The organism is Catenulispora sp. GP43, assembly GCF_041260665.1.
GTDB lineage: Bacteria > Actinomycetota > Actinomycetes > Streptomycetales > Catenulisporaceae > Catenulispora.
In genome coordinates this window covers 1-83,238 of the sequence record NZ_JBGCCT010000044.1, presented here as the reverse complement: position 1 = coordinate 83,238, position 83,238 = coordinate 1, and the positions used below count along the sequence as shown (strand labels likewise).

The following is an 83,238-nucleotide window of genomic DNA, read 5'->3' as shown; positions in this document are numbered from 1 at the left end:
CCACAGCAGCGTGTGATCCGACTTGATACCGCCAGGCCGGGATGATTCCGTTTACGGCGACGACAGCGACGAGGGATCCGGGACAGAGGCGACCAGCACTCAGACCGCAGCCCACGCGGGGTGTTGGGATCCCTCCGAGCCGAGGCCGCTCGCCGCGCAGGCGCCGCCGGAGGCGCTTTTGACTGTCGCAGTAGACAGCACCACCTGCCCACACCACCGCCGCCGTCACGCGACTCGACCCACCACCCAACCCGCGCCACCAGCGGATCCCGCAAACCATGCGCGAAGCCGTAAAAAAGCCTCTAACCCAACAACTAACCGCACCAACACCCCCACGCCACCCCACACACAGCCAGAGGCCCCTGATTTCGCGAGGACGATCCGGCCCGACAGCCCGCCGATCCCAAAAGCTCCCCTCGCCCTGCCCTGCCTAGTCCTGCCCCGCCCTACCTAGCCCAACATCTCCCGCGCCACCCCGCGCAGCAGCCGCACCAGTTCCCGCGGCGCCGCGGCCTTCGCGTCGGCGCGGGTGGCCACGCTGACGATCCGGCGCGTCGGCCCGTCCGCGCCGAGGCCCGTCACGGTCACGCCGGCGACCGGGCCGGTGACCGTCAGGCGGGGCAGGATCGCCATGCCGACGCCCTGCGCGATCATCGACAGCACCACGCCGTCGTCGGCGACCTCCAGCGTCGCCTTCGGCAGGAAGTCCTGCGTGCGCCACCAGTCGCGGGTGTACGAGGAGCAGTTCTCCGGCCAGTCGATCAGCGGCAGGCCGCGGGGCTCTTTGCGCGTGGCGGGATAGGCCAGCACGTACGGTTCGCGCAACAGCTCCCCGACCACCATGCCGTCCGGGGCCGGGGTGTCGTCGTCGAGGGTGGCGATCGCCAGGTCCGCGCGGCCTTCCTCGACCTCGCCGACGGTGCCGGCGCCGAGTTCCGGCACGACCAGCACGCGCGGCGTGACGCCCGGATACCGGGCCGCGAGCCCGATGATCGCCGGCGGCAGCAGCACCGCCGCCGCGCTGCGGAACGCCGCGACCCGCAGCGTGCCGCTGACCGTGCCCTCCTGCGCACCGCGCGCCTCGGCGCCCAGCAGCTCCAGCTGGCGCAGCACCTGCCGGGCCCGCACCACGGCCCGCTCCCCCGCCGGGGTCGGCCGCGCACCGCTGCGGCCGCGCTCGAACAGCACAGCTCCGACCTTGCGCTCCACTCCGCGGATCGCGTGCGAGACTGCGGACTGGGTGGTCCCGCTGACCTCCGCGGCGGCGGTGAAGCTCCCGGTGCGCGCCACGGCGACCAGCAGACGCAGCTCAGAGGGGGCGAGGTCGGTCATGGCGATCACTGTAGTCCGAGGGCGATCGATCATGAAAGCCGCTCATGGAAAGCGGTGATCCAGAAACGCACGCATCTGCTTCTGAACTGCGTGGTTCTCTACTGTCATGGCCATGCCAGTCAACGCGACCTACCAAGCCATCCGGCAAGCCCGCCGCCCGCAGGGCCGCCCCACCGCCGCCGATTTCGAGTTCGTCTCCGGCCCGCTCCCGGACCTCGCGCCGGGCCAGATCCTGGTGCGGAACCTGGCCCAGTCCGTCGACCCGTACATGCGCGAGGCGATGCACTTCGGCGACTGGGAGAAGGGCTTCGGGCTCGAGGGCCGGGTGCTGGGCCGGGTCCTGGCCTCGAAGGACCCGGCGGTCGCCGAGGGCAGCGTCGTCTTCCACCGCCACAGCTGGGCCACACACGCAGTCGTCACCGCAGCCGATATCCGGGTCCTGACGGTCCCCGGCGGCGTCCCGCTCACCGCCTACCTCGGCATCCTCGGCGGCACCGGCCTGACCGCCTACGTCGGCCTGAAGCGGATCGCGAAGCTCCAGCCCGGCGAGGACCTGTTCATCTCGGCGGCCGGCGGCGGTGTCGGGACGGCGGCGGCGCGCATCGCCCGGGTGATGGGCGCCGGCCGGCTCATCGGCAGCACCGGCTCCCCGGCGAAGGCGAAGCACCTGATCGAGCACGTCGGCTTCGACGCCGCCGTGGACTACCGCGCCGCGACGCCGCTGGCCGACCAGCTGAGCGCCGCGGCACCGGACGGCATCGACGTCTACTTCGACAACGTCGGCGGCACGCACCTGGAAGCCGCGATCAGCGTCCTGCGCCACCACGGACGCATCGCGTGGTGCGGCGCCGTCGCGCAGTACGACGACCTGGACAACCCGCCCGCCGCACCGGCGAACCTCTACGACATCGTGGGCAACGCGCTGCGCCTGGAAGGGTTCCTGGTGCGGGACCACCTCGACGCCCGCGAGGAGTTCGAGGACTTCCTCATCCCGCACATCGTCTCCGGCGCCGTACCGGTCGACGAGACCGTGGTGCACGGCTTCGCCAACACGGTCGACGCCTTCGTATCCATGCTCGGCGGCGGCAACACCGGGAAGATGGTCGTCATCTTCGAAGAGGACTGATTACCCGAGGACTGGGACTCACGCCACCCGGTCCAGGTCGGACCGCACCACCCGGTGCCGTAACGGAATACCGCTGACCAGCCGCTCGACCTCCTCCACCACCGCGTCGCCGATCCGCGTCAGCTCGTTGCCGACGGATCCGGCGATGTGCGGGGTGAGGAACACGTTCGGCAGCCGGTACAGCGGCGAATCCGCGGGCAGCGGCTCGGGATCGGTGACGTCCAGGACCGCGCTGAGCCGGCCCGACACCAGCTCGTCGGTCAACGCCCCGGCCTCGACCAACGCGCCCCGTGACGTGTTGATCAGCGTGGCGCCGTCCGGGATCGAGGCGAGCCGGCGCCGGTCCAGCATCCCGCGCGTGGCCGGCAGATCCGGCGCGTGCACGGTGACGATGTCGCTGCTGCGCAGGAGATCGTCCAGCGACAACAGCACGGCACCGAGCTCGGTGGCCTCGGTCGGCCCGATGTACGGATCACTCAGGAAGACCTCGAAATCCAGCGGCCGCAGCAACTCCAGCAGCCGCCGCCCGACCCGCGAAGCGCCGATGACGCCGACCCGGCGGCGATGGTTGCCGAGCCTCTCCCGCCGCCGCTCCCGCTCGGGATCGGCGGCGCCGCGCGAGCCGGTGAACGACTCTCGCAGCACGAAGGCGTTCTTACCCGCCAACAGGATCGCGGCCAGCGTGTACTCGGCGACCGGGATCGCGTTGGCCTCCGCCGCGGAAGACACCAGCAGTCCGCGCTCCCAACACGCGTCGGTGACATAGCCCCGCACGGTCCCGGCCGCGTGCAGGACGGCCCGCAAACGCGGGGCGCCGTCCAGCACGCTCTGGTCGATCGGCGGCGCGCCCCAGCTGGTGATCAGCACCTCGGTCGAGGCCAGGGCGCGGGCCGCCTCGGGCTGCCGGAAGTCGTCCACGACCAGGCAGGCGTCGATCTCGGTCAGCTCGCGCAGCCGGTCCATGGCCTGCGGCGAGAACAGCCGGGGCAGGTTCTCGTGGGGCATGGCGAACAGCGCAGCCGGCTGCTTCCTCAAAGTTCCGGCTCCTGCTCCTGCTCGGGCCGGGCCCCGGCCGGGACCGCCGCCGGACGCTCGCAGGTGCTGCCGACGGCCACCGATTCCCCGCTCTTCGCGGCGGCGAGCAGCGATTCCATGACGTCCAGCACGTGGAAGGCCACCTGACCGTTCGCTCGATGCGGAACGCCTTCGCCGAGCGCCCGAGCCAGATCCGAGACGCCGTAACCGCGGGAGGCGTTCCGGTACCCACCGCGCTCGGGGACCTGCTCCCACTCCTTGGCCTCGGCGCGGAAGATGCGCACCTGTCCGTCGAATCCGTTGGGATCCGGCACTTCCAGCGAACCGGCGGAGCCGTAGACCTCGATCCGCGGCAGCTGCCCGGCCCACACGTCGAAGCTCATCACCAGCGTGGACAACGCGCCGCCCTCGTGCTCCAGCACCCCGGTGACGTGCGTCTCCACCTCCACCGCGAACTCGGTGCCGGCGCGCGGCCCGCTGCCGACGACCCGCGTGGGACGCGGCGTGGAGCTCATCCCCACCACGCGCTTCACCGGGCCGAGCAACGTGACCAGCGCCGTGAGGTAGTACGGGCCCATGTCCAGCAGCGGGCCGCCGCCGGGGCGGTAGTAGAACTCCGGGGCCGGATGCCAGCGTTCGTGGCCCGGCGTGACCATGAACGCGGTCGCGGCCACCGGGACGCCGACGTCCCCGGCGTCAAGCACCGCGCGCGCCGTCTGGATCCCGGTACCGAGCACGGTGTCCGGCGCGCATCCGACGCGCACCCCGGCGCGCTCGGCCGCGTCCAGCACCGCGCGGGCTTCGGCGGTGGTGGCCGCCAGCGGCTTCTCGCCGTAGACGTGCTTGCCGCCGGCGATCGCGGCGTGCGCGACCTCGGCGTGCGCGGCGGGGATGGTCAGGTTCAGGACCAGGTCCACGTCGTCCGCCGTGTACAGCTCGTTCGGCTTGGCCGCGCGCGCCCCCGGGACTTGGGCCGCGGCCGCGGCGGCGCGCTCGGCGTCCAAGTCGGCGACGGCCGTGATCCGCAGGTTCGGCAGCCGCGGCACCGCCTGGAAGTACTGGCCGCTGATGTTCCCCGCTCCCACCACGCCCACGCGCAGCGCGCTCATCGCGTCGCCCATGCCATTCCCCTCCTGATCATCGCATCGACTTCGGGTACTTCCAGGTCGGCCGGCCGATGGCCGACCGCCGTGACGAACACGCGGCCGGCTCCCCACTGCCGGGTCCAGGTGACCGGCACGACGGCGCCGGCGAGTTCCGGGACGTCCGGGTCCTCGGCGTAGTCGGTGACGGCCAGGACCTCGACCTGCGGATCCATGTGCAGGTAGTACTGCTCGGTGGTCACCGTGAACGGCTCGATGCCGGCCACGATCGGGTGATCGGCGACCGTGCGTACCTCGTAGGTGGTGAACTCGCGCGGGTGGTGAACGAACTGCCCGCCGGTCATGAGCTGATAACGGGTCTCGCTACGGAAGGCATCAATGATCCCGCCGTGCCAGCCGGCGAAGCCGGTCCCGGCACGCACCGCCTGGATCAGGCCGTTGGTCTGCTCGCCGCTGATCTGTCCCATGGTCCAGCACTGGACGATCAGGTCGGTGCCGGCCAACAGCTCCTCGTCGAGGTAGCTGTCCAGGGTGTCGGAAATCGTGACGTCGTAGCCGTCGTCCTTGAGGACGGCCGCGTACTTGTCGCTCGTCGGGATCGGGACGTGGCCGTCCCAGCCGCCGCGGACCACCAATGCGTGCTTGGTCATGGGATCTTCTCCGGGTTCTGTGTCACTGTCACTCCTCCACTGCCCGCCGCCGCGCCGCCGGCGACGCCCTCGACCAGGTTGCGCTGGAGCAGCGCGAAGACGGCGAGGATCGGCAGCGCCACGATGATCGTCGCCGCCGCGACCAGCGGCCACTGCGAGGAGTACTGCCCGAAGAACGAGAACAGGCCGCGGGTGACCGGCCACAGGCTCTGGTCGTTGAGCATGACCAGGGGCAGGATCAGGTTGTTCCAGCCGGCGACGAAGCCGAAGATGCCGAAGGTGGCCAGCGCCGGCTTCATCTGCGGGACGATCATCGTGAAGATGTAGCGGATGTATCCGCAGCCGTCCAAGGCGGCGGCCTCGTCCATCTCGCGCGGGATGGTCTTGATGTACCCGACGAAGAAGAAGAACCCGGCTCCGGTCAGCGAGGTCATGATCAGGTAGCCGATGCGGCTGTTGTAGGTGCCGATCTTCTGCGCCTCGATGAACAGCGGGATCAGGCCGGCCGGCAGGAACCCGGAGAACACGAAGAACCCGTACAACATGTTGGAGTGCTTGAACCAGCCGCGGGAGATCGGGAATGCCAGGAAGACACCGAGAATCAGGGTGATGATGTCGGGGACGATGGCGTAGAGCAGGCTGTTCACCATCTCGTTCGAGAAGTCGCCCTGGCTCCAGGCGTCGCTGAAGTTGGAGAACGTCCACGGGTGCGGCAGCCCGGTCGGGTCGTTCAGGAACTCGTTGTTGGTCTTGAACGCCTGCAGCGCCAGGTAGACCAGCGGGAGGGCGAAGAAGCCCACCGAGATCACCAGACAGGCCAGTTGCAGGCCGCCGGTGCGCGTCACAGCTCGCAGCCGAAGGCTCACAGCGTCACCTCCCGCCGCCGCAGGAAGACCAGCAGCGCGCTGCCGATCACCAGGGTGATGACGAACTGCGCCACCGCCAGCATCGAGCCGTAGCCCAGCGACGGGTTCACTCCGAAGGCGGTGTCGAACATGTACATGCCGAGCGTCTTGGTGCCGTAGTGGCCGTCCGTCAGGACCCTGATGAGCGCGAACTCGCCGACGCACCCCATCGCGGTCAGGAAGACGTTCACCGTCGTGGCGTTGGCCAGCAGCGGCCAGGTGATGTGGCGGAACGTCCGCAGGCGCCCGGCGCCGTCGAGCGAGGCGGCCTCGTACAGCTCCGGCGGGATCCGCCGCAGCGCGGCGATGTAGACCAGCATGGTGTAGCCGCTGAACATCCAGACGTTGATCATGATGACCAGCCACAGCGCCCAGCTCTGGTCGCCCAGGAAGGCGCTCGTCGAGCCGAACAGGCCGTGGTACACCGGCTCGGCCGGGCCGTTCTGCGGGTCGAAGACCAGCGAGAACAGCACGCCGACGATGGTCACGGAGAAGACCTGCGGCATGAAGATCAGAGCGCGATAGAGCCCGAATCCGCGCCGCCGGTGGCGCAGCAGCAGCGCGAGTCCGAGGCCGATCGCGATCTGCAGGACCGTGACGCCGGCGACGTACTTGAGCGTCACGACCACCGAGGCCGAGAAGTCGGACCAGGAGCTGTTGAACGCGTTGCTGTAGTTGCAGAGCCCGCAGAAGTGCAGCGGGGTGCCCGGGAAGCCGGAGTACTCGGTGAAGGAGAAGAAGACCGTCGACACCGACGGGAACAACCCGAAGACCAGCCAGCCGATGGAGGGCACGGCGATGGAGGCCCAGGGCAGCCACCGCCGTGTCCGCTTTGTGCCGAAGGGGATCGTGCTCACAGGTCAGTGCCCCACTGCCGACTTGTAAGCGTCCGCCGATTCCTTGAGTGCCTGGGCCGGGGTCTGCGAACCGAACGGCTGCATCTTGGTCCGGTCCTGGTCGCCGGCCGCCGTCGGGAACTTGGTCGACGTCCAGGGCTGCTCGGCGTTGACGAAGCCCTGGGAGGCGTGCGTGGACAGCCAGTCGGTCCAGGACAGCGCGGGCGTCGGCACCGCCGGCTCGGTGGAGATCGATCCGGTGGCCTTCAGCCACGCCGCGTAGTTGTCCGGCTGGGTGAACAGGTCCAGCCACTGCATCGCCAGCTGCTGATGCTTGGACCAGGTCGGGACCACCCAGGACAGGTCCGGCGCCAGGACGGCGCGGTTCGCGGCAGCGTCGTCGGCGCCGGGCAGCGCCATGAAGCCGAAGTTCAGGCCCGGGTTGGACTGCGCGATGGTGTTTCCGTCGTAGGAGCCGTCGAAGAAGAACGGGAAGTCGTTGGTCTTGGCGGCCCATACTCCCGGAGCCGACTGCGCGGGCACACCCGCGGCGTTCGGCTCCATGTAGGACAGGACCTTCTCGTACCGGTTCGCGGTGTCGGCGTAGACCGGATCGGTCCAGCTCTGGGCACCGTTCCAGAAGTCCTGCGCGCGCTTCTCCCACACCGCCGGGGCGTCGGTACTCGGCTTGCCCTGCATCAGCAGCTGGTTCATGATCCCGAACCACGCGATGCTCTGGTAGCCGTCCTTGCCGGCCACGTACAGCGGCGTGATGCCCTTCGACTTCAGGACGTCCATGTCGTTGATGAACTCGCTGTAGGTCGTCGGGACCGACAGGCCGTACTTGGTCAGCAGGTCCTTCTTGTAGAACATGCCGGAGTTGTTGACGTATTCGGCCGTCATCACGCCGTAGGTGCCGTTGTTGTAGCCCATGGCGTACTTCTGCGCGGCCGGGTCGAAGCGCTTCATGAACGGCTGGTTCGACAGGTCGACGAACTGGCCGGACTGGATCAGCGCCGGGGTGCCCTGCGGGATGATGCCGGTCGACGCCGGCGGATAGGCGTGCGGAGTCGGCGGGAACTGCGCCAGCACGTCCACGCTCTTGGCCGAGACCAGGCTCTGCCACAGCGTCGGCCACGCGTTGCCGGCCGTCGGCGCGGTCTGCATCTTGATCTTGACGCCGGGGTGCTGCTTCTCGAACTCGGCGTTCACCTTCTCGGTCTGGGCGACGGCGGCCGGGTTCGTCCACATCGCGATGGTGAGCGTCTGCGACGACCCCGAACCACTACCTCCGCCGCTGCTGCCACAGGCCGCCAAACCGGTGGCGAGCGGCACGGCGGCGAGCGCCGCGAAGGCACGCCGGAAACGCACGGATTGCAAAGATGTTGTTCTGGCCATGACGGCTCCTCGAAGAAGAGTTGGGAGGTCACGGCCGACGGGCCTCACACCGCGTTCACAGCGGCGTGAAGAAGTCCTGGAGGTGTCCCGAAGTATCGGAGCGGATCGGCGGCTGGGTCAAGGCTTGTCGGCGTCAAAAGACTTCTCTGACAAGGAAAACCGCTAAAGCAATGATCGTCAACTGGCATCTGTGCAGATCAGAGCGGTTCACAACGGTGCTTCAGTGAGAAGCCTTGTCGGACTAACACTCTTGGAGTTACATACCCCTCACGTCGCCGACGGCGCGTGTCCTGGAGGAAACCAAACCACCCGCCATCCGAAACCCCTGAAGGGGGAACTGATGCTGCGCACGGTTCGACGCGGAGCGATTCCACTGATGTGCGGCCTGGCCGCCAGTGTGTTCGTCGCGCAATATGCGACCGCCGACCCCGCACCAGCACACGCAACGTCAACGCAAAAAACGCACGCCGCCCCCACTTCCGACTACTGGGCCTCGCAATTCCAGTTCGACAACAACGGCACACCGTGGTCCACCGCGGACTTCGCGGCGATCAAGGCCAAGGGGATCGACCGCGCCGAGCTCAACATGCCGTGGGCGAAGCTGGAGCCCTCGCGCGGCACCTTCGACTTCTCCGAGTTCGACCAGGAGCTGGCGAACGCAGCGGCCGCCGGCGTGAAGCTGGTGCCGATCTTCTGGCAGTCCGGCTGGCGCGACAGCCCCGCGACCTTCGAGACCGACCACGAGGTGACCAGCACCGGCGCCACCGGCGTCGCGCTGGCCTGGTGGGACCAGACCGAGCAGAACGACTACTTCGCCTACGTCACCGCCACCGTCGCGCACGTCACGCACAACCCGGGCTACGGCGGCGCCTTCATGGACTACGGCCACCTCGACGCGCAGTGGCTGGACAGCCCCGGCGAAGGCGGCTGGGCTCCGGCGGACATCGCGTACTTCCAGACCAAGTGGCTGCCGGCCACCTACAAGACCATCGCCGCCTTCAACGCGAAGTACGGCACCTCGTACACGGCGTTCAGCCAGGTGCCGGCCGCGCTCCCCGGCGCCCCGCTGGACAGCGTCTACCAGGCGTTCCGCCAGTGGAGCGTGCAGGACACGTATGACCGGCTCACCGCGGCGGTGCGCAAGGTCAGCGACGCGCCGCTGTTCTACTACTTCGGCGGGCACATCGCGAACGCCCCGCAGCTGGGCAACCTTCCGGACATCTTCTTCAACCTGGCCAGGAAGTACCACGCCACGGTCGTGGAGGACGCGGCCAACTCCGCCGGCCTGAGCCTGCTGTTCGGCAGCCTGGGCCGCGCCTACCACGTCCCGGTCGCCCAGGAGTGGACCGTGTTCGGCACCGACGACCAGATCCCGTCCGAGGCGGTGAACTGGCTGTCGATGTACGCCATGACGCTGCCGTACGGCGGCGGCGAGGACTTCTTCATCCACGACGGCACCAGCAAGGACGTCATCGGCTATCCGATCTACACCTCCTGGCTGCCGCAACTGCAGAAGTTGTCCGGCTCGTTCCCGACGCAGCCGGTCGCGGTCTACATCGACTACTCGCAGGCCCGCGGCAACGACAGCGGCGGCGCCCTGAACAACGTCGAGAACACCATCTCCGCGCTGTGGGCCGGCTACCAGGCCGGGTTCTCGGTGGTCACCAGCGAGGAGATCGCCAACCACGCCGACAGCCTGTCGCACTACCGCGCGGTGCTGCCGATGAACGGCTCCGACGCCGATATCGCCGCGTACCAGAAGGCCGGCGGAACCGTGCTCAGCAACGGATCGCAGCTCGCTTCCTACGCGCCGGCCTACGCCGACCTCACCAGCCAGCACGCGCTCCAGGTCGTCCCGGCCACCGCCGCGGACCACCGCAGCGCGCAGATCACCCTGGGCGAAGTGAGCCCGAGCTTCGGCTACACCGGCTCGGTCACGCTGCACCCGGACGGCCTGAACCTGGTCCACGGCACGTACCACGTGGTGGACGCGCTGACCGGCCAGGCCCCGGCGCAGAAGGTGCTGGCCGACGGCAGCGTGTGCGTGCCGGTCGCGATGACGTCGGCGCAGCTGGACCAGTGGTCGATGCTGCCGGGCTCGGCTCCGGCCGGCACGCCGGTCCCGGCCGACTGCCCGTCGTCCAGCGGCGGCGCGGCATCCGTCACCGGCACCGCCGGACAGACCGGCGGCGGCCTGCTGTTCCTGTCGGTCGGCGCGACCGGTCTGGGCGGCGACGGCAACCTCACCCAGGTGACGCAGGGCGGCCAGACCGCTTACCAGACCTGGACTTCCGCGCAGAGCGGCGTCACGCCGGCGAACGTCTACCTCCAGCTCGACCCGTCCAGCCAGGTCGCCAAGGCCTCGACGGTGACGGCGAGCATCACCTACTGGTCGGTCGCGGGTCAGGGATTCCAGGTGCAGTACGACTCCCCCGGCGCCCCGTACTTCGGCGGGCCGACCGTGGCCGGCAGCGGGACCGGGAGCTGGCAGACCGCGACCGTGACGCTGACCAACGTGCAGTTCGCCGAACTGCAGAACCTGTCCGCCGACCTGCGACTGGCGGTCACGGACCCGACCAAGCCCCTGTATGTCAGCAGCGTGACGCTGTCGTCCGCCGGCTGACGCACCAGACCTGACGCACTTCCGCACCACCGTTTCGAAGGGACCGCCCCACCGTGCACGACGACCGCAAACTGGTGGAAGACCGCATCACGCGGTATCTCAGCCACGTTCTCCATCCCGCTCTGCACCCCGAGCGCACCGCGCTGACCGTCAGCGCCTGGCACGTCCCCGGCGAACCCGTGCCGGTGACCGAGGCACTCGCCGTCCCGCAGGACCACTACCGGCCCTTCGCGATCGGCGAGACGTGGGGCGGTCCCTGGTCCACCACCTGGTTCAGGTTCTCCGGCGCCGTTCCGGCGGCGTGGGCCGGGCGGCGCGTGGAGGCCGTGTTCGACCTCGGATTCGACCCGGACCGGGGACCCGGCGGCCAGGCCGAGGGCCTGGTCCACACCCCCGACGGCCGCGCGCTGCACGGCCTGCACCCGATGAACCGCGATGTGCTGGTCAGCACGAGCGCCGAGGCCGGCGCGAGCGTCGAGTTCCTCGTCGAGGCCGCCGCCAATCCCGGCATCGAGAGCGCGCACGGCCGGCACACGCACTTCGGCGACCGCGCCACGGCCGGCGAGGACCCGCTGTACACGCTGGTCGCCGCCGACCTGGCGGTGCGCGACGAGGAGGTCTGGCACCTGATCCACGACGTGGAAGTGCTGGACCAGCTGATGCGCGAGCTGCCGCTGGACAGCCCGCGCCGCCACGAGATCATGCGGGCCCTGGTCCGGGCCGCGGACGCCACCGATCCGCGCGATGTGTCCGGCACGGCCGGCGCGGCCCGCGGCGAACTCGTCGAGGTCCTGGCCCGGCCCGCGTACGCCTCGGCGCACAGGATCAGCGGCGTCGGCCACGCGCACATCGACTCGGCGTGGCTGTGGCCGCAGCGCGAGACGATGCGCAAGTGCGTCCGCACGTTCAGCAACGTGCTGTCGCTGGCCGAGGAGTACCCCGAGCTGATCTTCGCCTGCTCCTCGGCGCAGCAGTACGCCTGGGTCAAGCAGTCCCGGCCCGAGCTGTTCGAGCGCATCCGCAAGGCCGTCGGCGAGGGCACGTTCGTCCCGGTCGGCGGCATGTGGGTGGAGGCCGACGGCAACATGCCCGGCGGCGAAGCGCTGGCCCGCCAGCTGGTGTACGGGCGCCGGTTCTTCGCCGAGGAGTTCGGCGTCGAGCAGGACGGCGTCTGGCTCCCGGACTCCTTCGGCTACACCGCCGCCTACCCGCAGCTGGCCCGGCTCGCCGGCGCCGAGTGGTTCCTGTCGCAGAAGCTGCACTGGAGCGAGACCAACGAGCTGCCACACCACACCTTCGCCTGGGAGGGGATCGATGGAACCAGGATCCTGACCCACTTCCCGCCTATCGACAGCTACAACGCCCAACTGACCGGCCGCGAGCTGGCGCACGCGCAGGCGAACTTCCGGGACAAGGGCGCCGCCACCGTGTCGCTGGCCCCCTTCGGCCACGGCGACGGCGGCGGCGGACCCACCCGCGAGATGCTGGAGCGCGCCCGCCGCCTGCGCGACCTGGAGGGATCGCCGCGCGTAGAGGTGCGGAACCCCTCGGAGTTCTTCCAGGAGGCCGCGGCGGAGTATCCGGACGCCCCGGTGTGGCGCGGCGAGCTGTACCTGGAGTACCACCGCGGCACGTACACCAGCCAGGCACGGACCAAGCGCGGCAACCGGCGCTCGGAGGCGCTGCTGCGGGAGGCGGAGCTGTGGTCGGCGACGGCCGCGGTGCGGACCGGAGCCGCTTATCCGCACGAGGAACTGGACGAACTGTGGCAGCAGGTGCTGCTGCATCAGTTCCATGACATCCTGCCGGGGACCTCGATCGCCTGGGTGCACCGGGAGGCCGAGGCGGTGTACGGCCGGATTCACGAGCGACTTGAAGCGGTGATCGCGAAGGCTGCCGAGGCGCTGGCCACCGACAATGCTCAGAACATCGGCGTGCTCAACGCTGCGGCCCATGACCGGCGCGAGGTGGTCCTGCTGGCGTCCGAGCCGTCGGGCGAGGTGGCTTCGCAGGCTTTGGCCGATGGCCGGGTCGCTGCTTTGGCCGGTGTACCGGCGCTTGGCATCGGCGAGCTGACGGCCGATCTCGCCGATCTGGCGCCGGTGACCGTCACCGCCGCGCCCGATGGCAGCCATGTGCTGGCCAACGGCGTCATCGAGGCCCGCGTCGACGCCGACGGCCTGCTCCGTTCCGTCCGCGATCTCGCCCTCGGCCGCGACGCGATCGCCCCCGGCGGCGCGGGCAACCTGCTCCAGCTGCACCGCGATCAGCCGAACTTGTGGCCGGCGTGGAATCTCGAGCGCCACTATCGCAATGTCCGTACAGACCTGGCCGAGGAGCACGGCGCCGCGGCCACCGTGACGCTGGTCGACGCGGGGCCGCTGCTGGCGACCGTGCGCGTCGAGCGGTCGTTCGGCGACTCGCACCTGGTGCAGGACATCCGTCTGGGAGCCGGTTCGCGCCGCCTCGACGTCGTCACCGACATCGACTGGCGCGAGCGGGACGCGGTGCTGAAGTCCGCGTGGGAGTTGGACGTGCATGCCGAGCACACCGCGGCCGAGATCCAGTTCGGCCACGTCACCCGCCCCACGCACGAGAACACTTCGTGGGACGCGGCGCGCTTCGAGATGTGGGCGCACCGCTGGATCCACGTCGGGGAGCACGGCTGGGGCACGGCGCTGATCACCGATTCGACCTACGGCTACGATGCTTCGCGTCTGACCCGGCCGGAAGGGGGAAGCACCACGACAGTGCGGCTGACCCTGTTGCGCGCGCCGAACTCCCCGGATCCGCAGTCCGATCTCGGGCGGCACTGCTTCGCCTACGCCGTCGTGCCCGGCGCCGACACCCGCGCGGCCCTGGCCGAGGCGCATGCGCTGAACCTGCCGCTGCGGCCGGCCGCGGCGAGCGGCGACGGTATGGGGACGTTGGAGGCCCTGGAGGCGCCGGGGGCGTTGGTGGCGCTGGGGGCGTTGGTGGCGGTCGACAATCCCGATGTGGTCGTCGAGTGCGTCAAGCTGGCCGACGACCGCTCCGGCGACGTGGTGGTCCGGCTCTACGAATCCCGGGGCGGACGGGCCACGACTCGGCTGGGCGTCGGCTTCCCGGTGGCCGAGGCCTCGGTGACCGACTTGCTGGAGCGGCCCGACACCCCGCTCGCGGTCCCCTTCGACCTGACCCTGCGTCCCTTCCAGATCCTCACCGTGCGCCTGACCCGCGGTCATTCGGATGGGTGACCTGCCCGAGCAGTCGGTGCTGAGCCGGTGGGCCGACGGCGACGGCCAGCAGGCGCTGCGCGCTTCGATCGTGCTGCTGGCCGCCGAAGGGCTGCGCAACGCCGACATCGCCCGGCGGCTGGGCGTCTCGCGGCAGACGGTGAGCACCTGGCGCAAGCGGTACGCGGCCGAGGGCCTGGACGGGCTGCTGGACCGGGCCCGAACCGGGCGTCCGTCGGCGGTGGACGAGGGCGAGATCGTGGCCAGCATCCTGACGTCCACCCCGGACGCCCGCACCTCGCGGATGGTGGCCCGCCGCCTGGGCTGTTCGCACACCGTGGTCGCGGAGACGCGGCACCGCTGGAACCTGACCGGCAGCCGGCTGACCGTCCCGCAGATCCCGGTGGTCCCCGCGCTGGAACCCAGCGACCTGTGGCCGGTGGGTCTGCACCTGGACGCCGGCTGCACGGTGCTGGTACTTGCCGGGCGCTCGGTGGCCACGGTCCCGCCGCCCTCGGCCGAGCCGGCGGTGGACCCGTACGCGCTGGCCGCGGTGGGGAACGCGCTCGTCGAGGCGACGGCCGCGGCGCAGGCCGGGGCTGGGGCTGGGGCTGGGGCCGGGACCGGGGGCGGAGCCGCTGCGTCGGTGGCAGGCCCGGCACCGGGCTCGGGCCCCGGGGCGGGCTTCGGGGCGGGCTTCGGAGCGGGCTTCGGAGCGGGCTTCGGAGCGAGTTCCGGGGCGGGCTCCGCGGCAGGTTCCGGGGCGAATTCCGACACTGATCCGGTCGGGCCCTTCCTGGACGCGGTCCGCCGGACCCACCCGCTGCCGGACCTGCACGCCGTGGTCCTGCGGGCCGAGCCGTCGAGCCCGCGGCCGGTGCGGGCCCAGATCGCCGAACGCTGCTCCCATCTGGGGATCACCGTCCACCAGCCGCCGGAACGGACCACCAGCCTGTCGTTCACCCGGGCCGTGCTGGCCCTGGACGCGGCCCGGCATCCGGAGTCCTCCACGCGCGTGCTGCTCGACGTGGCCTCGGTCCTGTCACGCTACGTGGACAGCCCGGAACCGGCGCGGGTGCGCTGGATCCGCGAACCGCTGCCGGCGCCGTCGGCCGCCCCGCCGACGCTCCCCCTGCCCGCGCCGGGCCATTCCGGCCCGGCGACCGGCGGCGGGGCCAACCAGATCGACCTGGGCTCGTTCAACGAGTGCGTGGTGATCGAGACGGTGCGGCTGGCCGGGCGGATCACCCGGGGCGAGATCGCTGAGCGCACCAGGCTCACCCAGCAGTCCGTGTCCCGCATCGCGCGCTCGCTGATCCAGCGCGGCCTGCTCGTCGAGGAACGGCAGCGGCACTCGGCGGTCGGCAAGCCGAGCAGCCCGGTTCGGCTGCGCGACGGCGCCGCGCACGCGCTGGGCATCCACATCGACCCGCACGTGCTGACCGCGGTCCTGGTCGATCTGTCGGGCCGGGTCGTCGCCAGGCGCTCCGAGCCGATCACCTCCGACCCGCGGCCGGGCGCGGTCGTGACGCAGATCGCCGATCTGGGCGAGACAGTGCTCGAACAAGCCGGGCACGGCCGCTGGGAGGAGGGCTTCCTCGGCATCGGCGTGGCCACCCCGGGGCCGGTGGACACCGTCTCCGGGACGGTGCTCGATCCGCCGCTGATGTCGGTGCTGCGCGACGTGCCGCTGCGCACCCTGCTGGAGCGCCGCTTCTCCTGCCGCATCGTGATCGAGAAGGACTGCTCGGCGGCCGCGGTCGGCGAGCGCTGGATCGGCCGCGACAGCCGGGCCTGCGACTTCGTGTACCTGTATCTGGGGACCGGCGTCGGGACCGGGTTGTTCCTCAACGGCGATCTCTACCGCGGCCTGACCGCGAACGCCGGCGAGTTCGGCCAGCTCTGCGCGGTCACCCTGGGCCGGTTCGACGAGTCGGGGCGGCCCGAGATCCTCCCGGAGTGCAACCCGGGCAGCTACGCGCCCTCCGAGCAGCAGTCACGCACGCTGGGCCGGCAGCGCTCGAGGCTGACCGTGCAGCAGGCGGCGAAGGCCGTCAGCCGGGGCGTGCTGTCGGTGATCGACCTGCTGGACGTCGGGCTGGTCGTGGTCGGCGGACCGTTCTTCACCGGGGAGGTCGCGGACGTCTGGCTCACCGAGATCGAGCACGCCGTCAACGCCTACCCCACCGCGCGCCGGCTGCGCCGCATCCGCGTCGAGCGCTCGGTGAACAGCAGCGAGGCGGTCGCGGTCGGCGCCGCGTCGACCATCTTCCACTCCACCTTCACCCCGCGGCTGCGCCGCACGCCCTGAGGACCACCGCTTTCATGAACGACCTGCGCCTGCCGCCGGAAGACCGCGTCCTGTCCCCCTACACCGGCTGGACGCGCGGACACTGGGAAGCCGTGGCCGACCACTGGCTGCTGACCGCCCGCCGCCACGCCTCGCCCGGCGGCGGGCTGATCACGCCGCCCGGCAGGCCTTCGGCGGCGGGGATCCGCAGCGACGGCATCGAGGGCTTCGCCCGCAGCTTCCTGACAGCGGCCCCGCTGCTGGCCGGACGCGCCGCCGATCCCCATGACCACGCGGGTTTCTACGCCCGGGGCCTGGCCGCCGCGATGGCGCCCGACGGCCCCGACCGCTGGGGGCGGGCGATCGGGGTCGACGAGATCCGGCAGTGGAACGGCACCCCGCAGCCGATCGTGGAGGCCGCGAACCTGGCCTTCGGGCTCGCCGTCTGCCGCGCACAGGTGTGGGACCTGCTCGACGACAAGCTGCGCGAACACACCGCCGAGTGGCTCGCCCACCACGCGGCCAAACACGGCTCGGACAACAACTGGCTGTTGTTCACGGCAGTCATCGAGGCGTTCCTGGCGTCGGCGGGCTTCCAGATCCCGGGCGGGCACGCCCAGGCCGATGTGGACCTGTTCGAGTCCTGGTATCTGGGCGACGGCTGGTTCAACGACGGCCCGGTCAGCCCGACGACGCGGCACGGGAACCGCGTGGACCACTACAACTCGTGGGTCATCCACCCGTTTCTGTGGCAGTGGTATCAGCTCTCTGATCAGCCCGCCGAGCGGCGGGAGCGGTACCTGCGGCGTCTGGGCGAGTTCGCCGACTCCTACGCGCTGCTGTTCGCCGCCGACGGATCGCCGCTGCACCAGGGGCGTTCGCTGACGTATCGGCAGGCCGTGCTGGGCGGGTTGTGGACGGCGGCGCTGGCCGGCGTCGGGGGCGAGGCGGCCGGAGCCACACGGCGCCTGGCCAGCGGTGTGCTGAGGCACTTCGCTGTGGATCTGGGGGTCGGTGTCGGCGCCGGCATCGGGGCCGAAGCGGCGCCGTCCCTGGGCTGGGGTGCCGAGCAGTTCCTTCCGATGTGCCAGGTCTACAGCGGCCCCGGCTCCCCGTATTTCGCGGGGATGGGGTTTCTGGGCCTGGCCGCCCCGGCCGACCATCGGCTGTGGACCGAGACCGAGCAGCCGCAGCCCTCGGAACGCGGCGATTATGTCAGGACTCTGTATGAGGTCGGATGGGTGATCCGCTCCGGGGACGGCGTGGTGCAGATCGCGAACCACGCCAGTGACCACGTCATCGATCCGGACACCGGAAGCGGCGATCCGCACTACGCCTCGGTCGGGTACTCCACGCACACCGCGCCCGGCGTCGGTGACGCCTGGACCGCCGGGGTGGACGGGCAGCTGGCGCTGGTCGACGAGTGGGGCCGTGCGACCCGCCGGGAGGGGCTGCGGGGCACCGCGACCGGCGAGGGTTGGGCCGCGTCGTGGTACCGGCCGCGCATGGGTGGCGTGGATGTGCCGGGAGCGCGGGTGGTCACGCTGTCAGTGCTGCATCAAGGTATTGAGCTGCGCGCACATCTGGTCACCGCACTGGCGGGGTGGACCGTGCGCGAGGGGTCGTTCGCGGTCGCGGGCGTCCGCGAGCCGAGCGCCGAGGGTACGGCGGTGCGCAACGACAAGGTGGCCGTCGATCTCGCGCCCCTGCACGGCTGGACCGGCTCCGGTGTCGCCCGCTTCCGGGGCGGCAACGCCTTCGGGGAGCACAGCGCCACGCCGTACCTCACCGCCGGACCGGTCCCGGGACTGGCGACCGTCTACGTCTCGGCGCATCGGCTGGGGCGCGCCGCGACCGCGTCCGCGACCACGACCGCGTCCGTGCCGGTCACGGTCGCGGTGGCCGGCGACTGTCTGGTCGCGACGTGGCGCGACGGCCGCCGCGACGAGTTCGTGCTCGGCGAGCTGTTCGGCTGAGCGCGGCCGGCGACACGCTTGTCAGGCCCAGTCGATGCTGCTGTCCACGGTGAGCTCGCGCAGCTCCCCCGACCCGTCGTCCTCATCCTCGTCGTCGCCGTCGACGGCGAGGTCCCCGTCCGGGTCCGCGTCCTGGCCCAGGACCAGGTCGAAGATGCCGGGCAGCCAGCCCAGCGCCTGCTCGACCGCCTTCAGCGCCACCGTGTTGGGCGGATTGCCGGCCTCGACGCGCGCGATCACGACTTCGGTGACGTACGCCAGATTGGCGAGGTCGGACTGGCTCCAGCCCCTCGCCTCCCGGGCCTTGACGATCATCGCGGCCAGGCGATCGTATTTCCCGCTCACACCTCCATCCTGGGGTATAGCGCGGCCCGGTGGTGAGGGGTTCGATCAGAGATTTGTCACCTCAGCCCGTCAGCATCGTCTCCGAACGCTGGATCGCGGGCACGAGGACCCGGTCCTGGTTGGTCAGGATCACGACCGTGGCCCCGGTGTCCGGGTAGATGTCGAGCTGGCCTTCGTACCCGGGGGTCCCGCCGTTGTGGCCGATGACGCGGACGCCGTTGATGCGCTCGTCCTCGAAACCGTAGGCGTAGGCGTCCTGGGCCGGACCCCCGGGCCGATGCAGGGGCACCTTGCCGGTGGTCATGGTCGCGGTCATGGCGGGGTCGAGAAGGCGGTGCGCGGTCAGGGCTCTGGCGAAGCGCGTCAGGTCGGCGGCGGTGGAGATGGCGCCGCCTGAAGGGTTGCCGATCTGTATGTCGCCGGAGTTGTCGCGGGGCGTGGTGGGGCGGCCGGATTCGTCGATGAACGCGTAGCCGTGGGCCATACCCTGAACATCAGCGGGGCGGTAGACGCGGACTTCGGTGTTTGACATGCCTGCCGGGGTGAAGACATGGTCGTGCACATAGCTCGGATACTCGGCACCGGAAGCGTGCTCGACGACCGCACCGAGGACGATGAATCCCGAATTGCTGTAGGCGTAACCGCTGCCGGGGGCGAAGGACAGAGGGGTCTTCGCGATCTGGGCGATCTGCGCGGCAAGGGTGTCCGGTGGCGGGGTGGGCCCGGAATGCTGGAGCACGTCTCCCATGCCGGAGGTGTGGGTCAGCAACTGGGCCACGGTCACGTGTTCGGCGATCTCGGGCGGGAACCCCGGCACGTGCCTGTCGACGGTGTCGGCGAAGGCCACCTTGCCGGCGCTCACGAGTTGCCCGATCGCCACGGCTGTGAACATCTTGCCCATGGAGGCGGCGCAGAACTTCGTGCTCGGGGTGTTGGCGATGCCCCGCGTGCGGTCGGCCATGCCGAAGGCGGCGTCCAGCAGCACACTGCCGTTCCGTTCGGCGTGGACCACTCCGGAGAACGATCCTTGAGCCGCCTGTCGGCGCAAGGAGTCCTCGAAGGACGACCAATCGGTGGCGTGCGGCTTCGCCGGGCTCTTCGCGCAACCGGCGACGGTGAAGGAGGTGGACACAGCGGCCACCCCGCTCAGGAACGATCGGCGGTTCAAAGACCGATTCAAAGACCGATTCAAAGACATAACAGCTCCCTTTCTCCGGATACTGATGCCGACCGTAAGAGCGCGCATCAGGCCCGATCGACCGATCAACCGCAGAGTTGATCGGTCTGCCAGGAGGGAGTCCGCGAATGACCGTGCGGCTGGTCTTGGGGCAGCAGGACACCGACCGCTTCGAGTTCGGCAGCTCGCCCGGATCCGAGGCGTTGCGCAGCCTGCACGTGCTCGCCGCCGTGAAGCGGCACCCGCTCCACATCTCCTGGGTCCTGGAGACGCGCGCACGGCTCGACGCGCGGTTGAAGGCCGACCTGGACGCCTTCCGGTTCTGGTTCGCCGAGCGTCCGCTGGTGCTCCCCGAGATCTGGCCACCCGGAGAGGTGAACACGTGGCCGGACGATCTGGATCTCCTCCGCAAAGCGCCGGTCGAGCAGTTCGCCGAGCAGATGGTGCACGCGGCGCTCACGTATCGCGGCCGGGCCAGGCGGATGCCATTCGAGCGGTTCCGCGGGGACACCGAGGCGCGGCAGCGCGCCGCCGACCAGATCGAGCAGGTCCACCCGGCCTCGGCCGATGTCATCAGGGAGCTGATATCCGACCCGGACGGCCTCCGCGAGCGCTTCGCCGACTTCCTGGCCGCCTACTGGGACGCCTGCCTCGCCGCCGATTGGCCGGGCCTGGAAACCCACCTGCACGCCGAGATCGAACGCCGCTTCCAGACCCTGTCGCGCCTCGGGCCGGCCACGATGCTGGCCGGCTTCTCCGAGCACATCACCGCGGCCGACGACGGCAGCGTCACCATCCGGCCGCCGGGCGCGCGCGGCGTGGCCGATCCGCTCAATGTCACGCTGTCCGGGGGCGACCGGGTGCTGCTCGTGCCGTCCCACTTCATGTGGCCCGAACTCGCGGTCGCCGTGCACCGCGACCGCGCGCGCGACAGGAGCGAGACCACCACCGTCGTCCTGGCCTACGCACTGGCCGGGATGGCCCGCCAGGGCCGGGCCCCGGTCCCGGCCGAGGACCTGCTGGCCCTGCTGCGCGGCGCGGGCGACACGACCCGCCTGCAGATCCTGGAGCTGCTGGCCCGCCGGTCCCGCTCGACCCGGGAGTTGGCCGGGCTGATCGGGCTCACCGAGGCGGCGGTGTCGAAGCATCTCAAGGTTCTGCACAAGTCCGGTTGGATCGCCCCGGAGCGGCACAGCTACTACGTCTACTACCGCCTGGAGCCCGACGCTCGCGACCGCGTCGTCTCGGGCCTGGATCGCGCGCTGGGCCGGTGAGTCAGCCGACCAAGATCGATCATGGATGCCCGGCTACTCCACCGGAAGCTGTGCCTACTCCACTGGAATCTCCAGGATCCCCAAGAAGGCCGCAGCCGCCGGCGTCCGCGTCTCGCGCCCCCAGATCGCGCACTCCACCCGCTGCGGCGCGTCGACCACCGGGACCACCGTCACGCCGTGCAGCGACCGCGCCCACGCGGCCGGCAGCAGCGCGATCGCCAGGCCCGGCGCGACGAGCCGCGCCGTGTAGTCGGCGGTGGTCACCTCGTAGGCCACGTCGCGGGTCAGCCCGGCCGCCTCGAAGGCCTCGTCGGACTGCAGGCGGCCCGCGGTGCCGGCCGGCAGGTCCACGAAGGGCTCAGCCGCCAGCTCGCGCAGGCTCACCGCGTCCCGCGTCGCCAGCGGGTGATCCGGTGCCGTGACGGCGACCAGGGCGTCGCGCGCCAGCTCGTGAAGGGCCACGCCCTGCGGCTGCGCGCTCACCGGGAGCCCCAAAAAGGCCACGTCCAGGGATCCGCCCCGCACCTTCTCGACGAGATCGTCGCTGGCGCCGACCCGCAGGCTGATGCGCACCTGCGGGTAGCGCTCGTGGAAGTCGCGCAGGGCGCCGGGGATGTCGACGGCGGTGACCGTGGGGATCAGGCCGACGGCGAGTCGGCCGCGCACCTCCCCGACGGCGGCGGCCACCTCGGCCGCGGCTCGGTCGGCGGCCTCCAGGCACTGCCGGGCGGCGGGGAGGAAGGCGGCGCCGGCCGGCGTCAGGCTCACCCGGCGGCTGGTCCGCTCGAAGAGCCGCGCTCCCAGTTCGCGCTCCAGCCGTGCGATCTGGTGGCTCAATGCGGACTGCACGACCAGGCACCGCTCGGCGGCTCGCGTGAAGCTGGTGGTCTCGGCCACGGCGACGACGTAGCGCAGTTGCTGAAGCTCCATGCCATCCATCGTGGATCACGATCGATGTGGTGACAAACATGTGTTGGACTCATCAATCGGCACCGGCTCAGATGGAAGACATGTCCACAGTCGATTCGCAGCTCCACCCCGGCGCGCGCTCGCCGCTCAGATCCTGGCTCGGCGTCGCGGCCATCACCGCCAGCCTGTTCACCTTCGTCACCACCGAGATGATGCCGGTCGGCCTGCTCACCCCGATGAGCTCCAGTCTGCACGTGGCGCTGGGCGTCGCCGGGCTCATGGTCACCCTGTACGGCGTTTCCTCCGGCCTGGGCGTGCCGTTCATCGTCGCCTGGACCCGGCACGTCAACCGCCGCCTGCTGCTCACCGCGCTGCTCGCGATCCTGGCGGTGGGCAACCTGGTCACCGCCGCCGCCCCGGACTTCGCGCTGGTCATGGCGATCCGCCTGATCATGGGCTTCGCCAACGGCGCGTTCTGGGCGATCGGCGTGAGCATGGCGATGCGGCTGGTGCCGGCGCGGCACGCGAACCGCGCGGCGTCGATCGCCTTGTCCGGCATCTCGATCGCGACGGTCGTCGGCATCCCGCTGGGCACGTTCCTGGCCGGCATCAGCAGCTGGCGGACGACGTTCCTGATCTGGAGCGGTCTCAGTGCCCTGGTGTTCCTGGCCGTCGCCCTCACCATCCCGTCGCTGCCCTCGGACAACGCGGTATCGGTCCGCGAGGTCTTCGAGCTGCCGCGGGTCAACGTGCGGTTGCGGCAGGTGATGGTCACGGTGGTGCTGTACGTGCTCGGGCACTACAGCGCGTACACCTTCGTCCGGCCCTTCATGGAGAAGAACGCGCACGCCTCCTCGGCCTTCATCACCGGTCTGCTGGTGGTGTTCGGCGCCGGCGGCGCGATCGGGAACTTCGGCGCCGAGCAGCTGGTCAAGAGGAATCCGCGGGGCACCTACCTCGTGGCCCGCGCGGCCCTCGTGGTGTCGCTGCTGGCGCTGCTGGCCCTGGGCCACTCGCGCGCCGGGGCGCTGGTCGCGGCGGCGGTGTGGGGCCTGGCGTTCGGCGCGTCGAACCTGTGCCAGATCAACCTGGTGCTGGCCTGCGCGCCGGACCGGTTCGAGGCCGCGATGTCCATCAATACGCTGGGATTCAACGTCTCGATCGCGCTCGGTGCGCTAGTCGGCGGGGTGTTCGCGGACCAGTCGGGGGTCTCCAGCGCGGTATGGTTCGGCGTCGTGCTGACCGCCGGCTCGGTGCTGGTGTCGCTGTTCACGCGGCGGGCGGCGCCGACCGAGGCTCCCGAGGAGGCGCTAGCCGCGGTCGGCTGACGGCCGGGTCGCCGCGCCGAGGATGTGCGTCTGGATCGGCAACGGGATCCGGGTCCGGGGGAACTCGAAGCAGTCCAGCTCGGTGACGGCGAAGCCGGCGGCGGCGATCGCGGTGCCGGTGTCGCGGGCGGTGTGGCAGCCGCCGGCGGCCAGCGGCCAGATCGTGGCGTCCAGGGCGCGCTGCACGCCGCGCATGCCGGCGAAGTCGCTCCGGACGTGCTCGAAGAAGCGCAGCGTGCCGCCGGGTCGCAGCACCCTGCTGATCTCGGCGAGCGCGACGCTCTGGTCCGTCACCGAACACAGCACCAGGCACGCCACCGCCGCGTCGAAGGACTCGTCGGGGAACGGCAGCGCCTCGGCGCGGCCCTCGACTACCTCCACCGGCACGGACGCGGAGCGCGCCGCCTGCTCGGCCAGCGCGCGCAGGTCCGGCTCCGGCTCGACGGCGGCCACGTGCCGCACCGTCCCCGGATAGCGCGTGAAGTTCAGGCCGTTGCCCGCGCCGACCTCGACGACCTCACCGCTCAGCCCGGCCAGCAGCCGGTCCCGGTGCACGCCGATGCCGGCCCTCTCCAGGCAGGGACCGGCGCACTTCGCATAGATCCGAGCGAAGATCGGGTGCTTGATCCTGCCGCTCATCGCCGCCGCCTCCTCCAGTCCGCCGAGGCCGTCGCACAGAACTCCCGTCACCTCTCGTTCTCATTCTGGGCGAGGTGACGGGAGCGGCGCACATTGCTCAGCCGGCGGCCGGCAGCGCGGCGAGGATCTCCGCCGTGGTCCCGTTCTCGGCCAGGCGCGGGAAGATGCGCTCCACGCTGTTCTGGTGCGCGTCGGCGGCGGCGTCGGTGACCGCGTCTGTGGCGATCGTGACGTGGTAGCCGTGCTCGTGCGCGAAGCGCGCCGTGGACTCCACGCCGATGCTGGTCGCGATGCCGGTCAGGACGATCTGCGTGACGCCGCGGCGGCGCAGGTGCAGGTCGAGGTCGGTGCCGTAGAAGGCGGACCAGTTGCGCTTGGTGACCCGGATGTCGGCGTCGTGGCCGTCGAGGTCGGCGATGATCCGGTCCCAGCCCTCGGGGAACTGCCGGCCGGCCGCGCCCTGGTCGGTGCGCCCGGGCAGGCCGTCCGCGCCGTCCGCGGCGAAGGTGACGTTGACCAGCACGACCGGCAGGCCGCGCTCGCGGAAGGCCTGCGCCAGCTCCACGGAGTTCTTGATGACGTCGGAGGTCGGGACCGGCGCGCCGGGCATGGCGGTGATGCCGTTCTGCAGGTCGATGACGACCAGCGCGGTCTTCGGGTCGATGGTGGTGATGGCCACGGGAGTGCCTTTCCTTGGGGACTTCAGGGGGTGTCGGAGACCTTGCCGAGCAGTTCGGCCGCGATGAGGACGGCGCGGATCTCCTCCGGGGTGCCGTGCTCGACCAGCGCGCGGGCCATCCACTCCTGCCGCGCCTGACGCGCGCCGTACGCACGCGTCCGGCCGGTCTCGGTGAGGCTGATGAGCTGGCGGCGGCCGTCGGTGGGGTCGGGGTCGCGGCGGACCAGGCCGGCCTGCTCCAGCGCCGCGACGGTTTTGACCGTCGCCTGGTGGGAGACCTGCTCGGCCCCGGCCAGCTCGCCGACGGTCGCGGAGGGCACCTTGGTCAGTCGGGTGAGCACCGAGGCCTGCGCCGGCGTCAGACCGGCGTCGCCGGGGAGCGCGCCGAGGCGGCGGCGTAGGCGGCCGACCACGACGAAGATCTCCCTGGCGGCGCGCAGCGCCTCGCCATGAAGGTCGTCATGAAGGTCGTCGGCAGGCTCGGGCACGGCCCCCACGATAGATAGAAAGGCTGGACTTCGCAACCATGGGTGCGCAGTCCAGCCTGAACAAAGGAGGGCCGCCGGGATCCTTGGATGATCCCGGCGGCCCGCTGTCCCCGAACGTCCGGCGGAGCTACTTGCCGTTGCCGGACTTGGTGGGGATCGGGGTCTCCCTGTCCGCGTGCTGGGCGAGCACCTTGCCGGACGCGTCGTAGGCCACGAGGCCCGGGGAACCGGTCATGTCCGCCGGCTCGGGCGGCAGGAGCGCGTACAGCGCGATCCAGTCCTTCATCCCCGGTGTCGAGACCAGCGTCGCGGGATACCGCTTGCCGAGCATCAGGACTTCGGCACGCACCGGGATCTCAGGGCCCTGGAACATCGCCATGAGCCCTCCGCCCCGGGGAATCGTCACCACGCTGAGATCGGCCGGGGCGCCGGGCCCCCGCCTGAGGGCCGGGTCGAAGGTGCTGAGGCAGCCCGGCGAGTCCGGGATGGCGGCCGGAAGGCCCGAGAACTGCCGAGATGCGGTGTAGCAGGCCTCGGTGTCGGTCACCCGGACCGAGAAGCCGTCCGTCACCGCGATCGTCGTCCCCGATGCCACCCGGACCGTCGTCCCGGGCTGCGACCCGGTCGGGCTCGCGCTCGTGGCCGTGCCCGGGCTCGGGCTCGTACTCGGCGGGCTGGACACCGCCGCCGGCGTCACCCCGCCCCCGGCCCCGGCCGACAGCCCCGGACCGGCCGCGGCCCCGTGCCCGCCCGAACCGGTGAGCGCCGCGACCCCCACCCCGACCGCCACGACGGCCAGCGCGCTGCCGGCCGCGCCGGCCGTCCGCATCCGGGCGCGCCGGCGGGCCCCGGCCCGCACCCCGGCCACCGACACCGGCGCCGACGGCTCGGTCCGGTAGTCCATCAGCCCGGTGAGGTGTTCCTCGAAACCGTCTTCCATTCCTGATTCTCCTTCCTCATCAATCGGTACCCGCCGCTTCGCGCCGCCGTGTCAGTCGACACGCGCCAGCGCCAGCGCGGGCATGGCCCTCAGGCGGGTCAGGGCCCGCGCCAAGGTGCTCTTCACGGTCCCGACCGCGATCCCGGCCTCGGCCGCGATGGCCGGCTCGGTCAGGTCGCAGTAGAACCGCAGCACCACCACCTGCCGCTCGCGCCGGGTCAGCCCGGACAGCGCGCCGAGCACGACGTCGCGCCGGGCCTGCTCCGCGGCCAGGTCCCCGGCGGCCGCGCGGTCCGGCAGCCCGCCGGCCGACAGGCTGACCTCCCTGTGCCGCTTTCGCCGCCACCAGTCGTTCTGCTGGTTGATCATCACGCGGCGGAGGTAGCCGGTGGGGTCGTCGGCCTCGATCCGCGACCAGCGCGGATACACCTTGATCAGCGCCGACTGCACCAGGTCGGGAGCGTCCTGCGGGCTGCCGGTCAGCAGCTCCGCCAGATGCACCAGGCGGGCCGTGTTGGCGGCCACGAACTCCGCGAAGCCGGCGTCGTCGCTTTCCTTGTCCGAATGCCTCACACCCCTGCCAGACGGGTCCGGGGCGCCCGATGGTTCTGTTCCCGTTCGGAGCAACCGATTGGCCGCCGGGTGTCAGGACCCTGCCCAATGAAGTCCGTGGTCGAGAAGGCGAAGAACGAAGACAGCTGGGGCGGCCCCGGACACACCGTGGTCCTCGCGGTGGTCCTGGTGTTCCCGATCCTGAAGGTGGCCTGGACCGTCGGCGGCGGCGACGCGGCCTGGGACGTGCTGGTCGCCCTGGAGCCGAAGAACTGGCTGGACGTGCTGTTGGGCATGGTGCGCGGCAGCGCGGTGCTGGCCATGATCCTGGCGCTGGTGACCGCGCGCATGACGTTCCTGGCCATGGCCGCCCGCGGCGGCCTGCCGCACGGCGGCGGCACCCGCACCCTGCTGGTGGCCACCGCCATGTCGCTGATCAGCCCGCTGGCCTTCGGCCTGCTGATGACCGTGTTCTTCGACTGGCGCTGGGGCGTGGCCACCGCCGTGCTGGCCTGGCTGCTGCGGCAGGGCGTGGTGGTCGAGTACCGGACCGGCCACCGCGGCCGGCGGGAGCGCTCGCAGAAGCTGGCACCGTGGCAGCACCGGCTCATCACGGCCGAGCGGACGGCCGCGACCCTGCTGGCCGTGGTCGCGCTGCCGGTCGCGGCGTTCGCGGTGGCCCTGGACGGCCGGTCCTGGTCCTCGCTGGTGAAGTGCCAGGTGCAGCTCGGCCGGACCGAGCAGTCGAACACGCTGATCGAGCTGACCCGGATGGGCGACGGGATCGTCGGCTGGGACCTGGACCATGACGAGGTCGCCAACGCGCAGGGCTGCGAGAAGGTCGACGACCTCGTGGTCCGCGAACCGTGGTGGCGGTCCTGACTGCCGCCGTCGGTCAGGAAGCCGCCCGGAACGCCGGGAAGCCCGGCGCGTGCGTCACGAACGCCGGCGCGCCGGACCCGTCGGCGGCGACGGACACGACGCCGGAGGACGTGGAGAACGCGACAGTCTTCCCGTCCAGGGAGATGGCAGGGTCGGTGCAGTCGGTGGTGGCGTGCGGGGTCAGGTCGCGGGGCGCGGCGTCGCCGCCTCCGGTGCTGGTCTGGACGGGTTCCACGAACACGTGCTGGTACGCGCCGACCTTGCGGACGAACACGACCTCCGGCGTGCCCTGGCTGTTCGCGGAGCCCCCGACCAGCACGTAGCTCGGCTCGGACGCGTTCTTGATCGCCACGCCGCCCTGCTGGCGCAGGTAGTCGTCACGGATGTAGACGTCGGCGGAGGACCCGTTGTCATGCTCGTACACCGCGCTGCCGTAGCGGCCGCCGCCGGCAGGCCAGACGTTGCCGTCGGTGGGCGGCGGGGTGTTCCCCTCGCCCGGGTAGCCGCCGAGGGTGAGCTGCGTGGGCTTCGCGTCGTGGGCGTCCGTCGGGACCTCCCACAGCGTGCCGCCGCCGGCGGTCGAGGCGAAGAAGATGTTGTTCCGGGCCGGCAGGTTGTCCTTTGTGTCGGCCTGCGTGGTCCGCCAGGTGGGGTGCGTCCAGGTCTGGTCGCCGGGGTTGCGGGCCGCCTCGGTGCGGCCGGTGCCGTCGGCGTTCGCCACCACCAGGTTCCCGCCGCCGTCGATGAAGGCCACGCGGCTGCCGTCCGGGGACCAGGCCGGGTCGTTCACCTTCGTCCCGAAGTCGACCGCCTTGCCGTTCATCAGGACCTTGTCGCCGCCGTCGGAGACGGTCAGGCCGGTGCCGCCGGTGGCGTTCAGCGCGACCGGCGCCGTCGGCGCGGAGCTCGCCGAGGTCGGGCTCGATGCGGACGAGCCGCCGCCCGGAGCGCCCGAGGACGCGGAGGTTCCCCCCGCCGGGCTGCTCGACGTGCCGACCGCGGCCGGGCCGGACCCCGCCGCGTTCGTCGAGCTCTGACACCCGCTCACCGCCAGCGGAGTCGCCAGTGCGGCCGCGCACAGTGCGGCCCGGGCCCACGTCTTGCGTCCACGACCAGCCATCTCAGGGTCCTCCCGTAACCATTGTCGCCTCTGCTGGGAAGACGCGCGGCAGCGTGTCCGGTTCCATTCCGTGACCCATCCGTTACCAGAGCCGTGCGACCATCGAGATCGTGGATCAGGACGAACTCGCGGCAGCCGGCCTGCCGACGCTGAAGAACGCCCAACTGCGGCACATGCGCCAGCTGTTCCTGACCGTCGTCACCGGCGGGTTCGTGGTGCTCGTGCCGTGGATCGTCTACCTGGCGCTGGTGCTGCCCGACCAGCATCCGGAGAACGCCTGGAACGCCGCCTGGGTCGGCTTCGACAGCCTGCTGCTGCTCGGGCTCTTCATCACGTGCTGGGGCGCCTGGAGCCGGCGTCAGTACACGGTGATCGCCTGCGTCTTCACCGCGACCCTGCTGCTGTGCGACGCGTGGTTCGACATCTCGCTGGACTGGGGCACCCCGGACGAGACGGCCTCGGTGCTCTCGGCGGCGTTCGCCGAGATCCCGCTGGCCCTGTACCTGTTCTACGCGGCGATGCGGATAGTGCGGATGACCGTCCGGTCAGCCCTCATGCTCGCCGGCCACCCCGGTCCCGTCCCCGGTTTCCACAAGCTGTCCATCGGCGGGCTGAACGAACTGCTGAAGTCCGTCGACGCCCGCGGCGAGCAGTCCTGAGCCGATCATGTCCAGCAGGGTGACGGCGTCGCGGTCGGCGGTGCCGGGCAGCGTGTAGTAGGCGATCATGCGCTGGCCGCCGGTGTTGGCCAGCTCCATGGCCTCGTAGTCCAGGGCCATCGGGCCGACGTCGGGGTGGTCGAACAGCTTGGTGCCCCCGCTGACGTTGCGCACCTCGTAGCGCTCCCAGAGCCGGGCGAACTCCGGGCTCTTCACGACGAGTTCGCCGATGAGGCGCACCAGATCCGGGTCGTCGGGGTCGGCGCCGGCGCGGGCCCGCAGGTAGGCCACGGAGGTCGGGACCAGCTTCTCCCACTCCGGGTACAGCTGCTTGGCCATCGGGCTCAGGAACAGGTAGCGGGTGATGTTGCGCTGCCCGGCCGGCCAGCCCGCCAGTCCCGGGAACAGCGCCAGGCCCGCGGGATTCGCGGCCAGCACGTCGTTGGTCCGGCTGACGATGTAGACCGGGTTGGGACGCAGCTGCTCCATGAGGATCATCGGGCCCTGACGCACCGTGCGGGTGCGGGACTGCCGCTGTTCGGTCTTGCGGGCCGGCCGGGCGGCGATCTCGCCGAGGTCGCGCAGGTGCTGGTGCTCGTCCGGGCTCAGCCGCAGGATCCGGGCCAGCGCGTCGACGACGGCCGGGCTCGGGTTGGTCTCCTTGCCGCGCTCCAGGCGGGTGTAGTAGTCGACGCTGACGCCGGCCAGGATCGCGACCTCCTCGCGCCGCAGGCCCGGCGTGCGCCGGACGCTCGTCCCGGTGGGCAGGCCCACTTCCTCCGGCCGGACCGCGGCGCGCCGCGCCTTCAGGAAGATCCCCAACTCCGAGCCATTCGTCATACCGCCAGCGTAGAGGCACCGCGCCGGATGTGAGGGGGTGTGTCGCACCCCGGCACCGCACTCCCCGGTTCGGCGCGGTCTGTATGGCGGTGCGGCGGACCGCGATCGTTACCGGCATGACAGCTCTGACCGCCACCCGGCCGCGGGCCACCAGCACCGCCGCCGCCGCGCTGAGCAGTGCGCAAAGCCGCCGCGTCCTGGCGGCCTCCGTCTTCGGCTTCTTCCTGGTCGGCCTGGACGCCATGGTCGTCAACGTGGCGCTGCCGGCGATCAACCGCAGCCTGGCCGGCGGGCTGGCCGGCGCGCAGTGGGTGATAGACGGCTACACGCTGGCCTTCGCCGCCCTGATGCTCTCCGCCGGCGCGCTGAGTGACCGGATCGGTGCCAAGGCCGCCTACGGCTTCGGGCTGATCGGGTTCACGCTCTCCTCCGCGGCGTGCGGGCTGGCCCCCTCGCTGGGGCTGCTGATCACCGCTCGGCTGGTACAGGGCGCCGCCGCCGCGCTGATGCTGCCGGCCTCACTGGCGCTGATCCGCCAGGCATTCCCGGACCCGGCGGCGCGCAACCGGGCGATCGCGCTGTGGACCGCGGCCGGCTCGGCCGCCGCCGCGGCCGGGCCGGTGGCCGGCGGGCTGATCACCGCCGCCGTGGACTGGCGCTGGATCTTCTTCCTGAACCTGCCGGCCGGGGCCGCGGCACTGGCCCTGCTGGCCGGCACGCCCAAGCTCGCCCAGCTCGCCCAGGCCGCGACCGCCACGCGCGCCCACTTCGACGTCCTCGGCCTGGTGTCCTCGGTGGTGGCGCTGGCCGGCCTGACCTACGGCTTCATCGAGGGCGGCTCGAAGGGCTTCGGCACCGCACCGGTGCTGGCCTCGTTCGCGGCGGCGGCGCTGGCCACGGTGGTCTTCGCCCTGGCCGAATCCCGGCAGGAGCGGCCGATGGTGCCGCTGACGCTGTTCAAGTCCCGCGCCATGTCCCTGGCCGCCGCCGCCGGGTTCACTGTCAACGCCGCCTTCTACGGCGTGATCTTCCTGCTCAGCCTGTACTTCCAGCAGGTGGCGCACAAGTCCCCGACCGTCACCGGCCTGCTGTTCGCCCCGATCACCGCGGTGGTGTCGGTGGTGAACGTGACGGTGGCGGCCCGCATGGTGGCCCGGATCGGCGCCCGGGCGTCGATGACGATCGGCCTGGCCGGCACCGCCGGCGCGATGCTCCTGCTGCTGGCGGTCCGCCCCGACCAGCCGGCCTGGCTGCTGGTCCTGCTGCTGATCCCGGTCTCCTTCGCCGGATCCTTCGTGGTCCCGGCCCTGACCATCATGGTGATGGGCAGCGTCCCGGCCGAGCGCGCGGGGACCGCGGCCGGCATCGTGAACACCTCCCGGCAGGTCGGCGGCGCGCTGGCGGTGGCGGTGGCCGGCGCCCTGGTGGCCGGCGGCGACTTCGCCCGCGGGATGCACCTGACGCTGATCGGGCTCGCGGTGGTGCTGGCGGTCGCCGCGGTGGCGGTGCGGCTGCTGGCCCCAGGCCGCGAGCGGTAGCCGGTCCGGCCGTTACCAATCCGTGGTGGGAGCACGGGAACCCGTCCTCCGGCGAGCGCGTCATAGCCTCGCCGGAGGACGGTTCGTTTTCGGGAGGGGAATCAGAATGCGCAGGTGGGTGGCCAAAACTCTGACGCTCGCACTGGCCGCGGGCGGACTGCAGGCGGTCTGGGTGGCCGATCCGGCGTGGGCGTGCGGGTGCGGGGCGATGATCCCGGGCTCGGGCGGCACGATGAGCGTCGCGCGCGAGCAGGCCGTGGTGCGGTTCGACGGGACCACGGAGGACGTCGTCATGCGGTTCTCCACCCGCAGCGACGTGACCGACGCCGCGTGGGTGATGCCGGTGCCGGCCCAGGCCACGGTGAAGCTGGCGGACCAGGACGTGTTCGCCGACCTGAACGGCGCCGAGGCACCGGTGCCCGCCGTGCACCACTACTTCTGGCCGCACCTCGGCGGCGACTCGTCCGGCGGCGAGGCGGTGGGCGGGGGCGCGCTGACCGCGGCGCCGCCGCCGGCCGTGCAGGTGCTCAGCGACCAGCGGATCGGCGAGTTCGAGGTCGCGAACCTGGCCTCGGCCGACCCGGCGGCGCTGGGCGGCTGGCTGAACCAGCACGGCTTCACCCTGAAGGACAGCACCGCGACCCGGCTGGCCGCCTATACGAGCCAGGGCTGGAAGTTCGTGGCCGTGCGGCTGGCCACCGGCAGCACGGCGGACCTGAACGGGGTCCTGGACCCGATCAGCCTGACGTTCCCGGCCAAGACCGCCGTGTACCCGATGCGGCTGTCGGCCGGCGCGACGACGCCGCAGGACGTCGAGGTGTCGGTGCTGGCGCCGCACCGGATGGACGTCACGAGCTCGCCGATCGCCGGACAGCAGACGCCCTCGACGTTCGGGGACTGGATCGACCCCTCGGCGGTCAGGCCGGCGCTGGCGAGCCTGGCGGCCGGGCGGATGTTCCTGACCGTGTACGACGGGTACTTCTCGGAGCCCTCGCTGATCACGCAGGACTACGCCTTCGCGCCGGCGGCCTCCGACTGGGTGCAGCACAGCACCTACGACCAGGAGGAACTGCTGAAGTTCCTCGGGATCCCGGTGTACCTGATCGTGCTGGCGGCGATAGCGGTCGCGTTGGCGTTCTTCGCGCGGTGGGTCTGGCGGAACAGGGCGCCGAGGAACGTCAGCGTGCGTACTCAGTAGCGCGGGACTCACGCACCACGGTGATCCGGATCTGCCCCGGGTAGGTCAGCTCCTCCTCGACCTGCTTGGCGATGTCCCGGGCGATGACCTGCGCCTGGATGTCGTCGACGGCGTCGGGGACGACCATCACCCGGATCTCGCGGCCGGCCTGCATGGCGAAGACCTTCTCCACGCCCTCCTGCTCGGCGGCGATCTGCTCCAGCCGCTCCAGGCGCTTGACGTAGGCCTCCAGCGACTCGCGGCGCGCGCCGGGGCGGCCGCCGCTGATGGCGTCGGCGGCCTGCGTCAGCACCGCCTCCACGGTGCGGACCTCGACCTCGTTGTGGTGCGCCTCGATGGCGTGGACGACGTCGTCGTGCTCGCCGTACTTGCGGGCGATCTCGGCACCGATCAGCGCGTGGCTGCCCTCGACCTCGTGGGTCAGGGCCTTGCCGATGTCGTGCAGCACCGTGCACCGCTTGAGCAGCACCGGGTCCAGCCGCAGCTCGGAGGCCATGATCGAGGCCAGGTGCGCGGACTCCACGAGGTGCTTGAGCACGTTCTGGCCGTAGGAGGTGCGGTAGCGGAGCTTGCCGAGCAGGGCGATCAGCTCCGGGTGCATGTCGGTGATGCCGAGCTCCATCAGCGCGTCCTCGCCGGCGCGTACGCACAGCGTCTCGACCTTGGCCTTGGACCGCTCGTAGATCTCCTCGATGCGGTGCGGATGGATCCGGCCGTCCAGGACCAGCTCCTCCAGCGTCAGCCGGCCGACCTCCCGGCGCACCGGGTCGAAGCAGGACAGCAGCACCGCCTCGGGCGAGTCGTCGATGATCAGGTTGACGCCGGTGATCGACTCGTAGGCCCGGATGTTGCGGCCCTCGCGCCCGATGATCCGGCCCTTCATGTCGTCGCTGGGCAGGTGCAGCACGGAGACCACGGACTCGGCGGTCTGCTCGCTGGCCACCCGCTGGATGGCCAGGGCCACGGTCTTGCGGGCCCGCTTGTCGCCCTCGTCCCTGGCCTCCTGCTCGATCTGCCGGATGAGCACCGCGGCCTCGCGCTTGGCCTGGTTCTCGATCGACTTCACCAGCTCGGCCTTGGCCTCGGCGGCGGACAGCGCGGCGGCCCGCTCCAGGACGGCGCGCCGCTCGTCCTCCAGCGTGGCCAGCTCCGCCCGCTTGCGCTCCAGCTCGGCGTCGGCGGCGGACAGCTCCCGCTCCTTGTCGGCGGTCCGCCGCAGGTCGGCGTCCAACCGCTCCTCGCGCTCGGCCTGCCGCGCCTCCCGCCGCTCCAGGTCCAGGCGCAGCTCGCGGATGTCGTCCTTGAGCACCCGGGTCTCGGCCTCGGCCTCGTCCCGGATCCGGCGGGCCCGGTCCATCTCGACGGTGGCCGCGGCGGCGGCCTGCTCCCGGATCTGCACGGCCTGCGCGTCGGCCTGCTTGCGCGACTCGGCGGCCTCCCGGTGCACGGCGGCCAGGTCACGCTGGGCGGCCACGACCGCGGCGGCGTGCTCGCCCTCCCGCGCCTGGGCACGCTGGGCCAGCTCGGCGACCTGCTTGTCGAAGTCCTGGTACGCGCTCTTCTTGAGATTGTTGATCCGGCGGGAGCCGCCGACGTTCAGACCCACGAGCAGGCCGACACACGCCGCGACCACCGCTGCGATCGCGATCAACAGGCCGACCATTTAGTTCGCTCCCAGCGCGCTTGAGTGATCCTTCGATGATCCCTCACTGAGTGCGAGGTTAGGGCGAGGTAACAATACGGTCAAGGAGGAGTGTGGTCGACAACCGTTGGTGTCGCCGGGAAAAGCCGATGAAAACACCGGATGGGGTGGTGTTCGGGCGAAGCGGCGCGCCGTGCGGTGGCGTGGGGTAGGCGACGGGCTCGCGGGGGCGGTGTGGCGCTGTCGGGCGCCGCTGTGGCGCTGCTGCGGGCGGGTGCGGCGGTGGCTGTGGCGGTGGTGCTGCGGCGGCGGGCGCGGGCGTCAGTCGAAGCCGGGATCCCCGAGCTCGACGTCCAGCCCTTCCTCGGCGAGCGCCTCCTTCACCACCCGGAAAGCGATCGAGGAGGAGTAGCCCTTGCGTGCGAGCATGCCGACCAGCCGCCGGGTGCGGACCTGCGGGTCCAGCCCCTTGGTGCCGCGCAGCCGTGAGTCGACAAGTCGGCGCGCGGTGGTGGCCTCCTGGTCCTCGTCGAGGGTCGACAGGGCCTCGGCGGCGGTCTCGTCGTCGATGCCGCGCTTGCGCAGTTCGTAGCCGAGGGCGCGCTTGGCCAGTCCGCGCTCGTTGTGGCGGGAGCGGACGAAAGTCTCGGCGTAGTCGGTGTCGTTGAGGAGGTGCAGTTCCTCGAACCGGTCGAGCGCCGCCTCGGCGATGTCGTCCGGGATCTCCTTCTTGCGGAGCCGGTCGGCCAGCTGCGAGCGGGTCTGCATCTGCCGGCCGAGGTGGTACATCAGGATGTTCTTCGCGCGCTGCTCGAGCTTCTCGCGCGAGGGCGGCGGCTTGGGCTTGTCGGCGTCGGCGGGGTCGCGGTCCTTGCGGCGCGACGTCCAGCCGCCGGAGGTCTTCTTGGCGGCGCTCTTCTTCGCTGAGGCGGAGGCCGAGGCCGAGCCCCCGCGGCGGTCGTCGCCGAAGCCGCCCGACGACTTCCGCTGCTGGCCGGCCCGCTTCGGCGCCGCACTCCGGCTGCCCGGCGCGTCGGTCAGCGAGGCCCAGCCGCTCGGCGCGGAATCCGCCCCGGGCTCGGCAGGCGCGGCCCAGCCCGGCGCACCATCGGCATCGCCGGACCCGCTCGCCGCGGCCCAGCCCGGCGCACCGTCACCAGCACCATCGCCGGCACCGGACCGGCCGCCCCACGAGCCCGCTCCGGACTTCCCCTCCGGGGCGTCCCCGCCGGCCGCGGCCCGGTCCGGCACCGGGTCCTCCCCCGGCGCGGCCAACCAGTCGGGACCGGCTCCCTCGTCCTGGAACCGGCCCCAACCGGCACTCACCTACTACTCCTCCGCACCGGCCGCGGCCGCGGCGGTCTTGCGCGCCCGCGTGGTCTTGGCCGGCTTGGCCGCCGCCTCCTCGGGCGCCGCCGCGCCGTCGGCCGCGGCCGCCGGGGCCGCCGAAGCCGCCGCCGTGTCCGCCGGCTCGTCGACCTTCGGGCCGATCCCCAGCTTCTCCTTGATCAGCTTCTCCAGCCCGTCGGCGACGTCCGGGTTCTCCTTCAGGAACCGGCGGGCGTTCTCGCGGCCCTGGCCCAGCTGCCCCTCGGAGTACGTGAACCAGGCGCCCGCCTTCTTCACGAAGCCGTGCTCGACGCCCATGTCGATCAGCGAGCCCTCGCGGGAGATGCCGACGCCGAAGACCACGTCGAACTCCGCCTGCTTGAACGGCGGGGCGACCTTGTTCTTCACGACCTTGACGCGGGTGCGGTTCGCGACCGCCTCCGTGCCGTCCTTCAGCGTCTCGATGCGCCGGATGTCCAGGCGGACCGAGGCATAGAACTTCAGCGCGCGCCCGCCGGTGGTGGTCTCCGGCGAGCCGAACATCACGCCGACCTTCTCACGCAGCTGGTTGATGAAGATCACCGTGGTGTTGGTCTGGCTGATCACGCCGGTCAGCTTGCGGAGCGCCTGGCTCATCAGGCGGGCCTGCAGGCCCACGTGCGAGTCGCCCATCTCGCCCTCGATCTCGGCCTTGGGCACCAGGGCCGCGACCGAGTCGATGACGATGATGTCCAGCGCGCCGGAGCGGATCAGGGTGTCGGCGATCTCCAGCGCCTGCTCGCCGGTGTCCGGCTGGGAGATCAGCAGCGCGTCGGTGTCCACGCCGATGTTCTTGGCGTACTCCGGGTCCAGCGCGTGCTCGGCGTCGATGAACGCGGCCTGCCCGCCGTTCTTCTGGGCGTTGGCGACCACGTGCAGCGCGACCGTCGTCTTGCCGGAGGACTCCGGGCCGTAGATCTCCACGACCCGGCCGCGCGGCAGCCCGCCGATGCCCAGGGCCACGTCCAGGGCGATCGAGCCGGTGGGGATGATGTCGATCGGCTGCGCCGAGCGCGCGCCCAGGCGCATCACCGAGCCCTTGCCGAAGTTGCGCTCGATCTGAGCGAGGGCGGCGTCGAGCGCCTTCTCGCGGTCGGTGGTCGTTGCCGCCATGGGTGCCTGCCTCTGTTTCTCCGGTACTTCACGTCTGACGGTCTTGAACGTAGAGGACGCCACTGACAAAAACTGACTCGGCCCGCGTCCCGAGGCTCTGACCGTCTCTCACGGTACCTGGGGCGCCGCGTCTTCTTGTACGGAACGCCCCGGAATGTTGTCCGGCGCCGCGACCCCGGCCCCGGGCCGCCGCACCGCCGTCACCGCCACGAGCACCGCGACCGGCGCCAGCAGCGCGACCGCCAGCCCGGCCAGCCACGAATACCCCAGCGTCCCGACCACCAGTCCGGCCAGTGCCGCGCCCCCGGCCGAAGAACCCTGCATCACGAAGTCGCTGGCCCCCTGCACCGACGGCCGCACCCGGTCCGGCGTGGACTCGGTGAGCAGCGTCGAGCCGGCCACCACCCCGCAGGACCACCCGATCCCCAGCAGCAGCAACCCGACGACCATGTACGCCCGCGACCCCATCGGCGCCGACCCGACCACCAGGCACGCCGCGGCCAGCACCGCGAGTCCGGCGCCGAGCACCGGGACCCGCCCGATCCGGTCCACCGCGTACCCGACCAGCGGCGAGAAGGCGTACATCCCGGTGATGTGGACCGACAACACCAGCCCGATCACCGTCACCGACATCCCGTCGGAGTTCATGTGCACCGGCGTCATCGACATCACCGAGACCATGACGGTGTGCGAGACGGCCACGACCGCGATCGCCAGCACCGCCCGCGGCGATTCGCCGATCACCGCGAAGGACTCCTTCAGCGTCAGCCGCTTCGGCGCCGCCATATCGTCCCCGCGCAGTTCCCGGGCCACCAGCAACGGATCAGGACGCAGCAACAGCCCGAGCACGAGCGCGGCCCCGCACAGCGCGAACCCCGACCACAGGAACGCCCCGGCCAGCGGCGGCAGCCCGAGCGCCCGCGCCGTCCCCTCCGCCGGGTGCCCGAGGTTCGGCCCGAGGATGGACCCGACGGTCACCGCCCAGATCACCATCGACAGCGACCGGCCGCGCCGCTCGGCCGGCGCCAGGTCGGTGCCGGCGTACCGGGCCTGCAGGTTGACCGCCGACGCCGATCCGAACAGCGCCATGCCGCCGAGCAGCAGCGGATAGCTGTGCAGCCGCGCGGCCAGGACGATGACCACCGTCCCGACGACCGCGGCCCCGTAGCCCAGAACCAGGCCGGGCCGCCTGCCCCGGGCCGCCATGACCCGCGAGAGCGGAACGGAGGCGCAGGCCGCGCCGAGCGAGGAGAAGGTGCCGGTCAGCCCGGCCAGTCCGGCGTTCCCGGTGATCTCCTTGGCCAGCAGCGTGGACAGCGAGAACCCGGTCGAGGAGCCGATGCCGCCGAGGATCTGGCTGCCGATGAGGACGCGGACAGTGCGGCGCTGGACAGCCGCCGCACGTCCGGCGAGGTCAGGCGATGCGGGCGATATTCGGGAATCGGCTGCGGTCACACGTGGAACGTAGCGGGGATCCTTACCCGCCGGAAGCGGCGTTCCGGCTGCGGACCTGACGATTCCGGCCGGGCGACTCAGGGCAGCGAGTCAGTCCCGGGTCGGAACCGGGTCAGAACGTGGCCGCCGCGAGCGCTTCGTAGAAGGGATGGGGGTCCGCGGCGAGCGAGGCCTTGACCGAGCGGCTCCACTCGTCCACAAGCACCTCCCAGGCGCCGGCCTCGACCCCGTCCAGCGCGGCGCGGGCGACCTCGAGCGGCGGCAGCTTCTCACTGTCGAACCCGGCGCTCATGTCGGTGTCGGCCAGGCCCAGGTGCACGGCGGTGACCAGGGTGCCCTGGCCGGCCAGTTCGAGGCGGACGCCGTTGGCCATCGCCCACGCCGCGGCCTTGGCGACGTGGTAGGCGTTGGCGCCGGGATGGGCGAACCAGGACATCGCCGACAGGACGTTCACCACCGCGCCGCCGCCGTTGCCCCCCAGCGCCGGGGCGAACGCCCGGACCATGTGCAGGGACCCGAACAGGTGGGTCTCCAGCTCCAGCCTGATCCGGTCCAGGTCCCCGGCCACCAGGTCCTGCCAGGTGTTGGACCCCGCGTTGTTGACCAGCAGGGTGACGTCCGGCGCCTGCTCGGCGGCGCGGCGCACCGCGTCGGGGTCGGTGACGTCCAGGGCGAGGCGTACGACGCGGTCCGCGTCCAGGCCGTCCAGGCTCATGTCCGCGGGCCGGCGCGCGGCGGCGTAGACCTTGGCGGCACCGCGGTCGAGCAGGTGCGCGGTGAAGGCGCGGCCGAGCCCGCGGTTGGCGCCGGTGACGAGTGCGATCGATCCGTTGATCTCCATGCCGGGTACGCTAAAACCTCACGTTGACGTGAGAGGCAAGTCCGAACTCGGCCGGAGGCGGGACAGATGCGGATCGGCGAACTGGCGACGCGCTCGGGCGTCAGCGTCCGGGCGTTGCGCTACTACGAAGAACAGGGGCTGCTGATCCCGGAACGCAGCCCATCCGGCCAGCGCCAGTACCCGGACACCGCCGTCGAGCTGGTCCGCTTCTTCCAGCAGATGTACGCCGCCGGGCTGACCAGCAAGAACATCGCCGAACTGCTGACCTGCCACGACGCCGGCCACACCGACGAGGGGCAGCGCCGCATGCTGCGCGCCGAGCGCGACCGCATCCGCGACCGCGTCGAGCAGCTCCAGGCCGCGCTGCACCGGCTGGACGAGGTCATCGCGGTCACCGACACCCATCCTTGAGGCGCCTTGAGGCGCCTTGAGGCGCCGGGCCCAACAGCTAGAAGAAGGGCAGATCCCGGTCCTTGGCGACGGCGCCCCAGACGTCCTTGACTTCCACGCCGTCCCGCAGCGCCTCCATCACGGTGCGCCCGCCCAGCTCGCTCATCACGTGGTCCCGCGAGAACGAATCGGCCAGCGGCCCGAACTCCTCCCGCATCCGCTCCCAGAAGTCCTGAAGCCGCATCGTCCCTGACCGCATGGGTCACAGTCTGTCAGACCCACAAGGCACCATGGATCTTATGGCAGTACCTCACCGAACGGCTGGGTCGGCAGCCCTGGATCACTTCCATCCAGCCACCAAGGCCTGGTTCACGGCTGCCTTCGCCGAGCCCACGAGCGCCCAGGCCGGGGCCTGGAACGCGCTCGCCGAGGAGAAGAACGCCCTGGTCGTGGCGCCGACCGGGTCCGGCAAGACGCTCGCCGCCTTCCTGGCCGCCCTGGACCGCCTGGCCTTCGGCCCGCCCCCGAGCGAGCCCAAGCGCCGCTGCCGTGTCCTGTACGTCTCGCCGCTGAAGGCGCTGGCCGTGGACGTCGAGCGCAACCTGCGCGCGCCGCTGGCCGGGCTGAAGCAGGCCGCCGCGCGCCTGGGCCTGCCCGAGCCGGAGGTGGACATCGCGGTGCGCTCCGGCGACACCCCGGCCGACCAGCGGCGCAAGTTCATGACCAAGCCCTCGGACATCCTGATCACCACCCCCGAGTCGCTGTTCCTGATCCTCACCTCGGCGGCCCGTGAGTCGCTGCGCGGCGTCGAGACGGTGATCGTCGACGAGGTGCACGCGGTCGCCGGGACCAAGCGCGGCTCGCACCTGGCCGTCTCGCTGGAGCGGCTGGACGCGTTGCTGGAGCGTCCGGCGCGGCGGATCGGCCTGTCGGCGACCGTGCGGCCGGCCGAGACCGTGGCGCAGTTCCTCGGCGGGCCGCATCCGGTGCGGATCGTCGCGCCGAAGATCGCCAAGAGCTTCGACATCCGGGTGTCGGTGCCGGTCGAGGACATGGGCGCGCTGGACACCGACGACGGCGAGCTGGTCGCCGCCGACCAGACCGGGCGGCGGCAGGCCTCGGTGTGGCCGCACGTCGAGGCCGCCGTGGCGGACCTGATCGAGCGGCACCGCTCGACCATCGTCTTCACCAACTCCCGGCGGCTGGCCGAGCGGCTGACCGGCAAGCTGAACGAGGCGCACTGGGAGCGGACCAACGGCGGCGTGGCCGGCGAGCGCGACGGGCTCGACGAGCCGCTGAGCACGAAGCAGCTGCTCAGCACCTCCTCACCAGCCGAAATGATGGCCCAGGCCGGGCAGGTCTCCGGCGCCCCGCCGGTCCTGGCCCGGGCGCACCACGGCTCGGTGTCCAAGGAGCAGCGCGCCGACATCGAGGAGGCGTTGAAGGCCGGGAACCTGCCGGCCGTGGTCGCCACCTCCAGCCTGGAGCTGGGCATCGACATGGGCGCGGTGGACCTGGTGGTGCAGGTGGAGTCGCCGCCGTCGGTGGCCGCCGGCCTGCAGCGGGTCGGGCGCGCCGGGCACCAGGTCGGCGCGGTCTCGCGCGGGGTGATCTTCCCCAAGTACCGGGGCGACCTGGTGCAGTCGGCGGTGGTGGCCGAGCGGATGGCGGCCGGCTCCATCGAGGCGCTGAAGGTGGTGCGCAACCCGCTGGACGTGCTGGCCCAGCACATCATCGCGATGGTCGCGGTCGAGGACTGGCCGGCGGCCGACCTCATCGCCCTGATCCGCCGCGCGATGCCGTTCGCCGCGCTGCCGGACTCGGCCTACGAATCAGTGCTCGACCTGCTCTCCGGCCGCTATCCCTCGGACGAGTTCGCCGAGCTGAAGCCGCGCATCGTCTGGGACCGCGTCGAGGGCAAGCTGTCGGCGCGCCCGGGCGCGCAGCGGCTGGCCGTCACCTCCGGCGGCACCATCCCGGACCGCGGCTACTTCGGCGTCTTCCTGGCCGGCGCCAAGGAGGGCGCCAAGCGGGTCGGCGAGCTGGACGAGGAGATGGTCTACGAGTCGCGGGTCGGCGACGTGTTCACGCTGGGCTCGTCCTCCTGGCGGATCGAGGACATCACGCACGACCGCGTCCTGGTCTCCCCCGCCCCGGGGATGCCGGGCAAGCTGCCGTTCTGGCACGGCGACGCGCTGGGCCGCCCGCTGGAGCTGGGCCGCGCCCTCGGCGGCTTCCTGCGCGAGCTGGGCAAGGCCGACGAGGACGCCTCGAAGACCCGGCTGAAGGAGTCCGGCCTGGACGACTGGGCCGCCGACAACCTGCTGTCCTACCTGCGCGAGCAGAAGCAGGCCACCGGCCGCGTCCCGGACGACCGCACCATCGTGGTCGAGCGCACCCGCGACGAGCTCGGCGACTGGAAGGTGCTGATCCACTCCCCGTTCGGCGCGCAGGTGCACGCCCCCTGGGCGCTGGCCATCGGCACCCGGCTGCGCGAGCGCTACGGCCTGGACGCGCAGGTGATGCACGCCGACGACGGCATCGTGCTGCGCCTGCCGGACACCGACGCGGCCGACCCCAGTACCGAGACGCTGGGTCTGCTGTTCGGCTCGGACGAGATCGAGGAGATCGTCACCGGCGAGATCGGCGGCTCGGCCCTGTTCGCCTCCCGCTTCCGCGAGTGCGCCGGGCGCGCGCTCCTTCTGCCGCGCACGCGCCCCGGCAAGCGCACGCCCCTGTGGCAGCAGCGCCAGCGCTCGGCGCAGCTGCTGGCGGTGGCGGCCAAGCACGCGAGCTTCCCGATCGTGCTGGAGGCGGTGCGCGAGGTGCTGCAGGACGTGTACGACGTCCCGGGGCTGATCGAGCTGTGCCGGGACATCGAGGCCCGCAAGGTCCGCATCGTCGAGGTGGAGACCGCGCAGCCCTCGCCCTTCGCGCGCTCCCTGCTGTTCGGCTACATCGCGCAGTTCATGTACGAGGGCGACTCCCCGCTGGCCGAGCGCCGCGCCGCGGCGCTGTCCCTGGACCCGGCGCTGCTGGCCGAGCTGCTGGGCCAGACCGGCCTGCGGGACCTGCTGGACCCGGACATCCTCACGGCGCTGGAAGAGGAGCTGCAGTACCTGACGCCCTCCCGGCACGCCCGCGACGCCGAGGACGCCGCCGACCTGCTGCGCCTGCTCGGACCGCTGTCCACCGCGGAGGCGGCGGCCCGCGGCGTCCAGGCGCCGTGGCTGGTCGGCCTGGAGGGCGCGCGCCGGGTCATCAGGGTCCGCATCGCCGGCGAGGAGCGCTGGGCCGCGATCGAGGACGCGGGGCGCCTGCAGGACGCCTTGGGCGTGCCGCTGCCGGTGGGGATCCCCGAGGCGTTCACGGCCGTCGTGGCCGACCCGCTCGGCGACCTGGTGGCCCGCTACGCCCGCACCCACGGCCCGTTCAACGCCATCGAACCGGCCGCCCGCTTCGGCATCCCGGCGTCCTCGGTGATCGCCGCCCTGGAACGCCTGGCGGCCGCCGGCCGCGTGCTGTCCGGCGAGTTCCGCCCGGGCGGCAGCGGTACCGAGTGGTGCGACGCCGAGGTGCTGCGCCGGGTGCGCCGCCGGACCATGGCCGCGCTGCGCAAGGAGGCCGAGCCGGTCCCGCCGCGCACGCTGGCGATGCTGCTGCCGGCCTGGCAGTCGGTGGGCCGGGCCGCGGCTTCGCCGCTGCGCGGGACGGACGGCGTGCTGCGCGTCGTGGAGCAGCTGGCCGGCGCCGTGGTCCCGGCCTCCGCGCTGGAGCGCCTGATCCTGCCGTCGCGGATCGCGGATTACTCCCCGACCATGCTCGACGAGCTGACCTCCTCCGGCGAGGTGGTGTGGGCCGGCGCCGGCTCGCTGGCCGGCGACGACGGCTGGGTGACGCTCTGCCCGGCGGAGCTCGCGCCGCTTCTGCTGCCCGAACCCTCCGAGGCCCTGGACCCGGGCCCGGTGCACGAGGCGATCCTGGAGGCGCTCGGCGAAGACGCGGCGCTGTTCCTGCGCGGGATCACGGCGCGGGTCGGCGACGGCTTCACCTCCTCGGAGGTGCTGTCAGGACTCTGGGACCTGCTGTGGGCCGGCTACGTCACCAACGACACGCTCGCACCGCTGCGGGGCCTGCTCGGCTCCGGCAAGAGCGCCCACAAAGCCCGCCGCCCGACCCCGCGCGGCCGCTACGCGCGCTTCGGCGTCGCCGCGGTGGTGGCCGACCAGAACGCGTCGGCCGCGGTCAGCCCCTCCGCCGCCGGCCGCTGGTCCCGCCTCGCCCCGCGCATCGTCGACCCGACCCGCCGGGCGCACCTGCTCGGCGAGGTCCTGATGGACCGCTATGGCGTGGTGACGCGCGGCTCGGTGATGGCCGAACGCATCCCGGGCGGCTACGCGGGTGTGTACTCGGTGCTGTCGGCGTACGAGGAGGCGGGCCGGGCCCGCCGCGGCTACTTCGTCGAAGGCCTCGGAGCAGCCCAGTTCGCCGCCGACGGCGCGGTGGACCGCCTCCGCTCCCTGGCGGCGGCCCTGGAGGCACTGGAGAACCGGGAGCACGAGACCACCGGCGCCCTCATCGACGAGAGCGTGCACAAGCTGATGGGCACGCCCCACGAGTACACCCCCCGTCGGCCCAAGAAGGACTCCGAACGCATCGGCGCCCTCGTCCTGGCGGCCACCGACCCCGCGAACGCCTACGGCGCCGCCCTCCCCTGGCCCGCACGCCCCGTCGGCGACGACGGCACCCCCGCCACCGGCCACAAGCCGGGCCGCAAAGCCGGCGCGCTGGTGGTCCTGGTCGACGGCGAACTGGTGCTGTACGTCGAACGCGGCGGCCGCACCCTCCTGTCCTGGACCGAGGACCTGGCGGTCCTTCAGCCCGCGGTGGACGCCCTGGCCCTGACGGTGCGCGACGGCTGGCTCGGCAAGCTGACGGTGTCGAAGACCGACGGCGAGGACGTGCTGTCCGCCGGCCGGGACTCGGCGCTGGCCCAGGCCCTGGCGGCAGCCGGATTCCGCTCGACGCCCTCGGGACTGCGGCTGCGGAGCTGAGGCCGAAGCGCCCGCCCCGGTCCGCCGCACACCTGCCCCGCCATGGGCTACCCGAACTGGTCGAAGCCCATCTTCACCACCATCGCCGCCACCACGACCAGCAGCACCCCCCGCACGAACCCGGCGCCCCGCTTGATCGCCAGCCGGGCGCCGACGCGTGCGCCGGCGATGTTGCACACGCCCATGCCCGCGCCGAGCGCCCACATCACGTGGCCCTGCGTCGCGAACACCAGCAGGGCGCCGAAGTTCGTGCCGGCGTTGACCACCTTGGCCATCGCCGAGCCGGCCACGAACTCCGTGCCGATGCCCACGGCGAAGCAGATGATCAGGAAGGTCCCCGTGCCGGGACCGAAGATGCCGTCGTAGAAGCCGATGCCGATGCCGGCCACCAGGGTCGTGGTCAGGCGGCGGCGCCGCGACACGTCCAGATCCGCCTGCTCGGCCCCGAACGAGGGCCGGAACACCACGAAGGCCGCGACGCAGACCAGCAGCACCATGACGATCGGCCGGAAGACGCTCGCCGGCAGCCGGGATGCCGACACCGCGCCTAATCCCGCGCACACCACCGCCAGCGCGGCGGCGGGGAGCATCACGCGGCGGTCCACCTTCGTCCGGCGCAGATAGGTGGCCGCGGCCGTGCTGGTGCCCGATATCGAGGCGAGCTTGTTCGTGCCGAGGGCAGCCGCCGCGGGCAGCGCCGGGTACGCCAGCAGCAGCGCGGGCAGCTGTATCAGTCCCCCGCCGCCGACGATCGCGTCCACTCCGCCGGCCCCCGCTGCCGCGCCGAGCAGACCCACCCCGTGCGCCATGTCCATGGCCCGGACCCTAGCGAGCGCGGATCACGCCGTGATCACGCCGCGGATCGCCGGGCCCGGATCGTCTCGCGGGAGCTCGAAGCCCCGCCCTCAACTGGCCGCCGGGTGCTCCCCCGTCCCCAGCGGCAGCCCGTCCTGGAACGGCAGCCCCAGCAACTGCGCGACCACCCCGAGGTACACCTCGGCCTCGCGCACCAGCTCCGCGGCCTCCGCGTCGGTCACCGCGTTCGGCAGACCGGCCTGCGCGGCGGCCCGGCGGGTGGCGCCGGAGGCGAAGTACGCCGCCCAGTCCGCCAGCTCCGGCGCCTCGCGGTAGAGCAGGTCCCAGACGCTGCGCGGCCTGCGGCGGTTCGGCGCCGCCGGCACCGCGCGCGCCGTCACCACGGCGGCCGAGGCGTGCAGGGCCGCCAGATGCGCGCCGCAGTAGCGGTCGTAGGGGTGCGACGACGTCGCCGCCTCGGCCAGCTCGTGCCCGGCCTGCTCGAACAGGTCGCGGGCGGAGCGGGAGGCCGGGCCGCGGCGGTGGCCGCCGGAGCCCATCGGGGGCAGCGGCGGCGGGTGGGCTCGGGAGCCTGCTATCGGTCCCGTGTCCGGGCTTGTGAGAGCGGCGGGCATAGTTCCCTCCCTGTACTAGTCAGGGTCCACTGATGACATGTCGGACACTCGCAGCATGTCTCTTCCACAGTGACAGGCCCCACTGACAAAAACAGGTGTTGAAGGCGGGAAATCCCCGTGAACGGCGGTGGCGGTCAGTTCTCCGGGAATCTCAGCACCCTGCCGACGTGCTCCGGCAGGCAGCTCAGGGACTCGGCGACCAGCAGCCAGCCGCCGGAGGTCACGTCGTGGCACAGCTGGAACACCTCCACGTCGCCGTCCCGGCCGATGCTCGCGCGCACGCTCCACAGCTCGCGCTCTATCTCCCGGTCGCGGCCGAACACCAGCGTCTCCACGGTGCCCAGGCGCCGGTCGGTGCACAACAGCACGGAGGGGAGTTCGCCGGAGTCCGCGCCGACCTGGATCCAGTGCGACAGGACCTGGCGCACGCGGTAGAGCTTGCCGCGCCAGATGAAATGCGCCGGCTCGCCGTGGCGGCGCAGTACGTCGATCAGTTCGTCATCGGTGCTCACTTCGGCACCCGTCCCATTCGCACTCATCGCAGCCTCCATAGCCGCCACCTCACTCGTCCGCACGCCCGGACCGGCCAACGGACGGCCACGGGCTTCCCCTCCCGCGACCGCCCGGCGGGGAGGCCGTTCCGGGCGTCGGACCCATCATCGAATCTTTGTTCGACTCGAACCAGGCTACCCCCGAGGGCCACCCGCCCTCAACGGAATCGGGTCAAGACTCGCTCAAATGAGTGAATCGGCAGGCGCCGGCCTGCGGAGACGACGACGGCGGCGGAGGGAATCCCTCAACGCCGCCGCGCTCTCGAAGGCGGCCGGCACCGCGCCGGCCGTCCTGCGTGCCCGATCCGGTCCCGTTTCACGAAGCTCTGGCCGCCCCGTGTCGGCAGTGCCCCATCAAACGGGACCGGGTCTTCCCCCATGCGACACGCGGCCGGCCAGTGCCTCCCCGACACTCCCCACCGTGGCGCGACCATCGCGTGCCGTCATCAAGTGTGGCGCATGGCACCGACATCCTCATGGGTATTAGTACTCAGGTCCGGCATGAGTACCTGCACATACGTCGGACGGCGGAGGCAGCGGGCGCTGTTACTAAATCGCAACATACAGAACGCTGTGACACTGCAACCCTACCCACCCCCTCGAACGTCTATATGGATGATCGGATGTGCTGCTTCTACGCGGCCTCCGACGCACCCGGTGGGGGTGCCAGTGGGGGTAGGGAAGGCCATACGGCCTTGGCGGGATCCGCGTCTGTGGGGGCGCGGGTCCCGCCCCTTTTGGCTCGTTTGGTTCCCCGGCGGTCACCCTCACGGCCCACCCGGCTTTCCGCCACACTGCGATCACGGCCCGCGGTGGGGATGCTGTAGCGCGTGGGACGAAATCGACACCTGGCAGGCGCCTCGACCGCTCTGCCCGCGCCGTCTGTGCCGTCCGCCCTGTCCGCCGATCCGCCCCCGGCCGCCGAGACCGTCTCGGTCCTCGTCCCGCTCCTGAACGACGAACGCCGCGTCCTGCGGTGTGTGCGGGCCCTGCTGAGCCAGATCCGGGTGCCGAGGCTGGACGTCGTCTTCCTGGACGCGGGCTCCACGGACCTCACCCGCCGCCTGGTCCTCCAGGCGGCGATGGACGACCCCCGCCTGCGCCTGCTGACGGGCTCTCCGACGCCGCCGGGCTGGTGCGCCCACGCGCACGCCTGCGAACAACTCGCCGTCGCCGCGCGCGGCAAGGCGATGGTGTTCGCCGACCCCGGCCTGGCGCTGGCCCCGGGCGCGATCGCGGCGGCGGTGGCGGCGCTGCGCGGTCCGCACCGGATGGACCTGGTCGTCGCCGAGGCACACCGCCGCACCCCGGCCGAGCGCGTCCCGGCCACCGGCCCCCGGCCGTCCACCTCGGCCCGGCTGCTGGCCGTCGACAGCGAGACCTACTGGCGCGTCGGCGGCCACTGCAACGCCGCCCACGACGCGCACGGCGAGTCCGGCCTGCTGCGCGCGGTCCGGCGCTCCGGCGGCCGCGTGGCGGCCCTGGACGGACGGCACGCAATAGAGTTCCTGGACGGCTCGCTGTGGCCGCGCGAACGCGCCGGCACCGCAGTCGCGGCGAGCAGCGGCGGACGCCACCCGCTGAGCGACACGGAGAACTCGATCCTGCACTCGTTCACGGACACCGCACGCCGACTGCTGGCGGCCTTCACGACCGCGACCGCGCCCACCCAGGTGCGGCCCACCGCCGGCAGGCCGATGCCGGTGCGGCGCGCGCCGCTGCGCCCGGCGCCGGCCCCTGCCGGTCCGGTCGCGGACGCGGCGGCGAACCGCGCGGCGGGATACGCGGCCAAGGCGATGGCCGAGGCGGTCGCCTTGGCCATCGCCTCGGCCAAGTCGGGGAGCTGACGCGCCGGAAGCCGGAGGTCATCGTGCGTACCGACGCCCGTCACGCACGGCGCGCCGCGTCCGGCTACGCTCGGGGACATGTCTGAGCTGATCTTGCTCCGCCACGGCGAGACCGAGTGGAGCCGCTCCGGGCGCCACACCGGCCTGACCGACCTGCCGCTGACCACCGTCGGCGAGGACCAGGCCCGCGCCGCCGCCAAACTCCTGGCCGGCCGCACCTTCGGCGCCGTCTACACCAGCCCCCTGACGCGCGCCGTGCGCACCGCCGAGCTCGCCGGGCTGACCGGCGCGGTCGAGGACCCCGATCTGCTGGAGTGGGACTACGGCGGCTACGAGGGGGTGACGACCGACGAGATCCACCGGACGCGGCCCGGCTGGTACCTGTGGGACGACGGCGTCGTGCCCGGCGACCACGAGCACCCCGGCGAGACCATCGAGCAGGTCGGGGCGCGGGTGGACCGGGTGCTGGAGCGGGTGCGGCCGATGCTGGCCGGCGGCGAGGGCGAGGATGTCTGCCTGGTCGCGCACGGCCACGTGCTGCGGATCCTGTGCGCCCGCTGGCTCGGGCTGCCGCCGGCGGACGGGCGGTTCTTCCGGCTGGACACCGCGACGGTGACCCGGCTCGGGTTCGAGCACGGCCGGCCGGTGGTCGACGGGCTGAACCAGCAGGGTTAGGGACCCCGGCTGCTTACTTCTTGCGGGCGGTCGCCATGACCGCCAGCTCCCCCAGCACGGCCTTGGCCTCCGCGTCGATCGGCGCCGCGGCCAGGGCGGCCCGGGCCTCGTCGGTCAGCGCGGCGATCCGCGTCTCGACGTCGTCCAGCGCGCCGGTGGAGCGGATGATGTCCTGCAGTTCGGCGACCCCGGCGGCGTCCAGGCCGGGGTTCCCGAGCTCGGCGCGCAGCGTCTTGATCGCCGCCGGGCTGTCGGCGCGCGCCGCGGCCAGCGCCACCAGCAGCGTCTGCTTGCCCTCGCGCAGGTCGTCGCCGGCCGGCTTGCCGGTGGCGGCCGGGTCGCCGAACACCCCGAGCACGTCGTCGCGCAGCTGGAACGCCTCGCCGAGCGGCAGGCCGTAGGCGGAGTACGCGGCGACGACGTCCGGGCCGCCGCCGGCCAGCATCGCGCCGACGTGCAGCGGCCGCTCGATGGTGTACTTCGCGGACTTGAAGCGGATGACGGTCTGGGCCCGCTGGGCCGCGCGCTCGGGCTCGTCCAGGCCGTGGGCCTGCGCGAGCACGTCGAGGTACTGCCCGGCCATCACCTCGGTGCGCATGACGTCGAAGTACCGGCGGGCCGCGGCGGTCCGCTCGGCGGGCAGGCCGTTGCCCGCGAACATCTCGTCGCACCAGGTCAGGCAGACGTCGCCGAGCAGGATCGCGGCCGCGGCCCCGAACCGGGCGTCGGAGCCCTCCCAGGCGGCCTCGCGGTGCGCGGCGGCGAAGCGGCGGTGGATGGCCGGCATGCCGCGGCGGGTGTCGGAGTCGTCCATGTAGTCGTCGTGGATCAGCGCCGATGCCTGGAGCAGTTCCAGGGAAGCGGCGGCGTGGACTATGCCGTCCTCCTCCTCGGCGGTCGCGCTGTCGCCGAGCACACCGCGCCAGCCCCAGTAGCAGAACCCCGGGCGCATCAGCTTGCCGCCGTCCAGGAACTCGCGCAGCGCGGTCGGCAGCGGCGCCAGTTCGGGCGACATGGCGATCAGGGCCGCGCCCTGGCGGTCCAGGAACGCCGACAAAGCGGCGTCAACGCGGGTACGCAGGGAGTGGCGGTCCAGGGGGTTCACGGGAACAACCATACGGCTGGTCCTGCGGGGCCCGTGTCTCGCGTCTCGGGACGTGCGGCGACTCTGCCTTACAAAGGGCGACATGCTCAGTACGGTGGATTCATGGCACTGGGACTCCCGTCTGTGCGGCCGGACCGGGCCGCCACCGTCCGCGAGCTGCTGGCCCGCGGCGAGCGCTCCTACTCCTTCGAGTTCTTCCCACCTCGGGACGACGCTCAGGAGCAGCAGCTCTGGCGTGCTTTGCGGCGCCTGGAGGGGTACTCGCCGACGTTCGTGTCGGTGACGTACGGCGCGGGCGGGACCACCCGGATGAAGACGGTGGAGACCACCGAGCGCATCGCCGCCGAGACCACGCTCACCCCTGTGGGGCACCTCACAGCGGTGAACCACTCCGTGGCCGAGCTGCGGCACGTGGTCGGGCAGTACGCGGACGCCGGCGTGCGCAACATCCTGGCGCTGCGCGGCGACCCGCCGGGCGACCCGCTGGGCGACTGGCAGGCGCATCCGGAGGGCCTGAGCTATGCCAGCGAGCTTGTGGATCTGGTGAGGGAATCGGGTGAGTTCTGTGTGGGCGTCGCGGCGTTCCCGGAGATGCACCCGCGCTCGCCCGACTGGGACTCGGAGGTGGAGCACTTCGTGGCGAAGTGCCGCCGGGGCGCGGACTTCGCGATCACGCAGATGTTCTTCCTCACCGACGACTATCTGCGGCTGCGCGACCGGGTCGCGGCGGCGGGCTGCGACGTGCCGATCCTGCCGGGCGTGATGCCGGTGACCAACGTCGCGCAGATCAAGCGCATCACCGGGCTGACCGGGCAGGCGTTCCCGGCCGAGCTGGAGCGCGCGCTGACGGCGGTGGACGGCGACAAGGCCGCGGTGCGCGAGGTCGGTGTCGAGTGGACGACGCGGATGTGCGAGCGGCTGCTGGCCGAGGGGGTGCCGGGGCTGCACTTCATCACGCTGAACATGTCCACCGCGACGCTGGAGATCTACCGGAACCTCGGGCTCGACCAGCGGCACGAGCACGCCGCGCGGTTGCCGTTGTCGGCCTGAGGTCCGGCCCCTCCAGGCCCCCCGGTCCACTCACCAGCACTGTCACCTTGTCTGATGAACGACGCCTGATCGGCCCTCACGCCGCCCGCGCCTGTGCCAGCCTGCGGTGGAGAACAGTCGAGGGGCGGGGAGAAGGAGAGGCACGATCATGCAGCCGCTGGGAGTCCGATACGCGGTGCCGGTGGACCTCGCGGCGGTCCACGCCGTCACCCACTCGGCCTACCGCCACTACGTCGACCGCATCGGCTCCCGCCCGGCCCCGATGGACGCCGACTACCCGCACCTGATGCGCCGCGGCTGCCTGTTCGTGGTCGGCAGCCCGGCCATCGCCACCGTGACCCTGGTCCCCGAGGACGGCTGGCTCCACGTGGACAACTTCGCCGTCGCCCCGGACCTGCAGGGCCGGGGCATCGGCCGCCGCGTCCTGGCCTTCGCCGAGGAGCACGCCCGCCAGCTCTGGCTGCCCGAGCTCAGGCTCCTGACCCACGTGATGATGTGGGAGAACCAGCGCATGTGCGCCGCCGCCGGCTACCGCGAGTACACCCGCACCAGCCCGGCGCCGGACCAGGAGACGATCCACTACCGGAAGGTGATCGCCGGGTGGGACTTCTCGGGGCCGAACTATCTGCCGGTGGCGGCGGAGGTCGCCCTGGCCGGGGCGCGGTAGGGCGGAACGCGGTAAGGCGGTAGGGCGGAGCGGAGCGGGCGTTCAAGGGGCGCCGCAGAGGCTTGATCCGCACCCGCGCGCCCCTGGCGCCCCGGGTGGCGTGTGCCCACCGGCCATTGACCCGGGGCAGATCTCCCTTTTGACTGGAAACCGGCGGCATTGGCGGCTTGTGGCGGATCCCCGCCGCGCCACCCGGCCCGCCGCCAGCGAAGGAGGCGCTATGGCAAAGCAGTCATTGTCGGAAGTCCCTCAGATGCCGTTGGACGGCACTCCGCCGACGCCCGCCGAGAGCCGGGCGCTGCCGATCGTCGTCCTGGAGCCGGAGGCCGGGAGCTGCAGCTGCGGCGGCGGCTGCAAGTGCGGCTGTCAGAGCGGTGGCTCCTGCGCCTGTAGCGGAGCATGCGGCTGCTGACGGATCCCGCGCAGTGACGCGGACCCCCGAGCGGGCTGACCGGAATTCACCTCCGGTCGGCCCGTTCCCTTGTCGCGGGATTGCTGTTAGGTTCACCAAAACTAGAACCTGTATCAGTTTCGCGGGGAGTCCCGGAGTCCGGAGCCCCGGAGTCCCGGAGCCCCGGAGTCCCGCGTCCCGGCAGGAGGCCGTCATGTCCGAAGCCGTCATCGTCGAGGCGGTGCGCACCCCGATCGGCAAGCGCAACGGCGACCTGGCGAATCTGCACCCGGCGTACCTGCTCGGCGAGACCTACCGGGAGCTGTTGAAACGGACCGGCGTGCCGGCCGACGCGGTGGAGCAGATCGTCGGGGGCTGCGTCACCCAGGCCGGCGAGCAGGGGTTCAACGTCGCGCGCACCGCGTGGCTGGCCATGGGCCTGCCGTACTCGACCGCCGCCACCACCATCGACTGCCAGTGCGGCTCCTCGCAGCAGGCGAACAACATGGTGGCCTCGATGGTCGCCGGCGGCACCGTGGACGTCGGCATCGGCTGCGGGGTCGAGGCGATGTCGCGGGTCCCGCTCGGCGCGAACGCCAAGTCCGGCTTCGGCCGCCCTCAGCCGGACGAGTGGAACCTGGACATGCCCAACCAGTTCGAGGCCGCCGAACGGATCGCGCGCAAGCACGGGATCACCCGCGACGACATCGACGAGCTGGGCGTGCTGTCCCAGGCGCGGGCCAAGCAGGCCTGGGCGGAGGGCCGCTTCGACCGCGAGGTGTTCGAGGTCCAGGTCCCGACCCGCGAGGAGGAGCGCGACGAGCACGGCATGTGGCGCGCCGTCGGCCGCGACCAGGGCCTGCGCGACACCACCCGCGAAGGCCTGGCCGGCCTGAAGCCCGTGCTCCCGGACGGCATCCACACCGCCGGCACCGCCTCCCAGATCTCCGACGGCGCCGCCGCGGTGCTGTGGGTTTCCCGGGACACCGCGCGCGCCCTGGGCCTGCGTCCGCGGGCCCGCATCGTGGCGCAGGTGATGGTCGGGTCGGACCCCTACTTCCACCTCGACGGCCCGATCCCGGCCACCACCGCGGTGCTGGCCAAGGCCGGCATGACCGTCGAGGACATCGACCTGTTCGAGATCAACGAGGCCTTCGCCTCGGTGGTGCTGTCGTGGGCCCGCGCCCACCACGTCGACCTGGCCAAGGTGAACGTCAACGGCGGCGCGCTGGCGATCGGGCACCCGGTCGGGGCCACCGGCGCGCGCCTGTTCACCACGGCGCTGCACGAGCTGGAGCGGGCCGACAAGGAGTACGCGCTGCTGACCATGTGCCAGGGCGGGGCGCTGGGGATCGCGACGATCATCCAGCGGATCTGAGCACCCGCCGCCGGCCCGGCGTCTTCTGGCAGCGTCCGAATCTCAGTGCGCTCTCAGTGCGCTCTCAGTGCGCGTACCCGCAGGCGCGCGTCCGCGTGTAGTGCTGCGCGTACTCCGGCGGCGCTATGCCGTCCAGCAGGTCCGGGGCGGGCTTGGCGGCGCCGGCGGTCACCGCGAGCGGGATCGACCCGGCCCAGTACGGCAGCGCCAGGTCCTCCTCGTCGTCGGCGACCTGGTCGCCGCGCGCCTTCAGCGAGACCTGCTCCAGGTCCAGCGCCAGGATCGCGGTCTGCGCCAGCTCCTTGCGGGTGGGCTCGCGCGACTCGGCGGTACGGCCCGGGGCGATGTGGTCGATCAGGGCCCGCATGGCGTCGAGGCGCTCGGCGGGGTCGGCGACGACCCGGGCCGTGCCGTGGACCACGACGCTGCGGAAGGCCATCGAGTGGTGCATCCAGCTGCGGGCCAGGACCAGCGCGTCGAAGAGGGTGACCGTGACGCTCACCGGCCGGCCGTCCAGGCGCGCGAAGCGGCCCCCGGTCGAGCCGTGCACGTAGAGCCGGTCGCCGGAGCGGGCGTGGACCGTCGGCAGGGCCACCGGGGCGCCCTCGTGGACGAAGGCCAGGTGGCAGACCAGCGCCTCGTCCAGGACCGCGTGGACGGCGGCGCGGTCGTAGCCGACGCGGCTCTGGTAGCGGGTGGCGGTGGTGCGCGGGGTCTGCTCGTAGGCGCCCTCGGCACCGTGGCCGAACAGGCAGGCCTCGGTCTCGGCGTCGCGGACCGGGGCTGCGGGGTTCGGGGACGTGGTCTGGCTCTGCGTCTGCATCTGCGTCTGCGTCTGACTTGGGGCCGCTTGCGTCATGTTTCGTCCTAGTGCAAACTAGTAACTGTGGTAGTTCAAACACCCTCACCGGCAGCGTACAAAATCTCGGGCCGAGGCGCCAGCCAGATCGCGGCGTCGATCGAGGCCGGCATCGCCGACGGCCACCTGCCGCCCGGCCAGGCCCTGCCGCCGATCCGGGACCTCGCGGCCGATCTCGGGGTGAACCCCAACACCGTCTCGGCCGCCTACCGCCTGCTGCGCGACCGCGGCGCAGTGGAGACCGCCGGCCGGCGCGGCACCCGGGTGCGCGCGCAGCCGGCCACCGCCCCGCGCAACCTCAGCTTCCCGATCCCGCCCGGGGCGAAGGACCTGGTCACCGGCGACCCGGACCGCCGCCTGCTGCCGGATCTGGTGTTCCCCAGCGGCGCGTCGCAGCGTCTTTACGCCGGCGAGGCGATGCTGCCGGACCTGCTAGCCACCGCCCGCGCCCGGCTCGGCGCCGAGGGCGTCCCGGTCGGCGACCTGCTGCTGACCTTCGGCGCCGGCGACGCCATCGACCGCGCGCTGTCCGCCCACCTGCGCACCGGCGACACGGTGGCCGTCGAGGACCCGGGCTGGGGCGCCGTCTACCGCTTGCTGCCGGCCATGAACCTGACCGCCGTCCCGGTCCCGATCGACGCCGAGGGCATGACGCCGGCCGGCCTGACCGCGGCCCTCAAACGCGGCGTGCGCGCGGTGATCATCACCAGCCGCGCACAGAACCCGACCGGCGCCGCGGTGTCCGCCGGCCGCTCGGAAGCCCTGCGCGCGCTGCTGGCCCGGCACCCCGACGTCCTGCTGATCGAGGACGACCACGGCGCCGACATCACCCGGCACCACGAGCTCTACACCCTTGCCGGGGCCACGGAGCACTGGGCCCATATCCGTTCCCTGTCCAAGGCCTACGGACCCGACCTGCGCTGCGCGGTGGTCGCCGCCGACGGCACCACCGGCGGCCGGATGGCCGGCCGGCTCCGCCTGGGCGCGGGCTGGGTCAGCCAGCTGATCCAGGCGCAGGTCCACCGGCTGTGGACGGACGAGGCGGTCGAGGCGCAGATCGTGGAGGCCGCCCGCGTCTACACCGAACGCCGCCAGACCCTCATCGCCGCCCTGGCCGCCCGCGGCATCGAGTCCCGGGGAACCACCGGCATCAACGTGTGGATCCCGGTCCCCGAGGAGGCGGTGGTGGTCAGCGGCCTGCTCGCGGCCGGCTGGGCGGTGGCCCCCGGCGCCTGGTTCCGCGTCGACAGCCCGCCCGGCATCCGCATCACCGTCGCCCAACTGGACCTGGCCGACGTCGAACCGCTCGCCGACGCCCTGGCCGGCGTCCTCAGCGCCTCCGGCTCGAACGGCTCAGTATAGGAATTTCACACAACCTGTTCGCCCGTGGCGAACGCCGGCCCGGAAGCCCGCCGAACCCTTCTTTCCCCACCATCGGGGGCATACCGTGGCCGGGTGGGCGAATGGTGGTCGATCGAGGTCGCGGACGGCGAGTTCTCCGCGGCCGCTTGGAAGGACACGCACGGCCGTGACCTGATCCGCACCGCGCTGGAGTACGGCGCGCAGGACTGGACCTGGGTCGAACGTCCCTGGGGCGTGGTGCTCGAGCTCTGCTTCCCCGAGGACGTCCCCGTCGGCGGCTGGTCCGCCTTCCGGGACGCGACAGTGGTGAAGGCGGCCCTGGACGCCGTCCCGGACCCGGTCAACGGCCTCCTGATGTACCCGGGCCGCGGCGGCTCCTCCGGCGCCCGCGTCCCGCGCAAACCCAAACCGGCCCCCGCCGCGGCAGCCGCGGCCCTCCCGGAGCCGGATATCGCCGACGAGGTGGTCCGCATCGCCTCATCGGCGGCGGAGCAGGCCCCGCCCGACCGCGGCCGGCCCGTACACCCGGCGTCGGCGTAAGCCCTATCCGACGGCCGCACGCCGCTTGATCAACGCCGCCGCCGACACCGCGAACGTCGCGGCGGCGACCAGTTCGTGCGAGACGAAGCGCCCCGGAGCCTCGTCCTGGATGCGACTGTGGAACCGGTTGACCGCGTCCGGCCACAGCTTGCGCTTGAAGATGATGTGCGCGGGCTTGTCGAGATCCGGCAACGCCGCACCGGCCATCCCGAGCACCACGGACACCGCGAGCCTGGTGCGCCCCTTCGCCGGAGTCCGCATCACGGCACTCGTGACGACACCCATGGCGGCGAGCCCGGACAGCCCGTCCGCCACCGCGACCCGCATGAAGTGCTGCCTGCTCTCCCAGTCGCCCCAGTGCGGCAGCGAGTCCAGCGCGAAGTGCGACGCCACCCCGAGCGCGAAGGCCGGCAGCGGACGCCGCACAGCCGCCCCGATGACCGCACCGGACAGGACGTGATTGGTCACCAGCATGTGTCCACGGTAGACGAACGAAGATCCGGACGCCGGGAAGGCTCGAAGGCTCCGCGTGGGGCGTCGGATCAGATCCGATCAGATCGGATCGGGCCAGATCGGATCAGAAGCGGCAGAAGACGGCGGTCACGTCGTCATGGAGCTTGCCGCGGTACGTGCCGGGCGGCGCCGCGAGTTCTTCGGCGCGAACGTCGGCGACAAGCTGCCCCGGCCCCTCCTTCTCCAGCCGATCGAGCAGATCGAGCCACGACCGGCCGTAACGCTCCACCAGGCGCGTGATGCCGTCGGTCATGAGCGCGGCCCGGGTGACCTCCCGCAGCGGGACGCTCCCGGCCAACGCCTCGTCGGCGGCCTCGGGACGGTTGGACGCGATCCAGAAACCCTCGTCCGTGTTACGCAGACGACTGACAGCGGCGAGGGAGTATTCATCGAGGAATTCGACGCGGTCGTCGTGCGCGACGAGCAGTTCGCCATCGCCATGCTCGATCACCACCGCCGAATCGCCGAGCACGATGTAGTCCACGGTCTCTGCATTGCGACGCAGGATCGCAACGGTACTGGAAGGACTGTCGCGATTCGTCAGGTCGCACTGCCCCGCGTGATCGCGCATCGTCGCGGCGATGCCCTCGCGCAGGACGTCCACCAACGCCGCCTGCGGCTCGCGCACAAGCCGGCCGGCGAGGTTCGTCGCCAGGTGCGCGACCAGCCAGGGGACGTCGTGGACGCAGCCGGAGTCGACACCGGCGGGCCCGGTGGCGCCGTCCAGGACGATGACGAAGCGCTCGGCGGCGAGGACGAAGTCGTCGTTGGGGCGTTGAGGCGATGCCTGCCGGCAGACGTAGGTGACTTCCATAGCCTCACCAGCCTACGAGTCGCTGGCCCGCCCCTCCGCTCGGGGCCGATAATGGGCGCCTGTGAGTTTTCTGTCAGTGGGGGGGCATTCCGGCACGGACAGCTCACACAGTTCCGCACGAACCTGACCCTGCCCGCCACGGATCCGCAGCGGCGCTTCGTGTTCTCAACCCACGGAGACGGCGGCGTAGGCAAGACCTTCCTGATCCGCCGCCCTGCAACGGCTCGCCGAGGAGCACGGCGGAGCCACGGCGTACCTCGACGAGAGCGTGTTTGTCGCCGGAAGACTCACCAGGCCCTGAAACGGTACGACGAAGCTCTGGCCGACTTCACCCGCACCATCGAACTCGATCCCGATTTCGAATGGGCCATCACCAACCGCGGGTGGACCTATCAGTTCATGAAGCGGTACGACGAAGCACTCACCGACTTCACCCGCTCCCTCGAGCTTGACCCCGACAAAGCGTGGGCCATCGCCACCCGCAGCCAGACCTACCAGGCCGTGAAGCGGTACAACGAAGCGCTCATCGACATCGACAGAGCTCTCGAACTCGACGACGACCCTGAAGACGGCTGGTATCGCTACCTGCGCGCGATCGTATTGTTCTTCCTCGACCGCGGTTCAGAAGCAACAGCAGAACTCGCGAGCGCTGTCGCGCTTGTTCGGTCCCGAAGCGAATCATCCGATGACCCGCTCGCCGACACCATGAATCTGGTCGTCTATCTCGCTGCCCTCGGCGACTTCGCCACCGCGCGCACGGACATAGAGAAGATTCTTCAGCAACGTCCGTCCGCCCACATAGTGGCAGAGGCAATCGACGAACTTCGCAACCTCACGACGGTCCCGGGAGTCGACGTCCCGGGGATCGAAGAACTCATCGCCCGGCTGACCGAACCAGCCGGCTAAGCCGGGGGCGCACCGCTCGGTGCGCCCCTGCTGGTTGTCGTAGGTGGGCACAGACAGGTTCGAACTGCCGACCGCTCGGGTGTAAGCCGAGTGCTCTTCCGCTGAGCTATGCGCCCTCCAGAAGGCCGCCAGGGCGACCCTCAAGAGGGAAAGAGTACCCGACCGAACCGCCTCTCGCGGCCCGAGATTCCCGCAGGAGAAGACAGCTCCAGCGCAGGGGCCGCTGCAACCCCAAGAAGCGGCCCCGAACCTTGCCCCGCCCCGGCCCTAGCCCAGCCCCTTAGGCTGCCCGTCCTGCCACCGCATCCCCCACCCGTACATGCGGTCCAGTTCGGACTGGAACCCGGTCGTGAACTGCACCTCGCGCTGCACCACCAGGTCCGGGCCGTGGCGCAGCAGCAGCGCCACCGCGCACGACTTCGCCTGCGCGATGGGGTTCTCCAGCTTGATCTCCAGCGGATTGCCGATGGCCGGGTGCAGGGTCACCTTCGCGTTGGCTCCGTCGAAGGCGCCTTGGTAGGCGAAGACGAAGATGAGGATGCGGCTCAGTTCGTCCGCGTGGTCCAGGTTGATGAACAGGTTCTCGCCTATGGCGCTGCCGCTGCGGTCGTCCTGGTCCAGGCGGATGTAGGGCGGGCGTTCGAAGTCGCCTCGGCGGTGGCCCAGGGCCTGGACCACGCCGCGCTGGCCGGCCGTGAACTCGTACAGGCAGCCCAGGTCCAGGTCGACGAGGCGGCCGTGGCTGATCGGCGGGGGTTCCAGGCGGCGGGAGGAGAGTTTGAGGCCTCCGGTGGGGCGCGGGGTGGGGATCATCGGGAGCTGGTCCCAGATGAGGTTCACGCGCAGTGTGCCCGCGGCGGCGCCGCGGCTGGTGAGCGACTGGACCGGTCTGGCCGCTGTCATCTTCTCGACGCGGCCGCCCCCCTCGCCGTCGTCGGACGCCCTGATGATCATCCGGTTCAGGCGCATGGCGGTACCCCCTGGCTGATGAAGTTGTCTGACATCCCTATCCATCTGACTACAGTTTGCTACCCCGTGGGGGCAAGCCGGAACGCTCAGTCGGTTCTCTGGCCGAAATGCCGCTCCAGGGCCGCGTGCACGTCTTCGGACAAGGTGGTGACGCCGGAGCGCGACTCGGTGGCCGCCTCGGCTCTCTCGGGGGTCGCGGCGGCCTCGGGGGTCACGTGGTCCTCGGCTCCGCAGTCCTTGCATTGCGTGTTGCCAAGTGCGCGGACCAGGCGGGGCGAGCCGCAGGCGGCGCAGTGCGCCAGGTCGGCGGTCCAGTCGCGGCCGCGCTGGCAGTCCGGGCAGACCAGGACCTGCTCCCCCGCGCGCACGCCCCGCCGCCACGGTGACGCGCCGCGGACCGGGTCGGTCTGGCGGGCGCCGCAGCGGTGGCAGGGCATGGCGTGATGGTTTCCTATGCGGGTGAGTCGCCGGCGGCGGTGCGCCGGCGAGCCGGATGGTTGTCTTACACCCCGGCCGCGGCCAGCGCGGCCCGGTAATCGTCCAGTGAGCGCGCGTCCGCCAGACCGTTCACCACGGTCCAGCGCACCACACCCTCTCGGTCGATCAGGAAGGTCCCTCGGACGGCGCAACCGCGCTCGGCGTCGAAGACCCCGTACGCGCGCGCCGCCCCGCCGTGCGGCCAGTGGTCGGCCAGCAGCGGGAAGCCGAAGCCGGCTTCGTCGGCGTACGCGCGCAGCGAGTACAGCGCGTCGCACGACGCCGCGAGCACCTGGACGTGCTCGTTCTGGAAGTCGCCGACGCTCTCGTGGATCGCCTGCAGCTCCGAGCCGCAGACCCGGGAGAAGGCGAAGGGATAGAAGACCAGCAGCACGGCCTGCTTCCCCCGGAAATCCTCCAGGGAGACGCTCTGTCCGTGCTGGTCGGTCAGGGTGAAGGCCGGCGCCCGATCGCCGACCGCCGGGACCGGTGGCTGCTCGGCCTGGACCTGCGAGGCCGCCCCGGGGCCGGAACCGGAACCGGCTCCGGAACCCGCTCCGGAACCTGGGCGGGGCACGCCTGCCGGGCCGGCCGGCGCCGGACTGTTCGAGGGATGGATGGAAGGGCCGCCGTCAGGCGGCCCGTTCGGGGAGGACATCGCCGCTAGTTCTCCGTGCTGTCGGCCTTGGCCCGGACCGTGGACTTGGCCAGCTTGCCGCCGGCCTTCGGGCTCACCAGCCGGGTGCCGGACCAGTCCGGGCCGGCGCTGATGCTGGAGGTCGCCGACAGTCCGGCCGTGGGGGCCGCTTCGCCGATGTCGCTGGGCTCCACGTGCCCCGGGCGCCCGGCCTTGGGCGTCAGGAGCCAGATCGGGCCGCCGTCGGCCAGCGAGGTCAGCGCGTCGACCAGGTTGTCCACCAGGTCGCCGTCGTCCGTACGGTGCCACAGCACCACGGCGTCGACCACGCCCTCGAAGTCCACGTCGACCAGATCCGCGCCGATCGTGTCCATGATGGCCTGACGCAGTTCCTCGTCGCAGTCCTCGTCCCAGCCGAGTTCCTGCACCACTTCGCCGGCCTGGAAGCCCAGGCGCACCGCCAGCGGGTTTGCGGCGGCCTGAACCGTGTCCGCGACCGCGCCCACGGAACTGTCCTCCTTCATGTCGTTCTGCATTCCCCTAGTCCATACGCCGGAAGCCCAAGACGCAACTACCCGTCGGACGGCGAGTCCGGCGCGGTGTCGCCGCCGGCGGGCGCGGAGGCGCCGTGTTCGACGACCGCGTCGGGTCCGGGGAACACCAGTCCCTGGTGCCCGTCGTCGAACCGGACCAGGTAGGGAGGGGTGCCAGAGTCCCCCTGGACCTCGATGATCTCGCCGCTGCGGTCCATCTCGCCGACGTGGGCGGCGTGCACGTGAAGCCGGTCTCCAACTGTTGCTCGCATGTCTTCAGTTCACACCCGGACTCCGGCGAAGACCACCCGGACTCCGGCGAAGACCACCCCTCGGCACGCATTTATACCGGTCTATACCGGTTACCATCGAGTAGATGTGACGTCCACGGCATGCGCGTTAGACGATGGTGGACGATGTAACCGAGAAGATCTACAAGATCTGTGTCTAGGTTGAAGGACGACAGTGGCACCCGGACAAGAGCGATTCCCCATCATCAGTGACGGCCTGCCCACTCAGCTGCCGGACGTGGATCCGAACGAGACAGCGGAGTGGATCGAGTCCCTGGACTCGGTCGTCAACGAACAGGGCCGCCAGCGTGCGCGGTACCTGATGCTGCGCCTCCTCCAGGAAGCCCGCGCGAAACAGGTCGGCGTGCCGGGCCTGCGCTCCACGGACTACATCAACACGATCCCGCCGGAGGCGGAGCCGTGGTTCCCCGGGGATGAGGACATCGAGCGCCGGATCCGTGCGTTCATCCGGTGGAACGCCGCCATCATGGTGTCCCGGGCGAACCGTCCGGGCCTGGGCGTCGGCGGCCACATCGCCACCTACGCCTCGGCCGCGTCGCTGTACGAAGTGGGCTTCAACCACTTCTTCCGCGGCAAGGACCACGGCGAGTCCGGCGACCAGGTCTACTTCCAGGGCCACGCCTCGCCGGGCATCTACGCCCGCGCGTTCCTCGAGGGCCGGCTCACCGAGCAGCACCTGGACGGCTTCCGCCAGGAGACCTCCCAGGCGCCCTACGGCCTGTCCTCCTACCCGCACCCGCGCTTGATGCCGGACTTCTGGGAGTTCCCGACCGTCTCGATGGGCCTGGGCCCGATCGGCGCGATCTACCAGGCGCGGTTCAACAAGTACATGTACTCGCGCGGCATCGCGGACACCTCGCGCAGCCATGTCTGGGCGTTCCTCGGCGACGGCGAGACCGACGAGCCGGAGTCGCTCGGCGCGATCGGCCTGGCCGCCCGCGACGAGCTGGACAACCTGACCTTCGTGATCAACTGCAACCTGCAGCGCCTGGACGGCCCGGTGCGCGGCAACGGCAAGATCATCCAGGAGTTGGAGTCCACCTTCCGCGGCGCCGGCTGGAACGTCATCAAGGTGATCTGGGGCCGCGACTGGGACCCGCTGCTGGCCCAGGACACCGACGGCGCGCTGGTGAACAAGATGAACACCACGCCCGACGGCCAGTTCCAGACCTACTCGGTGGAGACCGGCGACTACATCCGCGAGAACTTCTTCGGGGACGACGCCCGGCTGCGCAAGATGGTCTCCGGCATGTCCGACGACCAGCTGCGCACCCTGTCGCGCGGCGGCCACGACTACCGCAAGGTCTACGCGGCGTTCAAGGCGGCCCGGGAGCACACCGGCCAGCCGACCGTGATCCTGGCCCACACCATCAAGGGCTGGACGCTGGGCGAGCACTTCGAGGCGCGCAACGCCACGCACCAGATGAAGAAGCTCACCAAGGCCGAGCTCAAGAGCTTCCGCGACCGGCTGCACCTGCCGATCACGGACGCCCAGCTGGAGGCGGACCTGCCGCCGTACTTCCACCCGGGCGAGAACTCCCCCGAGATCCAGTACATGAAGGAGCGCCGCGCCGCGCTCGGCGGCTACCTGCCGCGCCGCCAGGTGCGCACCAAGCCGCTGATCCTGCCCGGCGACGACGTCTACGGGCAGCTGAAGAAGGGCTCCGGCAAGCAGGCGATGGCCACCACCATGGCCTTCGTCCGGCTGCTGAAGGACCTGATGCGGGACAAGAACATCGGCGCGCGGTTCGTGCCGATCATCCCGGACGAGGCCCGCACCTTCGGCATGGACTCGCTGTTCCCGACCGCGAAGATCTACTCGCCGCACGGCCAGACCTACGACGCCGTGGACCGCGACCTGCTGCTGTCGTACAAGGAGTCCACGCAGGGCCAGATCCTGCACGAGGGCATCAGCGAGGCCGGCTCGACGGCGTCCCTGGTGGCCGCGGGCAGCTCCTACGCCACGCACGGCGAGGCCACGATCCCGGTCTACATCTTCTACTCGATGTTCGGGTTCCAGCGGACCGGCGACCAGTTCTGGCAGATGGCCGACCAGCTCGGGCGCGGCTTCGTGCTGGGCGCCACGGCCGGGCGCACCACGCTGACCGGCGAGGGCCTGCAGCACGCCGACGGCCACTCGCACCTGCTGGCGTCCACGAACCCGGCGGCGGTCGCCTACGACCCGGCGTTCGCGTTCGAGATCAGCCACATCGTGCAGGACGGTCTGCGCCGCATGTACGGGTCCTCCGAGGAGCACCCGCACGGCGAGGACGTGTTCTACTACGTCACCGTCTACAACGAGCCGTACCAGCAGCCCGCTGAGCCGGCCGGCGTGGACACCGAGGGCATCCTGAAGGGCCTGTACCGCTACGCGGCCGCCCCGGAGGGCCCGGCCGACCGGCCCAAGGCGCAGATCCTGGCCTCGGGCGTCGGCGTCACCTGGGCGCTGAAGGCGCAGCAGATGCTGGCCGAGGAGTGGGGCGTGGCCGCGGACGTGTGGTCGGCCACCTCCTGGACCGAGCTGCGCCGCGACGCACTGGCCGCCGACGAGCGCGCGCTGCTCTACCCCGAGGAGGAGCCGCGCGTGCCCTACGTCACCCAGACGCTGGGCGCCACCGAGGGCCCGATCGTCGCGGTGTCGGACTGGATGCGCGCGGTCCCGGACCAGATCGCGCAGTGGGTGCCGGGCGACGCGACGTCGCCGCAGCGGTACACCTCGCTGGGCGCCGACGGCTTCGGCTTCGCGGACACCCGCGGCGCCGCGCGCCGGTTCTTCCACATCGACGCCGAGTCGGTGGTGACCGCCGTCCTGGCCCAGCTCGCCAAGCGCGGCGAGGTCAAGCGGGAGGCCCCGGCCGAGGCGATCCGCAAGTACCAGCTGCACGACGTGCGCGCCGCGGGCGCCGGCCCGACCGGCGGCGAGGCGTGAGGACGCGCTGAGGCACGAGCACGACAGAGCGCCCCGACCGGATCTTTCCGGTCGGGGCGCTCTGTCGTGCTGGCGGGAAACCTCGAAAACCACAGCCGCGCCTTGCGGAACCCCCCACGAGTTCCGCAAGACGCGGTGAAGTCGGCCGTCGCAACCCCCGTTGACAGCGCACAGCCTCCCGGGCTCCGCCCCACGCAGCCGGGGTGCCGCCGCACCATCCGCTGCGCGACTCGCACGTCGAGATTAAGCATTGGCGATACTCGGAGGCGAGAATCCCGTACAACTCCGTACACTCATCCGCAAGCCGTAGACCTGCGGCGATCCTCGCCGAACGGTGTCATGGAAGGGTTTGTGTGACGGACCAGACCATCTCCGCCGCCCCCGACCCGGTCGGCAGCGTGGACCTCGCCGACTTCATCGAGCGGCTGCGGACGCTGCGCGCGTATGCCGGCTCGCCGCCCTTCCGCCTCCTGGCCAAGCGCGTCGGCCCACTGCTCAAACCGCCGCAGGACGTCACTCACTCCACCATCAGCGACGTCTTCGACCCGGCGCGCCGCCGGCTGAACCACGAACTGGTCGCGGCGATCGTGCAGGCGCTCGGGGTGCCCGAGACGCAGGCGGCGCGGTGGCGGGCGGCCTGTGTGGCGGCGCACGCGACCCGGCGGGCCGCGGGGACCGGCGGGGTGTTCCGCCAGCTGCCGGCCGAGCTGGCGACGTTCACGGGCCGGCGGGAGGAACTGGCCGAGCTGGCCGCCCTGGTCGGACTGGCCGGGCAAGCCGGGCAGGGGCAGGCCGGGCAAGCCGGCGGCGCGCAGGCACCGCGCACCGTAGTCGTCTCGGCGATCGAGGGCATGGCCGGCGTCGGCAAAACCCAGCTGGCCATCCGCGCCGCGCACGAACTGGTCCGGGCCGGGCGCTTCGCCGACGTGCAGCTCTACGTGAACCTGCGGGGCTTCGACGCCGAGGCGGCCCCGGCCGACCCGGCCGACGTCCTGGACTCCTTCCTGCGCCAGCTGGAGGTGCCGGCGCGGGCCATCCCGGCCGACCGGGACGAGCGCGCGGCGATGTTCCGCGACCGGATCGCCGGCCGCGACGCCCTGCTGGTCCTGGACAACGCCGCCGACGAGGCGCAGGTCGCCGACCTGATCCCGGCCGACCCGCGCTGCCTGGTGCTGGTCACCAGCCGCCGGAACCTGGCCGGCCTGGACGGCGCGCACCTGTTCCGGCTGGGCGTCTTCCCGCTGCGCGACGCGCTGGAGCTGCTGGCGCGGATCGTGGGCCGGGCCCGCGTGGACGCCGAGCCGGAGGCCGCCGCCGAGGTGGTGCGGCTGTGCGGGCTGCTGCCGCTGGCGGTGTCGCTGGCCGCCGCCCGGCTGCGCTCGCGGCCGTCCTGGAGCCTGGAGCGGCTGGCGGCGTACCTGCGCGACAGCGGCCTGGACGCGGTGCGCGCCGGCGGCCGAGAGCTGCGTCCGGTCTTCGACTTGTCCTACCGCGACCTGCCGCCGGCCACGGCGCGCGCCTTCCGGCTGCTGAGCCTGCATCCCGGCCGCGGCTTCACCAGCGGCGCGGTGGCGGCGCTGGCCGGCACCTCGGAGGGCGCGGCCCGCGGCGCCCTGGAGGCGCTGGTCGACGAGAACCTGGTCGAGCAGCGCACCGCGGACCGCTACGAGCTCCACGACCTGCTGCACGCCTACGCGCTGGAGCGCGCCGAGGCCGATGAGAGCGCGGCGGAGCGGGATGAGGCGCTGGCGCGGCTGGTGTCGTGGTACCTGCACACGGCCGAGAACGTCTCGCGGGCCGTGGAGAAGCGGCGTCTGCTGGAGACCGTGCCGCCGCGGCCCGGCGAGCCGTCGGCGCCGGCATTCGACTCGGCGCTGGAGGCGATGGCCTGGTACGACGCCGAACGCGAGAACCTCGGCGCGGTCCTGGCGCACGCCGCCGACGCCGGATGGGACGAACTGGCGCTGCGCCTGCCGGTGACCCTGCTGGGCTGCTACCAGCTGCGCACGGACTGGCCCCACTGGCGCGCCGGCTATGAGACCGGCCTGGCCAGCGCGCGCCGGATCGGCGACCGCGCCGCCGAGGGCCGCCTGCTGAACGGCCTGGGCCTGGTGCTGTACGACGTCCACGAGTACACCGAGGCGATCGAGGTGTACCACGAAGGGCTGGCCCTGGCCGAGGAGCTGGACAACCAGCCGCAGGTGGCCTCGATCCTGGGCAACATCGCCGGCTGCCACAGCCGGCTGGGCGACTACACCACCTCCGAGCAGATGCACCGCCGCGGCCTGGCCCTGTTCCGCGAACTGGGCAACCAGCAGCAGGTGGCCTCCTCGCTGACCAACCTGGGCAACATGCTGCAGCAGGCCGGGCGCCTGGAGGAGTCCCGCACGGCGCAGACCCAGGCCCTGGCCGCCGCCCGCGAGGCCGGCAACCGCCGCTACGAGGCGATCATCGCCTTCAACCGCGCCGAGGTCGGCATGGACCTCGACCGCCCCGCCGAGGCCGAGGAGGACTACCGGCTGGCTCTGAGGGCCGCCCGCGAGGCCGGCGACCGCCCGGTGGAGGCGGAGGCCCTGCGCTCGCTGGCGAGGCCCCTGAAGGCCCTGGGAAGGCCCGTGGAGGCCCGCGAGGCGCTGCGCGAGGCGCTGGCGGTCTTCGAGGCGCTGGAGTCGCCGGAGGCGGAGGCCACGCGGGAGCGGTTGGCGGAGCTCGACTCCGGGGAACAGACTCTGTAAGAGCACTTATTCACCAGGAACGGGGGATCCTCATGAGTGCCGATCCCGATCACGACGGCGCCGTCGTCGAGCCGGACCCGAACTACACGGGCGGCGGCGAGAAGCAGCGGGACGCGGTCCACGAGGGCGGAGAGGGCGTCGTCGCGCCCGACCCGGGCGGGGTGACCGGCGGCGTCAAGCAGTCGGATCCGGGGGCGATCACCGGCGGCTGACCGCCACCATCCCGAGCGCCGACTCAGAAGGCCGCGGCGATCTCCTCGGCGCGGCGTTCCCGCCTACCCCGCATCGTGCGCCGGCTCCAGCGGCGGGCTCCCGATCGGCAGGCACGTCGTGCACTGCGGTTCCTCGACCGCGTGCTCCGGGGTGGGGCGGGTGGCCTCGTCGCGGATGCCGAACCAGGCGATGGCGCCGGAGACCGCGAACAGGAGCGCGGCCAGCACCATCGCCTTGCTGAACGCCGGCTCCAGCTTCGCCGGGTTGGCATAGGCGTCGCCCTTCAGGCCCACCAGCAGCGGGAAGGCCGCCACCGCCAGGGCGCCGGCGGCGCGGGCGACCGCGTTGTTCACACCGCTGGCGATGCCGGCACGGTCGGTGGTGGTGGAGTTCAGGACCGTCACCGTGACCGGGACCGCGATCATCACCATGCCGAGGGAGAAGACCAGCAGGGCCGGCAGGATGTGGGTCCAGTAGTGCGGGTGGTGGCCGGAGGTCGACAGGATCAGCGTGCCGATCGCCGTCAGCACGCCGCCGGCCGTCATCAGCCGGCGCGCGCCGACCTTCGTGGTCAGGGCGCCGACGCGCGAGGACAGCGTCATCATCACGATCGTCAGCGGCAGCGAGGCCAGTCCCGCCTGCAGCGGGCTGTAGCCGCCGACCACCTGCAGGTACGTCGCGAAGAAGAAGAACAGCGCGCCGAGCGCACCGTACGCCGTCAGCGTCAGGGCGTTGGCCGCGCTGAACTCCCGGGAGCTGAACAGCGACAGCGGCATCATCGGTGCCGGGGAGCGCTGTTCGACCAGTACGAACGCCACCAGCGCCGCGATCCCGGCCAGCCCGGTCACGACCACGCTCGCCGAGCCCAGTCCCTTCACCCCGGCCTCCACCAGCGCGTACGTGACCCCGCCGAGTCCCAGCGCGCCGAGGGCCGCGCCCGGCAGGTCGAAGTGCCCGGCGACGAGTTCCCTGGACTCCGGCACGTACCGCATCGCGATCGCCACCACGGCGACGGCCAGCGGCAGGTTGATCAGGAAGATCCAGCGCCAGGACGCGTACTCGATGAGATAGCCGCCGACCAGCGGCCCGGCCGCGCCGGCGATGCTGGCCAGGCCCGACCAGGCGCCGACGGCCTTCGCGCGGTCGTCGGGGTGGAAGACGGACTGGATCAGGGCCAGCGCACCGGGGGTGAGCAGCGCGCTGCCGACGCCCTGGATCGCGCGGAAGGCGATCAGGAAGCCCAGGCTCGGCGCCAGTCCGCAGGCCAGCGAGGCCAGCGCGAACCAGACCACGCCGATCAGGAACACCTTGCGGCGGCCGAAGCGGTCGCCCAGGGAGCCGCCGACGAGGACGAACGCGGCCAGCGTGAGCGTGTAGCCGGTGACCGTCCACTGCAGCCCGGCCAGCGACGCGCCGAACTGTTGGCCGATGCGCGGCAGCGCGATGTTGACCACCGTGCCGTCGAGGAAGGCCATCGACGAGCCCAGAATGGTGGTCGCCAGGACGCCGCGGCCCACCGGCGTGCCCAGACGGACGGTGCCCGCCTCGGCGGAGGGGACAGGGCTCACGACTCATTCACCATGCGGCCCATGCTGCCACGCATGGAGGACGAGCGCATGCCATTACCGAGCGGGGCATGACAGCACCATGACACCGTATCCCGGCCGGTCGGCGCGGGTGGGCGGGGGTCCAGGCGACCGGATTCGAACCGGCGTGTTCCAGCCTTGCGGTGGCGGTGCGACTCCCTCTGCGCTACGCCTGGCCGCGCCCGCGACAGCGTGGCAGAAGCTTGCCACGCACCGCGCGCCGGCGGCACCGGATCATGCGGCCAGGCGGCCGGAGTCGAACCGGCGTCCTCCGCATCCGAAGTGCGGCGTGTCTGCCTCTGCACTACGCCTGGCAAGCCCGGCCGGCCGGATTCGAACCGACGTCCTCCGTCCTGCGGAGACGGTGTGACTGCCTCTGCACTACGTCCGGGATGAGCACCCTATCGGGCAAGGGCTGCGGAAGCGGCTGGAGCGAGGTCGTCCACCAGGACCAGCCGCCGCCAGTCGCGGTCGACGTGTTCTTCGATCAGCCCGGTGTACGGCCACGGCTCGATCAGCGGCGCCCCGAGCTCCATCACCGACCCCGGCGTCCCGACGCTCACCGGCGCGGCCTCGGCGGCGGCCAGGATCGGCGCCGCCGACCCGGTGGCCATGGACGCCCGCACCGGCTCGGCCATCCTCGACAGGGCACCGACCCGCTCCTGTTCCAGCGCCCACACCGGCTCCGGGCCGGCCGTGCGGCACAGCGTCGCGTAGGCGGCCCAGCGCATCGCCGGCACCCGCACCCGGTTGTTGATCCGGCGCAGAACCCAGTGCACCAGCCGCGGATCGCCGGAGACCAGCAGCGGCTCCAACACCGCGACGTCCTCGGCGCAGGATTCCAGCCGTGCGGCGAACCGCGGCCGGAACCCGCCGGCCGCCTCGGCCAGCCGGACGAGCCCGATCCGCAGCGCGCGATCGACTCCGCGCTGGACGTAGGCCTGCTCCAACACGGCGATGTCATCGCGCTCACGCAGCACGAGTTCGCGAAGCTTCGTGATCGCGTAGATCGGGTTCCGGTCCAGCGCGGACCGCATGGCCTCGGTCCCCGAAGGGCCGAGTGCGTACTCGACGAACAGCGGATGCAGCGGTCCCCGATCCAGCATCCGGGTCAGGACCCCGCCGAACACCTCGTTCTCGGCGCAGCCCTCGAGGAAAGCCTCCGCGATCCCGGGCGGCGCCATCGCCACCAGCACCGCCGAGGCGTCGACCCCGCGCGGCCACCGGGGCGCACGGCCGCCGGCACCCGGCGAAGGATCGGTGCCGTCCGGACGCGCGACCGAGTCGATCAGTTCGACCACCGAGCCCGGGTGCGCGCCGGCGCGCATCATCAGCGCCAGCCACGATTCCGGGTCCTCGCCGACCCACCGCCGGAGCAGCGCCGCGACCACCGCGAGCAGCTGCCGGCGCCAGGGCTCGAAGTCGCTGCGGGTGACGGCGAGCCCGGCCGGAGCGCGCCCGCCGAGATAGTCCTCCGTCAGCCCGTCGATCGGCACCAGCAGGCCCAGCGTCTCCACGGCCGGCCGGGTGTGCGCCACCACGTCCGCGGCGTCCAGATCCCCGGCCATCAGGGCCGCGATCACCGCGCCGCGCTCCCGGAAATGGGTGCTCGCGTCCATGGGCTCATGATGAGGCAAAGCCGCACCGGCCGGCCCGGGGGTTTTGGTCAAGTACCGTCCCGAGCCGGCCCCGCGGTCACGCCCCGGACGGTCAGGCCTCGATGTTGCTCATCACGTGCTTGATCCGGGTGTAGTCCTCGAACCCGTACATCGACAGGTCCTTGCCGTACCCGGAGTGCTTGAAGCCGCCGTGCGGCATCTCGGCGACCAGCGGGATATGGGTGTTGATCCAGACGCAGCCGAAGTCCAGGGCCTTGGCGGCGCGCATGGCCTTGCCGTGGTCCTTGGTCCACACCGAGGACGCCAGCGCGTACTCCACGCCGTTGGCCCAGGTCAGCGCCTGCTCCTCGCCGGAGAACTTCTGCACCGTGATGACCGGGCCGAAGACCTCGTTCTGGATGATCTCGTCGTCCTGCTCCAGGCCGGAGACCACGGTCGGGGCGAAGAAGTAGCCGGTGTCGCCGACCCGCGCGCCGCCGGTCTCGACCTTGGCGTGCGCCGGGAGCCGGTCGATGAAGCCGGTGACGTGGCGCAGCTGGTTGGCGTTGTTCAGCGGGCCGTAGAGCACGTCCTCGTCGTCCGGGTTCCCGGTCTTGGTGTTCTTCGCGGCCTCGGTGAGCTTCTCGACGAAGGCCTCGTACGCCGCGTCCTCGACCAGCACGCGGGTGGCCGCGGTGCAGTCCTGGCCGGCGTTGAAGAACCCGGCGACCGAGATGCCCTCGACCGCGGCGTCCAGGTCGGCGTCGGCGTAGACGATGACCGGCGCCTTGCCGCCGAGCTCCAGGTGCACCCGCTTGACGTCGGTGGCGGCGCTCTTGGCGACCTCCATGCCGGCCCGCACCGAGCCGGTGATCGAGGCCATCGCCGGGGTCTTGTGCTCGACCATCGCCCGGCCGGTGTCCCGGTCGCCGCAGATCACGTTGAACACGCCGGCCGGCAGGATCTCGCCGATGATCTCGGCCATCAGCAGGGCGGACATCGGCGTGGTGTCCGAGGGCTTCAGGACCACGGTGTTGCCCGCGGCGATGGCCGGGGCGAACTTCCACACCGCCATCATCGCCGGGTAGTTCCACGGCGCGACCTGCGCGCAGACCCCGACCGGCTCGCGCCGGATCCAGGAGCTGTGGCCGGCCAGGTACTCGGCCGAGGCCGCGCCCTCGAGCATCCGGGCCGCGCCGGCGAAGAAGCGGATCTGGTCGACCATCGGGGGCAGTTCCTCCGAGGCGGTCAGCCCCAGCGGCTTGCCGGTGTTCTGCGACTCCACCGCGACGATCTCGGCGGCCCGCGCCTCGATGGCGTCGGCCACCTTCAGCAGCAGCCGCTGCCGCTCGGCCGGGGTGGTGTCGCGCCAGGCCGGGAAGGCGTCGGCGGCGGCGCGCATCGCCGCGTCGACGTCGTCGGACTCCGAGATCGGCGCGTGCGCGATCACCTGCTCGGTGACCGGGTCGACGATCGGGCTGGTCCGGCCCGACACGGTGTCGACCGGCTTGCCGCCCACGTAGTTGCGCAGCTGACGTGCTTCCACGGTGTTGCTCTCCTTCGGATCTGTGCCGGTCCGGATGAGACCAGCCTACACAGTTGGGTCGACAGTGACGATGGATTCAGTGCTCAAAAACGTCCTCGCGTACGGATTCCATCGAGGAAGCCTTGCCAAGATACCGTTCCCGTTGTCACAATCCCTTTCGTGACCGACAGGACGAACGACCGGGCCGGCGGCGCCGCGGGCGGCTACCACTTGGACCCCCTGTCCAAGGCAATCATCGAGCAGCTCCAGCAGGACGGACGGCGCGCCTACGCGACGATCGGCCGCGCGGTGGGCCTGAGCGAGGCGGCGGTGCGCCAGCGGGTGCAGAAGCTCATCGACGCCGGCGTGATGCAGATCGTGGCCGTGACCGACCCGCTGACCGTGGGCTTCCACCGCCAGGCGATGATCGGCATCCGCGCCGAGGGCGACCTGGACCCGGTGGCCGAGGCGCTGGCCGGCATGCCCGAGGTCGACTACGTGGTGATGACCGCCGGATCCTTCGACCTGCTGGTGGAGGTGGTCTGCGCGGACGACGACCACCTCCTGGAGATCATCAACAAGCGGATCCGAGCTCTCCCGCAGGTCCGGTCGACCGAATCTTTCGTCTATCTGAAGCTTCGCAAACAAACGTACACCTGGGGCGCCCTGTAGCGGCAAGATCGGCGCCCGACCGGGCCCGTCCCCGAACGATCCACTCCTTGACGCGAGGAAGAGTAATGAGCACCGACAGCCAGGACAAATCCGCCTACGACCATCTCTGGATGCACTTCACCCGGATGTCCGGGTACAAGGACAACCCCGTGCCGACGATCGTCCGGGGCGAGGGCGCGCGCATCTACGACAGCAACGGCAAGAGCTACCTGGACGGCCTGGCGGGCCTGTTCGTCGTGCAGGCCGGCCACGGCCGCATAGAGCTCGCCGAGGCGGCCTACAAGCAGGCCCAGGAGCTGGCGTTCTTCCCGCTGTGGAGCTATGCGCACCCGCAGGCGATCGAGCTGGCCGACCGGCTGGCCCACTACGCCCCCGGCGACCTGAACAAGGTGTTCTTCACCACCGGCGGCGGCGAGGCGGTGGAGACCGCCTGGAAGCTGGCCAAGCAGTACTTCAAGCTGGTCGGCAAGCCGATGAAGCACAAGGTCATCTCGCGCAACATCGCCTACCACGGCACCCCGCACGGCGCGCTGTCCATCACCGGCATCCCGGACGCCAAGAAGTACTTCGAGCCGCTGGTCCCCGGCGCGCACAAGGTGCCGAACACGAACTACTACCGCGCGGACGAGATCACCGGCATGCCTGGCATGAGCGAGGAGGAGTTCGGGATCTGGTGCGCCAACCAGGTCGAGAACATGATCCTCACCGAGGGCCCGGAGACGGTCGCGGCCGTGTTCGTCGAGCCGGTCCAGAACTCCGGCGGCTGCTTCCCGCCGCCGCCCGGGTACTTCGCCCGGCTGCGGGAGATCTGCGACGAGTACGACGTGCTGCTGGTCTCCGACGAGGTGATCTGCGCGTTCGGCCGGCTGGGCACCATGTTCGCCTGTGACAAGTTCGGCTACGTCCCGGACATCATCACCTGCGCCAAGGGCATGACCTCCGGCTACTCCCCGATCGGCGCGACCATCGTGTCCGACCGCATCGCGGCGCCGTTCTACGAGGGCACCAACTACTTCCCGCACGGCTACACCTTCGGCGGGCACCCGGTCTCCGCGGCGGTCGGCATGGCCAATCTGGACCTGTTCGAGCGCGAGGGCCTGAACCAGCACGTGCTGGACAACGAGGGCGCCTTCCGCTCGACGCTGGAGAAGCTCAAGGACCTGCCGATCGTCGGCGACGTGCGCGGAGACGGCTACTTCTACGGCATCGAGCTGGTGAAGGACAAGGCCACCAAGACGACCTTCGACGACGACGAGGCCGAGCGCCTGCTGCGCGGCTTCCTGTCCAAGGCGCTGTTCGACGCGGGCCTGTACTGCCGCGCCGACGACCGCGGCGACCCGGTGGTGCAGCTCGCGCCGCCGCTGATCGTCGGGCAGAGCGAGTTCGACGAGATCGAGCAGACGCTGCGCTCGGTGCTGACCGAGGCCTGGACCCGGCTGTAGTCCCGAGTCCCCCGGCGCTTTCGGCACCCTGAACCGAACTGCGCCCCCGGCCCCGGAAGCGGCGGTATCCCCCGTACCACCGGCGCTTCCGGGGCTTTTCCCAACCCTGTGTGATCCGGATGGTTCTGATAACCATGAACTCCCCCGCCGCCGAGCCTGTCGGCTCCACTCCCCGAACCCGCGTCCGCCGGCTGCCCGAGAAGGCCGCGACCGACCGCGCCGCCCTGCACGCGATCCTCGACGCCGGCCTGGTCGCGCACGTCGCCGTCACCGACAACAGCGGCCCGAACCGCTCGGCGCAGCCGTACATCCTGCCCGTGGCCTACGCCCGCGACGGCGAGCGCGTCCTGTTTCACGGCTCCACCGGCTCGCGCCTGTTCCGCTCGCTGGCCGAGGGCGCGCCGACCTGCCTGACCGTGACGCTGCTGGACGGGCTCGTGGTGGCCCGCTCGGCGTTCGAGTCCTCGATGAACTACCGCGGCGCGATGGTCCTCGGGTCCTGCCGGATGCTGCCGGAGGGCGAGAAGGAGGCGGCGCTGGAACGCATCACCGAGCACCTGATGCCGGGCCGCTGGAAGGAGCTGCGCGCGCCCAAGCGCAGGGAACTCGCCGCGACCGTGGTGCTGGCGCTGCCGCTGACCGAGGCTTCCGTGAAGATCTCCACCGGCGATCCCGGCGACGACCCGGACGACCTGGACGCGCCGGTGTGGGCCGGCGTCGTGCCGCTGCACGAGGCGTACTGCGACCCGGTGCCCGCGGCGAACCTCGCGGACGGGATCGACGTTCCCGGCTACATCCGGGAGTGGCGCCGGTGAGTGCCGTCGACGGCGGGCTGTCGCTGTGGCTGGACCAGGCGGCCGCGGCCGGCTCCGCGCCGAGCCGCCCCGCGCTGGCCGCCGACGCGGACGCGGACGTCGCGATCGTCGGCGCCGGATACACCGGCCTGTGGACCGCCTACTACCTCGCGAAGGCCGATCCGTCGCTGCGGATCGTGGTCCTGGAGCGGGAGTTCGCGGGGTTCGGCGCCTCCGGCCGCAACGGCGGCTGGTGCTCGTCGCTGTTCCCGGCCTCGCTGGCGAAGGTCGCGAGGGTCGGCGGCGGCCGGGAGCGCGCGGTCGCCCTGCAGCGTGCGCTGAACGACACCGTCGACGAGGTCGGGCGCGTGGTCGCGGACGAGGGCATCGACTGTCATTTCGCCAAGGGCGGCACCGTGGTGCTGGCCCGCACCCCGGTGCAGCTGGCCCGCGCGAAGGCCTCGGTCGAGGAGGAGCGGGAGTACGGCTTCGGCGAGGAGGACGTCAGGCTGCTCAGTGCCGCCGAGGCCTCGGCGATGGTCGGCGCCTCGAACGTCCTCGGCGGCACCTTCACCCCGCACTGCGCGGCGATCCAGCCCGCGATGCTGGCACGCGGCCTGGCTGAGGCCGTCGAGCGGCTCGGCGTCACGATCCACGAGCGCACGGCGGTCACGGCGATCCGCGGCGGCGTGGTGCAGACCGCGGGGGGCGCCCGGGTCCGGGCCGGCAAGGTGGTGCGCGCGACCGAGGGCTACACGCCGTCGATCGCCGGCTTCCAGCGCGACGTGGCGCCGGTCTACTCGCTGATGGTCGCGACCGAACCGCTGCCGGAGGAGGTCTGGGAGCAGATCGGGCTGGCCGGACGGCAGACCTTCTCCGACTTCCGCCACCTCATTATCTACGGCCAGCGCACCGCCGACGGCCGGCTGGCGTTCGGCGGACGCGGCGCGCCGTACCACTTCGGCTCGCGGATCGAGCCCGGCTACGACCGGGACGACCGGGTGCACGCCGAGATCCGCAGCACGCTGCGCGAGCTGTTCCCGGTGCTGAAGGACACGGCGTTCACCCACCGCTGGGGCGGGGCGCTGGGCGTTCCGCGCGACTGGTTCGCCTCGGTCGGCTACGACCCGGGCCGGCGCCTGGGCTGGGCCGGCGGATACGTCGGCGACGGCGTGGGCGCGACCAACCTGGCCGGCCGCACCCTCGCGGACCTGCTGACCGGCCGCGACACCGAGCTCACCCGGCTGCCCTGGGTGAACCACCGCTCGCCGCGCTGGGAGCCGGAACCGCTGCGCTGGCTGGGCGCGAACATCGGCCTGCGGACGATGAGCGCGGCCGACGCCGAGGAGGAGCGGACCGGGAAGTCCTCGGTGCGCGCGAAGGTCTTCGGGCGCTTCCTCGGGCACTGATTCTTCATCAGAATCCGGCTATAACGGTCGTCCCGGACAACTTCCCCGTGTCCGGGACGACCGATCCTACGGCTACTTCGTGCAGGTGAACGTGACGTCGCCGCTGTCGCCGGGGATCGTGATGGTCATCGTGCGCGCCGCGAGCGTCCCCTTGGCGTGTATCTCCACCAACTGCGCGACGTCTTTGGCCGGCCCCAGGGTGACCGTGAACGAACCGGCTCCGGACGGCAGTCCGCTCACCTTGACGTCGTTCTCCGGATCGTTGTCGTCGTGCAGCGTCGCGGTGCTGCCGCTCTGCGTCCAGGTCCCCGAGTCGCCGCCGGCGCTCCAGGTGCCGTCGCCGATGGTCAGGCCGACCCCGGCACCGCTCATGCCGCCGCCCGACGCCCGGCAGGACCAGGTCCCCTTCGCGATCGAGGCGAGGCTGCCGCCGCTGCCGCCGAGGCCCACCGCCAGCCCGATGCCGCCGCCGACCACGACCACGGCCGCCGCCACGATCACCAGCAGGCCGTTGGTGGTCTTCAGGAACGGCGGCTTGCCGCCGACCGGACCCTGCGCCTGGCCCTGGGCCTGCATGGCCGCGGCGGCCGCATCACGCAGCTGCTGCTCGAAGCCCGGGTTCGCCGCCACCGCGACGGCGATCGCCTGCACCAGCTCGGCCCGCGCCGCCGGGTCGCCGCTGTTCACGTAGGACGCCAGCCGCGGATCGCCCCCGAGACCGGCCGAAGCCGTGGCGTAGAAGTCGTTTCCGGCCGGCAGCTGCCCCAGCCGGAGCTGATCGAGCCCTGATACGACCCACTCGGCGAACTCCATGCCCCACCCCTGTTCCCGTTACGTCTGGCTGACGACGCCCGGGAACCTATCTCACACCACGAATGCTTGACCAGCTTCTTCGAATGCGACGTCGAGTACGGTCGCGGGGTCGGCGTGGCCGTCGGAGGCCGCCCAGTACTGCATCGCGCCGGCGAACGCCATCAGGCCCAGGCCCGCGGCGAACTGGTCGCGCGGGGTCGGGCTCTCGCGGCCGGCCCGGCGGGCCAGGACCCCGGCCAGATCGTCGCGCAGCAGGTCCAGGCGCTCGGCGAAGCGTGCGCGCAGTGCGGGGATCTGGTGTGTGTGGCGGATCAGCGCGACCGACTTCTCGCGGTCCTCGGCGAAGTCTTCGAGGGCCACGGTCTTGACCGCCTCACGGATCGCCACCGCCGGCGGCTCCTCGGCCGGCCGCGCCGCGACTTCGGCGAGGATCCCCTCGCTGACCACGACCACGGAGGAGATGACCACGTCCTCCTTGGAAGCGAAGTACCGGAAGAACGTGCGGCGGCTGACGCCCGCGGCGGCGGCGAGCTCGTCGACGGTCGTCCGCTCGAAGCCCTGTTTGGCCAGCAGTCGCAGCGCCGCCTCGGCCAGCTCGTCGCGGACCAGCTGGCGTTTGCGCTCCGCCAGGGTCAGGCCGGGTTGTTCCGTTCTGCGCCGCACGCCCCCACAGTAGCAGCGGCAACAGCGCCTGCGCGCCATGATTGACACTGAGTGCCACATGCGGCATGGTGTGCTGCGCGGCAGCGGCCGCGACGGACCGTGTCTGGAGGACGACGTCATGACCACGAAGTGGACTGCCGAGGAGATCCCGGCCTTGCACGGACGCACGTTCGTGATCACCGGCGCGAACAGCGGCCTGGGCCTGGAGGCCGCGCGCCTGCTGGCCGGCAAGGGCGGGCACGTGGTGATGACCGCGCGCAGCCGGGTCAAGGGCGAGGCCGCCGTGGCCCGGGTCGGGCAGGACGTGCCCGGCGCCTCGCTGGAGCTGCGGACGCTGGACCTGGCCGACCTGGACTCGGTGCGGGCGTTCGCGAAGGGGCTGCACGACGACGCGGTCGGCATCGACGTGCTGATCAACAACGCCGGCGTGATGATGACGCCGCAGCAGACCACGAAGCAGGGCTTCGAGATGCAGTTCGGCACCAACCACCTGGGGCACTTCGCCCTCACCGGCCTGTTGCTGGACCTGCTCGCCGGACGGCCCGACCCGCGCGTGGTGACCGTCTCCTCGACCTTCCACAAGCAGGGGTCGATCGACTTCGACGATCTGATGCGGACCAAGGGCTACAACCCCAACGCCGCCTACGCCCAGTCGAAGCTGGCGAACCTGCTGTTCGGCCTGGAGTTGCAGCGGCGGCTGACCGCGGCGGGCTCGCCGGTGCGCTCGCTGATGGCGCACCCCGGGTATTCGGCCACGAACCTGCAGTTCGCCGGGCCGACCGGGTGGCGCAAGGCGATCATGCACATCGGCAATCCGCTGTTCGCCCAGAAGCCGGCGATCGGCGCGCTGCCCGAGGTCCGGGCGGCGGTCGCGGCGGACGTGGAGGGCGGCCAGTACTACGGATGCCCGAAGGTGATGGAGACGCGAGGGCACCCGGAGCTGGTGCAGCCAAGCAGGCGCGCGCAGGACCAGGAACTGGCGGTGCGGCTGTGGGAGGAGTCGGAGAAGCTGACCGGGGTCGTGTACCCGATCTGATTGCGTACCGATCTGACTGCGTACCCGGCCTGACTGCCGGCCCGGTTCCGGTGCCGGGAACGGATTCCCGACTGTTCGAACACTGTCGGGCGCGGCGCCGGACATGCCCGGCGGGGTCGCACGTCCGGCGCAACCTTGGTTAGGCCGTTGCGCCCTTCAGGGCACACGGGTGCTCGTGAGCATCCCGTCCGACAACCCGATCCTGCTGGCCCGCGAGTTCGGGCCCGACGCCCTCACCCTCGCCGTCGGCGAAGGCGAGATCGTGGCCCTGCCCGGCGCCTGCGACGAGGGCTTCCTGCGCGCGCTGTCCGGCGCCGACCCGGCCTGGCCCGGCGGACTGTGGCTCAAGGGCGAGCCGCTGCACACCCTGCGCCCCGCGGCCCGACTCCGCTTCGCGCACGCCCAGTGCGCCGTCGCCCCGCGCGTCGGCAAACTGCTGCCCGAGCTCACGGTGCTGGAGAACACGGCCCTGCCGCTGATCCTCACCGGCCTGGGCCGCCAGGAAGCCCGCCGCCGCGCCCTCCGCTGGCTGGAGCGCCTGGACGCCGCCGCCTGCGCCGAATGGCGCATCGCGGAGCTGACACCGGCCGAGATGCGCCGGGTGGCACTGGCCCGGGCCCTGGTCCTCGACCCGGCGGTCCTGCTCGCCGAGGACCCGACCGAGGGCCTGAGCGCCGCGGAACGCTTCCAGCTGCTGCGCATCCTGCGCGCGGCGTGCGGCACACACCGGCTGACGATCGTGGTCGCCAGCGACGACGAGGACGTGGCGCGCTGGGCCGACCGGCAGATCGCGCTGAAGGTCACGGCGAAGGTCGCGGCGGCTGCGGCTGGACCTGTGGAGAAGGCTGAGCCCGCCGAACCCATCGAACCCATCGAAGCCGCCGACGCCGACGAACCGCTCGCCGGATCAGGCGCGATGATCAACCACCAGGCCCGCGGCCTGCCGCACCGCATCGGCCGGCACGCACGCGGCGAGCACCGGTTCTCGCCGGTCGGCTCGGGGGCGGAGCGCGGACGATGAGTGCCCTGACGACCACCCCGATCGCACGCGCAGCCGCCCCCCACCAGCCAGCCGCACAGCCCCCGCGCACCGACTCGGAGGCCTCGCGATGAGCGTCCTGACCACCACCACCCCGATCACGCGCTTCGACTACCGCCTGCGCGTCGCCGCCTCGCTGCTGCGCGCCGCGCCGCGCACCGAGCACCTCCTCGTCGGCGGCACGGCGCTGGCGTCGGCCGCCGCGGCGTGGCCGTTCGCCGGGGCCCTGTATCCGGCGGTCGCCATCCCCGCGCTGCTCGCGATGGCCGCCCTGATCCGGCACCTGCTCGACGGCCTCGGCGCGCGCCGCGAGGCCCTCACCGCGGCCGGTGCCGAGCCGGCCGACGCGCTGGTCATCCAGGTCGCCGGGCCGGTCGGGGCCACGTGGGCCGGGGCGGTGGTCGGGTTCGCCGCGGGCGTGGCGCTCGGCCGGCCGTCGGCGCACGCGCTCGTGCCGATCGCCGTCGGTCTCGTCGCCGCGCTCCTGGTCCGGCGGGCTTGGATCGGCGCGCCGGCGCTCGGTGCCGGTTTCGTGGCGGCGTTCGCCACGGCCGCCGTGGTGCGCGTGTCCGCCGCCGCCGACGCTCCGCTGGCCGAGCCTCGCTCGCGCGGCGCCGTCGCCCCGCACCTCCCGCAGCACGCGGCCTCCGTCTGGAGCGGCGCCTGGCCGACCGCGCTGGCCGCGGTGCTCACCGTGGCCGCGGCCCAGGTGGTCATCGCGCGGCGGCGGGAGATCCGGGGTCTGGCGCGCGCCCTGACCTCGGCGGCCGCGCGTCGCCTGATCGCGAGGAGCAGCGCATGATCAAGGCCGTCGGGCTCACCAAGCGCTATGGCGACAAGGTCGCGGTCGACCACGCCGACTTCGCCGTCGAGGCCGGGACCGTCACCGGCTTCCTCGGGCCGAACGGCGCCGGGAAGTCCACCACGATGCGCATGATCCTGGGGCTGGACCGGCCGACCGACGGCAGCGTCACGGTCGACGGCAAGCCGTACCGGAACCTGCCGGTGCCGCTGCGCGAGGTCGGCGCGCTGCTGGACGCCAAGGCCGTGCACGGCGGCCGCACCGCCTACAACCACCTGGCGTGCCTGGCCAAGTCCAACGGCATCCCGCTGGGGCGGGTCGACGAGGTCATCGGCCTGGTCGGGCTGGAGCAGGTGGCGAAGAAGCGCTCGAAGAACTTCTCCCTGGGCATGGGCCAGCGCCTGGGCATCGCCGCGGCGCTGCTCGGCGACCCCGGCACGCTGCTGTTCGACGAGCCGGTGAACGGCCTGGACCCCGAGGGCATCCTGTGGGTCCGCAACCTGATGAAGTCGCTGGCCGCGCAGGGCCGCACGGTCTTCGTCTCCAGCCACCTGATGAGCGAGATGGCGCTGACCGCGGACCGGGTGATCGTCATCGGCCGCGGCGAGATCAAGGCCGACACCACGATGCGCGAGTTCATCGCGCAGAACGCGACCACGCACGTGCGCGTCCGCTCCCCGCACATCGGCAAGCTGCGTGAGCTGATGGCCGCCAAGGGCTGGCGCACCGAGGCCCTGCCCGACGACGACGGCGCGGTCGAGGTCTTCGACGTGAGCTCCGAGGCGGTCGGCGACCTGGCCGGCGAGAACGGGCTGTGGCTGCACGAGTTGGCGGTGGTCCAGCCGTCCCTGGAGGAGGCGTTCATGAGCATGACCGCGGACAGCGTCGAGTACCACGCCGGGGTGCCCGGTATGGAACCCGGCCAGGTGCTCGGCCAGCCGGGGCTGGTTCCGCAGACGCCACAGCCGCCCACACAGACGCAGACGCAGACGCCGCCACCGCCCCCGGCCGCCGGCAGCGGGGAGGCCCGGCGATGACCACCGCACCGGCCACCGCCGCGCGCCCGGGCCCCGGGCCCGGCATCGAGGGCCGCGCCGGCTTCGGCAACGTGATCTCCAGCGAGTGGCTGAAGATCCGCACCGTCCGCGCCACCTTCTGGACCCTGATCACCCTTTTCGCCGGCTCCGCGGCCATCACGTTCCTGATCTGCCTGGCCGCGGCGAACTCCTACGCCAAGGACCTGGCCGCCGGCAAGCCCGACTCCGCCGACATCGTCCTGGTCGGCCTGGCCTTCGTCGGCCAGATCGCGGCCTACGTCCTGGGCGTGATGACGATCAGCGCCGAGTACTCCACCGGCGGCATCCGCACCACGCTGACCGCGATGCCGCGCCGCACCGAGATCCTGGTGTCCAAGGCGATCCTGCTGGCGGTCATGGTCTTCGTCATCGGCCTGGCCACCGCGTTCGCGTGCTTCTACCTGGGCAACATCCCGCTGCGGGCCAAGCACGTCGGCGTGGACATGTCCTACCCCGGCGCCACCCGCGCGATCTTCGGCAGCGCGCTGTACCTGGCCGGGCTGTCGCTGTTCGGCCTGGCGATGGGCTTCCTGCTCCGGCACACGGCCGGGGCCATCACCATCGGCCTGGCCCTGATCTTCATCATCGGCAACCTGGTCCAGCTCATCCCCGGCTCGGTCGGCCGCTGGCTGTACAAGGTGATGCCGGGCAACGCCGGCGGCCAGGTGACGGCCTTCGGCGAGTCGAACCGCCACTCGGACAAGGCGTTCGCGCCGTGGACCGGGTTCACGGTGTTCCTGATCGAGGTCGTGGTCCTGCTGATCGTCGGCGCGCTGCTGTTCGAGAAGCGCGACGCGTGAGAGCGGCGGGGGGGGGGGGGGGGGGGGGGGGGGGTGCGGGGGGCGCCGGGGGGGGGGGGGGGGGGGGGGGGGGGGCTCAGCAGGAGCTTGCGTTGGCGCGGTCCGGCGATGAACGCCTCCAGCAGGAGCTCGGCCGACGCGGCCGGGTGGTTGTAGGCCAGCAGGTGGCGG

72 protein-coding genes, 4 tRNA genes and 1 pseudogene are annotated in these 83,238 nt (G+C 71.8%); 33 read left to right on the top strand and 44 right to left on the bottom strand.

Going from position 1 to position 83,238, the window contains the following annotated elements:
- Positions 1–450: 450 nt before the first annotated feature.
- On the bottom strand, positions 451–1,332 hold the full coding sequence (locus ABH926_RS49315) for a LysR family transcriptional regulator (RefSeq protein WP_370374343.1): 882 nt from the start codon (positions 1,330–1,332) through the stop codon (positions 451–453).
- Between the two features lie 112 nt (positions 1,333–1,444).
- Here ABH926_RS49315 and ABH926_RS49310 point away from each other — a divergent pair, with 112 nt between their 5' ends.
- A complete protein-coding gene (locus ABH926_RS49310) occupies positions 1,445–2,458 on the top strand; it encodes an NADP-dependent oxidoreductase (protein WP_370374342.1) in 1,014 nt (337 codons plus the stop codon).
- Between the two features lie 18 nt (positions 2,459–2,476).
- Here ABH926_RS49310 and ABH926_RS49305 read toward each other — a convergent pair whose 3' ends face one another.
- Genes ABH926_RS49305 through ABH926_RS49280 form a run of 6 tightly spaced genes read right to left on the bottom strand, consistent with a single transcriptional unit; the run spans position 2,477 to position 8,385 of the window.
- On the bottom strand, positions 2,477–3,463 hold the full coding sequence (locus tag ABH926_RS49305; RefSeq protein WP_370374346.1) for a hydroxyacid dehydrogenase: 987 nt from the start codon (positions 3,461–3,463) through the stop codon (positions 2,477–2,479).
- A 26-nt stretch (positions 3,464–3,489) separates the two neighbouring features.
- Entirely contained in the window at positions 3,490–4,614 is a 1,125-nt protein-coding gene (locus ABH926_RS49300) for a Gfo/Idh/MocA family protein (RefSeq protein ID WP_370374341.1), read from the bottom strand.
- Positions 4,599–5,246: a ThuA domain-containing protein gene (locus ABH926_RS49295; RefSeq protein WP_370374340.1), complete on the bottom strand. Its 648-nt coding sequence runs from the start codon at positions 5,244–5,246 to the stop codon at positions 4,599–4,601. The genes ABH926_RS49300 and ABH926_RS49295 overlap by 16 nt, the downstream gene beginning before the upstream one ends.
- On the bottom strand, positions 5,243–6,112 hold the full coding sequence (locus tag ABH926_RS49290) for a carbohydrate ABC transporter permease (RefSeq protein ID WP_370374339.1): 870 nt from the start codon (positions 6,110–6,112) through the stop codon (positions 5,243–5,245). Before ABH926_RS49290 ends, ABH926_RS49295 begins: the two co-directional genes overlap by 4 nt.
- Positions 6,109–7,008 carry a carbohydrate ABC transporter permease gene (locus ABH926_RS49285; RefSeq protein WP_370374338.1) on the bottom strand — a complete coding sequence of 300 codons (900 nt, stop codon included), beginning with the start codon at positions 7,006–7,008 and terminating at the stop codon, positions 6,109–6,111. The genes ABH926_RS49290 and ABH926_RS49285 overlap by 4 nt, the downstream gene beginning before the upstream one ends.
- Before the next feature lie 3 nt (positions 7,009–7,011).
- Positions 7,012–8,385 (bottom strand): ABC transporter substrate-binding protein, encoded by a 1,374-nt coding sequence (locus ABH926_RS49280; protein ID WP_370374337.1) that lies wholly within the window; start codon positions 8,383–8,385, stop codon positions 7,012–7,014.
- A gap of 340 nt (positions 8,386–8,725) precedes the next feature.
- Here ABH926_RS49280 and ABH926_RS49275 point away from each other — a divergent pair, with 340 nt between their 5' ends.
- From ABH926_RS49275 to ABH926_RS49260, 4 genes are read left to right on the top strand one after another with little or no spacing between them, the layout of a single operon-like run.
- Positions 8,726–11,008, top strand: coding sequence for a glycoside hydrolase family 42 (locus tag ABH926_RS49275; RefSeq protein WP_370374336.1), 2,283 nt, complete (start codon positions 8,726–8,728; stop codon positions 11,006–11,008).
- Between the two features lie 53 nt (positions 11,009–11,061).
- Positions 11,062–14,244, top strand: a complete 3,183-nt coding sequence (locus ABH926_RS49270) for an alpha-mannosidase (protein WP_370374335.1) — start codon at positions 11,062–11,064, stop codon at positions 14,242–14,244.
- Positions 14,237–16,534, top strand: a complete 2,298-nt coding sequence (locus ABH926_RS49265; protein ID WP_370374334.1) for an ROK family protein — start codon at positions 14,237–14,239, stop codon at positions 16,532–16,534. Before ABH926_RS49270 ends, ABH926_RS49265 begins: the two co-directional genes overlap by 8 nt.
- 14 nt (positions 16,535–16,548) lie before the next feature.
- Positions 16,549–18,489, top strand: a complete 1,941-nt coding sequence (locus ABH926_RS49260) for a DUF2264 domain-containing protein (RefSeq protein ID WP_370374333.1) — start codon at positions 16,549–16,551, stop codon at positions 18,487–18,489.
- A gap of 21 nt (positions 18,490–18,510) precedes the next feature.
- Here the strand turns inward: ABH926_RS49260 and ABH926_RS49255 are convergent, their stop codons facing one another.
- Both ABH926_RS49255 and ABH926_RS49250 read right to left on the bottom strand, forming a co-directional pair.
- Positions 18,511–18,834 carry a multiprotein-bridging factor 1 family protein gene (locus ABH926_RS49255; protein WP_370374332.1) on the bottom strand — a complete coding sequence of 108 codons (324 nt, stop codon included), beginning with the start codon at positions 18,832–18,834 and terminating at the stop codon, positions 18,511–18,513.
- 61 nt (positions 18,835–18,895) lie between these two features.
- Complete coding sequence (locus ABH926_RS49250; RefSeq protein ID WP_370374331.1) at positions 18,896–19,966, bottom strand: serine hydrolase domain-containing protein; 1,071 nt, start codon at positions 19,964–19,966, stop codon at positions 18,896–18,898.
- A 173-nt stretch (positions 19,967–20,139) separates the two neighbouring features.
- Here ABH926_RS49250 and ABH926_RS49245 point away from each other — a divergent pair, with 173 nt between their 5' ends.
- Entirely contained in the window at positions 20,140–21,285 is a 1,146-nt protein-coding gene (locus ABH926_RS49245; protein WP_370374330.1) for a DUF5937 family protein, read from the top strand.
- A 54-nt stretch (positions 21,286–21,339) separates the two neighbouring features.
- Here ABH926_RS49245 and ABH926_RS49240 read toward each other — a convergent pair whose 3' ends face one another.
- On the bottom strand, positions 21,340–22,215 hold the full coding sequence (locus ABH926_RS49240; protein ID WP_370374329.1) for a LysR family transcriptional regulator: 876 nt from the start codon (positions 22,213–22,215) through the stop codon (positions 21,340–21,342).
- 80 nt (positions 22,216–22,295) lie between these two features.
- On the opposite strand from ABH926_RS49240, the gene ABH926_RS49235 reads away from it, so the two are divergent.
- The gene (locus tag ABH926_RS49235; RefSeq protein WP_370374328.1) at positions 22,296–23,522 is read left to right on the top strand and encodes an MFS transporter; all 1,227 of its coding nucleotides are present in this window, start codon (positions 22,296–22,298) and stop codon (positions 23,520–23,522) included.
- On the opposite strand, the gene ABH926_RS49230 is transcribed toward ABH926_RS49235, so the two are convergent.
- From ABH926_RS49230 to ABH926_RS49210, 5 genes are all read right to left on the bottom strand, one after another.
- Positions 23,505–24,161 carry a class I SAM-dependent methyltransferase gene (locus ABH926_RS49230; RefSeq protein WP_370374345.1) on the bottom strand — a complete coding sequence of 219 codons (657 nt, stop codon included), beginning with the start codon at positions 24,159–24,161 and terminating at the stop codon, positions 23,505–23,507. The genes ABH926_RS49235 and ABH926_RS49230 overlap by 18 nt on opposite strands.
- 97 nt (positions 24,162–24,258) lie before the next feature.
- On the bottom strand, positions 24,259–24,840 hold the full coding sequence (locus tag ABH926_RS49225) for a hydrolase (protein WP_370374327.1): 582 nt from the start codon (positions 24,838–24,840) through the stop codon (positions 24,259–24,261).
- A 23-nt stretch (positions 24,841–24,863) separates the two neighbouring features.
- Positions 24,864–25,328, bottom strand: a complete 465-nt coding sequence (locus ABH926_RS49220; protein WP_370374326.1) for a MarR family winged helix-turn-helix transcriptional regulator — start codon at positions 25,326–25,328, stop codon at positions 24,864–24,866.
- A gap of 127 nt (positions 25,329–25,455) precedes the next feature.
- Positions 25,456–26,268 carry a hypothetical protein gene (locus tag ABH926_RS49215; RefSeq protein ID WP_370374325.1) on the bottom strand — a complete coding sequence of 271 codons (813 nt, stop codon included), beginning with the start codon at positions 26,266–26,268 and terminating at the stop codon, positions 25,456–25,458.
- A gap of 51 nt (positions 26,269–26,319) precedes the next feature.
- A complete protein-coding gene (locus ABH926_RS49210) occupies positions 26,320–26,841 on the bottom strand; it encodes a SigE family RNA polymerase sigma factor (RefSeq protein ID WP_370374324.1) in 522 nt (173 codons plus the stop codon).
- Between the two features lie 87 nt (positions 26,842–26,928).
- On the opposite strand from ABH926_RS49210, the gene ABH926_RS49205 reads away from it, so the two are divergent.
- Positions 26,929–27,702 (top strand): hypothetical protein, encoded by a 774-nt coding sequence (locus ABH926_RS49205; RefSeq protein WP_370374323.1) that lies wholly within the window; start codon positions 26,929–26,931, stop codon positions 27,700–27,702.
- Positions 27,703–27,715: 13 nt separating this feature from the next.
- On the opposite strand, the gene ABH926_RS49200 is transcribed toward ABH926_RS49205, so the two are convergent.
- Positions 27,716–28,822, bottom strand: coding sequence for a hypothetical protein (locus ABH926_RS49200; protein WP_370374322.1), 1,107 nt, complete (start codon positions 28,820–28,822; stop codon positions 27,716–27,718).
- Between the two features lie 110 nt (positions 28,823–28,932).
- Between ABH926_RS49200 and ABH926_RS49195 the strand changes: the two genes are divergently transcribed.
- Positions 28,933–29,481 (top strand): hypothetical protein, encoded by a 549-nt coding sequence (locus tag ABH926_RS49195; protein ID WP_370374321.1) that lies wholly within the window; start codon positions 28,933–28,935, stop codon positions 29,479–29,481.
- On the opposite strand, the gene ABH926_RS49190 is transcribed toward ABH926_RS49195, so the two are convergent.
- Positions 29,368–30,321 carry a helix-turn-helix transcriptional regulator gene (locus tag ABH926_RS49190; protein WP_370374320.1) on the bottom strand — a complete coding sequence of 318 codons (954 nt, stop codon included), beginning with the start codon at positions 30,319–30,321 and terminating at the stop codon, positions 29,368–29,370. The genes ABH926_RS49195 and ABH926_RS49190 overlap by 114 nt on opposite strands.
- A 116-nt stretch (positions 30,322–30,437) precedes the next feature.
- On the opposite strand from ABH926_RS49190, the gene ABH926_RS49185 reads away from it, so the two are divergent.
- Together ABH926_RS49185 and ABH926_RS49180 are read left to right on the top strand one after the other, a co-directional pair.
- Complete coding sequence (locus ABH926_RS49185) at positions 30,438–31,859, top strand: DHA2 family efflux MFS transporter permease subunit (protein ID WP_370374319.1); 1,422 nt, start codon at positions 30,438–30,440, stop codon at positions 31,857–31,859.
- Between the two features lie 118 nt (positions 31,860–31,977).
- The gene (locus tag ABH926_RS49180) at positions 31,978–33,057 is read left to right on the top strand and encodes a DUF2330 domain-containing protein (RefSeq protein ID WP_370374318.1); all 1,080 of its coding nucleotides are present in this window, start codon (positions 31,978–31,980) and stop codon (positions 33,055–33,057) included.
- Here the strand turns inward: ABH926_RS49180 and rny are convergent.
- The 5 genes from rny to ABH926_RS49155 all read right to left on the bottom strand — a co-directional run bounded on the left by rny (position 33,038) and on the right by ABH926_RS49155 (position 39,476).
- Positions 33,038–34,720 (bottom strand): ribonuclease Y, encoded by a 1,683-nt coding sequence (rny, locus tag ABH926_RS49175; protein WP_370374317.1) that lies wholly within the window; start codon positions 34,718–34,720, stop codon positions 33,038–33,040. The genes ABH926_RS49180 and rny overlap by 20 nt on opposite strands.
- 300 nt (positions 34,721–35,020) lie before the next feature.
- Positions 35,021–36,025, bottom strand: a complete 1,005-nt coding sequence (locus ABH926_RS49170; RefSeq protein WP_370374316.1) for a RecX family transcriptional regulator — start codon at positions 36,023–36,025, stop codon at positions 35,021–35,023.
- A gap of 3 nt (positions 36,026–36,028) precedes the next feature.
- Positions 36,029–37,180, bottom strand: a complete 1,152-nt coding sequence (gene recA / locus ABH926_RS49165) for a recombinase RecA (protein ID WP_370374315.1) — start codon at positions 37,178–37,180, stop codon at positions 36,029–36,031.
- A gap of 108 nt (positions 37,181–37,288) precedes the next feature.
- Positions 37,289–38,635 carry an MFS transporter gene (locus ABH926_RS49160; RefSeq protein WP_370374314.1) on the bottom strand — a complete coding sequence of 449 codons (1,347 nt, stop codon included), beginning with the start codon at positions 38,633–38,635 and terminating at the stop codon, positions 37,289–37,291.
- A 112-nt stretch (positions 38,636–38,747) separates the two neighbouring features.
- Complete coding sequence (locus tag ABH926_RS49155) at positions 38,748–39,476, bottom strand: SDR family oxidoreductase (RefSeq protein ID WP_370374313.1); 729 nt, start codon at positions 39,474–39,476, stop codon at positions 38,748–38,750.
- Between the two features lie 66 nt (positions 39,477–39,542).
- Between ABH926_RS49155 and ABH926_RS49150 the strand changes: the two genes are divergently transcribed.
- Positions 39,543–39,887 carry a MerR family transcriptional regulator gene (locus ABH926_RS49150; protein ID WP_370374312.1) on the top strand — a complete coding sequence of 115 codons (345 nt, stop codon included), beginning with the start codon at positions 39,543–39,545 and terminating at the stop codon, positions 39,885–39,887.
- A gap of 37 nt (positions 39,888–39,924) precedes the next feature.
- Here the strand turns inward: ABH926_RS49150 and ABH926_RS49145 are convergent, their stop codons facing one another.
- Positions 39,925–40,110, bottom strand: coding sequence for a DUF3046 domain-containing protein (locus ABH926_RS49145; protein WP_370374344.1), 186 nt, complete (start codon positions 40,108–40,110; stop codon positions 39,925–39,927).
- 46 nt (positions 40,111–40,156) lie between these two features.
- On the opposite strand from ABH926_RS49145, the gene ABH926_RS49140 reads away from it, so the two are divergent.
- Positions 40,157–44,920, top strand: coding sequence for an ATP-dependent helicase (locus ABH926_RS49140; RefSeq protein WP_370374311.1), 4,764 nt, complete (start codon positions 40,157–40,159; stop codon positions 44,918–44,920).
- A 47-nt stretch (positions 44,921–44,967) separates the two neighbouring features.
- Here the strand turns inward: ABH926_RS49140 and ABH926_RS49135 are convergent, their stop codons facing one another.
- From ABH926_RS49135 to ABH926_RS49125, 3 genes are all read right to left on the bottom strand, one after another.
- Positions 44,968–45,735, bottom strand: coding sequence for a TSUP family transporter (locus ABH926_RS49135; protein WP_370374310.1), 768 nt, complete (start codon positions 45,733–45,735; stop codon positions 44,968–44,970).
- A gap of 90 nt (positions 45,736–45,825) precedes the next feature.
- The gene (locus ABH926_RS49130) at positions 45,826–46,350 is read right to left on the bottom strand and encodes an SAV_6107 family HEPN domain-containing protein (RefSeq protein ID WP_370374309.1); all 525 of its coding nucleotides are present in this window, start codon (positions 46,348–46,350) and stop codon (positions 45,826–45,828) included.
- A 134-nt stretch (positions 46,351–46,484) separates the two neighbouring features.
- On the bottom strand, positions 46,485–46,862 hold the full coding sequence (locus ABH926_RS49125) for a DUF6504 family protein (RefSeq protein WP_370374308.1): 378 nt from the start codon (positions 46,860–46,862) through the stop codon (positions 46,485–46,487).
- Between the two features lie 869 nt (positions 46,863–47,731).
- On the opposite strand from ABH926_RS49125, the gene ABH926_RS49120 reads away from it, so the two are divergent.
- Together ABH926_RS49120 and ABH926_RS49115 are read left to right on the top strand one after the other, a co-directional pair.
- The gene (locus ABH926_RS49120) at positions 47,732–48,748 is read left to right on the top strand and encodes a glycosyltransferase family 2 protein (protein ID WP_370374307.1); all 1,017 of its coding nucleotides are present in this window, start codon (positions 47,732–47,734) and stop codon (positions 48,746–48,748) included.
- Positions 48,749–48,826: 78 nt separating this feature from the next.
- Positions 48,827–49,423: a histidine phosphatase family protein gene (locus ABH926_RS49115; protein ID WP_370374306.1), complete on the top strand. Its 597-nt coding sequence runs from the start codon at positions 48,827–48,829 to the stop codon at positions 49,421–49,423.
- Between the two features lie 13 nt (positions 49,424–49,436).
- Here ABH926_RS49115 and ABH926_RS49110 read toward each other — a convergent pair whose 3' ends face one another.
- Complete coding sequence (locus ABH926_RS49110; protein ID WP_370374305.1) at positions 49,437–50,540, bottom strand: polyprenyl synthetase family protein; 1,104 nt, start codon at positions 50,538–50,540, stop codon at positions 49,437–49,439.
- A 90-nt stretch (positions 50,541–50,630) separates the two neighbouring features.
- Between ABH926_RS49110 and metF the strand changes: the two genes are divergently transcribed.
- From metF to ABH926_RS49095, 3 genes are all read left to right on the top strand, one after another.
- Positions 50,631–51,578 (top strand): methylenetetrahydrofolate reductase [NAD(P)H], encoded by a 948-nt coding sequence (gene metF, locus ABH926_RS49105; RefSeq protein WP_370374304.1) that lies wholly within the window; start codon positions 50,631–50,633, stop codon positions 51,576–51,578.
- A gap of 148 nt (positions 51,579–51,726) precedes the next feature.
- Entirely contained in the window at positions 51,727–52,245 is a 519-nt protein-coding gene (locus ABH926_RS49100) for a GNAT family N-acetyltransferase (protein ID WP_370374303.1), read from the top strand.
- Between the two features lie 605 nt (positions 52,246–52,850).
- On the top strand, positions 52,851–54,014 hold the full coding sequence (locus ABH926_RS49095; protein ID WP_370374302.1) for a steroid 3-ketoacyl-CoA thiolase: 1,164 nt from the start codon (positions 52,851–52,853) through the stop codon (positions 54,012–54,014).
- A gap of 64 nt (positions 54,015–54,078) precedes the next feature.
- Here ABH926_RS49095 and ABH926_RS49090 read toward each other — a convergent pair whose 3' ends face one another.
- Positions 54,079–54,873 carry a pyridoxamine 5'-phosphate oxidase family protein gene (locus ABH926_RS49090; RefSeq protein ID WP_370374301.1) on the bottom strand — a complete coding sequence of 265 codons (795 nt, stop codon included), beginning with the start codon at positions 54,871–54,873 and terminating at the stop codon, positions 54,079–54,081.
- Between the two features lie 27 nt (positions 54,874–54,900).
- Here ABH926_RS49090 and ABH926_RS49085 point away from each other — a divergent pair, with 27 nt between their 5' ends.
- Positions 54,901–56,235, top strand: a complete 1,335-nt coding sequence (locus ABH926_RS49085; RefSeq protein WP_370374300.1) for an aminotransferase class I/II-fold pyridoxal phosphate-dependent enzyme — start codon at positions 54,901–54,903, stop codon at positions 56,233–56,235.
- A 93-nt stretch (positions 56,236–56,328) separates the two neighbouring features.
- Positions 56,329–56,775: a hypothetical protein gene (locus ABH926_RS49080; RefSeq protein WP_370374299.1), complete on the top strand. Its 447-nt coding sequence runs from the start codon at positions 56,329–56,331 to the stop codon at positions 56,773–56,775.
- A 3-nt stretch (positions 56,776–56,778) separates the two neighbouring features.
- Here ABH926_RS49080 and ABH926_RS49075 read toward each other — a convergent pair whose 3' ends face one another.
- Positions 56,779–57,249 (bottom strand): hypothetical protein, encoded by a 471-nt coding sequence (locus ABH926_RS49075; protein WP_370374298.1) that lies wholly within the window; start codon positions 57,247–57,249, stop codon positions 56,779–56,781.
- Between the two features lie 103 nt (positions 57,250–57,352).
- Complete coding sequence (locus tag ABH926_RS49070) at positions 57,353–58,102, bottom strand: protein phosphatase 2C domain-containing protein (RefSeq protein WP_370374297.1); 750 nt, start codon at positions 58,100–58,102, stop codon at positions 57,353–57,355.
- Positions 58,103–58,153: 51 nt separating this feature from the next.
- On the opposite strand from ABH926_RS49070, the gene ABH926_RS49065 reads away from it, so the two are divergent.
- Positions 58,154–59,008, top strand: a complete 855-nt coding sequence (locus ABH926_RS49065; RefSeq protein WP_370374296.1) for a tetratricopeptide repeat protein — start codon at positions 58,154–58,156, stop codon at positions 59,006–59,008.
- A 44-nt stretch (positions 59,009–59,052) separates the two neighbouring features.
- Here ABH926_RS49065 and ABH926_RS49060 read toward each other — a convergent pair.
- From ABH926_RS49060 to ABH926_RS49035, 6 genes and pseudogenes are all read right to left on the bottom strand, one after another.
- Positions 59,053–59,124, bottom strand: a tRNA-Val gene (locus tag ABH926_RS49060).
- A gap of 151 nt (positions 59,125–59,275) precedes the next feature.
- Entirely contained in the window at positions 59,276–59,977 is a 702-nt protein-coding gene (locus ABH926_RS49055) for a Tellurium resistance (protein WP_370374295.1), read from the bottom strand.
- Between the two features lie 86 nt (positions 59,978–60,063).
- Positions 60,064–60,414 carry a hypothetical protein gene (locus ABH926_RS49050; RefSeq protein ID WP_370374294.1) on the bottom strand — a complete coding sequence of 117 codons (351 nt, stop codon included), beginning with the start codon at positions 60,412–60,414 and terminating at the stop codon, positions 60,064–60,066.
- 65 nt (positions 60,415–60,479) lie between these two features.
- Positions 60,480–60,932 (bottom strand): annotated as a pseudogene (locus tag ABH926_RS49045) (peroxiredoxin); the annotation flags it as partial.
- 185 nt (positions 60,933–61,117) lie between these two features.
- Complete coding sequence (locus ABH926_RS49040) at positions 61,118–61,627, bottom strand: DUF3052 domain-containing protein (protein WP_370374293.1); 510 nt, start codon at positions 61,625–61,627, stop codon at positions 61,118–61,120.
- Between the two features lie 35 nt (positions 61,628–61,662).
- A complete protein-coding gene (locus ABH926_RS49035) occupies positions 61,663–61,896 on the bottom strand; it encodes a DUF1918 domain-containing protein (protein ID WP_370374292.1) in 234 nt (77 codons plus the stop codon).
- Between the two features lie 193 nt (positions 61,897–62,089).
- On the opposite strand from ABH926_RS49035, the gene aceE reads away from it, so the two are divergent.
- The 3 genes from aceE to ABH926_RS49020 all read left to right on the top strand — a co-directional run bounded on the left by aceE (position 62,090) and on the right by ABH926_RS49020 (position 67,811).
- The gene (aceE, locus tag ABH926_RS49030; RefSeq protein WP_370374291.1) at positions 62,090–64,864 is read left to right on the top strand and encodes a pyruvate dehydrogenase (acetyl-transferring), homodimeric type; all 2,775 of its coding nucleotides are present in this window, start codon (positions 62,090–62,092) and stop codon (positions 64,862–64,864) included.
- Positions 64,865–65,217: 353 nt separating this feature from the next.
- Complete coding sequence (locus tag ABH926_RS49025; RefSeq protein ID WP_370374290.1) at positions 65,218–67,599, top strand: tetratricopeptide repeat protein; 2,382 nt, start codon at positions 65,218–65,220, stop codon at positions 67,597–67,599.
- 32 nt (positions 67,600–67,631) lie between these two features.
- On the top strand, positions 67,632–67,811 hold the full coding sequence (locus tag ABH926_RS49020; protein ID WP_370374289.1) for a hypothetical protein: 180 nt from the start codon (positions 67,632–67,634) through the stop codon (positions 67,809–67,811).
- Between the two features lie 63 nt (positions 67,812–67,874).
- On the opposite strand, the gene ABH926_RS49015 is transcribed toward ABH926_RS49020, so the two are convergent.
- The 6 genes from ABH926_RS49015 to ABH926_RS48990 form a co-directional block, all read right to left on the bottom strand.
- A complete protein-coding gene (locus ABH926_RS49015) occupies positions 67,875–69,380 on the bottom strand; it encodes an MFS transporter (protein ID WP_370374288.1) in 1,506 nt (501 codons plus the stop codon).
- Between the two features lie 120 nt (positions 69,381–69,500).
- A tRNA-Ala gene (locus ABH926_RS49010) sits at positions 69,501–69,574 on the bottom strand.
- Positions 69,575–69,639: 65 nt separating this feature from the next.
- A tRNA-Arg gene (locus ABH926_RS49005) sits at positions 69,640–69,712 on the bottom strand.
- Positions 69,713–69,716: 4 nt separating this feature from the next.
- Positions 69,717–69,789: transfer RNA gene (locus ABH926_RS49000), tRNA-Ala, on the bottom strand.
- A 10-nt stretch (positions 69,790–69,799) separates the two neighbouring features.
- Complete coding sequence (locus tag ABH926_RS48995; RefSeq protein ID WP_370374287.1) at positions 69,800–71,017, bottom strand: hypothetical protein; 1,218 nt, start codon at positions 71,015–71,017, stop codon at positions 69,800–69,802.
- A 91-nt stretch (positions 71,018–71,108) separates the two neighbouring features.
- Positions 71,109–72,542: a gamma-aminobutyraldehyde dehydrogenase gene (locus ABH926_RS48990; RefSeq protein ID WP_370374286.1), complete on the bottom strand. Its 1,434-nt coding sequence runs from the start codon at positions 72,540–72,542 to the stop codon at positions 71,109–71,111.
- Positions 72,543–72,701: 159 nt separating this feature from the next.
- Between ABH926_RS48990 and ABH926_RS48985 the strand changes: the two genes are divergently transcribed.
- The 4 genes from ABH926_RS48985 (at position 72,702) to ABH926_RS48970 (ending at position 76,838) form a co-directional block, all read left to right on the top strand.
- Complete coding sequence (locus ABH926_RS48985) at positions 72,702–73,193, top strand: Lrp/AsnC family transcriptional regulator (protein ID WP_370374285.1); 492 nt, start codon at positions 72,702–72,704, stop codon at positions 73,191–73,193.
- A 65-nt stretch (positions 73,194–73,258) separates the two neighbouring features.
- Positions 73,259–74,635: an aspartate aminotransferase family protein gene (locus ABH926_RS48980; protein ID WP_370374284.1), complete on the top strand. Its 1,377-nt coding sequence runs from the start codon at positions 73,259–73,261 to the stop codon at positions 74,633–74,635.
- Positions 74,636–74,769: 134 nt separating this feature from the next.
- Entirely contained in the window at positions 74,770–75,450 is a 681-nt protein-coding gene (locus ABH926_RS48975) for a pyridoxamine 5'-phosphate oxidase family protein (protein WP_370374283.1), read from the top strand.
- Positions 75,438–76,838 (top strand): NAD(P)/FAD-dependent oxidoreductase, encoded by a 1,401-nt coding sequence (locus tag ABH926_RS48970; protein ID WP_370374282.1) that lies wholly within the window; start codon positions 75,438–75,440, stop codon positions 76,836–76,838. The genes ABH926_RS48975 and ABH926_RS48970 overlap by 13 nt, the downstream gene beginning before the upstream one ends.
- A gap of 72 nt (positions 76,839–76,910) precedes the next feature.
- Here ABH926_RS48970 and ABH926_RS48965 read toward each other — a convergent pair whose 3' ends face one another.
- Positions 76,911–77,651 (bottom strand): hypothetical protein, encoded by a 741-nt coding sequence (locus ABH926_RS48965; protein WP_370374281.1) that lies wholly within the window; start codon positions 77,649–77,651, stop codon positions 76,911–76,913.
- 51 nt (positions 77,652–77,702) lie between these two features.
- Entirely contained in the window at positions 77,703–78,314 is a 612-nt protein-coding gene (locus ABH926_RS48960) for a TetR family transcriptional regulator (RefSeq protein ID WP_370374280.1), read from the bottom strand.
- A 37-nt stretch (positions 78,315–78,351) separates the two neighbouring features.
- Between ABH926_RS48960 and ABH926_RS48955 the strand changes: the two genes are divergently transcribed.
- The 5 genes from ABH926_RS48955 (at position 78,352) to ABH926_RS48935 (ending at position 83,067) form a co-directional block, all read left to right on the top strand.
- Positions 78,352–79,350, top strand: a complete 999-nt coding sequence (locus ABH926_RS48955) for an oxidoreductase (protein ID WP_370374279.1) — start codon at positions 78,352–78,354, stop codon at positions 79,348–79,350.
- A 175-nt stretch (positions 79,351–79,525) separates the two neighbouring features.
- Entirely contained in the window at positions 79,526–80,371 is an 846-nt protein-coding gene (locus ABH926_RS48950) for an ATP-binding cassette domain-containing protein (RefSeq protein ID WP_370374278.1), read from the top strand.
- An 88-nt stretch (positions 80,372–80,459) separates the two neighbouring features.
- Positions 80,460–81,191, top strand: coding sequence for a hypothetical protein (locus ABH926_RS48945; RefSeq protein ID WP_370374277.1), 732 nt, complete (start codon positions 80,460–80,462; stop codon positions 81,189–81,191).
- Positions 81,188–82,228 carry an ABC transporter ATP-binding protein gene (locus tag ABH926_RS48940; protein ID WP_370374276.1) on the top strand — a complete coding sequence of 347 codons (1,041 nt, stop codon included), beginning with the start codon at positions 81,188–81,190 and terminating at the stop codon, positions 82,226–82,228. The genes ABH926_RS48945 and ABH926_RS48940 overlap by 4 nt, the downstream gene beginning before the upstream one ends.
- The gene (locus tag ABH926_RS48935; RefSeq protein ID WP_370374275.1) at positions 82,225–83,067 is read left to right on the top strand and encodes an ABC transporter permease subunit; all 843 of its coding nucleotides are present in this window, start codon (positions 82,225–82,227) and stop codon (positions 83,065–83,067) included. Before ABH926_RS48940 ends, ABH926_RS48935 begins: the two co-directional genes overlap by 4 nt.
- The last annotated feature ends 171 nt before the right edge of the window (positions 83,068–83,238 follow it).

Excerpts from the sequence above, each read along its gene's own strand:
- ABH926_RS49315 (WP_370374343.1), bottom strand. The coding sequence starts at position 1,332 with ATGACCGACCTCGCCCCCTCTGAGCTGCGTCTGCTGGTCGCCGTGGCG.
- ABH926_RS49310 (WP_370374342.1), top strand. The coding sequence starts at position 1,445 with ATGCCAGTCAACGCGACCTACCAAGCCATCCGGCAAGCCCGCCGCCCG.
- ABH926_RS49305 (WP_370374346.1), bottom strand. The coding sequence starts at position 3,463 with ATGCCCCACGAGAACCTGCCCCGGCTGTTCTCGCCGCAGGCCATGGAC.
- ABH926_RS49300 (WP_370374341.1), bottom strand. The coding sequence starts at position 4,614 with ATGGGCGACGCGATGAGCGCGCTGCGCGTGGGCGTGGTGGGAGCGGGG.
- ABH926_RS49295 (WP_370374340.1), bottom strand. The coding sequence starts at position 5,246 with ATGACCAAGCACGCATTGGTGGTCCGCGGCGGCTGGGACGGCCACGTC.
- ABH926_RS49280 (WP_370374337.1), bottom strand. The coding sequence starts at position 8,385 with ATGGCCAGAACAACATCTTTGCAATCCGTGCGTTTCCGGCGTGCCTTC.
- ABH926_RS49275 (WP_370374336.1), top strand. The coding sequence starts at position 8,726 with ATGCTGCGCACGGTTCGACGCGGAGCGATTCCACTGATGTGCGGCCTG.
- ABH926_RS49265 (WP_370374334.1), top strand. The coding sequence starts at position 14,237 with ATGGGTGACCTGCCCGAGCAGTCGGTGCTGAGCCGGTGGGCCGACGGC.
- ABH926_RS49260 (WP_370374333.1), top strand. The coding sequence starts at position 16,549 with ATGAACGACCTGCGCCTGCCGCCGGAAGACCGCGTCCTGTCCCCCTAC.
- ABH926_RS49245 (WP_370374330.1), top strand. The coding sequence starts at position 20,140 with ATGACCGTGCGGCTGGTCTTGGGGCAGCAGGACACCGACCGCTTCGAG.
- ABH926_RS49240 (WP_370374329.1), bottom strand. The coding sequence starts at position 22,215 with ATGGAGCTTCAGCAACTGCGCTACGTCGTCGCCGTGGCCGAGACCACC.
- ABH926_RS49235 (WP_370374328.1), top strand. The coding sequence starts at position 22,296 with ATGTCCACAGTCGATTCGCAGCTCCACCCCGGCGCGCGCTCGCCGCTC.
- ABH926_RS49230 (WP_370374345.1), bottom strand. The coding sequence starts at position 24,161 with ATGAGCGGCAGGATCAAGCACCCGATCTTCGCTCGGATCTATGCGAAG.
- ABH926_RS49215 (WP_370374325.1), bottom strand. The coding sequence starts at position 26,268 with ATGGAAGACGGTTTCGAGGAACACCTCACCGGGCTGATGGACTACCGG.
- ABH926_RS49205 (WP_370374323.1), top strand. The coding sequence starts at position 26,929 with ATGAAGTCCGTGGTCGAGAAGGCGAAGAACGAAGACAGCTGGGGCGGC.
- ABH926_RS49200 (WP_370374322.1), bottom strand. The coding sequence starts at position 28,822 with ATGGCTGGTCGTGGACGCAAGACGTGGGCCCGGGCCGCACTGTGCGCG.
- ABH926_RS49190 (WP_370374320.1), bottom strand. The coding sequence starts at position 30,321 with ATGACGAATGGCTCGGAGTTGGGGATCTTCCTGAAGGCGCGGCGCGCC.
- ABH926_RS49185 (WP_370374319.1), top strand. The coding sequence starts at position 30,438 with ATGACAGCTCTGACCGCCACCCGGCCGCGGGCCACCAGCACCGCCGCC.
- rny (WP_370374317.1), bottom strand. The coding sequence starts at position 34,720 with ATGGTCGGCCTGTTGATCGCGATCGCAGCGGTGGTCGCGGCGTGTGTC.
- recA (WP_370374315.1), bottom strand. The coding sequence starts at position 37,180 with ATGGCGGCAACGACCACCGACCGCGAGAAGGCGCTCGACGCCGCCCTC.
- ABH926_RS49155 (WP_370374313.1), bottom strand. The coding sequence starts at position 39,476 with ATGGAGATCAACGGATCGATCGCACTCGTCACCGGCGCCAACCGCGGG.
- ABH926_RS49150 (WP_370374312.1), top strand. The coding sequence starts at position 39,543 with ATGCGGATCGGCGAACTGGCGACGCGCTCGGGCGTCAGCGTCCGGGCG.
- ABH926_RS49145 (WP_370374344.1), bottom strand. The coding sequence starts at position 40,110 with ATGCGGCTTCAGGACTTCTGGGAGCGGATGCGGGAGGAGTTCGGGCCG.
- ABH926_RS49140 (WP_370374311.1), top strand. The coding sequence starts at position 40,157 with ATGGATCTTATGGCAGTACCTCACCGAACGGCTGGGTCGGCAGCCCTG.
- ABH926_RS49135 (WP_370374310.1), bottom strand. The coding sequence starts at position 45,735 with ATGGACATGGCGCACGGGGTGGGTCTGCTCGGCGCGGCAGCGGGGGCC.
- ABH926_RS49130 (WP_370374309.1), bottom strand. The coding sequence starts at position 46,350 with ATGCCCGCCGCTCTCACAAGCCCGGACACGGGACCGATAGCAGGCTCC.
- ABH926_RS49115 (WP_370374306.1), top strand. The coding sequence starts at position 48,827 with ATGTCTGAGCTGATCTTGCTCCGCCACGGCGAGACCGAGTGGAGCCGC.
- ABH926_RS49110 (WP_370374305.1), bottom strand. The coding sequence starts at position 50,540 with ATGGTTGTTCCCGTGAACCCCCTGGACCGCCACTCCCTGCGTACCCGC.
- metF (WP_370374304.1), top strand. The coding sequence starts at position 50,631 with ATGGCACTGGGACTCCCGTCTGTGCGGCCGGACCGGGCCGCCACCGTC.
- ABH926_RS49100 (WP_370374303.1), top strand. The coding sequence starts at position 51,727 with ATGCAGCCGCTGGGAGTCCGATACGCGGTGCCGGTGGACCTCGCGGCG.
- ABH926_RS49095 (WP_370374302.1), top strand. The coding sequence starts at position 52,851 with ATGTCCGAAGCCGTCATCGTCGAGGCGGTGCGCACCCCGATCGGCAAG.
- ABH926_RS49090 (WP_370374301.1), bottom strand. The coding sequence starts at position 54,873 with ATGACGCAAGCGGCCCCAAGTCAGACGCAGACGCAGATGCAGACGCAG.
- ABH926_RS49075 (WP_370374298.1), bottom strand. The coding sequence starts at position 57,249 with ATGCTGGTGACCAATCACGTCCTGTCCGGTGCGGTCATCGGGGCGGCT.
- ABH926_RS49070 (WP_370374297.1), bottom strand. The coding sequence starts at position 58,102 with ATGGAAGTCACCTACGTCTGCCGGCAGGCATCGCCTCAACGCCCCAAC.
- ABH926_RS49065 (WP_370374296.1), top strand. The coding sequence starts at position 58,154 with ATGGGCGCCTGTGAGTTTTCTGTCAGTGGGGGGGCATTCCGGCACGGA.
- ABH926_RS49055 (WP_370374295.1), bottom strand. The coding sequence starts at position 59,977 with ATGCGCCTGAACCGGATGATCATCAGGGCGTCCGACGACGGCGAGGGG.
- ABH926_RS49050 (WP_370374294.1), bottom strand. The coding sequence starts at position 60,414 with ATGCCCTGCCACCGCTGCGGCGCCCGCCAGACCGACCCGGTCCGCGGC.
- ABH926_RS49040 (WP_370374293.1), bottom strand. The coding sequence starts at position 61,627 with ATGCAGAACGACATGAAGGAGGACAGTTCCGTGGGCGCGGTCGCGGAC.
- ABH926_RS49035 (WP_370374292.1), bottom strand. The coding sequence starts at position 61,896 with ATGCGAGCAACAGTTGGAGACCGGCTTCACGTGCACGCCGCCCACGTC.
- ABH926_RS49020 (WP_370374289.1), top strand. The coding sequence starts at position 67,632 with ATGAGTGCCGATCCCGATCACGACGGCGCCGTCGTCGAGCCGGACCCG.
- ABH926_RS48995 (WP_370374287.1), bottom strand. The coding sequence starts at position 71,017 with ATGGACGCGAGCACCCATTTCCGGGAGCGCGGCGCGGTGATCGCGGCC.
- ABH926_RS48980 (WP_370374284.1), top strand. The coding sequence starts at position 73,259 with ATGAGCACCGACAGCCAGGACAAATCCGCCTACGACCATCTCTGGATG.
- ABH926_RS48975 (WP_370374283.1), top strand. The coding sequence starts at position 74,770 with ATGAACTCCCCCGCCGCCGAGCCTGTCGGCTCCACTCCCCGAACCCGC.
- ABH926_RS48965 (WP_370374281.1), bottom strand. The coding sequence starts at position 77,651 with ATGGAGTTCGCCGAGTGGGTCGTATCAGGGCTCGATCAGCTCCGGCTG.
- ABH926_RS48955 (WP_370374279.1), top strand. The coding sequence starts at position 78,352 with ATGATTGACACTGAGTGCCACATGCGGCATGGTGTGCTGCGCGGCAGC.
- ABH926_RS48945 (WP_370374277.1), top strand. The coding sequence starts at position 80,460 with ATGAGCGTCCTGACCACCACCACCCCGATCACGCGCTTCGACTACCGC.
- ABH926_RS48940 (WP_370374276.1), top strand. The coding sequence starts at position 81,188 with ATGATCAAGGCCGTCGGGCTCACCAAGCGCTATGGCGACAAGGTCGCG.
- ABH926_RS48935 (WP_370374275.1), top strand. The coding sequence starts at position 82,225 with ATGACCACCGCACCGGCCACCGCCGCGCGCCCGGGCCCCGGGCCCGGC.